111 protein-coding genes and 1 other RNA gene (1 of these 112 cut by a window edge) are annotated in these 112,527 nt (G+C 47.8%); 42 read left to right on the top strand and 70 right to left on the bottom strand.

Features of this window, described 5'->3' with window-relative positions:
* Positions 1–57 precede the first annotated feature (57 nt).
* The 9 genes from der to ndk form a co-directional block, all read right to left on the bottom strand.
* Positions 58–1,497, bottom strand: a complete 1,440-nt coding sequence (gene der / locus CWI78_RS09675) for a ribosome biogenesis GTPase Der (protein ID WP_126782591.1) — start codon at positions 1,495–1,497, stop codon at positions 58–60.
* A gap of 6 nt (positions 1,498–1,503) precedes the next feature.
* Positions 1,504–2,742: an outer membrane protein assembly factor BamB gene (gene bamB, locus CWI78_RS09670; protein WP_126782589.1), complete on the bottom strand. Its 1,239-nt coding sequence runs from the start codon at positions 2,740–2,742 to the stop codon at positions 1,504–1,506.
* Positions 2,742–3,356 carry a YfgM family protein gene (locus tag CWI78_RS09665; RefSeq protein WP_126782587.1) on the bottom strand — a complete coding sequence of 205 codons (615 nt, stop codon included), beginning with the start codon at positions 3,354–3,356 and terminating at the stop codon, positions 2,742–2,744. Before CWI78_RS09665 ends, bamB begins: the two co-directional genes overlap by 1 nt.
* A 4-nt stretch (positions 3,357–3,360) precedes the next feature.
* Positions 3,361–4,638 carry a histidine--tRNA ligase gene (hisS, locus tag CWI78_RS09660; RefSeq protein ID WP_126782585.1) on the bottom strand — a complete coding sequence of 426 codons (1,278 nt, stop codon included), beginning with the start codon at positions 4,636–4,638 and terminating at the stop codon, positions 3,361–3,363.
* 72 nt (positions 4,639–4,710) lie between these two features.
* Positions 4,711–5,829 carry a flavodoxin-dependent (E)-4-hydroxy-3-methylbut-2-enyl-diphosphate synthase gene (gene ispG / locus CWI78_RS09655; protein ID WP_126782583.1) on the bottom strand — a complete coding sequence of 373 codons (1,119 nt, stop codon included), beginning with the start codon at positions 5,827–5,829 and terminating at the stop codon, positions 4,711–4,713.
* A 19-nt stretch (positions 5,830–5,848) separates the two neighbouring features.
* Complete coding sequence (locus CWI78_RS09650) at positions 5,849–6,967, bottom strand: RodZ domain-containing protein (protein WP_126782581.1); 1,119 nt, start codon at positions 6,965–6,967, stop codon at positions 5,849–5,851.
* A gap of 20 nt (positions 6,968–6,987) precedes the next feature.
* Positions 6,988–7,443: a tetratricopeptide repeat protein gene (locus CWI78_RS09645; RefSeq protein ID WP_126782579.1), complete on the bottom strand. Its 456-nt coding sequence runs from the start codon at positions 7,441–7,443 to the stop codon at positions 6,988–6,990.
* Between the two features lie 33 nt (positions 7,444–7,476).
* Positions 7,477–8,613 (bottom strand): dual-specificity RNA methyltransferase RlmN, encoded by a 1,137-nt coding sequence (gene rlmN / locus CWI78_RS09640; protein ID WP_126782577.1) that lies wholly within the window; start codon positions 8,611–8,613, stop codon positions 7,477–7,479.
* 116 nt (positions 8,614–8,729) lie between these two features.
* Complete coding sequence (gene ndk / locus CWI78_RS09635; RefSeq protein ID WP_011235266.1) at positions 8,730–9,161, bottom strand: nucleoside-diphosphate kinase; 432 nt, start codon at positions 9,159–9,161, stop codon at positions 8,730–8,732.
* Between the two features lie 165 nt (positions 9,162–9,326).
* Between ndk and msrA the strand changes: the two genes are divergently transcribed.
* On the top strand, positions 9,327–9,872 hold the full coding sequence (msrA, locus tag CWI78_RS09630; protein ID WP_126782575.1) for a peptide-methionine (S)-S-oxide reductase MsrA: 546 nt from the start codon (positions 9,327–9,329) through the stop codon (positions 9,870–9,872).
* Here msrA and CWI78_RS09625 read toward each other — a convergent pair.
* The 3 genes from CWI78_RS09625 to trmJ all read right to left on the bottom strand — a co-directional run bounded on the left by CWI78_RS09625 (position 9,869) and on the right by trmJ (position 12,345).
* On the bottom strand, positions 9,869–11,026 hold the full coding sequence (locus tag CWI78_RS09625; protein ID WP_126782573.1) for an IscS subfamily cysteine desulfurase: 1,158 nt from the start codon (positions 11,024–11,026) through the stop codon (positions 9,869–9,871). The genes msrA and CWI78_RS09625 overlap by 4 nt on opposite strands.
* Before the next feature lie 50 nt (positions 11,027–11,076).
* Positions 11,077–11,556 carry a Fe-S cluster assembly transcriptional regulator IscR gene (gene iscR, locus CWI78_RS09620; RefSeq protein WP_126782571.1) on the bottom strand — a complete coding sequence of 160 codons (480 nt, stop codon included), beginning with the start codon at positions 11,554–11,556 and terminating at the stop codon, positions 11,077–11,079.
* A 66-nt stretch (positions 11,557–11,622) separates the two neighbouring features.
* A complete protein-coding gene (gene trmJ / locus CWI78_RS09615; RefSeq protein ID WP_126782569.1) occupies positions 11,623–12,345 on the bottom strand; it encodes a tRNA (cytosine(32)/uridine(32)-2'-O)-methyltransferase TrmJ in 723 nt (240 codons plus the stop codon).
* 108 nt (positions 12,346–12,453) lie between these two features.
* Here trmJ and suhB point away from each other — a divergent pair, with 108 nt between their 5' ends.
* Positions 12,454–13,230 carry an inositol-1-monophosphatase gene (gene suhB / locus CWI78_RS09610; protein ID WP_126782568.1) on the top strand — a complete coding sequence of 259 codons (777 nt, stop codon included), beginning with the start codon at positions 12,454–12,456 and terminating at the stop codon, positions 13,228–13,230.
* A gap of 74 nt (positions 13,231–13,304) precedes the next feature.
* Here the strand turns inward: suhB and CWI78_RS09605 are convergent, their stop codons facing one another.
* A complete protein-coding gene (locus tag CWI78_RS09605) occupies positions 13,305–13,475 on the bottom strand; it encodes a DUF3545 family protein (protein ID WP_126782566.1) in 171 nt (56 codons plus the stop codon).
* 331 nt (positions 13,476–13,806) lie between these two features.
* On the opposite strand from CWI78_RS09605, the gene CWI78_RS09600 reads away from it, so the two are divergent.
* Positions 13,807–14,370 (top strand): DUF7010 family protein, encoded by a 564-nt coding sequence (locus CWI78_RS09600; RefSeq protein ID WP_126782564.1) that lies wholly within the window; start codon positions 13,807–13,809, stop codon positions 14,368–14,370.
* Here the strand turns inward: CWI78_RS09600 and CWI78_RS09595 are convergent.
* Both CWI78_RS09595 and CWI78_RS09590 read right to left on the bottom strand, forming a co-directional pair.
* Positions 14,363–15,070 (bottom strand): nuclease-related domain-containing protein, encoded by a 708-nt coding sequence (locus CWI78_RS09595; RefSeq protein WP_126782562.1) that lies wholly within the window; start codon positions 15,068–15,070, stop codon positions 14,363–14,365. The genes CWI78_RS09600 and CWI78_RS09595 overlap by 8 nt on opposite strands.
* Before the next feature lie 75 nt (positions 15,071–15,145).
* On the bottom strand, positions 15,146–15,445 hold the full coding sequence (locus CWI78_RS09590; protein ID WP_126782560.1) for a Rho termination factor N-terminal domain-containing protein: 300 nt from the start codon (positions 15,443–15,445) through the stop codon (positions 15,146–15,148).
* 155 nt (positions 15,446–15,600) lie between these two features.
* Between CWI78_RS09590 and CWI78_RS09585 the strand changes: the two genes are divergently transcribed.
* Positions 15,601–15,852: a TIGR03643 family protein gene (locus CWI78_RS09585; RefSeq protein ID WP_126782558.1), complete on the top strand. Its 252-nt coding sequence runs from the start codon at positions 15,601–15,603 to the stop codon at positions 15,850–15,852.
* 69 nt (positions 15,853–15,921) lie between these two features.
* On the opposite strand, the gene CWI78_RS09580 is transcribed toward CWI78_RS09585, so the two are convergent.
* Positions 15,922–16,320 carry a thiol-disulfide oxidoreductase DCC family protein gene (locus tag CWI78_RS09580; RefSeq protein ID WP_126782556.1) on the bottom strand — a complete coding sequence of 133 codons (399 nt, stop codon included), beginning with the start codon at positions 16,318–16,320 and terminating at the stop codon, positions 15,922–15,924.
* A gap of 194 nt (positions 16,321–16,514) precedes the next feature.
* On the opposite strand from CWI78_RS09580, the gene CWI78_RS09575 reads away from it, so the two are divergent.
* From CWI78_RS09575 to CWI78_RS09545, 7 genes are all read left to right on the top strand, one after another.
* On the top strand, positions 16,515–17,390 hold the full coding sequence (locus tag CWI78_RS09575) for a DNA ligase (RefSeq protein ID WP_126782554.1): 876 nt from the start codon (positions 16,515–16,517) through the stop codon (positions 17,388–17,390).
* 137 nt (positions 17,391–17,527) lie between these two features.
* Positions 17,528–17,809 carry a HigA family addiction module antitoxin gene (locus CWI78_RS09570; protein ID WP_244213107.1) on the top strand — a complete coding sequence of 94 codons (282 nt, stop codon included), beginning with the start codon at positions 17,528–17,530 and terminating at the stop codon, positions 17,807–17,809.
* Positions 17,810–17,900: 91 nt separating this feature from the next.
* Positions 17,901–18,365 carry a GNAT family N-acetyltransferase gene (locus CWI78_RS09565; protein ID WP_126782551.1) on the top strand — a complete coding sequence of 155 codons (465 nt, stop codon included), beginning with the start codon at positions 17,901–17,903 and terminating at the stop codon, positions 18,363–18,365.
* The gene (locus tag CWI78_RS09560; RefSeq protein ID WP_126782549.1) at positions 18,346–18,693 is read left to right on the top strand and encodes a VOC family protein; all 348 of its coding nucleotides are present in this window, start codon (positions 18,346–18,348) and stop codon (positions 18,691–18,693) included. Before CWI78_RS09565 ends, CWI78_RS09560 begins: the two co-directional genes overlap by 20 nt.
* 22 nt (positions 18,694–18,715) lie before the next feature.
* Positions 18,716–18,931, top strand: a complete 216-nt coding sequence (locus CWI78_RS09555; RefSeq protein WP_126782547.1) for a DUF4177 domain-containing protein — start codon at positions 18,716–18,718, stop codon at positions 18,929–18,931.
* 8 nt (positions 18,932–18,939) lie between these two features.
* Entirely contained in the window at positions 18,940–19,164 is a 225-nt protein-coding gene (gene yidD / locus CWI78_RS09550) for a membrane protein insertion efficiency factor YidD (protein ID WP_126782545.1), read from the top strand.
* 14 nt (positions 19,165–19,178) lie between these two features.
* The gene (locus CWI78_RS09545) at positions 19,179–19,574 is read left to right on the top strand and encodes a TM2 domain-containing protein (protein ID WP_244213106.1); all 396 of its coding nucleotides are present in this window, start codon (positions 19,179–19,181) and stop codon (positions 19,572–19,574) included.
* Between the two features lie 7 nt (positions 19,575–19,581).
* On the opposite strand, the gene CWI78_RS09540 is transcribed toward CWI78_RS09545, so the two are convergent.
* From CWI78_RS09540 to CWI78_RS09515, 6 genes are all read right to left on the bottom strand, one after another.
* A complete protein-coding gene (locus CWI78_RS09540) occupies positions 19,582–20,907 on the bottom strand; it encodes a type II toxin-antitoxin system HipA family toxin (RefSeq protein WP_126782543.1) in 1,326 nt (441 codons plus the stop codon).
* The gene (locus CWI78_RS09535) at positions 20,904–21,224 is read right to left on the bottom strand and encodes a helix-turn-helix domain-containing protein (RefSeq protein WP_126782542.1); all 321 of its coding nucleotides are present in this window, start codon (positions 21,222–21,224) and stop codon (positions 20,904–20,906) included. Before CWI78_RS09535 ends, CWI78_RS09540 begins: the two co-directional genes overlap by 4 nt.
* A 227-nt stretch (positions 21,225–21,451) precedes the next feature.
* Positions 21,452–22,330, bottom strand: a complete 879-nt coding sequence (locus tag CWI78_RS09530) for a hypothetical protein (protein ID WP_126782540.1) — start codon at positions 22,328–22,330, stop codon at positions 21,452–21,454.
* Between the two features lie 351 nt (positions 22,331–22,681).
* A complete protein-coding gene (locus CWI78_RS09525) occupies positions 22,682–23,635 on the bottom strand; it encodes a M61 metallopeptidase family protein (protein WP_126782538.1) in 954 nt (317 codons plus the stop codon).
* 235 nt (positions 23,636–23,870) lie between these two features.
* A complete protein-coding gene (locus tag CWI78_RS09520; protein WP_126782537.1) occupies positions 23,871–25,013 on the bottom strand; it encodes a serine hydrolase domain-containing protein in 1,143 nt (380 codons plus the stop codon).
* Between the two features lie 116 nt (positions 25,014–25,129).
* On the bottom strand, positions 25,130–26,089 hold the full coding sequence (locus CWI78_RS09515; RefSeq protein WP_167468604.1) for a GlxA family transcriptional regulator: 960 nt from the start codon (positions 26,087–26,089) through the stop codon (positions 25,130–25,132).
* A 371-nt stretch (positions 26,090–26,460) separates the two neighbouring features.
* Here CWI78_RS09515 and CWI78_RS09510 point away from each other — a divergent pair, with 371 nt between their 5' ends.
* Positions 26,461–27,264 (top strand): hypothetical protein, encoded by an 804-nt coding sequence (locus CWI78_RS09510; protein ID WP_126782533.1) that lies wholly within the window; start codon positions 26,461–26,463, stop codon positions 27,262–27,264.
* A 173-nt stretch (positions 27,265–27,437) separates the two neighbouring features.
* On the opposite strand, the gene CWI78_RS09505 is transcribed toward CWI78_RS09510, so the two are convergent.
* Complete coding sequence (locus CWI78_RS09505; protein WP_126782531.1) at positions 27,438–28,277, bottom strand: alpha/beta hydrolase; 840 nt, start codon at positions 28,275–28,277, stop codon at positions 27,438–27,440.
* A 97-nt stretch (positions 28,278–28,374) separates the two neighbouring features.
* On the opposite strand from CWI78_RS09505, the gene CWI78_RS09500 reads away from it, so the two are divergent.
* A complete protein-coding gene (locus CWI78_RS09500; protein ID WP_126782530.1) occupies positions 28,375–28,659 on the top strand; it encodes a hypothetical protein in 285 nt (94 codons plus the stop codon).
* Positions 28,660–28,958: 299 nt separating this feature from the next.
* Here CWI78_RS09500 and gcvP read toward each other — a convergent pair whose 3' ends face one another.
* From gcvP to CWI78_RS09465, 7 genes are all read right to left on the bottom strand, one after another.
* On the bottom strand, positions 28,959–31,847 hold the full coding sequence (gene gcvP / locus CWI78_RS09495) for an aminomethyl-transferring glycine dehydrogenase (RefSeq protein WP_126782528.1): 2,889 nt from the start codon (positions 31,845–31,847) through the stop codon (positions 28,959–28,961).
* Positions 31,848–31,972: 125 nt separating this feature from the next.
* Positions 31,973–32,362: a glycine cleavage system protein GcvH gene (gene gcvH, locus CWI78_RS09490; protein WP_126782526.1), complete on the bottom strand. Its 390-nt coding sequence runs from the start codon at positions 32,360–32,362 to the stop codon at positions 31,973–31,975.
* 50 nt (positions 32,363–32,412) lie between these two features.
* Positions 32,413–33,492 (bottom strand): glycine cleavage system aminomethyltransferase GcvT, encoded by a 1,080-nt coding sequence (gene gcvT / locus CWI78_RS09485; RefSeq protein WP_126782524.1) that lies wholly within the window; start codon positions 33,490–33,492, stop codon positions 32,413–32,415.
* Between the two features lie 69 nt (positions 33,493–33,561).
* Positions 33,562–34,743: an FAD-dependent oxidoreductase gene (locus tag CWI78_RS09480; protein WP_126782522.1), complete on the bottom strand. Its 1,182-nt coding sequence runs from the start codon at positions 34,741–34,743 to the stop codon at positions 33,562–33,564.
* On the bottom strand, positions 34,740–35,906 hold the full coding sequence (ubiH, locus tag CWI78_RS09475) for a 2-octaprenyl-6-methoxyphenyl hydroxylase (RefSeq protein WP_126782520.1): 1,167 nt from the start codon (positions 35,904–35,906) through the stop codon (positions 34,740–34,742). Before ubiH ends, CWI78_RS09480 begins: the two co-directional genes overlap by 4 nt.
* Complete coding sequence (pepP, locus tag CWI78_RS09470) at positions 35,888–37,210, bottom strand: Xaa-Pro aminopeptidase (RefSeq protein WP_126782518.1); 1,323 nt, start codon at positions 37,208–37,210, stop codon at positions 35,888–35,890. Before pepP ends, ubiH begins: the two co-directional genes overlap by 19 nt.
* 24 nt (positions 37,211–37,234) lie before the next feature.
* A complete protein-coding gene (locus tag CWI78_RS09465; RefSeq protein ID WP_126782516.1) occupies positions 37,235–37,801 on the bottom strand; it encodes a UPF0149 family protein in 567 nt (188 codons plus the stop codon).
* Between the two features lie 133 nt (positions 37,802–37,934).
* Here CWI78_RS09465 and zapA point away from each other — a divergent pair, with 133 nt between their 5' ends.
* On the top strand, positions 37,935–38,246 hold the full coding sequence (zapA, locus tag CWI78_RS09460; protein ID WP_126782514.1) for a cell division protein ZapA: 312 nt from the start codon (positions 37,935–37,937) through the stop codon (positions 38,244–38,246).
* A 27-nt stretch (positions 38,247–38,273) separates the two neighbouring features.
* Positions 38,274–38,458: non-coding RNA, 6S RNA (gene ssrS / locus CWI78_RS09455), on the top strand.
* A 3-nt stretch (positions 38,459–38,461) separates the two neighbouring features.
* On the opposite strand, the gene CWI78_RS09450 is transcribed toward ssrS, so the two are convergent.
* Positions 38,462–40,033: an amidohydrolase family protein gene (locus tag CWI78_RS09450; RefSeq protein ID WP_126782512.1), complete on the bottom strand. Its 1,572-nt coding sequence runs from the start codon at positions 40,031–40,033 to the stop codon at positions 38,462–38,464.
* A gap of 50 nt (positions 40,034–40,083) precedes the next feature.
* Between CWI78_RS09450 and CWI78_RS09445 the strand changes: the two genes are divergently transcribed.
* From CWI78_RS09445 to serA, 3 genes are all read left to right on the top strand, one after another.
* Complete coding sequence (locus tag CWI78_RS09445) at positions 40,084–40,671, top strand: 5-formyltetrahydrofolate cyclo-ligase (RefSeq protein WP_126782511.1); 588 nt, start codon at positions 40,084–40,086, stop codon at positions 40,669–40,671.
* A gap of 73 nt (positions 40,672–40,744) precedes the next feature.
* Positions 40,745–41,416, top strand: coding sequence for a ribose-5-phosphate isomerase RpiA (gene rpiA / locus CWI78_RS09440; RefSeq protein ID WP_126782509.1), 672 nt, complete (start codon positions 40,745–40,747; stop codon positions 41,414–41,416).
* The gene (gene serA, locus CWI78_RS09435) at positions 41,413–42,642 is read left to right on the top strand and encodes a phosphoglycerate dehydrogenase (protein ID WP_167468606.1); all 1,230 of its coding nucleotides are present in this window, start codon (positions 41,413–41,415) and stop codon (positions 42,640–42,642) included. The genes rpiA and serA overlap by 4 nt, the downstream gene beginning before the upstream one ends.
* Here serA and phoU read toward each other — a convergent pair.
* The 15 genes from phoU to CWI78_RS09360 form a co-directional block, all read right to left on the bottom strand.
* Positions 42,639–43,358, bottom strand: a complete 720-nt coding sequence (gene phoU, locus CWI78_RS09430) for a phosphate signaling complex protein PhoU (RefSeq protein WP_054491232.1) — start codon at positions 43,356–43,358, stop codon at positions 42,639–42,641. The two genes, serA and phoU, sit on opposite strands and share 4 nt — an antisense overlap.
* 10 nt (positions 43,359–43,368) lie before the next feature.
* Positions 43,369–44,187: a phosphate ABC transporter ATP-binding protein PstB gene (pstB, locus tag CWI78_RS09425; protein WP_126782505.1), complete on the bottom strand. Its 819-nt coding sequence runs from the start codon at positions 44,185–44,187 to the stop codon at positions 43,369–43,371.
* Positions 44,188–44,246: 59 nt separating this feature from the next.
* Positions 44,247–45,902: a phosphate ABC transporter permease PstA gene (pstA, locus tag CWI78_RS09420; protein ID WP_126782503.1), complete on the bottom strand. Its 1,656-nt coding sequence runs from the start codon at positions 45,900–45,902 to the stop codon at positions 44,247–44,249.
* Positions 45,903–45,925: 23 nt separating this feature from the next.
* Positions 45,926–48,190, bottom strand: coding sequence for an ABC transporter permease subunit (locus CWI78_RS09415; protein WP_126782501.1), 2,265 nt, complete (start codon positions 48,188–48,190; stop codon positions 45,926–45,928).
* 162 nt (positions 48,191–48,352) lie between these two features.
* Positions 48,353–49,330 (bottom strand): PstS family phosphate ABC transporter substrate-binding protein, encoded by a 978-nt coding sequence (locus CWI78_RS09410; RefSeq protein ID WP_208642043.1) that lies wholly within the window; start codon positions 49,328–49,330, stop codon positions 48,353–48,355.
* A gap of 97 nt (positions 49,331–49,427) precedes the next feature.
* Positions 49,428–50,723: a phosphate regulon sensor histidine kinase PhoR gene (gene phoR / locus CWI78_RS09405; RefSeq protein ID WP_126782499.1), complete on the bottom strand. Its 1,296-nt coding sequence runs from the start codon at positions 50,721–50,723 to the stop codon at positions 49,428–49,430.
* A gap of 17 nt (positions 50,724–50,740) precedes the next feature.
* Entirely contained in the window at positions 50,741–51,427 is a 687-nt protein-coding gene (gene phoB, locus CWI78_RS09400; protein WP_126782497.1) for a phosphate regulon transcriptional regulator PhoB, read from the bottom strand.
* Positions 51,428–51,521: 94 nt separating this feature from the next.
* On the bottom strand, positions 51,522–52,439 hold the full coding sequence (locus CWI78_RS09395; protein WP_126782495.1) for an AEC family transporter: 918 nt from the start codon (positions 52,437–52,439) through the stop codon (positions 51,522–51,524).
* Positions 52,440–52,526: 87 nt separating this feature from the next.
* Positions 52,527–53,498, bottom strand: a complete 972-nt coding sequence (locus CWI78_RS09390; RefSeq protein ID WP_126782493.1) for a porin — start codon at positions 53,496–53,498, stop codon at positions 52,527–52,529.
* A gap of 150 nt (positions 53,499–53,648) precedes the next feature.
* On the bottom strand, positions 53,649–54,905 hold the full coding sequence (locus tag CWI78_RS09385; protein WP_126782491.1) for a CDC27 family protein: 1,257 nt from the start codon (positions 54,903–54,905) through the stop codon (positions 53,649–53,651).
* Between the two features lie 11 nt (positions 54,906–54,916).
* Positions 54,917–55,525, bottom strand: a complete 609-nt coding sequence (locus tag CWI78_RS09380; RefSeq protein ID WP_126782489.1) for an energy transducer TonB — start codon at positions 55,523–55,525, stop codon at positions 54,917–54,919.
* Complete coding sequence (locus tag CWI78_RS09375; protein ID WP_126782487.1) at positions 55,526–55,933, bottom strand: ExbD/TolR family protein; 408 nt, start codon at positions 55,931–55,933, stop codon at positions 55,526–55,528.
* Positions 55,934–55,954: 21 nt separating this feature from the next.
* A complete protein-coding gene (locus CWI78_RS09370) occupies positions 55,955–56,485 on the bottom strand; it encodes a MotA/TolQ/ExbB proton channel family protein (protein WP_126782485.1) in 531 nt (176 codons plus the stop codon).
* A gap of 2 nt (positions 56,486–56,487) precedes the next feature.
* Positions 56,488–57,867, bottom strand: a complete 1,380-nt coding sequence (locus CWI78_RS09365; protein WP_126782483.1) for a MotA/TolQ/ExbB proton channel family protein — start codon at positions 57,865–57,867, stop codon at positions 56,488–56,490.
* Between the two features lie 12 nt (positions 57,868–57,879).
* Positions 57,880–58,674, bottom strand: coding sequence for a DUF3450 domain-containing protein (locus CWI78_RS09360; protein WP_126782481.1), 795 nt, complete (start codon positions 58,672–58,674; stop codon positions 57,880–57,882).
* 181 nt (positions 58,675–58,855) lie between these two features.
* On the opposite strand from CWI78_RS09360, the gene CWI78_RS09355 reads away from it, so the two are divergent.
* Both CWI78_RS09355 and rdgC read left to right on the top strand, forming a co-directional pair.
* Entirely contained in the window at positions 58,856–60,589 is a 1,734-nt protein-coding gene (locus CWI78_RS09355) for a sensor histidine kinase (protein ID WP_126782479.1), read from the top strand.
* Between the two features lie 73 nt (positions 60,590–60,662).
* Positions 60,663–61,553 carry a recombination-associated protein RdgC gene (gene rdgC / locus CWI78_RS09350; RefSeq protein ID WP_126782477.1) on the top strand — a complete coding sequence of 297 codons (891 nt, stop codon included), beginning with the start codon at positions 60,663–60,665 and terminating at the stop codon, positions 61,551–61,553.
* Here the strand turns inward: rdgC and CWI78_RS09345 are convergent.
* Positions 61,550–62,398 (bottom strand): HDOD domain-containing protein, encoded by an 849-nt coding sequence (locus tag CWI78_RS09345; RefSeq protein ID WP_126782475.1) that lies wholly within the window; start codon positions 62,396–62,398, stop codon positions 61,550–61,552. The two genes, rdgC and CWI78_RS09345, sit on opposite strands and share 4 nt — an antisense overlap.
* A 97-nt stretch (positions 62,399–62,495) precedes the next feature.
* On the opposite strand from CWI78_RS09345, the gene CWI78_RS09340 reads away from it, so the two are divergent.
* The 7 genes from CWI78_RS09340 (at position 62,496) to srmB (ending at position 71,396) form a co-directional block, all read left to right on the top strand.
* Positions 62,496–64,148 carry a dipeptidyl-peptidase 3 family protein gene (locus CWI78_RS09340; RefSeq protein WP_126782473.1) on the top strand — a complete coding sequence of 551 codons (1,653 nt, stop codon included), beginning with the start codon at positions 62,496–62,498 and terminating at the stop codon, positions 64,146–64,148.
* A gap of 437 nt (positions 64,149–64,585) precedes the next feature.
* Entirely contained in the window at positions 64,586–65,320 is a 735-nt protein-coding gene (locus CWI78_RS09335; RefSeq protein ID WP_126782471.1) for a metalloregulator ArsR/SmtB family transcription factor, read from the top strand.
* Positions 65,321–65,340: 20 nt separating this feature from the next.
* On the top strand, positions 65,341–66,336 hold the full coding sequence (locus CWI78_RS09330) for an ArsJ-associated glyceraldehyde-3-phosphate dehydrogenase (protein WP_126782469.1): 996 nt from the start codon (positions 65,341–65,343) through the stop codon (positions 66,334–66,336).
* Entirely contained in the window at positions 66,336–67,547 is a 1,212-nt protein-coding gene (gene arsJ / locus CWI78_RS09325; RefSeq protein ID WP_126782467.1) for an organoarsenical effux MFS transporter ArsJ, read from the top strand. Before CWI78_RS09330 ends, arsJ begins: the two co-directional genes overlap by 1 nt.
* Positions 67,548–67,778: 231 nt before the next feature.
* Positions 67,779–69,269: a SulP family inorganic anion transporter gene (locus CWI78_RS09320; protein ID WP_126782465.1), complete on the top strand. Its 1,491-nt coding sequence runs from the start codon at positions 67,779–67,781 to the stop codon at positions 69,267–69,269.
* Positions 69,270–69,286: 17 nt separating this feature from the next.
* Complete coding sequence (locus tag CWI78_RS09315; RefSeq protein ID WP_126782464.1) at positions 69,287–70,135, top strand: universal stress protein; 849 nt, start codon at positions 69,287–69,289, stop codon at positions 70,133–70,135.
* A gap of 31 nt (positions 70,136–70,166) precedes the next feature.
* The gene (gene srmB / locus CWI78_RS09310; RefSeq protein WP_126782462.1) at positions 70,167–71,396 is read left to right on the top strand and encodes an ATP-dependent RNA helicase SrmB; all 1,230 of its coding nucleotides are present in this window, start codon (positions 70,167–70,169) and stop codon (positions 71,394–71,396) included.
* On the opposite strand, the gene CWI78_RS09305 is transcribed toward srmB, so the two are convergent.
* The 4 genes from CWI78_RS09305 to pomA form a co-directional block, all read right to left on the bottom strand.
* Positions 71,393–71,737 (bottom strand): VanZ family protein, encoded by a 345-nt coding sequence (locus CWI78_RS09305; RefSeq protein WP_126782460.1) that lies wholly within the window; start codon positions 71,735–71,737, stop codon positions 71,393–71,395. The two genes, srmB and CWI78_RS09305, sit on opposite strands and share 4 nt — an antisense overlap.
* 18 nt (positions 71,738–71,755) lie before the next feature.
* Positions 71,756–73,207 carry a tRNA uracil 4-sulfurtransferase ThiI gene (gene thiI, locus CWI78_RS09300; protein WP_126782458.1) on the bottom strand — a complete coding sequence of 484 codons (1,452 nt, stop codon included), beginning with the start codon at positions 73,205–73,207 and terminating at the stop codon, positions 71,756–71,758.
* A gap of 66 nt (positions 73,208–73,273) precedes the next feature.
* Entirely contained in the window at positions 73,274–74,212 is a 939-nt protein-coding gene (locus CWI78_RS09295; protein WP_126782456.1) for a flagellar motor protein MotB, read from the bottom strand.
* Between the two features lie 2 nt (positions 74,213–74,214).
* Positions 74,215–74,982, bottom strand: a complete 768-nt coding sequence (gene pomA, locus CWI78_RS09290; protein ID WP_126782454.1) for a flagellar motor protein PomA — start codon at positions 74,980–74,982, stop codon at positions 74,215–74,217.
* A 202-nt stretch (positions 74,983–75,184) separates the two neighbouring features.
* Here pomA and CWI78_RS09285 point away from each other — a divergent pair, with 202 nt between their 5' ends.
* The 3 genes from CWI78_RS09285 to dxs are packed head-to-tail and all read left to right on the top strand — an operon-like array spanning position 75,185 to position 78,169.
* On the top strand, positions 75,185–75,424 hold the full coding sequence (locus CWI78_RS09285; RefSeq protein ID WP_126782452.1) for an exodeoxyribonuclease VII small subunit: 240 nt from the start codon (positions 75,185–75,187) through the stop codon (positions 75,422–75,424).
* Positions 75,421–76,308, top strand: coding sequence for a polyprenyl synthetase family protein (locus CWI78_RS09280; protein ID WP_126782450.1), 888 nt, complete (start codon positions 75,421–75,423; stop codon positions 76,306–76,308). The genes CWI78_RS09285 and CWI78_RS09280 overlap by 4 nt, the downstream gene beginning before the upstream one ends.
* Before the next feature lie 4 nt (positions 76,309–76,312).
* Positions 76,313–78,169 carry a 1-deoxy-D-xylulose-5-phosphate synthase gene (gene dxs, locus CWI78_RS09275; protein WP_126782448.1) on the top strand — a complete coding sequence of 619 codons (1,857 nt, stop codon included), beginning with the start codon at positions 76,313–76,315 and terminating at the stop codon, positions 78,167–78,169.
* Between the two features lie 24 nt (positions 78,170–78,193).
* Here dxs and CWI78_RS09270 read toward each other — a convergent pair whose 3' ends face one another.
* The 12 genes from CWI78_RS09270 to CWI78_RS09215 all read right to left on the bottom strand — a co-directional run bounded on the left by CWI78_RS09270 (position 78,194) and on the right by CWI78_RS09215 (position 88,426).
* Complete coding sequence (locus CWI78_RS09270) at positions 78,194–78,676, bottom strand: phosphatidylglycerophosphatase A family protein (protein WP_126782446.1); 483 nt, start codon at positions 78,674–78,676, stop codon at positions 78,194–78,196.
* A gap of 14 nt (positions 78,677–78,690) precedes the next feature.
* On the bottom strand, positions 78,691–79,695 hold the full coding sequence (gene thiL, locus CWI78_RS09265; RefSeq protein ID WP_126782444.1) for a thiamine-phosphate kinase: 1,005 nt from the start codon (positions 79,693–79,695) through the stop codon (positions 78,691–78,693).
* 3 nt (positions 79,696–79,698) lie between these two features.
* The gene (nusB, locus tag CWI78_RS09260; protein ID WP_126782443.1) at positions 79,699–80,118 is read right to left on the bottom strand and encodes a transcription antitermination factor NusB; all 420 of its coding nucleotides are present in this window, start codon (positions 80,116–80,118) and stop codon (positions 79,699–79,701) included.
* Positions 80,119–80,128: 10 nt separating this feature from the next.
* On the bottom strand, positions 80,129–80,593 hold the full coding sequence (ribH, locus tag CWI78_RS09255) for a 6,7-dimethyl-8-ribityllumazine synthase (protein ID WP_126782441.1): 465 nt from the start codon (positions 80,591–80,593) through the stop codon (positions 80,129–80,131).
* A gap of 55 nt (positions 80,594–80,648) precedes the next feature.
* Entirely contained in the window at positions 80,649–81,299 is a 651-nt protein-coding gene (locus CWI78_RS09250; protein ID WP_276567882.1) for a GNAT family N-acetyltransferase, read from the bottom strand.
* Positions 81,293–81,895 carry a 1-acyl-sn-glycerol-3-phosphate acyltransferase gene (locus CWI78_RS09245; protein WP_126782437.1) on the bottom strand — a complete coding sequence of 201 codons (603 nt, stop codon included), beginning with the start codon at positions 81,893–81,895 and terminating at the stop codon, positions 81,293–81,295. The genes CWI78_RS09250 and CWI78_RS09245 overlap by 7 nt, the downstream gene beginning before the upstream one ends.
* Before the next feature lie 4 nt (positions 81,896–81,899).
* Complete coding sequence (locus CWI78_RS09240; RefSeq protein ID WP_126782435.1) at positions 81,900–82,781, bottom strand: DUF3014 domain-containing protein; 882 nt, start codon at positions 82,779–82,781, stop codon at positions 81,900–81,902.
* Between the two features lie 11 nt (positions 82,782–82,792).
* Positions 82,793–83,569, bottom strand: a complete 777-nt coding sequence (gene yaaA / locus CWI78_RS09235; protein WP_126782433.1) for a peroxide stress protein YaaA — start codon at positions 83,567–83,569, stop codon at positions 82,793–82,795.
* A 39-nt stretch (positions 83,570–83,608) separates the two neighbouring features.
* A complete protein-coding gene (gene secF / locus CWI78_RS09230; protein WP_126782431.1) occupies positions 83,609–84,556 on the bottom strand; it encodes a protein translocase subunit SecF in 948 nt (315 codons plus the stop codon).
* Between the two features lie 8 nt (positions 84,557–84,564).
* Positions 84,565–86,409, bottom strand: a complete 1,845-nt coding sequence (gene secD, locus CWI78_RS09225; protein ID WP_126782429.1) for a protein translocase subunit SecD — start codon at positions 86,407–86,409, stop codon at positions 84,565–84,567.
* A gap of 28 nt (positions 86,410–86,437) precedes the next feature.
* Positions 86,438–86,773: a preprotein translocase subunit YajC gene (gene yajC / locus CWI78_RS09220; protein ID WP_126782427.1), complete on the bottom strand. Its 336-nt coding sequence runs from the start codon at positions 86,771–86,773 to the stop codon at positions 86,438–86,440.
* Positions 86,774–86,911: 138 nt separating this feature from the next.
* Positions 86,912–88,426: a sigma-54-dependent transcriptional regulator gene (locus CWI78_RS09215; protein ID WP_126782426.1), complete on the bottom strand. Its 1,515-nt coding sequence runs from the start codon at positions 88,424–88,426 to the stop codon at positions 86,912–86,914.
* A gap of 144 nt (positions 88,427–88,570) precedes the next feature.
* On the opposite strand from CWI78_RS09215, the gene CWI78_RS09210 reads away from it, so the two are divergent.
* Both CWI78_RS09210 and CWI78_RS09205 read left to right on the top strand, forming a co-directional pair.
* Complete coding sequence (locus tag CWI78_RS09210; protein WP_126782424.1) at positions 88,571–89,185, top strand: trimeric intracellular cation channel family protein; 615 nt, start codon at positions 88,571–88,573, stop codon at positions 89,183–89,185.
* A 2-nt stretch (positions 89,186–89,187) separates the two neighbouring features.
* Positions 89,188–92,535 (top strand): PAS domain-containing hybrid sensor histidine kinase/response regulator, encoded by a 3,348-nt coding sequence (locus CWI78_RS09205; protein WP_126782422.1) that lies wholly within the window; start codon positions 89,188–89,190, stop codon positions 92,533–92,535.
* Here CWI78_RS09205 and CWI78_RS09200 read toward each other — a convergent pair.
* On the bottom strand, positions 92,509–93,159 hold the full coding sequence (locus CWI78_RS09200; RefSeq protein WP_126782420.1) for a response regulator transcription factor: 651 nt from the start codon (positions 93,157–93,159) through the stop codon (positions 92,509–92,511). The two genes, CWI78_RS09205 and CWI78_RS09200, sit on opposite strands and share 27 nt — an antisense overlap.
* Before the next feature lie 98 nt (positions 93,160–93,257).
* The gene (locus tag CWI78_RS09195; protein ID WP_126782418.1) at positions 93,258–95,465 is read right to left on the bottom strand and encodes a TonB-dependent receptor; all 2,208 of its coding nucleotides are present in this window, start codon (positions 95,463–95,465) and stop codon (positions 93,258–93,260) included.
* A gap of 216 nt (positions 95,466–95,681) precedes the next feature.
* Here CWI78_RS09195 and CWI78_RS09190 point away from each other — a divergent pair, with 216 nt between their 5' ends.
* Genes CWI78_RS09190 through CWI78_RS09180 form a run of 3 tightly spaced genes read left to right on the top strand, consistent with a single transcriptional unit; the run spans position 95,682 to position 99,801 of the window.
* Positions 95,682–96,974 carry a GntP family permease gene (locus CWI78_RS09190; RefSeq protein ID WP_126782416.1) on the top strand — a complete coding sequence of 431 codons (1,293 nt, stop codon included), beginning with the start codon at positions 95,682–95,684 and terminating at the stop codon, positions 96,972–96,974.
* A 23-nt stretch (positions 96,975–96,997) separates the two neighbouring features.
* On the top strand, positions 96,998–98,626 hold the full coding sequence (locus tag CWI78_RS09185; protein ID WP_126782414.1) for a long-chain fatty acid--CoA ligase: 1,629 nt from the start codon (positions 96,998–97,000) through the stop codon (positions 98,624–98,626).
* A complete protein-coding gene (locus CWI78_RS09180; RefSeq protein ID WP_126782412.1) occupies positions 98,623–99,801 on the top strand; it encodes an E22 family MetX-like putative esterase in 1,179 nt (392 codons plus the stop codon). The genes CWI78_RS09185 and CWI78_RS09180 overlap by 4 nt, the downstream gene beginning before the upstream one ends.
* Before the next feature lie 13 nt (positions 99,802–99,814).
* On the opposite strand, the gene CWI78_RS09175 is transcribed toward CWI78_RS09180, so the two are convergent.
* Together CWI78_RS09175 and CWI78_RS09170 are read right to left on the bottom strand one after the other, a co-directional pair.
* The gene (locus CWI78_RS09175) at positions 99,815–101,566 is read right to left on the bottom strand and encodes a TIGR03545 family protein (RefSeq protein ID WP_126782410.1); all 1,752 of its coding nucleotides are present in this window, start codon (positions 101,564–101,566) and stop codon (positions 99,815–99,817) included.
* Between the two features lie 2 nt (positions 101,567–101,568).
* Complete coding sequence (locus tag CWI78_RS09170) at positions 101,569–102,075, bottom strand: DUF2062 domain-containing protein (RefSeq protein WP_126782408.1); 507 nt, start codon at positions 102,073–102,075, stop codon at positions 101,569–101,571.
* 143 nt (positions 102,076–102,218) lie between these two features.
* Here CWI78_RS09170 and CWI78_RS09165 point away from each other — a divergent pair, with 143 nt between their 5' ends.
* Positions 102,219–103,679 carry a RimK family protein gene (locus CWI78_RS09165; RefSeq protein ID WP_126782406.1) on the top strand — a complete coding sequence of 487 codons (1,461 nt, stop codon included), beginning with the start codon at positions 102,219–102,221 and terminating at the stop codon, positions 103,677–103,679.
* Positions 103,669–104,136 (top strand): GNAT family N-acetyltransferase, encoded by a 468-nt coding sequence (locus tag CWI78_RS09160; protein WP_126782404.1) that lies wholly within the window; start codon positions 103,669–103,671, stop codon positions 104,134–104,136. Before CWI78_RS09165 ends, CWI78_RS09160 begins: the two co-directional genes overlap by 11 nt.
* Here the strand turns inward: CWI78_RS09160 and glpQ are convergent.
* Together glpQ and CWI78_RS09150 are read right to left on the bottom strand one after the other, a co-directional pair.
* Complete coding sequence (gene glpQ, locus CWI78_RS09155; RefSeq protein ID WP_126782402.1) at positions 104,111–105,130, bottom strand: glycerophosphodiester phosphodiesterase; 1,020 nt, start codon at positions 105,128–105,130, stop codon at positions 104,111–104,113. The two genes, CWI78_RS09160 and glpQ, sit on opposite strands and share 26 nt — an antisense overlap.
* The gene (locus tag CWI78_RS09150) at positions 105,123–106,175 is read right to left on the bottom strand and encodes a cysteine synthase A (RefSeq protein ID WP_126782400.1); all 1,053 of its coding nucleotides are present in this window, start codon (positions 106,173–106,175) and stop codon (positions 105,123–105,125) included. Before CWI78_RS09150 ends, glpQ begins: the two co-directional genes overlap by 8 nt.
* A 219-nt stretch (positions 106,176–106,394) precedes the next feature.
* On the opposite strand from CWI78_RS09150, the gene CWI78_RS09145 reads away from it, so the two are divergent.
* The 3 genes from CWI78_RS09145 to cfa all read left to right on the top strand — a co-directional run bounded on the left by CWI78_RS09145 (position 106,395) and on the right by cfa (position 109,116).
* Positions 106,395–106,733, top strand: a complete 339-nt coding sequence (locus tag CWI78_RS09145) for a P-II family nitrogen regulator (protein ID WP_126782397.1) — start codon at positions 106,395–106,397, stop codon at positions 106,731–106,733.
* A gap of 10 nt (positions 106,734–106,743) precedes the next feature.
* Complete coding sequence (locus CWI78_RS09140; RefSeq protein WP_126782395.1) at positions 106,744–107,925, top strand: ammonium transporter; 1,182 nt, start codon at positions 106,744–106,746, stop codon at positions 107,923–107,925.
* 75 nt (positions 107,926–108,000) lie between these two features.
* Entirely contained in the window at positions 108,001–109,116 is a 1,116-nt protein-coding gene (cfa, locus tag CWI78_RS09135; RefSeq protein ID WP_126782393.1) for a cyclopropane fatty acyl phospholipid synthase, read from the top strand.
* A gap of 35 nt (positions 109,117–109,151) precedes the next feature.
* Here the strand turns inward: cfa and CWI78_RS09130 are convergent, their stop codons facing one another.
* On the bottom strand, positions 109,152–110,186 hold the full coding sequence (locus CWI78_RS09130; RefSeq protein WP_126782391.1) for an AI-2E family transporter: 1,035 nt from the start codon (positions 110,184–110,186) through the stop codon (positions 109,152–109,154).
* A 111-nt stretch (positions 110,187–110,297) separates the two neighbouring features.
* On the opposite strand from CWI78_RS09130, the gene CWI78_RS09125 reads away from it, so the two are divergent.
* Together CWI78_RS09125 and CWI78_RS09120 are read left to right on the top strand one after the other, a co-directional pair.
* Entirely contained in the window at positions 110,298–111,989 is a 1,692-nt protein-coding gene (locus CWI78_RS09125; protein ID WP_126782389.1) for an EAL domain-containing protein, read from the top strand.
* A protein-coding gene (locus tag CWI78_RS09120; protein WP_126782387.1) for an EAL domain-containing protein crosses the window boundary here: on the top strand, positions 111,989–112,527 show its beginning. 1,714 nt of this gene lie beyond the right edge of the window; only the first 539 of its 2,253 coding nucleotides appear in the window; its start codon is at positions 111,989–111,991; its stop codon lies beyond the right edge, outside the window. The genes CWI78_RS09125 and CWI78_RS09120 overlap by 1 nt, the downstream gene beginning before the upstream one ends.

Below are 112,527 nucleotides of genomic sequence, written 5' to 3'. Positions count from 1 at the left end.
TGGAATGTCCAACTATTGGGGGTCACTTCATAATTAGCAGGCTTTTCTCTTTTAAAACTACTTTTTCTTTTTCAGGAACTTCATCAAACGTCTGCGCTTTCGCTGCTGTGACAAAGTCAGTTTATTTTTCTTACCTTCATAAGGGTTCTCCGGCTCACGGAACTCAACTTTTATTGGCGTACCCATAACGCCCATGGCCTTACGAAAGTAGTTAATTAAATAACGCTGATAAGCACCGGGCAGGTCTTTTACCTGGTTACCATGAATAATAATACGAGGCGGATTATAACCACCAGCGTGCGCGTATTTTAATTTCACCCGGCGTCCGCTGACCAGTGGCGGTTGATGTTCTTCCTGCGCCATTTCCATTATTTGGGTCAGCTTAGAGGTACTGATGCGCTGAGTGGCACTCGTATACGCTTCTTCAACCGATTCAAATAAATGGCCGACACCGGTACCGTGTAAAGCGGAAATGAAATGCAATCGGGCGAAATCGACGAAGCCTAAGCGACGATCCAGCTCGCGCTTTATTTCTTCTTTGTGGTCGTTTTGCAAACCATCCCACTTGTTCACTGCAATAACAATTGAACGACCGGCGTTTAACGCAAAGCCAATTAAGTTGAGGTCCTGATCACTGATAGTTTCACGTGCATCAACCACAATAAGAACAACGTTTGCGTCCTCAATGGCCTGCAGGGTTTTAACCACCGAGAACTTCTCGATAGCCTCACCAATACGTCCACGCCGACGCACGCCGGCGGTATCAATCAACACATACTCGCGTTCATTGCGCTGCATAGGAATGTAAACAGAGTCACGAGTGGTGCCCGGCATGTCATAAACGACAACCCGTTCTTCACCCAGTATGCGATTGATTAAAGTAGATTTACCCACGTTAGGGCGACCGACAATAGCCAGTTTTAGTGGCAGCTTATCGTAGTCAATTTCATCATGCTCCAGATCTTCAGACTCAACATCCTTGGGCACGATAACGTCGGGATACTCTTCCGCTATTGGCTTAAAACAAATCTCGAGTAACTGCTCAACACCACGACCGTGAGCCGCTGCAATACCGTACAGTTCACCTAAAGATAACGAGTAAAAGTCAGCCATAGCCGAATGCGCATCAATACCGTCAATTTTATTGCAGACCAAATAAACTTTTTTGTTTTGCTTACGCAGGTGTTTTGCAATCGCCTGATCGCCAACAGTGACACCATCGCGGGCATCCACCATGAAAAGAACGACATCAGCCTCATCAACAGCAAGCAGTGATTGCTTCGCCATTTCTTCGTCAATGCCTTCTTCATCACCGTGAATACCACCGGTATCAATAACGATGAACTGAAAACCGTCGTAGTTTGCCTGACCGTATTTACGATCCCGGGTTAAGCCGGGAAAGTCCGCTACCAGTGCGTCGCGTGTCCGCGTTAAACGATTAAAAAGCGTGGATTTTCCCACATTTGGGCGCCCAACCAGCGCGACAACAGGTAACATCTCTAATTAACTTCCTGATTGAATATCGAGCGCGATGATATCACCGTCCCGAGTCTGTACATATAGAATGTTGTTATCAACAACGGGCTCAACATACACGCCGTCACCGCCAACTTCATAACGACCCACAATAGTGCCGCTTTCGCTATCTAACCAATGCAAATAACCTTCGAAGTCACCAACAACAACATTACCGCGATGCCATGCAGGGGCACTTAACTTACGACCGAACAGTTGAGTGTTACTCCAGCGTTCGATACCACCGCTTTGGTCTAAGGCGTAAACATGACTTTGAACATCGGTTAAGAAAATCCGGCCATTCGTCACCAGCATATTTTCAAACGCTTTGTAGTCACGCTTCCAGCGCACTTCGCCACTCATGAGTTCCAGCGCAACCAGTTCGCCGTTGAAAGCGATCATATACAGGGTTGTTCCCTGAGTGGCTGGTTTCGCGTCAACATCAGCTAAGCGTTCCAGTTCAGTACTGCCACTTGGCTTACCAATCGGTTGACTCCACGCCTGTTGACCGTTTTCTGCAATCAGTACCATGCCGGCGCCGTTACTGTCACCAACAACCACACCACCACTGACAATAGCAGGAGCTGATGCGCCACGAACCGTCAGCATAGGTGTCTGGTATTCATATTCCCACTGCTGTTCACCGGTTTCAGCATCCAGGCTAATAACCTTTCCGCCGCCCGTATGCACAACAACGCGACCTTCTCCGACTGCGGGATCTGACATCACTTCATTATTCACTTCGGTATGCCAGACAATTTCGCCATTTTCGGCGTTAAGCGCTACAACATCGCCATTTTCTGTGCCCAGAAAAATACGGTCATAACGAGCAACCAAACCACCGGCTATACGCGCCGGGAAAGGGCTTGAGAAAATACCGCTAAACCAGCCGTCATCAGTTGCTTCATCAAACTGAATCAACTCACGCAAATCAATACGCCACAAGCGTTCGCCTGTCGACTTATCAAATGCGCTAACCAGTCCGTTTCTATCGGCGGCAAAAACCTTTCCATACTCAACCACAGGATTAAGCCGGGAAAAATGCTCACCAATGCCGCTGCCAACAGAAGCATCCCATAAAACCTTTGGCTGAACTTGCTCTGAAATAGGCTGCAATTCAGCAAACTTCGGTTCTTCATCATCGTCACCGAAAACTGAGCATCCGGTAACAAGAATGGCAGCAGTAAATAGCAAGCTGCCTTTAGTAAAGCGTTTAATCAATTGCATTATGACTTAGCCAGGCTGTTGAGTTTCATTTGCAGAGCCGGAGTCAGTGACTCACCTGCCTGCAATGCGCGTTCATAAGCTGCACGAGCTTCTGCGGTATTACCCTGCTCGGCAAGAATATCGCCTTCAAGTTCCGCAGCAAAACCTGCGAAAGCTTCCGGCAAAGGCTTTTGAACTAAGCTTAAAGCCGTATCCAGTTGTTCCTGAGCAATTAAGACCCGGGCCAGGCGAATACTTGCTAAAGCCGACATATTTTCATCATCAGTATTGTCGACAACCGACTGTAAAACCGTCACCGCGGTTGCCAGATCGGTTCGCTCTGTTGCGTGTTTTGCTAATTCCAAAGCAACCAGTTGTGCATAAATATTTTCTGGGTTTTCGCTGACAAATTCCTGAGCTTCAAGCACAGCATTTTCGCTACCTTCAGACAGTTCCGTCGTCAGTTGCTGGTAGTTTGCTGAGGCACGCTCTTGAGTTTCCAACGTGTGCTGGTCGTAATAGCGCCAGCCATAAAACAGACCAAAACCAATAACAACGCCGGCAACAATACCTTTGCCGTGTTCTTTCCAAAACTCTTTTAAACGTTCTACTTGTTGTTCTTCGGTATTATCCACCTGACTACCCTCTTGTCAGTGGCTGCAGAGTCTCAATAAGGTCCTGCCAGCCCAGAGTTTGTTGTTCTTCAGCAGTACGCAACGGCTTGACCGTTACCTGCTGCTGAGCGATTTCATCGGCGCCGATAATCAGCGCAATTTCCGCACCCGATTTATCTGCTTTCTTCATTTGCTTTTTCATGGAACCACCGCCACAGTGACTGACCAGCCGCAGTTCCGGTAAATCATTTCTCAGCTGTTCGGCAATGCGCGGCGCGTTTAGTTCCGCCTCGTCACCTAACGGCATTAAGTAAGCATCAACTGTGCGTCTTGGCGTCAGTTTACCCTGCTCTTGCAATAACAGCACTAAGCGTTCCATACCCATGGCAAAACCTACTGCCGGAGTCGCCTTGCCACCCAGTTGCTCCACCAGGCCATCGTAGCGCCCACCAGCACAAACAGTGCCTTGTGCGCCCAAAGCGGTAGTGACCCATTCAAACACCGTGCGGTTGTAATAATCCAAACCACGAACCAAACGTTCATTCAGAGTGTACGAAATGCCGGCAGCTTCTAAGCGCGCTGTTAATTTATCAAAATGCTCTTTCGATTCCGCGTCCCAGTATTCTGATAAACGTGGCGCTCCCTCAAGAATCTTCTGGGTGTTTTGGTCTTTACTGTCCAGTATCCGCAGCGGGTTACTCTCAAGACGTCGCTTACTGTCCTCATCCAGTTCATCACTGTAATCAGACAAATAACTCTTGAGCGCATCTCGATAATTGGCACGCGCTTCATTAGAACCCAGAGAATTTAACTGCAGCTCAACCTGGTCCAAAATGCCAAACTCACGCCATAATCGAGCAGAGAGTAGAATGACTTCAGCATCTGCATCGGCACTTTCTAAACCAAAAGTTTCTATGCCAAATTGATGAAACTGACGATAACGTCCCTTTTGCGGGCGCTCGTAACGGAACATAGGCCCCATGTACCACAATCGCTGAATTTGGTTATAGAGCAAACCGTGTTGATTTCCTGCGCGAACACAGCTTGCCGTTCCTTCCGGGCGTAGGGTGACACTTTCACCGTTACGGTCGTCAAAGGTGTACATTTCTTTTTCGACAATATCCGTTACTTCGCCAATTGAGCGTTTAAACAGTTGCGTGCTTTCCAGCACCGGCATACGGATTTCACTATAACCGTAGCTTGCGGCAACACGCCGTATTACGGCTTCCACCTGCTGCCAGGCGGGACTTTGTTCTGGCAACAAATCATTCATGCCACGAATTGCTTGTATTGTATTCGCCACGGAGCCTTCTCGTCTGGTTATCGATACAGAAAATAAGCGGGTATTATAAGGACTTTGTCGATGCGGGTAAAATCAACCGTTAATTTCTTTTACGTCAATTTTATTAGCTTCAATAAACTTCACTTGCTCGCGAATTTGCGCTTCCAGTTCATCCACCAAATTATGGTTATCTAATCGCAGTTTTTGGCGCGCACCACCAATATACAAACCACTTTTATTCTTAGCACCAGCAAGACCTACATGCGATATTAAAGCTTCGCCCGGACCATTAACCACGCAGCCTATCACCGAAACATCCATAGGTGTGGTGATGTCTTCCAGACGCTGTTCCAGCTCATTCACCGTGCTGATAACATCAAATTCCTGACGTGAACAGCTTGGGCACGCAATGAAGTTAATTCCCCGCGCGCGGATGCGCAGAGACTTCAGTATGTCAAAGCCCACTTTAATTTCTTCAACTGGATCCGCCGCCAATGACACTCGCAACGTATCGCCAATACCTTCAGCCAGCAACATGCCTAAGCCTACCGATGACTTTACGGCACCGCTTCGTTTACCACCAGCTTCGGTAATACCTAAATGCAGTGGTTGGTCTATTTTTTTCGCAAGTAACCGATACGATTCAACCGCTAAAAAGACGTCGGACGCTTTAACGCTGACTTTAAAATCGTGAAAGTCGAGTTTGTCGAGAATATCAACGTGCCGCATAGCGGACTCAACTAGAGCTTCGGCCGTCGGTTCGCCGTATTTTTCTTGAAGGTCTTTTTCTAAGGAGCCACCGTTAACACCAATACGGATTGGAATGTTCCGTTCACGAGCCGCATCGACAACCGCTTTCACTCTGTCTTCACGACCTATGTTACCGGGGTTAATACGCAAGCAGTCAGCGCCGTACTCAGCAACTTTTAAAGCAATGCGATAATCGAAATGGATGTCAGTTACCAGCGGCACAGGGCTGCGCTGCTTTATAAATTTGAACGCTTCTGCGGCTTCCATCGTCGGAACAGACACCCGAACGATATCGGCACCCGCCTGAGCTAGTGCTTCTATCTGAGCAACCGTCGCATCGATATCGGTGGTTTCAGTGTTTGTCATAGACTGCACAGCAATCGGTGCGCCATCGCCAATAGGTACATTACCTACATACAAGCGGCGTGAAGGACGGCGTTTAATTGGATTTTCGTGCATCATAACGTTAAGTTGACCTCTACTACTCTTCTGACGGTACGGTAAAGCGCGCTACCCGGCCACTGCGGAACTGACTCATATCAACCGCATTACCGTTAAAGCTTACGCTAACAGCTTCCGGTTTACACAGTGTCACTGAAAACGGTGCTTCGCCCGGAACCGGCATGCGATAACCTGCGGCTTTTACACCCACAGCCTGAGTTTCACCCGAGGCGTCATCAATTTTAACCCAACATTCTTCATTAAAGTCCAGGACCAAACTAGGCGAGCTCACCTCCGGTTGCGGTGACGGCTCAATTGGCGTTTGTTGGGTATCGTCTGTTTCTGTGCTAGCTACTTCAGTTGCTGTTGGTTCTGCTTCTTCCGGTTCGTTATTATCAGTGGAAGCCTCATTCGTATCAGCAGCGCCGGTGTCCGTAGGCGTCGCTTCTGATGAGCTTGCGTTATCAGCAACGTCACCAGTACTGTCTTCTTCGTTGACAGGTTCCTGCACCGACTCTACGGCGACATTGGTGTCATCGGTTTCAACTTCTGATTCCAATACTGCTTCGTCTTCGTCCGGTCGAATTTGCGGTTCCGTTGGCTGGTTTGAAATTTCAATTCCACCCACACTATCCGCTTCATCATTGTCATTGGCAGGAACAACTTCGGAGCTCTCCTGCGTACCGTTTGTGTTTTCATTAAAACCAAGATCAGGTTCTTGCCACCACCAAATAACTAAGGCAATCACAATAATAATGACGACATAGGTAATCAACATTAAACGGTTGTCATTTTCCTGGTGTTTCTTTCGTCTTGAGAAACTTTGCATCTGGCTGCTTTCAACTTCCTTAAAGCCTTTCGCTTTGTATGCTTGAAACAGCTCGGTGTCATTTAAGTCGAGCAGTTTGGCATAAGCTCTCAGGTAACCTTTAATAAAGGTTGCCGTAGAAAAAGTTGAATAGTCGTCAGCTTCCAATAACTCAATAATCTGTTTTCGCAAACGCAATTGGTCTGCCACCTCGCGTTGGCTTAAGCCTTTGGCTTCGCGAGCTTCTCTTAGTATTTCACCAGGACCTTTACTCGGCTGTTGTTCTGTTTCTTCTACCGCTTCTGGTTCTGTTTTTTCGTTATCTTTGGTTGATTCGTTTTCAGCAGTCATGATTGTAAGGGGTTTCCCTGTTAAGGTTGAGCTGCATCGTGACTTGTCCGCGCCAGACATTCGGCCTTATTGGCTTTCGCTCTGGCATGATGTGGATACGCTGGATCCAATGTCACTTTATCAAAATACGTCAGTGCTGTTTTCCAGTCACCAGCCACACACAGTGCAACCGCATAGTTATTGAACAATGCACCGCTCATAGGTTGCCATGATAATGTCTGTTGGTAAAGTGACAAAGCTGAATCAACATCATTTGTCGCTAAATACCATTGCCCTGAGGCTAATGAGGCATCCAGAGACCGAGGATTATTCGTTAATGCTGTTTGCAAATGCGGATGAGCCAGCTTTAGTTTCCCTTGCGCTAAATAAGCAAGCCCAAGCTGCAACCGTACATCATTACCCTCAGACACCGTTTGTTCAGGGTTAGCGGTACAACCATATAGCGCTAAGGCTATCAATAATAAAGCGGCTCGCATTATCACACTCCTTGTGCCTGCGATTCTGTTAATTTACGCGGTCTTTACAGCGATGGCTTCCCCGCCACGTTGTTTCTGCTGACGCTTCAGTATACGTTTTGTACGATCAACAACATCACCAACCAATTGCCCACAGGCTGCGTCAATATCATCACCGCGAGTTTTCCTTACCATCACAGTGAAACCGTACTCCATCAGCACCTTAGCAAAACGGTCGATACGCGAGTTGCTGGAACGGCCGTAGTCCGAGCCCGGGAACGGGTTAAACGGAATTAGGTTAATTTTACTTGGGGTATCTTTGAGTGTTTTTGCCAGCGCATGCGCTTGATCGGTTGAATCATTAACATGGTCCAGCATGACATACTCTACCGTGACTTTACGCTGAGCTTTTGACTGCTCAACATAACGACGGCTGGATGCCAGAAATTCTTCAATATTGTACTTTTTATTAACCGGTACAATCTCGTTGCGCAGTTCATCGTCTGGTGCGTGCAACGAAATTGCCAACATGACATCGATGCGTTCACGCAACTTCTCCAACGCAGGAACAACACCTGAGGTACTTAACGTGACGCGACGCTTCGATAAACCAAAACCCAGGTCATCTAACATTAATTCCATGGATGGAACCACATTGTTTAAGTTAAGCAAGGGTTCACCCATGCCCATCATGACAACGTTCGTTACGGGTTTAATTCCGGTTTTTCCATAAGCCCCTAACAGCTGGTTCACTCGCCACACCTGGCCAATGATTTCCGCCACACTGAGGTTACGGTTAAAGCCCTGAGCTCCGGTTGAACAGAAAGTACACTCTAATGCACAACCCACCTGAGAGGACACGCACAACGTGGCGCGGTCACCTTCGGGTATCCAGACGGTTTCAACATCCTGACCGTCAAACAAGGTCATCGCGAATTTGATGGTGCCATCCGACGACTGCTGCTGTTCACGCACTTCCGGCGCGCGAATCTCAGCCACTTGCTTGAGCTTTTCACGCAAGGCTTTATTAAGATTCGTCATCTCATCAAAGTCATCGACACAAAAGTGATACAGCCATTTCATAACCTGTTCGGCACGAAACGGTTTCTCACCCATTTCACGAAAGAATTCTTTAATTCCTTCACGATTCAGGTCAAGTAAGTTCACTTTTTTATCTATTGCGTTGGTCATAAAGCTCCGGTTCTTTGATGTGCTTCGACGTACTGTAGCCTGACATTCATGTCAGGTGAGATCCTGACGTAAACGTCAGGCTACCTAAGAGCATCAGGCTACATTCAAATACAGTCTTAGCGAGTACGCTGGCACACTTCTTCGTCGCTGAAGAAATACGAAATTTCGCGTGCAGCAGATTCAGTTGCGTCTGAACCGTGTACCGCATTTTCGTCTATAGTTTCAGCATAGTCGGCACGAATGGTTCCTGCCAGTGCTTCAGCAGGATTCGTTGCACCCATGATGTCGCGGTTTTTACGCACAGCGTCTTCACCTTCAAGAACCTGAACCACGATAGGGCCTGAGGTCATGAATTCAACCAAAGCGCCAAAGAAAGGACGTTCTTTGTGTTCTGCGTAGAAACCTTCCGCCTGTTCTTTGCTTAAGTGCATCATTTTAGCACCAACAATGCGAAGACCGGCAGATTCAAAACGATTGTAGATAGCGCCGATTAAGTTTTTTGCAACTGCATCAGGCTTGATAATTGATAGAGTGCGCTCTAAAGCCATGGTTATAAACTCCAATAAAATAAAGGGATAAGTTAGTCGCGCGGATTATACGTGAGATCAACACAGAAATCGAATACCCAGTGATTGTTTTTTCACTGATTCTCAGCTAGGATGCTAAAACAGATTAGCCATATAGACGTCTATTTGACGATAAGGAGTTCTTACATGGCGAACAATGAATACGAACAAGCAACCCTCGGCGGCGGCTGCTTCTGGTGTGTTGAGTCTGCTTTCCTTCAGGTAAAAGGCATTCAGTCGGTTAAATCGGGCTACACTGGCGGGCATACTGTGAACCCAACCTACGAACAAGTTTGCACGGGAAACACAGGACACGCGGAAGTCGCTCAACTCCACTACGATCCAGAGCAGATTTCTTACCGTCAAATCTTAGAAATCTTTTTCACCCTGCACGACCCGACTCAGGTTAATCGTCAGGGTAACGATGTGGGTACGCAATATCGCACGTCGATTTTTTATCATAACGATGAGCAAAAGCGAGAAGCCGAAAAAATTATTGCCGAGCTGGAAGCGGATGACGCCTTTGCAGCGCCGATAGTAACCGAAGTCACCGAGTTAGGAACGTTTTACCCGGCAGAGGACTATCATGAAAACTACTACGCCAGGAATCCGGAAAACCCGTATTGTCAGGCAGTCATTTCACCTAAGCTGGCTAAATTCCGTAGAACCTTTTCCGGCTTGCTGAAAGACTAAGCGGACCCTCGCAAGGTATTAATAGTGCGGTGGATAAGCTCTACTGCACTGTCGATATCGTCTTCCGACGTATAACGACCAATACTAAAGCGCAGTGAGCTCATTGCCAGCTCATGCTCAACCCCTAATGCGCTGAGCACATACGAAGGTTCAACACTAGCCGACGTGCAGGCCGATCCGGAAGAAAGCGCGAGATCTTTTAACGCCATTAACAGCAATTCGCCATCAACCCCGGCAAAGCTGATGTTGGTAATATGCGGCACGCGCTGCTGGTCAGAGCCATTCAGCGTCACACCGTCCAACTGGTTAATTCCCTTCCATAAGCGCTGACGCAAGCTTTCAACCCGTGTAGGCTCAAGCTCCAGCTCAGTACGGGCAAGTTCAGCAGCAACCCCCATACCCACAATTTGATGGGTCGGTAAGGTGCCTGAACGCATGCCTCGCTCGTGTCCACCACCGTGCATTTGCGACAGCAACCGCACTCTGGGAGTCCGACGTACATAGAGCGCCCCAATACCTTTAGGTCCATACATTTTATGCGCGGAAAGTGACAATAAATCGATGGGCAGTTCGGCCATATTCATCGGAATTTTGCCGGACGCCTGAGCCGCATCGACATGAAATACGGTGCCATTCTCACGACACAAATCACCAATCGTGGTGACATCCTGAGTCACACCAATTTCGTTATTCACCAGCATGACGCTCACCAACACCGTATCTTCGCGTAGGGCGGAACGGAACATATCCATATCCAGCAAACCATCGCTACCGACATCCAGGTACGTGACATCAAAGCCTTCTTTTTCTAACTGAGCGCACGTATCCAATACCGCTTTGTGCTCGGTTTTCAACGTGATGATGTGTTTGCCTTTAGCCGAGTAATACTGAGCGGCACCTTTTATTGCCAAGTTATCTGACTCAGTCGCTCCGGACGTAAAAACAATTTCGCGGGCATCGGCATTAATCAGATCGGCGATTTGATGCCGGGCAACGTCGACGGCCTCTTCGGCCTGCCAACCATATTTGTGCGAACGCGACGCCGGATTACCAAAGAGGCCGTCCTGAGTTAAGCAACCCATCATTTTCTCTGCTACAACAGGATCGACCGGCGTGGTTGCAGCATAATCAAAATAAAGGGGTAACTTAGGCACTTCGTCGCTCCTGACAACTATTAACTAATGGATAATGTTTCGAATAAAATTTATAGGTGAGAGTTTAGCTTAATCTCTTTTTCGCTGCTTTTATGCAACGCGTTTTGCCGGCTCAAAACATCGCCAACATCTTTCTTTTTCATTAGCTCAGCCAGCGTAATTCCGTCCAGAAAGTCAGAGATTCTATCGCTCAGGCCTTCCCATAGGGAGTGGGTCAGACAACGCTCACCGCCCTGACAATTGGCTTTGCCCTGGCAGCGGGTTGCATCAATCGATTCATCCACTGCATGAATAACCGCCCCGACAGAAATATCATTGGCCGGACACCCCAAACGATAACCACCACCAGGGCCACGAACACTGTCTACCAACCCATGCTTGCGTAAGCGTGCAAATAGCTGCTCTAAATAGGACAGTGATATTCCCTGACGCTCAGAAATATCCGCTAACGGTACGGGACCATTTGCCGTAAATAGCGCAACATCCAGCATAGCTGTTACTGCGTATCGACCTTTTGACGTCAGGCGCATGGCGATTTCCTCTGCTGTTTAATTCATCGTTAATGTAATGTGATTCTACATTCCCGACTATTTTAGTCAAGTATTGCCTGTCGATTTATCCACAGAGGCTAAAATGCCGCGTAAAATATTAATTTCATTCTCTTCCGGACGCGCCCGATTAAACAAGCGACGTAATTTCGTCATGACTTGCCCCGGGTGCTGACGAACAATAAACCCAGTCTCGCCTAAGGTTTTCTCAAGGTGCTCGTAAAACCGTTCTAAATCTTCGGCACGCGGGTATTCCGGTAAGTCTTCAGGAGCACGTTGTTGTGACTCGAGCCACTGCATGCGCAATTCATAGCACACCGTTTGTACCGCCATAGCCAGGTTCAGGGAGCTGTAGTCCGGGTTCGTCGGTATGTGTAAGTGAAACTGACTTTGCTGTAGCTCTTCGTTAGTTAATCCACTGTTTTCACGACCAAACACCAAGGCTACCTGATGCTGCCCTGCTTCTTCCAATACTTTACCGGCACATTCCCGCGGGCCTAGCAGCGGCCAGTCCAACGTACGATTACGGGCACTGGTGGCAATGACCAGGCCACAATCAGCAATCGCTTCTTGCAGAGTATCGACAATAGTTGCTGAAGCCAGAATATCGGTTGCGCCGGCGGCCAAAGCTGAAGCGTGACTGTCTGGCTCCTGCACCGGATCAACTAAAGTGAGCTGAGACAACCCCATAGTCTTCATGGCACGGGCGACTGAGCCTATATTACCGGTGTGCGACGTGTTCACCAGAACAATACGAATGTTATCAAGCATGGCGTTTCCCTTGGATATTTCTCGACTTATGGAAAAGTTTGGCATGATACCGTAACACTGGTATGATCCGCGACCGAAAATTGTTCTTTTACAGCACAGGTAATTGGTATGCATCCGATGTTAAATATTGCGGTGCGCGCAGCGCGTGCGGCCGGCAAAATTTTAGTTAAAAATTTCGACCAGGGAAGCCCTGTTGAAGCCGAATCAAAAGGCTTAAATGATTGGGTTACCGATATGGATAAAGCCGCTGAACAGGCTATTATCAACACCATTAAAAAGTCCTACCCGAACCATGGCATCATTGCAGAAGAAAGCGGCACCCAGGCTGGAGAAGAAAATGACTTCCAGTGGGTTATCGATCCGCTCGACGGCACCACCAATTACATGCGCGGTATCCCCCATTTTTGTATCTCTATAGCGTTACTCCACAAAGGTTCTGTACAACAGGCCGTTGTTTACGATCCTATGCGTGAAGAACTGTTTACCGCATCGCGCGGCGCAGGCGCGCAGTTGAATGGCCGTCGTTTACGTATTTCACCTAAGGTGGAGTTAAAAGGCGCTATTCTGGCAACGGGTTTCCCGTTCAAAATGAAAAACCGTACGCCCGAATATTTGGAAATGTTCAGCAAGCTGTTTGAACATTGTGCCGATATTCGTCGTGCAGGCGCAGCCGCATTAGACTTAGCCTACGTAGCCGCAGCGCGCCACGACGCTTTCTGGGAAATGGGCCTTAAGCCCTGGGACATGTTAGCCGGCGAATTATTGGTTCGCGAAGCCGGAGGCATAGTCAGTGACTTTCAGGGCGGTCACAACTACATTCAGTCAGGCAACATAGCAGCCGGTGCGCCAAAAGCATTAAAACAAATGCTGGCACAAATTCGCTAAGCTGTTTTTAAAAACAAGAGCAGTAAGCCCATAAAGCAAAACGCCGTCTGAGGTAACCCAGACGGCGTTCTTTTTTATAATTCGATTTCTTCTAAATCGAGCTCTAGCGAGTAATCCATTTCAGAGAGTTCTTCCCGCAACCGGTACTTCTCTTTTAGTTGTTCTATTTCACGCCATTTACGTTTTGCGGCGCGGCCCTTTCCAGACTTGTCATTTACCTTTTGCAGTTCTTCTGAATGATCCATGGTATGACCCTCTGCTATTTTGATACAACTTTTTTAATTATGGTATTAGCGCTGCAGTTAATCTGTTTATTAACAAAAAAACCACAACTCATAAGTACCACACACCCGGTCACATTAAAAGAACTTTGTTACGCTTTTGTTAACAGGGTATGGCAAAGGTGTGAAGAATTAGGTGATCAACTCAACTTGCGGGTAGAACCTTAATTTTAAACCGCTTTTAGCTGGGGGAACAAGGATCTGTCTCATTTACTTACAAATTCGTAACTTTATAAATTGACTACTGACGACGCTTTTTATTTACTAAAGCTAAAAGTGCAAAGGAAAAATAAAAATGAGCCAAGAACGGTCTTTAGAAGTTCAACGAGAAGAGTTTAAGCAGCGACGTTTGCTGGCAACCCCTCTGTCAGGACTTATTGCCTGGTGTGTTATTGCTGCCAGTTCCTTATTTCTGGAGCCATTCCCCCTGTCACTCGTTACCTTCATAGCAACGGGCTCTATTGTCTATTTAGCACTTTTCTTGTCTAAATTTACAGGCGAAAACATGCTGGATAAGAGTAAGCCGAAGAACACTTTCGACAAACTCTTTATGCTAACCGTGCTTATGTCAGCATCGGTATACGCCATCGCTATTCCCTTTTTCCTTGAAGACTATACGTCCCTACCCTTAGCTATTGGCGTTTTAACCGGCCTCATGTGGATCCCAATTTCATGGATAATCCAGCATTGGATTGGTATTGCTCATGGATTAGCCCGCACAATACTTGTTGTTGCAGCATGGTATGCCTTTCCTGAGCATCGTTTTTTGGCTGTTTCTCTGGTTATTGCGGCACTTTATATTTTCGCCATTGCCGTGTTGGAAATCAGATGGCGCAAGCTCAAACGGGTATCTAGTTAGACTTTTGTTTCAACTTGGCTAATTCTTGAGCCGCCGTGTTTAAATTCGACGGTGCGCGCTTGGGCTGATAATTCAATATATATTCGACCAGTCCTTTACGTTCAAGAACAGGCACGCTGGGTGGTGAAGACAGTTTAACCCGTGCGCTGCGATGTGAGAAAAACACAACGCCGTCTATCCAGGTAAATGCGCGGTTTTTCTTCAGGTGCTCAGCTAAAACATGAACCTGTTTTTTTAACTGTTTTATTGGATTGCGAACTTTGGCTGTATAACGACCACCTTTGCGCCCTACTTTATGGGCTATCCAATTAGGGGATAGCTCATCTCCCGTTACTTTAGAGTTATTGTTTTTCACTTCTACTACAAACACACCGTTAGGGCCCACAACAATTAAATCCAGCTCCGTAAACCCGCGTTTTGCTCGCGAGTTGGGCACATCAACCTGGTTAAACAAAACATAGCTATCGGGGAGTTTTTCTAAAAGCTTCAGTGTTTTTAATTCACCCTTAGCACCTGAACGCTTAGTGGATGCCGCTCCAATAACACTGAATAAATAGGCTAGCCCAACAATCCACCAGAGGTTTGGTAATTCGTACATTAAAAAACCCGCAATAGGCGCGCCAATAATAGCGACCCATACGCGGGCTTTATTCACTTCTTGCGAAAGACGATTTTTGGTTATGTACTGCGTGTCGGCCATGACAATTTGACTGCTTTATTTCCCAAACTGGTGCCATATTAAACCATCAAAGCCGTCATTCGTCAGCTTTATCCATTACTGCTTTTGCCTTATTGCCTCAATCAGTTCGTCTTTTGTCATTTCACTGCGGTTATCAATATCAAGCTGCTGCGCCCGGTTATAAAGCTCATCTTTGGTGCGCTCTTCCAGCCCTGTATTGGGGTTACCTGTCCCCTGAGTAGTGGTGTTATCGGTAAGCCCCTCTTCGCGTCGCTGCTTATTCACAGTGCGGCTGGCAATCTCTTTCGCCTCATCCGCACTCTTGCCATCATCCAGCTGTGACTGCTTGATGTGCTGATACATTCGCTCGTCTTTATCGCGCCAAACGTCCGGCATAAGGGCCTCCTCTCCTATTAATCCTAGTACAACACATCTTAAAATAAAGATACGCGGGGCATCTTTACGGTTTGTAGAATAGAGTAGGTGTAGTCGTGAAGATCTGATGCATAAAGGCTAACGTAGTTAAGTGAAAGACATTAAGTAGCCTGTTTATGAACCTGACTGAATCTGAAGTATCGCGCGTTATAGAAATGGCGTGGGAAGACCGCACGCCATTTGAAGCTATTGAAGAACAATTTGGCCTGCAGGAGAAGCAGGTTATTAAGTTTATGCGCTCGCAACTTAAGCCCGGCAGCTTTCGCTTGTGGCGGGAACGTGTGTCGGGGCGCAATACTAAACATCGTAAACTGCACCCCGCCGGAGTGCTGCGAGGCTACTGCCCAACACAATATAAACAGCGTTAGGCAATAACGCCAGATATTGTTTTTTCATATTGAAAGTACTCTTGTTATCAGTTTTTCGGTTAGAGTATATCAGTCAATAGAGCACTGCGAGCAGCGCTCTTTACCTGTTAGTAGCCTAGAAATACGGTTTCGGTTACGCGCAAAGAATAAGTACGCTTTATCGGCAAACCAACGAATGACAGGCCAGCGTAAAGGCGCAATCATCCAGCCTTTCCCCACCAGCGACCAGGCCGTATAGGTGACATCCAGACCATAAATCATTTCACCAGAGCGAGTCTGCCCGTGTAAATACTGGTTAGCCTTAGCAACGTCTACTGCAGGATAGCGCTGATTAAAATCCGGCTCGTTAATATTCTCAAACTGGATCTTTCTTTGTTCATCCAGCTTCCTTAAATGACGCATCTCTTTCACGCATAACGGACATCCACCGTCGAAGAAGATAACAAGTTTCGAACTTTGCTCTGACATTAGAACCACCGTTTTGCGAATTGCAGCTTCTTATACGCTGTTTTTGCGTATTTGACTCATAACGTAATGCTAAAATCGGTTTGCTTAGCCCACAATACGATATTGCCGAGCAGCCAGACTTAATAGGCAATGCTAGTCTCTTTATGATACCTGGCGCAGACGCGCTGTAACTCGCTCCAAAATAAGAGGCAAGGATGCCAAAACTCTCTAAAATTCGTCTCGTTTACTTAGCGGCATTTTTTATCGCTGCCTTTTGTGCCTTGCCTGCAGCCGCATTGCAGGCTTCAACGCAAACTCAGCTCGCAAAAGTGTATGAACAGGACACAAGCAACCCCATCAGCGACTATTTGGTGAGTGAAAAATACGACGGTATCCGGGCTATCTGGACAGGCTCGCAACTACTGACCCGACAAGGCAACATGATATCAGCTCCAGCATGGTTTACTGAACCGCTACCCGCTGTTTGGCTCGACGGTGAACTGTGGACAAAACGTCAGAACTTTGAGGCTTTAAGCTCTATTGTGCGCACCCAAACACCAAAGGATAATCGCTGGCGACAAGTGAAATATATGGTGTTTGATATGCCTGACGCACAGCAGCCTTTTGAAGAGCGATACAAAAACTATTCCAACTTAATTGCGCAAATAAACGCTGAGCATATTAAGCCGGTTAAGCAGCAACGGTTTCACTCCAACCATGAGTTAAGCGAACACCTGAAAGCTGTGGTTGAGCATGGCGCAGAAGGCCTAATGCTACACTTGGCAACGGCGCTTCATCAGTCGGGCAGAAGTGACGCTTTATTGAAGCTAAAGCCCTATTTCGACGATGAGGCCGAGGTCATCGCGCATTTACCCGGCCAAGGTAAATACACCGACATGCTCGGTGCGCTGCGCGTGCGCAATCAACAAGACGTTGAGTTTTCTATTGGCACCGGATTCACCGACGCTGAACGCGCTAACCCTCCGCCTGTCGGGAGTATCATTACCTACAAGTACCACGGTTATACCAATAATGGCGTGCCGCGCTTTGCCAGCTTTTTACGAATTAGGGAGGGTGGGGAAGGTGAATGACTTTCCAGGCAAGATGTTCATACGTAATATACAGAAACTAGAAATACTGACACCCGATACGTTACAGGGTACAGTTTTAGGATGGAGACGCCGAGATAGTAAATTATGAAGATTATCACTGAGGTATTCGTATGTTAATGCACAATCCACCCCACCCTGGTGAAGTTGTACGAGAGCTTTGTCTCGAGCCTCTTAGTTTATCTGTAACCGCTGCAGCGGAAGCTTTGGGCGTAAGCCGGAAAACGTTAAGTGCGTTGCTGAACGGCAAGGCTGGTATTAGCCCTGAAATGGCTATCAGGCTCTCAATCGCATTTAATACTTCGGCGGAAAGCTGGCTAAACCAGCAGTCTCAATATGAACTTTGGCATGCCGAGCAACATCGTAAAGAACTCAAGGTTAAGAAGCTCGTTGCCGCATAGTAGAGCAATTAACGGTTGAAGCTCCAGCATATACTCATGCGCGCCGCTATAATTAATCTCAAAAGTTCCAACAAAATTTAGAAATTCTTACATGACCATAAAAATTCAAACCGCCACCATTAACGATATTCTCACCATAGACGCGCAAATACCCGAGTTTGATGGTCGCAATACCCCCGACAAAGTCGAAGCGCGCTTGCATGGCAAAAACGCACTTATTCTGTCTGCGTCTGAGGGTGGCCAACTGGTCGGCTTTAAGGTCGGCTATGAACTGAGCAAGAGCACTTTTTATAGTTGGATTGGCGGTGTGATCCCGACACTCCGCCAACAAGGTATTGCCGACCAACTGCGAATTTATCAGGAGAACTGGGCCTATCAGCAAGGCTACCGCTTCATTCAGGTTAAAACCATGAACCGCTATCCGGCTATGCTTCAGTTTCTAATTTCCAGAGGTTATCAAGTGGTGGGTTACGAAAACTCTGATACGCTTACGGAAGGCAAAATCGTTTTCCAAAAAGCCCTAAGCGAGGCACACAATGAACTCAACCAAAATTAATTACATTGAACTACCGGCGCGGAGCCTTGAAGCAACTAAGCGCTTTTTTCAGCAAGCCTTTGGCTGGGAGTTTGTAGACTATGGTCCGGAGTACGCGGCGATTCAAAATGCCGGACTCGATGGCGGGTTTTACCAATCTGATTTGGTTGCTCAAACGTCAACGGGCAGCGCGTTGGTGGTTTTGTACAGCAAAGACCTCGAGCAAAGTTTGAAAAACGTTGAGGATGCGGGCGGTAAAATCATCAAGCCGATATTTGATTTTCCCGGTGGTCGACGCTTTCAATTTACTTGCCCTAGCGGCAACGAATACGCAGTATGGTCAGAATAATCAAAATAAAATAAGGAAAACCATGTCTAAATTTACGGAATACAAAGTCATTCACGTTGCTGAAGGTGGCTGTGGCACTCTGCTACTGGGCTCAAGTGGTCTGCCGTTAAAGAAAATTGAATCGACTTTGAACCAGGAAGCGGCCGACGGCTGGCAAATGGTGTTTCAGGTGCTGGAACAAAAACGCTTTTGGCTGTTCTGGACACGTGAAGCCGCAATTTTAACTCTGGCCCGATAGAACCGACCATGGTAAAGCGGTTCATTTTAGCGTCAATTCGTTGGTATCAGCGGCGTGGCGGTTCGCGTCGCTTTTTTAATACCGACTGTAATTTTGAGCCGTCCTGTTCGCACTATACTTACCAGGCCATTAACCAATACGGTACCTGGCGAGGTATAAAACTCGGTGTAGCACGCATGAAGCGTTGTGACGACCCTGACTGCGTTAATAAAAAACATGATCCAGTTCCTTAAATAAGGTAGCCCTTATGTCTTACGATATGTCTTCTGAGCAGTTGCGCGATGAAGAAGAAGCTCTGCGTAAACAAATACGCGAGCTAACGTCTGAGCAGCGAAAAGAATACTACCGCCTTGAAGGTCAAAAAATAAAAGACCCAGACACCTACGCGGTGTTGAACTGGTTCATTATGGCCGGTTTGCATCACTTTTATTTAGGCAACACGCAGCGCGGGGTTATCAACCTCTGTGTCATGCTGGTTGGCCTGGTTTTCTTACCTTTCTTGCCTATAGTCGGGGTTATTATTCTTGTCGGTATTGTCATTGTAGAGCTGCCGCAATTGTTTAAGTCACAACAAATTGTTCATGCATACAACAATAACGTCATGCGCGAGCTCATTCATAAAGTTAAATCAGATAACGCCTAAACGTCTCTCAGGCAAAGTCTTTCAGCCTGAGATGACCCTCTATTGAATCGGCAAGCGCTTTGGGCACCTCATGTTCAGTGGCTAATTCCCGCCACTGAGACACCGCGTTAATCACCTCATCAATAATGGCATCAATTTCTTTGCGCTCTACCTTTGGTAACTGAACGTCCGCCAGCGCGTAAAAGTCGTCACGGGTATGGCCGCTGCGCTTGCCATTTAAAGACATCCAGTGCTGCTCTACCCAGGGGTTTCCGGGTTTGTAGCTAAAGGCAACGTCGTAAGCGGGGCTCAACCGCCATTGCTTGTCCTCCAGCATAAAACCAAAGTTCTTGGAGTGATCATCGTGGTTGGTTGCTACGTGGTTAAACACCGTACGACGGAACAAGTCTATAGCGTCCGCCCGCGGCAGCCGTAGCTGACGGGCAACCTGAAACAGCTCTTCATAAGAAAACGCGCCAATGTCATGGTAGTTCACGTGCTTAATAGCAGTTAGCGTTTGAATATGCTTTTTCTCATTACCTATTCTGTCAAAGCGCTTGGTCACAAAATGGCGGCGGTTGCCTTCATCCAGCAGGTGGCATGGCATCATATGAATACCCGCTTTTGTGGCCATTAAGTAATACACATACTCCATGGCACCGTAACCTAGCGGGTCGCCAAAGGTTTGTTGAGAAGGGTCGCGCTCTTTTACTCCGTCAAACTTCAGCAGATAATGCTCAAACCCTTCGGGCACAAGTCCCTGCCCGGAACGAACCTGACTAAAGTCCTTATTAAATGCCAGTACCGCTTTTGGCCTTGCGCCACCGGCGCTGGTGCCAACCGCTAATAAGGCCTGCATCATTTCTTTGTCTGCCGTGTCGTCAAAGTGCGTACGCTGGCGAAAGCCCTTTCGCGCATCAAGCACTTCCTGCGCTAGCCTCATTAAGCTCTCAAGCTCAATGTCTTTGTTTTTAGCGTTGGTTTGATTCTTACGCGCGGGGTGATACTCAAGAGCGCCCATGCCCCGCTCGCCGGTATACTGAAGCCGTTCAAGCGGGCTCAGAGGTTCTATGCGATCGGGCTGTTGCGCAACCCATTGGTTCAGCACCGCATTACCGAAGTCGTCGGGCAAAGAGTCCGCCAGCATGCCCGGAAGGCCTCTGAACGTATCCCAGTTTAACCCCGGAAAGGAGTAAATTCGCCCCTTCTCGGCGGGCATGGTTAAAGGCGCAAGCGGAATGTTTTTTTCGACAAACTCAGATAAGTACTCGAACCGCGCAGCCGTGTCGCCTTTGTTATAACTTAAGGCACCGACAGGCTCACCTTTGTAGCGAACTTCAATGGTATTAATCACCAGTCCAGCTCCTCATTGTCAGCAGGTTTCACACGCGTTTTACCGCTGGCTCGTTTCTTCTGTTTGGTGCTGCTTTTGAGTAGTTGCACAGGAGAAACGCCCTCGTCCGGGAATGCGGCCAGTAAATTGTCGATATGCCCCAAAGCCTGAAGAATTGCGACATAGGTCGGTAAGGTGCTTTTACCACCCTCCGCGGATTTAACCGCATTCAGTGAGACATTAGCTAAGGTCGCTAAGTCCTCCTGAGTTAAATCCTGATTCAACCGATACTGCCTGACTCGCTGACCAATGATGGTTGAAATGTGATCATAATCCATATAACGGAACCTTAAATAGACTTTAATATGATATTTAGAGTGTAACAGACTATTTAAGGGACGTAATTGCTTTTATATAAAAGACTTTATATGGACTGTAAAGTGGCTAATTCATGTTATAAGCCTTTTTAAGGGCTATAAAGTATTATTTAAAGAGGGTTGTTAATAACACTTGATTTGAGTATGAATCGATAGTCCGCTTCGTGCCAGGAGCGGACGTTATGCGGTTATTTCTTTATGTTCCATCCCCAGTAATCCCGGTTGTCAGGTTCTGCAGCCAAATATGGAGTGTCAATACCCAACATAGCAGCAATAAGCTTTGTGTTAAATGAGGTCAATTCAAGGCTGTAGTTTTCATCTGGGTAGGAGAATCCGATCGGATATCCACCGTACTTTGCTTCATGCACAAGTTCATTTCTTTGTATGCTGAGTACGCTTTTTCTACCCGTTGAATCTAATTCAGCCCACGATGGCAATTTTAAATTATACCTTTTTGCAAGCTCTACGGGGCGCTCGGCATGAAATTTAGCTTTAATCCCCGACATTTTATAAAGGCCGTCGAGCGTTTTATACTGTGAATCAAATCTATCCCAATCGAAGTAATACGATTGGCCGATTAAATGCCAATGAATAGAGGAAAACATCTGTTTCCTTACTTCACTATCGTTCAAAAGATAAAACTGGTTTATAGCCTCCATGCCATTAACGTAATCATCACCTGATAGGCGTAAACCGTTTAATTTACCGAGCTCATAAGCTGTCCGACCTAAATATGAGTAATCTTCTGGAGTTAGGTATATGCCTTGTAAAAAACCATAACCCAGTATTAAGAACCGGAGATGCTCTTCTGTGCACGTATTTGAAATTATTTCATGCGTCGGGCTTATACGAAAGAATGACAAACAGTTAACAGGACCGCGTTCTCTAAACTTTCTATTCTCATTTGCGGTTTTCTTAAGTTCTTGTTCTGGTCCGTAAAACCAGCCATTGCTAACACGAGCTGATTGATAAAACTCTTCCACAACGCTATTAAACTCTGGAATCGGAGCTACTCTAAAGCAACTGCACTCAAATGATTTTTTGTCGATTAGAAACCCGAATTTCATAGTTACGGCCTTTTAAATATAAAGTTACATCGTTGCCACAGCGGTAAGTACTCCTAAACCACTTCACTTCTTAAACAAAAAATACCCGAACAGCAATAGGCTAAAATAATCTGTATTCAGTGAAGTTTCCAACCTGTACGGATGTGGAGATGTCCGCTTTTCGCTCTGAGCCGACCTTCTACTTAGTGCATAAGCGACCGTTGACACGGAATAGCAACCACTCCACTAAAAGTAAGTGCTCGGCACTGCAACCAGTACATCCAAGGCGGCAAGACCGAATAGCTCTAGGTTAGTAGTATGGCTAAGCACCTAAACAACATAGTGATGGTGCACTGTATTAACTCAACTCACTCAATTTAAGCCGAGTGACTGATATAGATACCTATGCTGCTGTATATTTTCAGAGCCAAATTCATAGTTCCAAAGGGCTTTACCAACATCAAAATATTCAGATACAGGCATAATTTCAGTGCCATCAATATAGCGTTCAAAAAACACACTGTAATCCAAAGAGTAGCAATCCTTTATTGCAGCAACGATAGTATCGCTGTCATATAGCTTTTCATTACGGGGATAGTTTTGATACAGGAAGCGCATACTTTGATCCAAGCTGCAATTATTGTCAGTCTTACTACGAATATCGTGGTCTAGCAACATAGCTGCGACCCAGCCCCCATGATAAACAAAAAAGTAATTATTAAATTTCGATTTATTATTCTTACCAGCTTCTCTTAGAGAAATTTTGCCTAAACCATTTGCACTATAATAGAATCCGATTGGCTGAGACGCTATCGTGAGAGCATCACGCCCATCAATCATTCCAAGCTTCGTAGCGGCTTTAAAAGCATAAAACTCAGAAAATCCTTCATTAAACCAATGCTCACGACCATCCGAATAACGGAAAGATTCAGCACTCCATAAATGAAATAATTCATGTAACAGCATGGTGCGCCAGTTGTGAACACCAAACATGACAGCGTCAGACCAGGTTAGCATTATCAACTTTGGATCTGCCTCCCCAGAAAGGAAATCTCCATAACGAATCCTAACCGTAATGTCGTTGTAGGTTTCACCATGTAGATCGCGCGGATAACCGCCAAACAATTGTTGATAATATTCAAATCCCGCAACGATGGTTTCAGTAAATGCAGCTTGATTTGCTTCCGACTGCCCATCTGCAAACTCGTAGTGTAGTTTGATATTGCCTACCTCTATTGTCTGTTTAGTGATCTCCTGATTATGTGAATAGCTGTTGGCAGACCAAAGTAATGCGCTGATAAAAAGTAACCGAAAAACATTAAACATAGGGTAACCTTTTCAAGTAGTGTGGTTAAAAGCCAAGAGGCTTTAGCAAAAATGCTTTTTGTACTCACCTGGAGTGCAACTAAAGGTCTTGTTAAATATCCGGATCAGGTTGCGTGAACCTTTGACTCACGAAATGCTCGATTTACTCCGAAAAATAGAGATCTGGTGGTTTGAGAACTTAGACCAGTGACGCCTTAGATCTTGAGATAACCAACATAACGATTCAATCAGCCTATTACCGGGCAGTCGCAGACTCTGAAGTGTTAGCCTCTTCTGCCAGCAGGTTTTGCATTAACGTTCTGCCTAGGAGCACAAACTCCCTACCCCCGCTTGATGTCAAAAGTACGATACCCGTTTGGGAACTAGGTGAGAAAAGATATTCGCACCCATAACCATCAAGATCGCCGCCATGCCACAGAACGGTTTGCGGATACAAACCTAATTCCGGAGTGGCTTCGAACATCCCGTAACCATAATTTAAGCCTTCATACAAACCTGTTGCATAACTTGCTTGTGTTGAAATTAAAGGTGATATTTCTTCGTTTTCAATAAACCTTTGATACATGGTCATCTGTTGCAACATTAATTTTGAAAGGCTGCTGGTTGAAGAGTACAACCCACCATGTGGTGCCAGCAATCCCATGTCCCAGGGTTTAGTTGCTATATTGCGATCGTCTTTTCGGTATGGCGTAACCATAGCTGACTGCTTAGCACGGGGGAGTCTAGCGTAGAAACCACTAACACCCAGGTTGTTCGGCAAATACGCTTCGACGAGCTTTTCATAAGACTTGCCTGTTGTTGTGCTGAGAATGTAGCCAATCACGGCATAATTAAAGTTAGAGTAAGCAAACTTACTGGTGGGTTCAAAATCCAGAGTTGTCGATTTAAATGCCTCCAATAACTGCGACTCAGTGTAACCACCTTCTAAGGGGTCGCCATCCACACGAGTGAGATTGTCAGGGTAGTTAGGAAGGCCTGAACGATGACTAAGCAGAGTATCAAGGGTAATTTTCCGTAACGTTGTTTTATCGATTGATGAAAATAGCCCCGGGAGTAAATCATCAATATTATTGTCCAGCTTTAACTGACCCTCTTCAACTAACGCCAGTGCTAGCATACTGGTGATAACCTTTGACTGAGAACCTATTTGAAACAAGCTCGTTGTAGTTACCGGAGCGTTGGTTTCTCTATTTAGAGTGCCATAGGCTTTTGCAAACTTAAGCTCGCCATTTTTTATTACGGCAACAGAAATAGCTGGTACGTTCTGCTCTTGCATAAATGACGTTATTCCGCTTTCCACAAACTCGTAGTCTCCCCTCGCATGAGCAAGACTCGAAAGAATACCAACCATCAACAAAAATACTTTAACAAAGCCCACGATAAACTCCTGATTTTGAAATTAACTTTTACATTGAGCACTAAAGAAGCAATCCGCAACGAAATCACTCCAGCATGCATAAAATGCTTCAAATAATATGATTTAAAGATGCCTACTTAACAGAAGTGCTTTTTATACTCGCCCGGTGTGCAACCAAAAGCTTTGTTAAATAACCGGATTAGGCTACGTGAATCCTTAACCCCTACTGCCAGACTAACCCGCTGCAAGGAATAACCATCACATAAAAGCAGACTTCTGGCTTTGTCTAACCGCAAGTGCAGCAAATATTGCATTGGTGACATCGCAAACCTGGTTTGGAATACCCGGCGAAACTGACGTTCGCTTAATGCGACTTGTACTGCCATATCAGCGACGGTCAGTGGTTGATCCAGATGCTCAAGAAGCCAATTCTGCAACTGAGTAAAACGCTGTTCTACACTATGTTGTATTTTTAAAGGGCTAGCATATTGTGATTGGTTACCGCTTCGTCGCAAGTACATGACGAACTCTTGTGCTATTGACTGAGCAATAGCAACACCTAAATCCTGCTCTATTACAGCCAGACAAAGGTCTATACCCGCAGTCATACCTCCAGAAGAGTAGAATTTACCGGTCTTCACGTACAGCTCGGTCGGATTGACGCGTACTTTGGGATAACGTTTCTGTAAATCTTCGGCAAAGCGCCAGTGAGTAGCGAGCGTTAAGCCATCCACTAGACCACTATGGGCTAGCAGGTATGCACCAGTGCAAATGGATAGCAGTTTTTGTGCACTTGAACCTTGCTCACGCAGCCACGCCATGAATATCGGATCCGCCGTTAACGCACGAGCACCTGCGCCTCCAGGAATCACCAGATAATCAATGGCCGGGCAATCTTCCAGTGTGAATTCGGCACACAGTTGCAAACCATTCTCGGCTTTTAAATTACTTTTGCTTTGTGACAAAGTGAACATGCGGTAACAGGGCTGTCGCCCTGCTGCGATTAGAGTTTGATTGGCCTGACCAAAACAATCCAAGGCACCTGAAAGATCAATCGCCTGAATATCTGGATAAATTACAATCCCAACTGCAATCATCATGGTCTCTAGTTAGCGAGGATTTGTGAACTTTAACACAAACATCAATGTCCAGAATGACATTAAACTCACACTTTCGGCCATTGTGCTTCTGGAACTGACTCTGAAATTACAGTTACTGAACCAATAGTTTAAGTAGTTGCTCTTTGCGAGCTACATAAACCTCATAGTCATCATATCCTTCTGAATCGCCACTAGTTTACCGGACACTCAGTAACCGTTTTTGGGGTGGACCGAGAATCATCGACGATGTCGGCTCTGAGCGAAGAGCAGACATTGGACTTTTTGACCTCACAAGGTAATCTAGCTTGCAAGGAAGCTGACCTTGCACGGTCGGCATAATACACTGTTAAGTTTACAAGGTCGTTTCGTTGAAATTATCGGACATAAAAGAAATCCTGAGTTTGGATTGGACTACCAATAAAGCGATTGGAGCAATTTTTGTGCTAGTTGCGAGTATGCTTTCGGTGTCTCTCCCCATAGCTATTGAACTACCAATTTTAACTAAATTTATGATTTTATTGGTTTTCTATAGTGCCGTATATTTTGTCTTAGCAAAAGTTGTGCTAATCATGTGTCGCTGCACATTACGAGCATCTAATTATTGCCATCGTATTTTTTCATCGATTAAAGCCGTTGAATGCCTATCCGACGACGAAGCCATTATTCTTAATAAATGTATTGATGAGAATGGCGTTTATCGGAACCATCATGAGGTTAAAAAAATAATCTCAAAGTGTGTTGGGGTCAGGAAACATGATGTTAATTCGAAGGTTTTACTTCTGAATTGGTTTGCTACTGCTTTCGTTAAGTTAAAATTTAAGAAGTTAAAAAATCAACAAAAATTAGGTGTGGTACAAAATTTCAACGGAAACATTGCTAAGTATCTTGCAGTGTTTTTTAATCGGGATGTTGACTCATTAAAGAATCAACATGGTCTGATACCATACGAGGTAACAGAGTATTACGAAGACTTATCTCGTTACGGGCTTGTTACGATTACTAAAAGCAAGTCATCTAGCGTTTATGCACTAGATAAAGGTTTATCAAAACAACTTTCCGCGAAATATTTCGAAGCAGAAAAAGGTGTTGCTCCTATTGAACTGAAAGATTCCGAAGTTCAGTATCATGCTTATACAACAGGAGGTGGTCTTGTATCGGGCAATACAACGTAACAAGCGCCTTAAACGTCGCGGCCTTTGGCCACCGGATTGGCAACAATTTGCTCGCCGTTTAGACGAGCGTAAACGTCCGCAATTGGCACAAAGCAGAATTAACTAGCAACTCAAATGGCATCGGCAAGTCGCTCATAGCTAACTAAGCGCAAATAACTGGCTAGTGATAAATTTCAGCGCTGCTCTACCTTAGGCTTCCCATAAATCCAATCTAAACCTTGAATTAAGGTAGTCGGAAATGCGGTAGCATGCTTTGCATCCTCGATAATATTGAACTTGAGCGTGACAGATTCACCGGCTTCGGTAACAATTTTGTCCTTCAGTTTGGTGGCTCCTGCAACCATATCCTGCTTTTCTCCAAACTGTGGACGTTCAAGGCTTCCAACTGATATATAGACTTTAACGGGGCTGCGTGATTCATTCGGTTTTAAGCTCAACAAATGATGGTTGTTGAACCAAATTGACGGACTACCAAGCACATAACTACTAAACATAGTTGGGTGTTTAAACAGTATATAAGCACCTAACAACCCGCCCAACGAGTTTCCCACGTAGGTGCGCTCAGTTGCGCTTACTCGATAATTAGCCGCCATATATGGAAAAACCACTTCTCGTATGAAAAGCGCGTGCCCCTCAGCATTGCCAGTTGGCAACTTCCAATCATCTGCACGGCTTGGGGTGTAGTCACGAATACGGCTCGATGCGCCTTTCGACTCTTTGGAGTATGACAAGCTGACAATAAAGGCTTCCTCCATTGCTCCACTATTCATCGGAAATCTTGTGGCACCAGAGGCTATTTGAAAGCTATACATACCATCGGTCAGGTAAATAACGGGGTAGACCTTATCAGTACTAGACCTATATGAGCGCGGCGTCTTAATGAAGACTGGATAGACGAGTTTACTCGCGGGGTCAGTTAACTCAACTGTCTTGCTTCTGGGGATTTCTACGGCGTCATTGGCGAAGGTTACTGGGCAGAAGATGAATAGGATGAGCACCCAAACTAACTTCATTATTGATTTCCTATCAGCTTGAGCAAGACGCTCAGAATGGTTAACGTACTTAACCAGTTTTCACTTTGACATTCAATAGTTTTAAATGGAGGGCTCTATGGCAAAAACAGCTTCGGAAAAGCATAGTTACTTTTTGGCCATTGTGTTCACGCTTTTGGGCATACTTGGCATAGTAGACTATGTATATATGGATTCATTCCACACCGATGACTTGCTGAAAGGGATCGGCTTTTTGCTCATGGTACCTTTGGCCTATTTTTACCCCAGTGCGTATAGCTTCAAGAAAGCATCTACTAGCACTCGTGCAGCGCTCTGGTCCGAATACCTTTCTTACGTCGGGATTACGCTTGTCATTGCGGGATTCATATTACGGTGGCTGTAATTCCTAACAGATCATTCAAGCGGATCAGGCAAGCCGCTTGGACTCAATTCGACCTTTACCCGGATGCATTTGTTGAATTGTCATGGAGCTTGAAGAAGGTCGGCCTCTACTGCTGCTAGCAACAGTGAGTGCCTGTACCAAACTAATTATTCTTTACCTTTTTCGTTGGGCCAGAACCAGCTTATCAGCTGAAAGAAAGCGCCAGACTGCGTGAAAGGCTATTAGCGATAAAAAAGCCCGCTAAAAAGCGGGCTCGAGATTCATGTCATTGAGGCATCTCACCTGACGTGAACGTCAGGCTACCGATACTCTTCAATGCTCGGGCATGAGCACATCAGGTTACGGTCACCAAATACGTCGTCAATGCGGTTAACGGTTGGCCAGAACTTGTCGTAACCAACGGCTTCAACCGGGTAGGTTGCCGTTTTGCGATCGTAGGGGCGGTCCCACTCTGCATCGGTAATGTCAGCCAATGTATGCGGTGCATTTACCAATGGGTTGTTGTCTTTTGGCCATTCACCTGCTGCTACTTTCTCGGCTTCGGCTTTAATGCTGACCAGGGCTTCAATAAAGCGGTCCAGCTCAGCTTTAGACTCAGACTCTGTCGGCTCCACCATAATGGTGCCCGCTACCGGGAAGCTCATAGTAGGTGAGTGGAAGCCGTAGTCCTGCAGGCGCTTAGCTACATCAATTTCAGCAATGCCGGCGGCGTCTTTCATTGGGCGCAAGTCGATAATGCACTCATGCGCGACACGGTTGTTGCGGCCGCGATACAGAATTTTGAAATGCTTACTGAGCTTCTCAGCTAAGTAATTGGCGTTCAAAATAGCGGTTTCTGAAGCTTCACGTAAGCCGCGTCCGCCCATCATGGCAATGTACATCCAGGAAATGGTCAGAATGCTGGCACTACCAAACTGAGCAGCAGATACCGCGCCGTTGCCTGCTTTAGGGCCGTCGATATTCACAATGGAGTGGTTTGGCAGGAACTCAGCCAGGTGCTGCTTCACACCAATAGGACCCATGCCAGGGCCACCGCCACCGTGCGGAATACAGAAGGTTTTGTGCAGGTTCAGGTGCGATACGTCCGAGCCAATGTAACCCGGTGAGGTTACACCCACCTGCGCGTTCATGTTGGCGCCGTCCATGTAAACCTGACCGCCGTAGTTGTGAACCAGGTCACAAATGTCTTTAATGCCTTCTTCGTAAACACCGTGCGTTGACGGATAAGTCACCATAATGCACGACAGGTTTTCGCCCGCTTCTTCTGCTTTGGCTTTTAAGTCGTCCATATCCACGTTGCCGTTCTTGTCACAGTCAACCACCACCACTTTCATGTTCATCATCTGAGCTGAAGCCGGGTTGGTACCGTGGGCAGAACTTGGGATAAGGCAAATGTTGCGGTGCCCGTCGCCGCGGCTTTCATGGTACTTCTGAATAGCTAACAGACCGGCGTATTCGCCCTGCGCACCGGAGTTCGGCTGCATCGACATGTCGTCGTAACCGGTTACGTCAATTAACCATTCAGACAAGGTTTCAACCAACTCGTAATAACCCTGCGCCTGCTCTGCCGGGCAGAACGGGTGCAACTGACCAAACTCAGGCCAGGTGACCGGAATCATCTCGGCAGTGGCGTTCAGCTTCATGGTGCACGAGCCCAGAGAAATCATCGAATGGTTCAGCGCTAAGTCTTTGTTTTCCAGCTTTTTGATATAACGCAGCATTTCGGTTTCTGAGTGGTATTCATTAAATACCGGATGCTGTAAATACTGAGAAGTACGCACTAAATCAGCAGGAATAGATTCCACGTCACCGCCAGCTACACGGCTGTCCAGTACGTCGATATCTAAACCGTGGTTGTCGCCAAACAGCGCGGCAAATAAGCTTTCAACGTCGTCACGCGTTTTGGCTTCATCCAGGCTAATACCAAATACGCCTTCGCCGTCAACGCGTAGGTTAAGACCCAGCGCTTTACTGCGCGCCAGTACGTCTGCGCCGTTTTCTTTCATTTCAAAGGTTAAGGTATCAAACCAGTGGCTGTTCACCAGCTTCACGCCTTTGTCCTGCATACCTAAGGCGACAATGTCGGTTAAACGGTGAATGCGATTGGCAATGCGGCGCAAGCCTTCAGGACCATGGTACACAGCGTAAAACGACGCCATGTTCGCCAGCAGCACCTGCGCGGTACAAATGTTCGAGTTCGCTTTTTCGCGGCGTATGTGCTGCTCACGCGTCTGCATGGCCATACGCAATGCAGGGCGTCCACGAGAGTCTTTAGAAACCCCAATAATACGGCCAGGCAAGGAACGCTTAAATTTGTCACGAGTAGCAAAGAACGCAGCGTGAGGACCACCATAGCCCATTGGCACACCAAAGCGCTGCGCGTTACCGAACACCATGTCGGCGCCCATTTCGCCCGGTGATTTCACCATTAACAGGCTCATTAAGTCAGAAGCAACGGCGACAATGGCCTTTTTCTCCTGCAACTCACCAATTAACTGTTCAATGTTGTGCAACTGGCCTTGTTTGTCCGGGTACTGCAACAACGCACCAAACACGTCGTGATCAGAGGCTTCACGCGCCGGTCCGACAATGATGTCGAAACCAAAGTATTCCGCACGGGTTTTCACCACGTCAATGGTTTGCGCGTAAACGTTGTCGGCAATGAAAAACGCGTTGGATTTTTTGTTTTTAGAAACGCGCTTCGCCATGGCCATAGCTTCGGCGGCGGCAGTGGCTTCGTCCAGCAATGAGGCGCTGGCTAAATCCAGTCCGGTTAAGTCCATGGTCATTTGCTGGAAGTTAAGCAGTGCTTCTAAACGACCCTGAGCAATTTCTGGCTGATACGGCGTGTACGCTGTATACCAGCCCGGGTTTTCCAGCACGTTACGCAAAATAACGTTCGGCACAACGGTGTCGTAGTAGCCCATACCAATGTACGAGGTACAAATTTGGTTCTTTTTCGCGATGTCTTTAAGACGAGCCAGAGCTTCGCGTTCGGTTTGCGGCTCCCCGGTTTGCAGGAACGGTTCACGAAGAATCGTACCAGGCACAGTGTCTTTGGTTAATGCTTCTAAAGAATCTACACCCAGCTCAGCCAGCATGGCTTTTTGCTCATCAGCGCTTGGGCCAATATGGCGGCTAATGAATTCATCGTGGTGCTCTAATTGCGTCAGGGTAGTACTGCTCATTTAACTCAGCCTCGTACATTTATCGGAAATTTATCGAAAACTTATCGGATACAAAAAACAATGAACCCCGGCTAAATTCCGGGGCTCAGGACGCTCTGTGTCATTGGTGCGGTGCGCCAATGGCCTCAGTCTTCGTCGATTGAAGCCTCGTAAGTATTGGCGTCCAGCAAATTATCCAGCTCGCCGCTGTCCTCTGCTTTTATACGGAATAACCAGCCGTCACCATAAGGGTCGTTGTTAACGGTTTCAGGGGCGTCTTCCAGGTCTTCGTTAACCGCAACGACTTCACCGGTCATTGGCGCGTAGATGTCTGATGCCGCTTTGACTGATTCAGCAACCGCAATATCGTCGCCTGTTGCCACTTTGTCACCCACGTCTGGTAACTCAACAAACACCATATCGCCAAGAAGCTCCTGCGCATGCTCAGAGATACCTACGGTAAAAGTGCCGTCGCCTTCATCGCGAACCCATTCGTGGGTTGACGCGTATTTCAGATCTGCTGGAATATTGCTCATATTGCTTTCCTTCTACCCGGTTAGCCCGGAATGTATTGAATCTTGTTCGATTATAAAACAGATTGACCGTTTCTGACGAAACCTGGTTTCACTACCTGTACCGTCACGTTCTTCTTACGTAATTCTACTTCGGCTGTATCACCCACACTAGCAGGCACACGCGCCATCGCAACAGAAAAACCAAGCGTCGGAGAAAACGAACCTGACGTAATAATGCCTTCGCCACCCTCAACCAGTACTTTCTGGCCGTGACGTAGAACACCTTTGTCTTTCATAACCAGACCAACCAGCTTGTCGTGGCCTTCGGCTTTTTTCTGTTCCAGTGCTTTGCGACCCATAAAGTCACGTTCCGCCGGGTCAAAAGCTACGCTCCAGCCCATATTGGCTTCCAGCGGCGTGATTTCTTCATCCATGTCCTGGCCATACAAATTCATGCCGGCTTCCAGACGAAGCGTATCACGGGCGCCTAAACCACAAGGGGCCACACCGGCTTCCAGCAGTTGATTCCAAAGGGTTTCGATTTGCCCCGCCGGAACCACAATTTCATAGCCTTTTTCGCCAGTATACCCGGTCGTTGCGATGAAATAATCATCTACGTTTTTGCCTAAAAACGGCTTCATGCCGTCAATTTCAGCAAACTGCTCTGCGGACAGCACTTGTTGCATTTTCTCAGCGGCTTCAGGTCCCTGAACGGCAACCATTGCCATGTCATCACGTTCTTTTACGCTGACATCAAAGTCTGCGGCCACTTTTTCAATCCAGCCCAGATCTTTGTCACGAGTGGCAGAGTTTACGACTAAACGGTAAGCAGTTTCAGAGAAGAAATACACGATAAGGTCATCAATAACACCGCCGTTTTCATTCAACATGCTGGTGTATTGTGCTTTACCCGGGGTTTTCAATTTGGCAACGTCGTTAGCCAGCAAATAACGCAAGAAGTTCTGCGCTTCAGCGCCTTCAACGTCCACAATGGTCATATGCGACACATCAAAAACACCACAATGCTCACGTACTGCTTTGTGCTCTTCAATTTGCGAGCCATAGTTCAACGGCATATCCCAGCCGTGAAAGTCGACCATCTTCGCTTCAGCGCGTAAATGTGCGTCGTACAAAGGCGTTTTGCTGCCCATAAATCATCCCCAAATTGGCTCTGTTTAATGGGCGCAGATTATAGGCTCTGCGGTGGGTCAATTACAAGTTCAATAACCGAGTGCTTTTTGTACAAATTTGCGTTTAACCGGTGCTATAGCCGCCGGCAAGGCAAAAGCAGCTGCTCTGATCAGTTTCAGCGCCGGATTGCTTGAACCGAAACCGCATTTAAAGGCTTCCATGGCGCTTATCATAACCAATGAGTCGGCTTTGCGTTCACGCTGATAAGCGGCAAACAAACGTTGTCCGGTTAAACCCTCGTCTAATAGCCTTAACCAGGTGTCTACGTCGGCAAAGCCCAGGTTGGCACCCTGACCGGCTAGTGGGTGAATACTGTGTGCGGCGTCTCCCATTAAAACCGTACTGCCTGCGTACCACTGCCGCGCGTATTGCATGCGCAGCGGAAAAGCGGCTACCTCGGAATCCAGCTGGCAGTGTCCCAGTACATTGTCACTGGCAATTTGCACGCGCCAGGCAAACTTTTCCGGGTTATCTGCTAATGCCATGAGCTCGGCAGCGACTTCTGTGTCGGCTGACCAGACAATGGAGCACAAATGCGAGTCATAAGTTGGTAATAAGGCTAGTGGCCCGCTGGGTAAAAACACCTGACGGGCAACGCCCTGATGGGGTTGTTCAGTGCGAATATTAGCAACAATGCCCTGCTGCTCGTAATCCCAGAAGGTTATAGGTAAGTCGGCCAGTTGCCGAACCCGGGAACGCGCGCCATCGGCGCCGAATAGCATACCGGCGTCAATTTCGTAATCGTTCGTCATCAGCCGAACCGGATCATTCGGGTGCTCTTGTTGCTCGCTGACCGGCGTTCTCAGCTGCCATTTTTCAGCTTCAATTATGTGCACGCCGGCTTCTTCTGCAACCTGCCAAAGAAAATGCTCCACTACCGCATTTTCAGCTATGGCGCCAATATCCTGCTGGTTCACTTCTTTCGCGTCAAAATGAATAGTTGCGGCGTTGTCTTTGTCCCATACGTGCATGGCCTGGTACGGACCCGTTCTGAAACCTTCTACTTTTGACCAGACATCCAAACCTTTCAGTAAGCTGCGGCTGCGGTGACTTAAGGCACTGACTCGCAAAGCTGGCTGCTGTGGTAATTCGGGTTGTTTGTGACGCTCAATAACAGCCACTTGCTGACCACGACGCGCCAGCCCACAAGCCAACGCCAGGCCTATCATGCCGCCGCCAATGATCACACTGTCGACTTTTAACCGTTTCATACCTGCATTCCCATGGTTAAACGCGCAAACGCTGATTTCAGTGGCGTACAATGCTGCAGTAACATCAACGCGCTGTTACGCCCGATAACGGTTGGCAGGTATTGATTCGAAAAGCCACGCACCAACCCATCGGTCAGCTTAATAATGGCCTGGTAATCACGTTCGCGGCTCTGTTCATAACGCTGCAGCGCCTTAAAACTGCCTGGGTCATCGGTTGTTGCCAGTGACTCGCACAGCTCCTCCGTGTCCCGCAGGCCCAGGTTAAAGCCCTGCCCCGCTATGGGGTGCAAGGCATGCGAGGCATTACCAATGATCACGCTGCGATGATGCACCGAACGTTTAGCCCGGCGTAAAATCAGCGGATAAAAGACCCGCTTAGACACACCCGAGAAAATTCCTGCGCGGTAACCAAACGCCTGTTGGCAATGTCGCAGAAATTCTTTTTCTGACCATTGCTCTGCTGCTTCGCGTTGCGCCTCAGTAAAGCTCCAGACCAGAGAGGCCTGTTTGCCTTGCATGGGCAATAACGCAATGGGCCCGGCGTCGGTAAAACGTTCATACGCCCAGCCGTCTAATGGCTGTTCCAAGTCCAGTGTCGCAATACAACCGAACTGGCCGTAATCATACACATCAGATTCTAGCCCTAACTGCTCACGAACACGTGAATTCTGACCGTCGGCACCAATGAGTAACTGAGCCAACAGTTTTTGTCCGTTATCCAGACTTAATTCCACGTGTTTTCGTTGCTGTTGCAGTGACTCTAAACGGACTCCGGACAACCACTCTAAATTGGTCTGTTTTTGACAGTTAAGGTACAAGTTATTAACCAGCCCGGAAGCAGCAACCACCCGTCCTAACGCCTCAACCTGTTCATGTTCCGCATGCAGCTCGGCTGCGCCGGCAAAGCCCCGGTCGGAAATGTGAATATGCTTTATTGGGGTCGTGTCAATGCTGTCGAGTACGCCGAGGCTTTGTAGTCTTTGCGCCGAAGCTGCAGCCAGAGCAATAATGCGTTTATCCGCGGGCGGACCCTCTGCCCGGGGCTCACAGACAACAATGTGCCAGTCGGGCCGTTGTTGCGCCAGCATTAAGCCGGTTAAGGCGCCCACTAAGCCGCCTCCGGCTATTGCGACATCCGCATGGGTTACTGGCTTTTCATCCATGCTTCAATCTCTTCAATGGTCTTTGGTACGTCTGCGGTCATGTTGTCGAAACCCTCCGCCGTCACGACCAGATCGTCTTCAATGCGAATACCAATGCCGCGCCACTTTTCTTCCACTTCGGCGTCTTCCAGAATATAAATACCCGGCTCAACCGTCAGCACCATACCCGCTTTAAAGGAAACAGGTTCTCCGTCGCTGTCGCGGTAACGACCGACATCGTGAACATCCAGACCCAGCCAATGACCCAGTCCGTGAATAAAGTAGGTTTTCCAGCGCTGCTCTTTGAAGTTGTCTTCGGCGTCGCCGGTTAAAATACCAAGCTCGGTGAGACCATCGCTAATGACTCTGGCGGCAGCCTCACTGGCCCGAACCAGATTACTACCGGGTTTGATTTCGGCAAACGCGGCCTGCTGAGCCTCCAGCACTAAATTATAGAGAATGGTCTGTGACTGGCTAAACTTGCCATTTACCGGGAAAGTACGGGTTATGTCAGCCGCGTAACCTTGATATTCGGCTCCCGCGTCCACCAGCAGTAAATCACCGTCACGCAAAACATCTTGATTGTCGGTGTAATGCAGAACACAGGCATTGGCACCGCCACCAATGATAATACCGTAAGCCGGATGCAGTGCACCGTTCATAGCAAACTCATGATGCAACTCTGCCGCCACCTGATACTCGTGTTTGCCCGCTTCGACAAAGCGCATAATGCGGCGGAATGCCCCCGAGCTGATTCGGCCCGCTTCTTTCATCACTGCCACTTCATTGGCTGACTTAATAAGGCGCATGGCTTCCAGTTGAGGTCTCAGATCCGATAGACTCTGCGGCGCCAGCTTTCCGCTTCGTCTGGCTTTCACACTGACTTCATCGCGCGCGTCACTAACCAGCTCAACCAGTACCGAGTCTTCACCCATGGGGTAGAAAACCGATTCGATGCCCTCCAGCACCTCAGGTAAACGTTCCGGCAAAGTGCCGAGATCTTCCGCGCTGTCAACGGCTAAGGCTTCAACAGCATTGGTATAGCCTAAACGCAACCCATGCCAGACTTCATGCTTTGGGTCTTTGTCCTGACAGAATAAAACACTGCGCGGGTTACTGTCGTTGATGAGCAGCAACACGGCGTCAGGTTCATTGAAGCCGGTTAAATAGAAAAAGTCGCTGTTTTGGCGAAAAGGGTATTCGGTATCATTGCTGCGCGTAACTTCACTGTTAGCAGCCACCAGTGCCACCGAGTGTGGCGGCAAAGACTCCAGCAGCTGGTGCCGGCGTTGTTTAAATTCATCCTGAGGAATAACGTCTCTCATCAACGACCTCAACTCCGTCAGTGATTAATGTAAAATTTTGGGTGGCTGATTGGCCGGTTGCTCATTACGGCCCAATTCGGCGTAGCACATCATGGCAGAAATACGCAGGTATTCGACAATTTCGAAGTACGCTCGCTCTTCTTCTTCGTCACCGTCATCGGTAAATTCAACTTTTGCCAACTCGACCATATCTTCAATGGCTTCTTTTAAGTCACCACTTAAGTTGGTCATGTTTTCCTGATTCACACCATAACCCACTAAAAAGGCATTCACCCAGCCCGCCAGTGCGCTTAAGCGGTCAGACAGCGGCGTCGTGTCTTCAGGTAATAACAAACGGTAGCCTAACTCCTCATCACCTAACGAGTGTTCGATTTCTTCAGCCTGCTGCTGCAGCAAGTTCTCTAATTCAACGGGCAAGCCCTGACCGTCGTAGGCCAGGTCTGACATTAAAATCATTAATTCATTGCTTTTGGCATCGCTACCGGTGGCTATTAGCCCGGTTAACATGCCCTGCACTTCTGACGCACTTGGCGTCATATCGTATTGTGCATAAAGCTCAACTAAACGGTCATAATTAAAACGTGTCGACATGAACATTCTGCCTTTGGTTAATCTTGCCTTAATCCTAACACTGGCTTTACATAATCGCTAGCTGACAAACACCGGTGGCTCATGCCATAATGCGGTTATCAACGCTGTTGAGTCAGTTGCAAGGAGTCTTTGAATGACCGCAAAAACTATGGATATAAAATTGCTGGAACGTAACTATAAGGTGGCTTGTCCTGTCGGTCAGGAAAGCGCGTTACAGCAAGCGGCAGATGCACTTAATGAAAGGCTTCAGGAAACCAAGGAACGGACACAACTGACCAATGTCGAACAAATAGCGGTCATGACAGCCCTGAACTTGTGTCACGAATGGATCCGTGATCAAAACGATCAGGCTGCTAAAACGGCTAAACTGGAAGAAAAGATTCAGTTACTTCAGGCCACGATAGAACAAGCGATGAGTGAGCAACGCTCACAACGTAACCGTTAACCTGAAGCAACATTGTAACCCTTTTGCGGTTTCCTGGGGTGTTTGCCAGCAGGCTTATGTCCCTGAGCCGATGCTTGTATTAAAAGGGGATCACTGGCCTGCCATGAGCAAGCCCGGCATGCACCGGGAAGCCTACGGCAGATACCACTTGCTCCCCGCCTTGAACCAATGGGTTCAAGGGCTACAGCCAGCAGCGGCACCTTGGGAAACCACCCTTACTTTTGGCGCTCCGCCTTTTCTTCAGCAACAATGCTTTTGACGTCTTGCAACAGTTGCTGAGCATCGAAAATAATGCCGTCTTTAATGGTGTACTGAATGCCTTCAGTGCGCATTGGCTGGTTATTATCATCCAGTTTGAAGTGCCCCGTGCCATACAACACTTTAAAGTTATCCATGGGGTTTTCATTCACAATGACCATGTCGGCTTTCTTACCAATGGCAACGGAGCCAATATCATCTTCCATATTCAGTGCTTCGGCACCGGCCAGGCTGGCAGCGTGAATCACCTCTAACGCATTCAAACCGGCTTCACGCAGTAACTCCAGCTCGCGAATGTAACCAAAGCCATAAATCTTATAAATGTAGCCAGCATCAGAACCGACCGTAATGCGACCACCATTGGCGTGGTAATCCTTTAAGAAGGCCATCCACTTCTGGTAATTCTTTTTCCACGCAATTTCGTTGTCGGTTGTCCAGTCGAACCAGTACGAACCGTGAGCATAACGGCTCGGTTCAAAGAACTCCCACAACCGCGGCAAGGTGTATTCGTCGTGCCAGATAGCCTGGCGCTCACGCATTAAATCACGCGACGCTTCGTATATGGTTAAGGTGGGGTTGATAGTGAAGTCCAGCTCAATCAGCTCATCACGCACTGAGTTCCATTTCTCTGACCCTGGTTCCGCGGCCTGTTTCCATAAACGGCCCGCTTCTTCAAAGCGATGTTGTTCGTTGTTGTAGTTGTAGTTTGCCGGGTAGTCCTGAACGCGCTGCTCTTCAAACAACGCTTCCGGCAAACCATACCAATGCTCCATTGAGGTTAAGCCCAGGCGCGCTGAGTCGAGCGCGCTCATTGACATCACGTTCAGTTGCGCGTGATGCATCATGGTACCTAAGCCCTGTTTGCCGGCTTCATCCAGCGCCGCTTCCATCACCTTGCGCGAAGCACCGAAGAACTTAATGCCTTTTGCGCCCTCGCCTTTAATATAGCGAACCCACTCGCGCGCCTGCTCACCGTTGTAGATAGGCTCATCCCGGCCTTGCCCAAAACCGACATAAGGTATAATTCGCGGCGACGTAATACGGTTATCAGCCGCCCGCTGTTCATGCCACTGAACCCAGTCCAGACCATTAAAGCTGCCCGGCTCACGAATGGTGGTAATGCCATGCGCCAGCCACAGTTTTAGCACGTACTCCGCCGGAATTCCCTTTGCCGAGCCGCCAATATGCGCATGCATATCAATGAAGCCCGGCAAAATGTATTGTCCGCTGACATCCAGTTCTTTGTCATTCGCGCCCGCTTCAGGACGGCCTTCTGGCTTAATGGGGACACCCGGATTACCCACACTGACAATATTCACGATACGATCATTTTCAATCACAATATCCACAGGACCAAACGGGGGCGCACCTTCGCCGTTAATCAATGTGCCTCCGCGCAAAATCAGGCGCTCGTAAGGACCTTCGCCACGGTCACGTTCCGGCGCTTGAGGTGGTGTCTGCACAGCATGGGCTGCAACCGTAAACGCCATCGCTACCATGGCAAAAGCTATCGTTTTTATTGTTTTCATGGGTTATCCTCGGACAATAATTCAGCGGTTTAGATAAAGCAGACTCTAGCATGACTCGACACGACCTCCGACGCAAGTTACAGCAAATTCGCCGCAATTTAACCGCCGAACAACAGAGTGAAGCAGCATGCCGGGTTGCCGATAAGCTGAAGCAACGTCTGAGCGACTCAGTCCCGCAACAAACCACGGTTGCCGTGTATAAAAGTTTTTCCGGTGAGTTACCCACCTCGGCCATTATTGAAAAACTCTGGGATTTGGGCTTTCATACGGTTTTACCCGTTCTGCACCCTTTCGCTAAAGGCCATTTACTGTTCCTGCGCTATGGCCCGGACACCCCCATGACAACCAATAAGTACGGTATTGCCGAACCCGAACTGAATGCTCAGAATGTGGTGCCATTGTCGGATATTCAGGTGTTGCTGATGCCTCTTGTTGGGTTCGACAATCAAGGCAACCGATTGGGCATGGGCGGTGGCTATTACGACCGGACATTGGCCCAATGGCATAACGGCAATAGACCCAACTTATCGCCCATTGGATTAAGCTATAACGAACAACAGGTGGAACAGATTCCGGTTGAAAGCTGGGATATTCCGCTACCGGAAGTGATTACTCCGGCGAAACACTGGTACTTTTAAAGCAAAAGAAAGATCGATAAAAAACAACAAATTCCTTATACTGAGCTTAAAAAATACTCACGGAGAAACACTCATGTCAGGCAACGCTGATGCACTCAAAAAAGCGGCAGCAGAAGCTGCTATGCAATACATTGAAGACGGCACCGTCGTCGGAGTCGGCACCGGTTCAACGGTCAACTTTTTCATCGACGCCTTAGCCGAGCGTAAGCATGACATTGAAGGGGCCGTTTCAAGCTCTGACGCCTCAACTGAACGCCTGAAAGCTCATGGTATTGAAGTGTTTGAACTGAACTCAGTCGCCGATGTGCCCGTTTATGTGGACGGTGCTGACGAAATTAATGAACACGGCCAGATGATAAAAGGCGGAGGCGGCGCGCTGACCCGTGAGAAAATTATTGCCGCCGTGGCTAAAAAGTTTGTCTGTGTGGCGGATGAAAGCAAGGTCGTTGGCCGTTTAGGTGAGTTTCCTGTGCCCGTTGAAGTGGTTCCTATGGCACGTTCATACGTTGCCCGCGAAATTGTGAAGCTGGGCGGCGACCCGGTCTGGCGTCAGGGCTTTACCACCGACAACGGCAACTGGATCCTCGACGTACATAACTTTGACATCATGGAGCCCATGAAGCTTGAAGCCCAACTGAACAACATTGTCGGCGTAGTAACCAACGGACTGTTTGCTCAGCGGGGTGCAAATATCGCGCTTATTGCCCGTGAAGACGGGGTCCAGACTTTGAAGGTGAGTGGCTGATGCAAACCTCGCTGGCAAAAGACAAAATCAAAGTTTTGTTGCTGGAAGGGGTTCATGACAGCGCCATCCAGCTATTTCGCCACCACGGCTACCACAATCTGGAAATACTGCAGACCTCTCTGAGTGAAGATGAGCTCTGTGAAAAAATTAAGGATGCGCACATTCTTGGCATCCGCTCCCGCAGCCAGCTGAATGAGCGAATTTTTGCCGCTGCGGAAAAACTGATCGCGGTAGGTTGCTTTTGCATCGGCACCAATCAAATTGACTTAGATGCGGCTAAAAAGCACGGTGTGGTTGTCTTCAATGCGCCCTTTTCGAACACCCGCAGTGTTGCCGAACTCGTTTTAGCAGAAGCGATTATGTTGCTGCGAGGTATTCCTGAAAAGAATGCCGTTGCACACGAGGGCGGTTGGCTGAAATCGGCGCAACAGTCTTACGAAGCGCGCGGGAAAATACTGGGCATTGTCGGCTACGGTCACATTGGCAGCCAGTTGAGTGTGTTAGCCGAGCAACTGGGCATGCACATTCGCTACTACGACGTTGAAGACAAGCTGCCCATGGGGAACGCTCAGTCCGTTCCTACTTTAGACGATTTGCTCACACAGGCCGATATTGTCACCCTGCACGTACCGGAAACCGAGCAAACGCAGTGGATGATAGGCCGTCGCCAAATTGAACGCATGAAGCCGGGCAGTCTGCTCATTAACGCCTCACGCGGAACCGTGGTGGATATTGATGCCCTGGCTCAGGCTCTGGCTTCCCGTCAGCTTGCCGGTGCCGCAATTGATGTGTTTCCGGTTGAACCCAAAGGTAATAACGACGAGTTTCTGTCACCTCTGCGCGGCTTAAAGAACTGTCTGCTAACGCCGCATATTGGCGGCTCAACCTTAGAAGCCCAGGAAAACATTGGCGTTGAAGTTGCGGGCAAACTGGTGCGTTATTCCGATAATGGCTCCACCCTGTCTGCGGTCAACTTCCCTGAGGTGAGCTTACCCACACACGCAACTGCCCAGCGTTTGTTGCATATTCATAAAAACCAACCAGGTATGCTAAACGCCATTAACCGCATTATTAGCGACAATGAAATTAACGTGGCGGGTCAGTACTTACAGACCGATGAGAGTGTGGGCTACGTGGTAATGGATATCGACAGCGACAACGGCGCCAACATACTGCAACAACTGAAAGACATTACGGGCACCATTCGTACCCGGCGCTTATTCTAGTCTTTTTTGCCCATAACCGTGCGTTCCATGCTCTCTGGTGAGACATGGCGCACGTCTTTACCTTTCACAAAGAAGATAATGTACTCGGCAATGTTCTGACAACGGTCACCGATGCGCTCTAACGAACGTGCCGACCACAATACATTCATGATTTTTGGAATAGAGCGTGAATCTTCCATCATATAAGTCATTAACTGACGTGTCAGCGCTTCGTATTGACGATCAGCCTGTTCATCCTGCTGGTGAACGTTATAAGCCGATTCCAGGTCCATCCGCGCGAAGGCGTCCAGCACATTGCGCAACATGCTTAATACGTGTTGCCCTAAGTTTTCGAGACTGACTAGCAATTGCTGCTGGTCGTTACTGAAACTTTCCTTAGCAACTTTTGCGATACGCTCTGCTTCGTCACCAATACGCTCTAAATCAGCGATGGTTTTGATAATAGCAATGACTAAACGCAGATCGCTGGCGGTTGGCTGGCGTTTCGCAATAATATGGACGCATTCTTCATCAATCTGAACTTCCAGCTTGTTCACTTTATGGTCGCTGGTCAGGACTTTCTCAGCCAAATCGATGTCACCCTTCTGAATCGCCAGAAGTGAATCCTGCAATTGTTTTTCAACCAATCCGCCCATGCTTAACACACGGTTACGCACAGCTTCCAGTTCGTCATTGAACTTACCGGAAATGTGCTTACCCATATTCATCTTATCCATGACTCGCTCCTTAACCGTAACGACCAGTAATATAATCTTCTGTCTGCTTTTCAGACGGGGTAGTGAATAAAGTATCGGTATCGGCATACTCAATCAATTTACCCATATACAAAAACGCGGTCTGGTCTGATACGCGCGCTGCCTGTTGCATGTTATGCGTCACAATAACAACGGTATATTTTTCCTTGAGCTCAGTAATCAACTCTTCGATGGTCAGGGTTGAAATAGGATCCAACGCCGAAGTTGGCTCGTCCAGCAATAAAATTTCAGGCTCAATGGCAATAGAGCGTGCGATAACCACACGTTGTTGCTGACCGCCTGACAAACTGAACGCACTGGCGTTTAAGCGGTCTTTAACCTCATCCCATAACGCCGCACCACGAAGTGAGGTTTCTACCGCCTCATCCAATACCCGTTTATCTTTCACGCCCTGCAAACGTAAACCATAAACCACGTTTTCATAAATGGATTTAGGAAACGGGTTAGGACGTTGAAATACCATGCCTACGCGGCGGCGCAAAGCCGCAACATCGACGTTCTTATCGTAAATATTGTGACCGTGCATATCAATCTGGCCGTCAATACGACAGATTTCCACTAAGTCGTTCATGCGGTTAATACAACGCAACAGTGTTGATTTACCACAACCCGACGGACCGATAAACGCGGTTACGCGGTTATTGGGAATGCGCATAGAAATATCGTGCAACGCCTGATCTTCACCATAGTAAAGGTTCAGGTTTTTAATATCTAAAGCAGTCTGTTCTGCTGGCAAATTGTGTAAGTCCAGCTTTTCTAAATTGTTTGTACTCGGGTTTACCGAAATCATAAGTTCAGACCTTTTCGCTAATTCATCAAAACTTTCGTGTTCAACTGTCGTGTTCAACGTTAGTGCTCAAGTGAGCGGTATTTTTCACGTAAATGGTTACGCACACCAATTGCCGTTAAATTCAAACCAACAATAAGGGTGATCAGCAAGAATGACGTGGCGTAAACCAGCGGCCTGGCCGCTTCAACGTTTGGACTCTGGAAACCAACATCGTATATGTGGAAACCAAGGTGCATGAATTTTCTATCCAGATGGAAGTAAGGGAAGTTTCCGTCCACCGGCAGCATTGGCGCCGACTTAACTACCCCAACCAGCATCAGTGGTGCAACTTCACCAGCCGCCCTTGCGACCGCGAGAATCAGACCCGTCATAATAGCCGGTGATGCCATAGGCAGAACAATGCGCCAAATGGTTTCCCATTTCGTTGCCCCCAGCGACAAGCTGCCTTCACGCAATGTCGGCGGAATTCGCGAAAGTCCTTCCTCGGTTGCGACAATCACCACGGGCAATGTCAGTATCGCCAGAGTCACGGCAGACCATAGAACACCCGGCGTACCAAATGTCGGATTCGGTAGTGCCTCGGGGTAGAAAATCTGATCGAGACTACCGCCCACCATATAAACAAAGAAACCTAAGCCAAATACGCCATAAACAATCGACGGTACCCCGGCTAAGTTAATGACAGCAATACGAATTAATTTAGTAACCGCATTTTTACCGGCGTATTCATGCAGATAGACTGCCGCAATAACACCAAACGGAGCGACAATTACTGACATCAACAGCACCATAAATACGGTACCGAAAATGGCAGGGAAAACTCCGCCTTCGGTATTCGCTTCGCGTGGTGGCTCTGACACAAACTTGCCAATTTGCTGGAAAAAGTGACCCAGCTTGGCAAAAAAGCCCATGTCATTAGGGAAGTTAACGTCCAGCACCTGATACATAGGCACTTTTATTTCCTCGCCACGCATGTCGCGCATGATCAGCGAATCGCGCCCCGCTTTATCACGCAATGCGAACAGCTCTTTCTCATATTCCAGATACTGACTCTGCAGCTCTTCGCGGCGGCGTTCAATGTCGTTTATCGCTTCTTCAGTCAAGGTGCCGCTAAGCTCAAGGCCACGGCGTTGCAGGTTCAATTGCGTTAACTCATAGTTAATCGCGCCAATTTCACCTTCCTGCAGTTGCATCGCCTGCTCGTTCAGCTCGACGGCTCGCTCAGCCCGCTTAAACAATTCTTCTCGCAAATCGCCATGAGTCGCAACGCGTTCGCCTTGCTGCTCAACGGCAATTGGGTAACCGTAGAAATTACCATCTTTGGTCCGTTCAATAACCGCCAGATCAGCCGGTGTTTCATCGGAGCGAATCGCAGGACCCAGCACCCAGGCGAAATCCAGAGGTACATACTCACGGTTACCAATTTTCATCAAGTAACGGGTCACTTCCTCGTCTTCGTAACCATCCATGATGGTACCCGAATTACTGACTCGTGATGTCGGAACCGACTCACTCTCATAAATTTCACCAATGAGTGTGCGGGTTGAACCGTCAGCCTGTTCAATCGACATTTCATGAATGGCGGCAGGCCAGAAAAACGACAATCCGCGCCAGCCAATCATGACCACCAGTCCAATAACCGCAATTAAGCTGATACTAACTGAACCGGCGGTTAACCAGATCCAGGGCTTTCCGGACTTAAACCATGTATTCATTGAATTAAACCTCTGTTCCGGAATTACATCGAGCTGTATTTGTCACGCAAACGTTGGCGGACAAATTCAGCAATGGTGTTAAAGAAGAAGGTGAATATGAACAGCACAAATGCTGCCAGGAACAAGATTCGGTAGTGTGAACTTCCAACTTCCGACTCTGGCATCTCGACCGCAATATTGGCTGACAAGGTGCGCATACCTTCAAAAATGTTCCAGTCCATGATGGGGGTATTACCGGTTGCCATCAGTACAATCATGGTCTCGCCTACGGCGCGTCCCAGCCCCATCATAACCGCTGAGAAAATCCCCGGACTGGCTGTTAGCAGCACCACTTTCGTCAGGGTTTGCCATGGTGTCGCGCCCAGTGCCAGTGAGCCGTTGGATAAATGCTTTGGCACACTGAATACGGCATCTTCCGCAATGGAGAAAATGGTCGGGATAACCGCAAAGCCCATCGCAATACCAACAACCAGGGAGTTACGCTGGTCAAAAGTAATACCCAGCTCATTGGTTAAATAACCACGCACATTGCCATCGAACAACACTTGCTCAACCCAGGGGCTCAGGCCAAACGACAACCAGCCGACCAGAATAACAATAGGTATGAGCAGCAAAGCGGCACGCCCATCGGTAACGGTGTTACGAATATGGGAAGGTAACCTCGACCATAAAAATGCCGTCAGTATTATCGCTGCCGGCACCAGCAGCAACACGGCTATCAGGCCCGGAAGGTACCTCTCGATGATAGGGGCCAGCCAAAGCCCGGCTAAGAAACCGAGTATCACAGTCGGTAAGGCTTCCATGATTTCAACGGTTGGTTTGACGTACTTTCGTACCGAAGGTGACATGAAGTACGCCGTATAAACGGCCGCTGCCAAACCAATAGGCACCGCAAACAGCATTGCATACGCTGCGGCTTTGATGGTACCAAAAGCAATAGGAACCAAACTGTATTTAGACTCAAAGTCATCGGAACCAGAGGTCGACTGCCAGGTGTAGTCAGGCTCAGGGTACCCCTCATACCAGACTTCCTGCCACATCGCACTCCAGGTAACTTCAGGGTGTTCATTCTTAATATCAAACACACTGAAGCGATCACCACTTTGCATGATGAGGTAGTTAGCACGCGGGTCGACCATGACATGCTCTAAACTCGTCTCAAGTGGGTTGCCTCGGTAAAGATCGGCCTCTGATGTGGTATAGAAGATACCCAGTTGCCCGTTTTCTGAAACGGTATAAAAAGTCCGTCGATAATATTCAACTTCAATATCTTTAACCGGCGAGCCCGCATCAAAAGAGCGAATATATTGATATTGACGACCTTCATCTGTCGATACCTGGAACCACTGCGTTACCAACCCGGTATCGTGAGTCACCAATATCGAACTTGCTCCGGCCAATAAATAAAGGCCCGTGGCATTACCCTGTTCCCGCGCATTAACCAGCATTAATTCACGCTCAGTGACCTGACCCGACACGCCAACATCGAAGACGTGAATGCGGTTACCACGACGCGCCATAACCTGACGCAAGTCCGGGGTGACAATTAAGTCATCGATAGTGCCGTTTAGCGTGACTTTATGAAACACCGGCTTTAACGTCGTTTCGCCTGTCATAAAGTTTTCTTCTGCCGCGTATTTGGTAATCAGCAAGTTATTACCGCCCTGCACAGCAGCAAACATCATGGTGTCACCGTCGCTTTCGTAAGCCAGCTTTTCTAACGCCTGCCCACTTTCATCGACAACTAATGGTTCGCCATTATTCAATAACTCCACACGCGGCGTTATAGTGCGCTCAAGTGCGCCTGTTTGAGGGTCTTCAGCAAAAGACACTTTAAATTTAGGCTCAGCGACTATCGCTGTACCGTCGTTCAGACCGTATGCGTACTGCTTATTAACCGGCAGAGTGCTCGCAAAGCTGGTTATTTTGTCAGCAGAAACCACTTCTTTTGAGTCTATGATCTCGCCGGCCTTACGATTAACGATAGGCTTGTCGGCCAGAGCGAAGAACTCAAATTTTCCCGACTCCATAAGACGGTAACCAATCTCGGCCTGCTCTTCCATGCCCAGTGCTTCGACATCTTCACTGTTAGACAATGAAAAGCTCTGCTCCTCTTTTAAGGAAACCGACTCGAAAATAGGCTGAACAACATAAAGCAGATAGAAAAAGATAAGCAACAGCGCCACTAATACCATAACGCCACCTAGAGTGACCCCATAGCGAGCGGCACGATCTTTAAATAATCGTCCCCGGTTAGCGGCTAATTGTTGAGCTGACAGTGATGCCATCAGAAACCTCAGGTTTGAATATGCGTTACTAAAAGTCTGCAAACAGTTTAGTTGAAGAATATGACAGTATTGTTACACCACTGTCATATTTTCTTAATAATGCAGCAATAGCTATAAAAAAAGCCGGCAGCAAGCTACCGGCTAAACAAGCACAGGGACAAATTAATCTAAGCCAAGCTTTTTCAGTTCAGCTTCAACCACCGCCTTCGGCAGCCCAATATAACCGTCTTTATTGACGATATCCTGACCGGTTTTTGACAGGATCATACGCAGAAACTCACCTTCCGCTTTACCCAGCGGTTTTGTCGGGTGTTTGTTCACGTAAATGTAAAGGAAACGGGCTAATGGGTACTGACCGGCCAACGCATTCTCAGCAGTTGCGCCAATAAATTCCTGACCTTCGGCTTTTGCGATAGGCACCGCTTTAACGCCTGAAGTGACGTAGCCGATGCCCGAGTAACCAATGGCATTAATTGAGGTTGAAACTGACTGCACAACCGATGCTGAACCCGGCTGCTCGTTCACGTTAGAACGAAAATCACCGTCGCACAGGCCAATTTCTTTAAAGTAACCGTAGGTTCCGGATACCGAGTTACGACCGTAAAGCTGCAAGTCGCGGTTCGACCATTCGCCGTCCATACCCAGGTCGCCCCAGCGGTTTACTTGCTGGTTCAGCCCGCACTTGCGAGTTGATGAAAATATTGCGTCTACTTCAGGAATCGTCAAACCTTCAATTGGGTTGTCTTTGTGCACGAATACCGCCAATGCATCAATAGCAACACGGACCGGCGTCGGCTTGTAACCGTGACGCTTTTCAAAAGACTCGATTTCTTTTGACTTCATTGCACGGCTCATAGGACCGAAGTTTGATGTACCTTCAGTTAACGCCGGTGGAGCTGTAGAAGAACCGGCTGCCTGCACCTGAATGTTCACGCTTGGGTAGTTACGCTTAAATTCTTCACTCCAGAAGGTCACCATATTCGCTAAGGTATCAGAACCCACTGAAGACAAGTTGCCTGATAAGCCACTGACTTTTTCGTATTTGGGTAAATCGTCCGTTGCCGCAGCTAACGAGCTGAACGCCAGTGAACCTGCAACCACTAAACCAGTTAATGTCTTGTTCAAAGTTGATTGAAACATAGTGTATTCACCTCTAAGGGTTATTGAACTGTTTTCGAATTAAGCTCAGTTTAAGACAGTTATGTGACAGCTTTATGACAATGTGAAAAATTTATGACTAATTGACTAACAAACCGCTCGGTATACGAAATGAGAAACGGCTGCCTTTTTCCAGTGAGCTATTAATGTCCAACTGCGAGTTGTGATGTTCTATTGCATGCTTAACAATAGACAGGCCCAGCCCGGTGCCGCCACTGGCACTGTTACGATCATCTTCAACCCGGTAAAAACGTTCGGTTAAACGGGGGAGATGTTCCGCCGGTATACCTTTACCGTTATCGGTTACGCTGAACTCCGCACCGCCGGCCACCAGCTTCCACGAAACATTAATGTTGCCGCCCTCTGGCGTATAATAAATAGCATTGGTTATCAGGTTCTGCATCGCGCTGCGCAGCAAGTTCTCTTTACCATAAATTCTGACAGGGGCTACCTGAAACTCAATCGTATGCTGTTTTGCTTCATTTAAGCGTTTGGCCTCAGCCTGCAATTGTTCAAGCATCGCAGGCATATCCACTTCATGATCGAATACGTCGTCACTGGGGGTTTCCATGCGTGACAAGGTCAGCAACTGATCAACCAGATTAGACATGCGGGTACTTTGTGCATTCATGTTTTCGACGGCTTTTTGCAACATGGCAGGCGGCGTTTGCTGAGGGTCATCCATCATTTCCAGATAGCCCTGCAGAACCGTCAATGGCGTTTTTAATTCATGCGAGACATTGGCCACAAACTCGCGCCGCAAATTTTCCAGTCGTTTTACCTGAGTCACATCGCGCGCAACCAATAAAAACTGGTCTTCGCTGTAAGGCATGATGCGAATCTCAATGTCCAGGCTTTCGCGTATGGGCGATGGAATTGTCAGCTCTTCTTCAAAGTTACCTTCGTTCAGATAGGCATAAAATTCGGGGTGCCGAATCAGATTCGATAATCGTTGACCGGCATCGTCAGGCCAACGTAAACCGAAATAGAACTGCGCCAGCTTGTTACTCCACAACAGAGCACCATCGGCACGAAAGACAATAGCCGCGTCCGGCAAGGCTTCGGCTGCTTCACGAAAACGTCTTAATAAACGCGCTAAGGCTTTGCGGCGTTTCTGACTGCGTCGCTGAGAACGATAAATTCCGTCGTAGATATACGACCAGCTACCCGGCGCAGACGGTGGCATTAAGGTGCGGCTTTGCCACAACCACTTAATTAACTTTTGCTGGTAGTAATAATGCCAGCACACCAGCCCCAGCAAAGCCAGAGCGGTTATCGGCCAAAATAAGTCGAACAGCCAGCCCACAAATAAAAACGGCAGCAGGAATAAAAATAGGCTAGTCAGAGACTGCCAGTTAGAGTAGTTCCGGTCCATACTAAATCAACCTGAACTTAGCGGTTTGAGAAACGATAACCAACACCTCGTACCGTTTGGATCAAACGCTCATAGCCGTATTCAGTCAAAGCTTTACGTAGGCGGCGAATGTGTACATCGACAGTCCGGTCTTCGACATAAACGTTGGTTCCCCAAACATGGTCGAGCAATTGTTCACGGCTGTAGACCCGCTCTGGGTGTGTCATAAAAAAATGAAGTAGCTTGAACTCAGTCGGGCCCATATCCACACCTTTATCATCCACCGAAATACGGTGCGATACCGGGTCGAGTTTGAGTCCCTCAACTTCCAGCGGCTCGTCCAGAACCGTTGGGGCAACACGCCGGAAAACAGCACGCATACGAGCCATCAGTTCTTTCGGCGAAAACGGTTTGGTAATATAGTCATCTGCGCCAACTTCCAGCCCTTTGATTTTATCTTCTTCCTCACCTCTTGCGGTCAGCATGATAATGGGAATATTGCGAGTAAAATCATCGCTCTTTATCTTTTTTGCCAACTGCAGACCGGAACCGCCGGGCAGCATCCAGTCCAGCAGCACCATATCGGGGTATGGTTCAGCAATTTTACTAACAGCAGCATCAAAGTCATTGGCCTCTACGGCCTGATAACCATGTTGTTCCATCACAAAGCTTAACATCTCACGGATAGGTGCTTCGTCTTCAACAATTAGAATTCTACGTGACATGCATTGGTTCCCTAATATGAACTGATGCTGCAATTATTACTAAAGAATATGACACTTTTATGAACCTGGACACATATCTGTCAAATTTCTTATATCATTGAGCAGAGAGCCACTGCAATAACTCGTAAACAATAGGGAGAGAAACAAAGGCAAACAAAATGCCATAACCCACCATAGCCGCCGAAAGACGCGGTGCCAGCCCAGCCATAATTGCCACCGCCCCCGCTGTTATCATAGGAGGCATAGCACTCTCGAACACGGTGACCTGAACCAAGGTACTGTCAAAACCAAAACCGTACAATAGTCCAATCGTAAGCGCCGGCATCAATACTAACTTGGTTAATAAACCAATGGTTAGCGGCGTTTTACTGCCTTTAGGTAGGCGAAACTTCAGTTGAAAACCGACCGCTATCATAATTACGGGCACTAAGGTCACAGCGAGTGAATCAATGAGTCGCTGGAATACTTCGGGGTAGACCATAGATTTAGTCAACAGAGCAATGACTAACGCAATAAACGGTGGAAACGTCAAAATCTGCCGGGAAACACTGCCTATTGTCGGCTTTTCGTCTTGGTCACGATAAAGCGCAATAATAATGGTCGAGTAAATGGCCAAACCGAAAAAGGAGCCGAACTGATCGTACAATAAGCCATAAACTATCGCATCACTGCCATAAAAGGCTTCTATCATCGGGAAGCCAAAAAACGAGGTGTTACCCAGTGGTACACAAATGAGTAACGCACCGACCACTTCGCGTGGCCATTTAAAAGCGCGCCCCAGCAGCCATATAAAAATGCCACTGGCTATCAGGAGAACCCAGGGAATAACAACCGGAATCAGTAGATCAGAAGAAAATTCCAGTGCCGGAACTTTACTGAAAATAACGCCGGGCAATGCTGCATAAATAACATAGAGATTAAGAACTTGTGCGGTGTTATCCGGACATTTGCCGGTACGCTTAAGGATAAAACCAATAAGTAGGTAGAGCCCCAATACGGCGAGGTTGATCATAGCGTACAGAAAGGTTGAGAGTGACCGCTACAGTGTAGCCTGACAACCACGGTCAGGCTACTTTTGTGTTTTCTTTAAAAGAAGCGCTTACCAGGAAAAATCGTGACGGATGCCCACCGCAATAAAGTCCTGACCGACGCCGGGAGTTGCACCGCAACCACGAGTTGAGTAAGACGCGATGTCACACTCACGACCTGTGTACCAGGCATAAACACGGGTATCGCCGCTAAAGAAGTAGTCGGCTCCCACAGACAAAGACGCGTCGTTGTCGTTACCGTCATCAACGGCTTGATACTGTGCTTTAAAGACCCAGTTTTCGTACGGATGTGCCGCACTGACTAAGTAGCCGTCTGAATCATTTAAGCCGCTGATGGTTTCGAATTGTTGTAATACAACACCAACCCGAGTTTTACCCAACTTAGTTGCACCCGTCAGCTGCGTAATATCATAACCATTGACGTCACGATCAAAGGCCAGTGCCGCATAATAATTCGTTTTCTTTAGCTTGCTGTCACCATACATCAGACCAAAAGATAAGCCATCGTCAACTGCGTCGTTTTCTGAGGCAATATAAGTGACCCCAAAGCTGAAGCCTTTGTACGATGGGGAGTAGTAGGTCAGTGTATTATCCGGACGATTTTCGCCACGGAACAAGCTTTTTAGGTCGGCCTCAAAGTCTTTAAACTCATCCACAGAGCCCTGAGAGTCTTTTAAAAAGGTATCGTAACGGCCAATCATGACTTCACCGAAGTTACCGCGTAAACCAACCACCTGGTTTCTGTTAGTGACCGCATCTTCGTCGTCATCGGAGTCCGCCAAGTCCACTCCAAATTCAATTTGGTAGAACACTTCTAAGTCAGATTCCAGCTCGCTCGCACCTTTAAAGCCAAAACGCGACGAGTTACTGACCACTTCCGTGTCTGCATTGTCACCATAGTCGTTGCTTTGCAGCGACACATTCGCGCGACCATAAACCGTTAAACTGTCGTCATCGTTAGCAAAAGCCGAAAAACTGGCCGCAGTGGCAGCAAGCAATAGCGGAACCGAGTACCTTTTCATAATCATCCTCACGAGATCTAAGCTGGAACTGACTAAATTTCAGGCACATTATAGTGCCCGCAAAATTTATTGCAGTTATTTTTCTATCGTGAGTCAATTTTATGTCTTTTTTATGACACTAATATGACAGGTTTAAGTTTTATTAATTATTTATTTCAGTTTTGCTACCTGCTGCTGTTGCTTGTGCTGACTTTTGGCGTATTTAAGCCACTGTTTGGCCGACTGAGCAGTCTCTTTATAGCCACTCGCCAATTCAAAAGCTTCAACCGCCCGCTCGTAGTTGTTTAAATTGAGCGATGCCATTCCTTCTATCAGATAAAGGTTGCCTTCACTGTCCACATTGCCTTTACTGCGGCCGCGTTGGGCGTAATTCAGTGCTTCTTCATTGTTGTCCAGGGTTAAATAAAGTTGCGCTATTTGCGCCGCAAATTTGCCATGCTCAACTTTATCCGACGCCTCTTGATAAGCGCTAATGGCTTTTTTATATTCTTTTGCCTGAGTATACGCCTGAGCCACAAACTTCAGGTTATCGACAGAGGCATCCACTTTTCCTTTCGATATTGCTTGCTGCATGGTCTCAGCCGCTTTATAAGGTAATTCATTAAAGTAGTAAGCCTGAGCCAGTTGCCGCCACTCACTGCCTTTTTCGATATACCCCTGCTGATGCGCAGCTTCCAGTACCGCCAGCTGTTTTTCATCCTGCTCCAGTTGAGCGTAAACGCCCGCCAGTTGCAGCCAGTATTCAGGCTTACTGTAGCTTGTGACTAAGCGCTCCATTACCTTAGCAACCTGCTCTGGCTGTTCCAGCTCATAGTGCAATGCGCGTTTTAAAATCAACCAGTTTTCATCCGGTACTTTCTTTGCTGCATCGGCAGCTGCAATGGCTTTGTCAATAAGTGGCAAAGCGTCGCGATGTTTATCCGCCTGGTAATAAGCCTGCGCTTTCAATACCCAGGCTTTGCCCATTTCATCTTCTTCCGCCAGGCCTTCCCACTGATTTAAAAAACCAATAGCGCGTTCGAACTGACCGTCACTTAAGGCCAGCTGAGACAAACTGAACAAGGTGCTTTTTTCCAGCGACTCAGGAATAGGAGACTCTTTCACGACCTTTTCAAAATAGTTAATCGCTTGCTTCGTATTCCCCTGCTCGTAATACATGAAACCGTAAAAGTTCCACATCATGGCGCGCTCGTAGCTGTTCATGCTATCTGCTTTTTCCGCCACTTCGCCCAGTATTGAAATGCCTTCGGCCAGATTACCGTTATCAGCCTGTTCCTGAGCCCGGGCTAATTGTCCGTAGACTTTTTCCCGCAGCGCAGGCACTCGTTCTGTTTGTTGTGCCAGTACCGGGTGGGCAAAAGCCAACCAACAACCGCAAGCCACTAAAGCAATGAATTTCAATTTCATAAGTCACCCATTCAGTCCATTTCAAAGGTCATGCGGTTGCGGACACCATCCACTTCCACCGCTTCACCATCAATAACCCGGGGTTTGTATTTGAACTTCAGTACGGCATCCATCGCAGCCTGATCAAAAATACCTTCCGGTTCTGCTTGTACCACTACCGGATCTCGCACCGAGCCTTGTTTAGTTACCGTAAATTCAACCACCACATAACCTTCTATGCCACGTTGCAGGGCTCTGCGAGGGTACGCTGCCTGAACCTTCACAATAGGCAGGTATTCACCATCGCTTGCCTGCAGTGACATGCCACTGCCAATGTCTGCACCACTGTCCATGTTGGCCGAAAAGTCATAACCCGATCCGCCATCAGTATCCGCAACATCGTTATCCATCTGCGGTTGAGGTAAATCTTCCGGTGGCTGCTCAGGCTCTGGAGGACGTTCTGGCTTGCGTTCCTTTTCCTGCACTTCTTCAGGTTCAGGTGTACGCACAAAGTCCAGCACGCTGCCTCGCGGCGGTTCGCTCATTGCACCTTCGCCACCACTGATCAAAGACTGCATCAGGTAAAACAAACCAATGGTGACAAAAGCTGCAACCAGTAATGCTGCCAGGAATCTCATCATTTACTCTTCATCCGTTGCTACAGAAACGTCGTAAACCCCCGCTGAGCGGGCTGCATCCATTACCTTAATCAACACTCGGGTGTTCGATTCCTCATCCGCCTGAATCACCACCGAGCCCTGCGGGTTTTCCGCATACAAACGTTCGATATTAGCCTGTACTGCGCGTACATCCACCTGGCGCTTATCAATCCAGATTTCGTTGCTTTCACTTATCGCAATTAAGATATTGGCACGGTCTTTCTGCACGGCTGTTGCAGCATCCGGGCGGTTAACATCAATACCCGCTTCTTTCACAAAAGACGCCGTAACAATGAAGAAAATCAACATAATGAACACCACATCCAGCATCGGCGTCATATCAATAGCGCTTTCTTCTTCTTCAATTAAATTGGCAAAATGTTGCTTCATAATCTTGTCCTCAACATCACCTTAGTGACGTTCCAATAAAATTTTGTCTTCCAGCTTCATGCGCTCACGTCGGGTTGTTCGTTGCAGCCAGGTTGCGGCAAACACACCAGACAAAGCGCCAACCATACCCGCCATGGTCGGAATGGTGGCTTTGGATACACCGGATGCCATTGAACGTGCGCTACCCGTTCCTGTCACCGCCATGACATCGAATACCTCTATCATGCCCGTCACTGTACCCATCAAGCCCAGCAGTGGGCACAGCGCGACTAACGCTTTTATCACCGGCAAATTGCCACCTAATGCCAGGCTCACACGTGAAATCATCGCCTGCCGAATTTGCTCAGCGTTCCAGGAAGACTTATCTTCGCGCTGCTGCCAACGTTGCCGCGTTTCTTTCACATTTTTACGGTGTCCGTTGAGGTAATAAAAAATGCGTTCAAGAATCATCAGCCACATAGTAAAAATGAGGATACCGATGACCAGCAGAACTTGTCCGCCGGCCTCGATGAAGTCTCTAATCGCATTACTGAATTCAATGAGGAATAACACGGTTACTCTCCTCGCTCAGACCGCTCCGCGATAATGCCGGATGCTTGTTCCTGCAGTATATGAATCAGGTTTTTGCTGCGGGTATGTAACGTTGCGAACAATAATGTCATTGGAATCGCAACCACCAAACCCAGTACCGTTGTTACCAGAGCTTGCGAAATACCACCCGCCATCAGTTTCGGGTCACCGGTACCAAACAAGGTAATTGCCTGGAAGGTTTTGATCATGCCGGTTACGGTTCCTAACAGACCCATCAGCGGTGCGACCACTGAAATAATCTTGATGAACGTGAGGTTACGAGTAATCTTCGGCACTTCACGCATAATGCCTTCGCTGAGTTTGAGCTCCAGCGTTTCGGTATCTGCCTGTGGGTGTTTTTCCTTAATGAGCATGACACGACCCAACGGGTTATCATCGCTTGCCTTGTCTTTCTTCAACTGACGCTTCACTTTGTTACCCAGTAACATCAGTGAGACAAAGCGCTCCAGCGCGAACAGCAGACCAATAGCACCCAATGCTAAAATGATGTAACCAACAGTTCCGCCCTGATCGACGCGTTCGCTCAGGCTAGGTGCCTGCACCAGCAAACCAAGAATCGAGCCACCGGTAGGATCCAGACCAAAGGTCACAATGCCGCTGTCGGTTTGTTGAATATCTTCCGCGGTATTCAGATAACGGCCCGATGGTTGACGTACTAATTCAGCGACTGAACCGGTTTCACCCACACGCTCCAGATACTTGCCGTCCGCAACCAGGTTGAATGCACCGACACGAACCACTTCTTTTTCTGACTTGTCGCCGTTTGCCGCGGTAACCTGAGTGTTAAACTCAGCGACTTTACCGGACTCTGTCATTTCCTGTTGCAGAGCAAACCAGACACTTTCGATGTCTTCAATAGACGCCAGCTTAGACGATGACCCCATTCTTTCAGCAAGCTCAGATAACTGTTCTACACGCCCCGGATACTGAGCCGATATCACAGAGTTATTAAAGTTACTGGACGCATCATTCGCCACCTGCTGCAGCACACCGAACAGCTCTTTCAGGGACCCCATACGCTGGGTTAACGTGTCGCTTAAGTTACCTAAATCAACTTCATTCTGCTCGAACTGAGTTTCCAGCTCTTCTGCACGTTGCTCTAAGCGATTGCGCTCGGCAATGGCATCCGCCAACATGGCTTTTTGCTCTTGCTCTTGAGCGCGGAAACGCTGCTCACGCTCTTTGTTGCTCTCTGATTGAGAAAACTGGCCTTGTTGCAACTGCTGTAATAGCTCATCTAAATTAATCGGGTCCTGAGGAACCGGAGCCGATAAGGCAGTAACAGAAGCACATGCCAGCATCGTTACTGAAAACCACTTGGTAATACGCTGTGTTAAATTCATGGCTACCACTCCTTATTGGCCGGCGCTGTTGTGAGTTGAGCTGCTCGATTTATTAGCAAACAGCGGCATCATCAGTAAGTCAGGAGCCAGTTGTTTTCTGGCGATGCGAATGGCTTCTTCTACTGCCGGTAAGTGCTTACTATCCAGTTCTTGCCAGCTACGCTCTTCTTGATCCCAAAGGCCTAAATGCTGACCATCACGCGTTTTATAAATCAGCGCAACGCGGCCGATACGGAGATAAGTGACATCTTGCTGCTGACCATTAATTTCATGTTCCGCGGTATAGGCTTCAATATTGCGGCCATAGTCAGCTTCAATCTGATAGGCTTCCATCACCCGACGAAACTTCTCAGAAACATCAACGTTCGCGCGTTCCATTAAATCATTCAGGTGTTGTAAGCGTTCACTTCGCTCGGTCTGCAAGAAAGGCACATCCAGCTCGACAAAGGACTCCAGTGAGTCAATCATCCGCAGCATTAATGGGGTAATTTGGCGTTCGACATAACTCACCTGATCGATAGAGTTACTGATGTCTTGCTTTTCGCTTTCCTGGCTGCCAATTTGTTGTTCAATTTGTGCGGTATAAACGTTTAATCCATCAATTTCTTTCATGATGCGTTTATACTGTTGCAGGCGTTCCTGCATATCATCGGAAATTTGATCGATGGTGAGCTGAGACTGACGCGCAGATTCATTGATAGAGGACGCCTGATCGACGACAGGCTCCAGTTTATCCTGCTGCGATTGCGCCGGAGCAGCAATTAAGATAGCGACAGCTAAAGCGCCAACAGAAGTAATTAACTTCATAAACTATGACCTTTGTGAATTAATTTGTGGCGACTTTAGTGACTTTTCATGACAGCTTAATGACTAAAGTATGTCATTTTTATGTCAGTGGCTTTCTTGAAGTGGTTTGGAATGCTTTATTGCGTTATGTCAGGCAATGAATTAGTTTATCCGTATCGGCTCAATTCGTTGACATTAGTCTATGGCAATCAAAAGTATTTCTTCCTCCTTATTAACCCGGGTACTCTCTGTTTATTTTGTACTGACTTTGATCGTCACTGCGGTGCAAATAGGAGCTGAATACTTCGATACTAAGCGCGTACTGATTGCCGAACTACAAAACCAGCAAAGTACCTTTAATGGTTCCCTGACTCGTTCACTGTGGGAATTCAACAGTAATCAAATTGATACTATTGCCGACGGTCTTATCGGCATCCCCGCTATTGCCGGTGTTCTTATTCGTGACGACGCCGGAAATATTCTGGTGCAGCTGGGCGAAACAACAGAAATGAGCGACTTACCCGATGACAACAGCGAAGGCATGTTATTACCGGAGCGCGAAGGCATTTTTGGTTACTACGATTCTTTAATATTTGAGTTCTCTGGTCACTCCACTAAAGTCGGCGATGTCAGCCTGTTTTCAACGCGTGACATTGCCATTGACCGTATAAAAGTCAGTCTCGGCTTTATTATCGGTAACGCCATTATCAAGAGTACCTTCCTTATTGTGCTTTTTACCATTGCTTTTAACCGCATGTTAAGCCGCCCGTTAAGTGACCTGACCCAGCAAATTAAAGGTTTCCGGCTGGATAATCTGGAGCGCTCCAGAATCCGCCTGAACGATCAGCACAATAATGAGCTGGTATTAGTCGAGCAGGCTTATAACCAGTTACTCGATAATATTGAAGAATACCAGGCAGACTTAGACAGAACACAGAAGAAACTCAAAGCAGCCAATCGACAACTGGACGAACAGAACGCGATACTGGAACAGGAAGTCGCGCGCAAAACATCGCGTTTAAGCCAGGTTATGTTGGATTTGGAACAACGAAAAAACGAACTGGAAATGCGTCAGGAAAAGCTGGAGCGAGAAGTGGGTCAGCGGCGAGCCATTGAAAATACCTTACGCCAGTCGAACCAACGCTTAGAGTCTTCCCTTAACCACCTACGGGAAACCCAGCAACAGTTGATTGAATCAGAGAAAATGGCGTCTTTAGGCGGCTTAGTGGCTGGCATTACTCACGATGTGAATACACCCATTGGCATTAGTGTCACCGCTTCCTCTTATTTACGCGAAAAACTGGATACGCTGGATCAGTCCCTGCTTAACAAAGAGCTGACTCAGGCGCAATTGAAGAAGTTTATTGACGAAGGGCGCGAAAGCCTTAACTTACTGGACAATAACTTACACCGCGCGTCCGATCTCATCAGCAGCTTTAAACAAGTGGCGGTCGATCAGGCATCGGACGCCATCCGCGATATTAATCTGAAAAGTTATATCGAAGATCTCGTGCAGTCACTGCAGCCGCATTTAAAGAAAACCAAACACCAGGTACAACTTGAGTGCGCCGATGACATTTTCATACGCTGCCCGGCGGGTGCGTTATCGCAAATTTTTACCAATTTAATCCTCAACTCTTTACGCCATGCGTTTGAAGGTGTTGAAGAAGGCATCATGACAATTTCTATCCAGCTTAATGGCGATACGCTGCAGGTAAGCTATTCCGACAACGGTAACGGCTTATCAGACGCTCAGCTTAATCGCTTATTCGACCCCTTCTTTACGACAAAACGTGACCAGGGCGGCAGTGGACTGGGAACTCACATTGTCAGAAACCTGGTTACCCAAACCTTGTCTGGTGAAATTAGAGCCGAGAGTGAACCCGGCAAAGGTTTGAGCTATTTCTTTTCGTTTCCTGTACAGGTTTTAAACTGACAGACCTGCCCTAACGGGATACAATCGCAGCGGTTATTTTTATTTACTATATTGCGACAGGAACAGCTTACCTATGTGGTTTAAAAATCTTCGGTTTTATCAATTCAGCGAAACCTTCTCACTGCCGGATAACTTCTCTGAGCAATTGGCTGAACACAGCTTTCACCCCTGTTCGCGATCGGACCAAAGCTCGTTTGGCTGGACCTCGCCTTTTGGCGCAGACAATGACGTACTGACCCATAGCCTGGGTAACTGTTGGCTGCTTTGTGCAAAGCGCGAAGAAAAGGTATTACCCAGCACCGTCGTCAACGCGCAACTGGACGAAAAAGTCCGTCAAATAAGCGATGCGGAAGGCCGTTCGGTTCCGCGTAAAGAAAAACAGAATCTTAAAGAAGACTTAATTCACCAGCTTTTACCACAGGCATTCAGTCGTTTTCGCCAAAGCTGGGGCTACATTGACCTTGACCGACAAATCATCGCTATTGATGAGTCCGCGGCCAATAAAGCCGAGGACTTTTTAGGCTTACTACGCTCCTCTGTTGGTTCTCTGCCTGTGCGCCCGGTAAGCCCTGGCGATGCCGTTGAAACCTACCTGACTCACTGGCTGCAAACCACTGAGTTACCGCAACCCTTCGAGTTTGGTGATGAAGCCGAACTGCGTTCTCCTCAAGCTGATGGCGGTATTATTCGTTGCAAGCAGGAAGACTTAACCCGCGAAGACATTCAGGCGCACTTAGCGGGCGGCAAGCAAGTTACTCGTTTAGGTCTGGTATGGCAGGAAAACTTAGAGTTTATTATCGAATCGGATATGGCCCTAAAGCGAGTAAAGCCGACCGATCGTTTGCTGGACGCCAAAGATGACTTAGTTGATCCGAGCCCGGAAGAAAAAATTGATGCCGACTTTGCCTTAGTCAGTGCAGAAGTCGGACTTTTATTTGACGATTTAAAGCGAGCCTTTGGCTAAGAAAGTAACTCCAGCATTTGGCGGTAGGATTCCTGAACCGCTTCCTGCTGCCAAAAATCATCCGTCTTAATAATGCCCCGCATTTGGTACTCAACAACCGTCACGCTGTTTTTATTGGATTGTGCATTGCCGGTTAATAAGCTGGCCAAGTGCACAATATCGCAGTAGTTCACCGTTATCGCATCGTCTAGTTCCAGCCGGCCTTTGTGGAAATGCAGCGGCACTTGCACCAAATTTGGTGTGAATTGCCAGTAGCTTAGAATATTACTGCCTAGCGCCGAACTGAACTGGGTAATACACTCATTAATAAACGAAGGATTTGCAAAACTGTCTTCAAATTCGTTCGCCATACGTAAAATTGGCGCAACGCCGATGCGCGAAACCATACCCGCCAACAGCGATACATCTTGGTGCAAGCGGTGACCAATGCCTCTTCTTTGTAAGTCCTGGGTGATAACAACCGACGCCGCCGCAATCTCGCGACTTTCCTTAATAAATTGCTCAGAGAACATTTTGACTATGTCATTATCGGGTTTGAACACCTGTTCCATAGCCATTGCCAGTGCCAGAGTCCGAATACGCCGCATACCGATACGGGTCAACGCCTGCATCAAACTCTCGGCTTTATTTCTTCCGCCCAGATACGCACTGTTTGCCAGACGAATCAGACGGGCGCTCAATACGGTATCTTGCTGAATAATATGACTGAGATCATGCAGGTTACAGTCCGGATCCATGGTGGCATTACGCACTTGTTCTGCGGTTTCAGGTAAGCCCGGAAGCTTCAGCTCATCGCGTTTAAGCCGCTCGTCAATTAGCAGATATAACGCATTTTGCGATGACATTTTGATTCCTTATTATTATGGTTTTCTTGCTTCTCAAAAAGCTTGGAAGTAGATTAACAGAACTTGCCAACAACACAATTTAAACAAAAGTCATATTATGAAAAAAACACTGTTTAGTTTAGCTCCACTGGCGCTGGTTTTAATGGGCTGCAGCGATCCAGAACCGGTCGATAGCAAATCAACGCAGAATTACGAATTAGTCGCTGACGCTGAACAAAGGCTCGATATTTATACACCTTATCAGCTCAAAACCGACTTATCGCACCTATCAGACGACCAGAAAAAGATGGTCAGTTTACTCATCGATGCGTCTGAAATTATGGATAACCTATTTTGGCAGCAGGCTTTCCCCGAGAATAGAGAAAACCTTTTAAACCGTGTTGAAGGTGACGTGCGTGAATTTACCGCGATTAACTACGGCCCCTGGGATCGACTGAATAATAATAAACCTTTCTTAACAGGCTTTGACGACAAGCCTGAAGGGGCTAATTTTTATCCTTCGGACATGAGCAAAACTGAATTTGAAAATGCCGACCTTGCTGACAAAGACAGTTTATACACGTTGCTGCGCCGTGATGAGCAAGGTGAGTTAATTACCGTACCCTACTCAGAAGCCTTTAAAGACGCTTTAACCAAAGCCTCAGATTTACTTCATAAAGCAGCCGATTTAGCCGAAAGTGAGGACTTTGCCAACTACTTGCGCCTTCGCGCTGATGCTTTTTTGAGTAATGAATATCAGCCATCCGATATGGCCTGGATGGAAATGACCGATAACGACGTCGATGTGGTTATTGGTCCCATCGAAAATTACGAAGATCACCTCTTTGGTTACAAGACGGCGTTCGAGTCCTACGTTTTAATTAAGGACACAGAATGGAGCCAGCGTCTGGACAAATACGCTCAATATCTGCCGCAATTACAAGAAGGCCTGCCGGTTGAGTCGGCTTATAAAGCCGAGATGCCCGGAGCGAACGCCCAGTTGAATGCCTATGACGCGGTCTATTATGCCGGGCACTCAAATGCCGGCAGCAAAACCATTGCCATTAACCTGCCGAACGACGAAGAAGTTCAGTTAGAGAAAGGTACACGCCGATTGCAGCTTAAAAATGCCATGCAGGCTAAGTTCGATAAAATTCTGCTGCCTATTTCAAAGCAGTTAATTGTTCCTGAACAGCGTGACAACATTACGTTTAATGCGTTTTTCGCCAACACCATGTTTCATGAAGTGGCACACGGTCTGGGCATTAAAAACACTCTGAATGACAAAGGCACGGTGCGCTCCGCTTTAAAAGAGCACGCCTCGGCTTTAGAAGAGGGCAAAGCCGATATTCTGGGCCTTTACATGGTTACTCAGTTGTTTGAACAAGGCGTTCTGGCAGAGGGTGAGCTGGAAGACTATTACACCACCTTTATGGCGAGCATTTTCCGTTCAGTGCGCTTTGGTGCTTCCAGTGCTCATGGCAAAGCCAATATGATTCGTTTTAACTACTTTGCTGACGCCGGTGCATTCCAGCGTAATGAGCAAGGGCAGTACGCTATTGATATGGACAAAATGCGAGCCGCCATGAACAGCCTTTCAGAAAAGATTCTGACGCTGCAAGGTGACGGTGACTACAACGGTGTCGCTGAACTGGTTGCGACGCTTGGCGTTGTCAGCCCACAACTACAAGCCGACTTAGACAAACTCGCCGACGCCGGCATTCCTGTTGACGTCACCTTCAAACAAGGCAAAGACGTGCTAGGGCTATAGGGCAGGTTGTCACTTGCTTCGCTTGAACATTGAGCCACGAACGCTGATGTTACAGGAACTACTGTGGAGGACGCCCGTAAATACATCCCTGTAGGGCTTGGGCAGCGCCATCCATGGCGCTGCACACCTCCTCAGTAGCTCCTGTAACCATTGAGCGCGCTCATGGCTCAATATCCCACCCAATACCAATGGCAGATAGGGCCGGTTGTCACTTGTAAGCGTTATGAATATTGAGCCTTTTCGCGTAGCCTGATGCTATTGCATCAGGTGAGATAGTCGAGCACCTCACCTGACGTAGAACGTCAGGCTACCAAGTCTCCGTCACAGGGGGCTCAATGTGCAAGCGAAACAAGTGACAACCGGCCCTAACCTCCCAACTTAGCTATTGCACTGCAAATATATTCGATCTAGCATATATATGGATTATCGAATATATAATGTTGGCCATGATGACGAAAGTTTTGTTTCTGTGTACAGCGAATTCTGCGCGGTCTTTGATGGCGGAGGCTATTTTTCGGCAGTTTGCCGGTGATGACTTTGAGGTTGCCAGTGCCGGTACTAAGCCGACACAACCTGAGCCGGGGGCTTTAGCGGCATTAGAGCACTTGGGTGTTGAAACTGATGGGCTGCATTCAAAAGCGCTTGATGAAATTAATCTCAATAACTTTCATTACGTGATAAGCCTGTGTGATCGGGCCCGCACCGAGTGCCAGGCTTTATCCGGCGACCAGCATTTCATTGCCTGGGATTTTCCTGACCCAGTAACCAGCAAAAAAGCCGATGCGTTTAAAAAAACGGCACATGAATTAAGCGATCGCATAAAAATGCTGCTGCTTATTTTGCGTAAAAAAACTGACCGCCCGCAGTTGTTTGATGCACCGCATGAGTTCTTCAAAATTTTGGCTGACCCGCTGCGTCTGCAAATGATTTTAATGCTTCAACACCATGGCGAATTATGTGTTTGTCAGCTCGTGGACGCGACCGGCATGTCACAGCCTAAGGTGTCACGGCATTTAGCGCAGCTGCGCGAATACGGCTTATTGGCCGACCGTAAAGATCAGCGCTGGGTATACTATCGAATTAACCCAGCTCTGCAGGACTGGATGGCGACTATGATTAAAACCACGGCGACTTATCATGCGTCGCTAATCCCTGAAATAACGCTAGGGTGAGACATTAAAAGGAGTCTTTTATGACGATTAAAGTTGGAATTAACGGTTTGGGTCGTATTGGTCGTTTGGCGCTACGCGTAGCATGGGAAAACCCTGAGTTAGAGGTTGTTCAGGTGAATGATCCGGGCGCTGATGCAGCTACCTTTGCGCACTTACTGAATTTTGACTCGGTGCATGGTCGTTGGAGTTATGAAGCTGAAGGTCTGGATAATGCGATTCAAATTGGCGCTGAACGTATCGCTTTCACTCAGCATAAAACCATTACTGAAAACGACTGGAGTGGCTGCGACGTAGTTCTGGAAGCATCGGGTAAGATGAAAACCATGAAGGTTCTGAACGACTACCTGGCACAGGGGGTTAAACGTGTGGTGGTATCGGCTCCGGTCAAAGAGCCCGGCGCTTTGAACATTGTTATAGGTGTGAATGACCACCTTTATGATCCTGAGAAACACCAGATAGTCACCGCAGCGTCCTGCACCACCAACTGTCTGGCACCTGTGGTTAAAGTCCTGCAGGACAAAATTGGTATTAAGCACGCGTCTATTACTACCATTCACGATTTAACCAACACGCAGACCATACTGGATGCGCCACACAAAGACTTACGGCGTGCCCGCGCCTGCGGCATGAGCTTAATTCCGACTTCTACTGGCTCGGCAACGGCTATTGTGGAAATTTTCCCGGAACTGAAAGACAAAATTGACGGGCATGCAGTACGTGTACCTTTAGCTAATGCGTCTTTAACCGACTGCGTGTTCGAAGTAGAAAAAGCCACTTCAGTTGAAGAAATTAATGGCTGGATGAAAGAAGCTTCTGAAGGCGAACTCAAAGACATTCTGGGCTATGAAGAGCGTCCGTTAGTGTCTATAGATTACAAAACTGACCCTCGCTCAAGCATTGTGGATGCGCTGTCCACCAAAGTCATTAACGGCACGCACGTGAAAATCTATGCCTGGTACGACAATGAATGGGGTTACGCTAACCGCGCTGCCGAACTGGTTGCTAAGGTCGGCTAATGTTGAGTCAGCTGTCGCCGGCGATACGTCAATACTTAATTGTTACGGGTAACTACTGGGCCTTTACGCTGACTGACGGCGCGCTGCGCATGCTGGTGGTGCTGCACTTCCATCAGTTGGGTTACAGTGCGCTGGAAGTGGCCATGTTGTTCCTGTTTTACGAGTTTTTCGGTGTGGTTACCAACCTGTTTGGTGGTTGGTTGGGGGCTCGCTGGGGGCTCAATCGCACCATGAACATTGGGCTCGGCATACAAATTGTGGCACTCGCCATGCTGCTGGTACCAAGTTCTATGCTCACCGTCATTTGGGTGATGGCGGCTCAGGCGCTGTCTGGCATTGCCAAAGATCTCAATAAAATGAGCGCCAAAAGCACCATTAAGCTACTGGTGCCTGACGACAAGCAGGGGCAGCTATACAAATGGGTCGCGATACTAACGGGCTCAAAAAACACCTTAAAAGGCGTTGGCTTTTTCCTGGGTGGCTTGTTGCTAACGTTAATTGGCTTTCAGGGAGCAGTGCTGGCTATGGCGGTTATGCTGAGTCTGGTTTGGGTAGGTAGTTTAGTCTTCCTGAAAAAGGAGTCGGGCAAGGCCAAGTTCAAACCTAAGTTTAAGGACATTTTATCTAAAAGCCGGCCTATCAATATATTATCGGGCGCGCGCTTTTTACTTTTTGGCGCCCGCGACGTCTGGTTTGTGGTGGCCTTACCGGTGTTCTTAGCCAGCCAGCTAGACTGGAACCACTGGCAGGTGGGCAGCTTTTTGGCCTTGTGGGTTATTGGCTACGGCTTTGTACAAAGCATTGCCCCTAAATTCACAAAAAGTGGCAATGACGTCCCCAAAACGCAGTCGATTGTCTGGAATGCGCTACTGACGCTGAGTCCACTAGCGCTTGCTCTGGCACTTTGGCAGCACTTGCCGGTTGCCCAAAGTATTATCATTGGTTTAGGGCTGTTCGGGATTCTGTTTGCCATTAATTCGTCGCTGCACAGTTACCTTATTGTCTCCTACTCACGCGCCGACGGCGTATCGCTGGACGTTGGCTTTTACTACATGGCCAATGCCGCCGGGCGACTATTAGGCACCATTTTATCGGGTTGGGTGTATCAGCAGTGGGGGCTGGTTGCTTGTTTAGTGATATCAACGCTGTTATTGCTATTATCCACTGCTGCAATTAGCTTTTTACCCCAGCGGGAGCAGCATCGCGTCTGATATGTCAGGCTACGCCGATGTGGAAATCACTTGTAGTTGGCACATTTTATGCTAAAATTCGCGCTCTTTTTTTGACCAGCCTCAAACCATAAGGAGCCACCTACGTGCTGACGCGTATTACGCCACCCTAGCCGTCACTTCCCTGTCACAGGTGCGCAGTAGGCTGTTCACTGCTTTTCTGGCCATTCCGGCCGCTTTATGTTTGCTATTAAAATTTGGTGTCATTTAACTATGTTGAAGTCTATCCAGCAGAACTGGTTTTCTAATATACGTGGTGATTTGCTCTCAGGTATTGTCGTTGCTCTAGCGCTCATTCCTGAAGCTATCGCATTCTCTATTATCGCCGGTGTTGATCCGAAAATAGGCTTGTACGCTTCTTTCTGTATTGCCGTTGTTATCGCTTTTACGGGTGGCCGCCCGGGTATGATATCTGCCGCAACCGGCGCTATGGCCCTGCTAATGGTCACCCTGGTCAAAGATCACGGGCTTGAGTACCTGCTAGCCGCAACCCTGTTGACCGGCGTATTGCAAATAATTGCAGGCTACCTCAAACTTGGGGAGCTGATGCGCTTTGTTTCGCGCTCGGTGGTCACGGGCTTTGTTAATGCCCTGGCTATTCTAATTTTTATGGCGCAACTGCCGGAATTAACCAACGTAACCTGGCATGTTTACGCGATGACAGCCGCTGGCTTAGCCATTATTTACGGCTTCCCTTATGTTCCGGTAATCGGGAGAATACTGCCCTCTCCGCTGGTTTGTATCGTTTCCTTAACCATTGTCGCCGTCTTCTTAGGCCTGGATATTCGTACGGTTGGCGATATGGGTGACCTACCCGATACGTTGCCAATATTTCTTTGGCCAGACGTTCCGTTAAACTTTGAAACCTTAGCCATTATCTTCCCATACTCGGCAGCACTTGCGGTTGTTGGTATTCTGGAATCATTAATGACCGCGACTATCGTTGATGACTTAACCGACACTTCCAGCGATAAGAACCGCGAATGCAAAGGCCAGGGCATTGCCAATATCGGTTCCGGCTTGCTAGGAGGTATGGCTGGCTGCGCTATGATTGGGCAATCTATCATTAACGTAAAGTCAGGTGGCCGCACACGCCTGTCAACTCTGGTGGCTGGTATCTTCTTGCTGGTTATGGTTTTGGTTCTGGATAAACTGCTGGTACAAATTCCTATGGCGGCGCTTGTTGCCGTCATGATCATGGTGTCTATTGGTACCTTCAGCTGGAGCTCCATTAAGAACTTAAAGAAGCATCCACTGTCCACCAATATTGTTATGGTCACCACCGTTGCCGTTGTTGTTGCCACACACAACCTGGCTTATGGTGTACTAGTCGGGGTACTTCTCGCAGCCATGTTCTTTGCGAACAAAATCGGGCATTATCTGTACATTAAGTCAGACATCGATAACGATGGTATTAAGCGCACATACCGAGTCATCGGACAGGTGTTTTTCAGTTCGTCTGAGAAGTTTCTTGGCGCATTTGACTTCAAAGAAGGGGTTGAACAAGTGGTCATCGACTTAAGTCAGGCCCACTTCTGGGATATCACCGCCGTTGATGCGCTTGACCGCGCCGTAGTGAAGTTCCGCCGTGAAGGTGCGGAAGTTGAAGTCATTGGCCTGAACGAAGCCAGTGCCACTATCGTTGACCGCTTCGGCGTCCATGATAAACCCGACGCTGTCGATAAATTAATGGGTGGTCACTAATGGAAAAGGATTTAACAATGAAACACGTCGTTGCTTGTATCGATGGCTCTGCGTCAACACTGTCCGTCTGTGATTATGCCAGTTGGGCAGCGTTACGCTTAGAAACCCCCTTAACACTTTTTCATGTTCTGGATGAAGCTCGTTACCCAACAGAGCCGGATATGACCGGCAATATTGGCTTAGGTAGCCGGGAAACCTTACTTGAACAATTAGCCGAACTTGATCAACAACGCAGCAAATTGGCCCTGGAACAAGGCCACCATATGCTGGAAAGCGCGAAAAAACGCGCTCTGCAAGATGGCGTCAAAGACGTTAACTTACGCCAGCGACACGGCGACTTAGCTGATTCTTTGCATGAAATTGAAGATTCCATGCGGCTGCTGGTGATGGGTCTTCATGGCGAAGACACCACCCGCACGAGCCGTGTAGGCAGTCAAATTGAAACCGTTGTGCGAACCATGCACAGACCGATTCTAGTCGCGCCAGAAGAGTTTACAGAACCGAAAAGTGTCATGCTGGCATTTGATGGCAGCGACTCTTCTCGCAAAGGCATCCGTTTATTAGCCGAAAGCCCTATTTTCAGAGGCTTGCCACTGCATTTGGTTATGGTGGGCGCCGATACCAACGACAGCCGCGCCTCTATTGAGGCTGCAGCAAACCATCTCAATGAATTGGGCCATAACGTGCGCTTTGAAATACGTTCCGGCGAAGTTGAGCCAGCACTTCATGCTTATCAGCAAGAACACAATATCGATTTGCTGGTGATGGGTGCTTACGGTCATTCCCGTATTCGTCAGTTTTTAGTTGGCAGTACCACAACCAGTTTATTGCAAACGACCAATTCCGCTTTATTACTATTGCGTTAATCACAGATATGATGATTTCAAGGAAAATACTATGACCCCAGACTGGGAAGAGTTTGATCTTGATGACCGCTTAATTGCGGTCCTGCGGGATGCCGAACTAAACAAACCAGCAAAAGTACAGCAACAAAGTATTCCCGCCGCTCTTGATGGCCGCGACTTACTTATCAGTGCGCCAACAGGAACGGGTAAGACGTTAGCGTTTCTGTTACCGGCACTACAGCATTTGCTGGATTTCCCACGTCAACAACCCGGCCCGGCTCGCATTCTGATTCTGGCTCCAACTCGCGAGCTGGCTGAACAGATTCACCAACAGGCGCAGCAGTTCGAGGGTAAAACCGGATTGTCGTCAGTTGTGGTCACCGGCGGTATTAACTACGGTTCGCAACTGTCTCTGCTGGAAAAAACACACGATATTCTGGTCGCCACACCCGGCCGCCTGATGGACTTACTGGAAGCGGAACAATACAACCTGGAAGGCATCGAATGGCTGATTATTGATGAGGCCGACCGCATGCTGGATATGGGCTTTGCGGCCACGGTAAAAGAAATGGCTCTGCAGGCACGGCACCGCCAGCAGTCACTGTTATTGTCGGCGACACTGAACAGCTCTGGCGTTATTAAGTTTTCCCGCGAGCTACTGACGGAACCAGAGTACATTGACGTGCAACCGCCCAAACGTGAGCGCGGCAAGATTCTCCAGTGGGTACACTTAGCCGATACCGATGAGCATAAACGCCAGCTTTTAATGAGCACGCTTAAAGAGCATCCGGGTCGACAATTTGTGTTCGTCAGAACACGTGAGCGTGTGGAGCTCATTGCCAACTTTTTGCGCAGTCAGTTTGGTACCGGACGCAAAATTGTCACCCTGCGTGGCGACATGCCACAAAGTGATCGTCAACGCATCATGAACGAGCTAAAACAGACCACCGATATCACTTTGGTGGCGACTGATATTGCAGCAAGAGGGCTGGATGTCGATGATATTACCGTCGTGGTTAACTACGACTTACCAAAACAAGCCGATGTTTATCTGCATCGGATTGGCCGTACCGCCCGAGGCGGACAAAAAGGTATCGCCATTTCATTAGTGGAGGCTCACGACGCCTTACTACTGGGACGCGTTGAGCGTTATTTAGATGCCAAACTCGACAGAAGAACCATTGAAGGTCTAAAACCTCAGTATAAGTTTCCGTCGACCGAAAAGTCCCGATCGAAGAAAAAAGACAAGAAGAAAAAAGATAAAAAGAAAAAGTCGCGTTAACGCGACTTTTTTCTTAAGTACTTTTCTCTCAAGTGATGCAGGACAAAGTAAGCAATGACACCACTGGCGTCCGCCAACCAATCATAAACATCAGCGCCGCGCCCCGGCGCGTATGCCTGAGCCAATTCAATCATTAAGCCGTAGCAGGCTAAAAACAAGAGCGATAACTTAGCCGACAGTGCGAAGGCTCGGTGAAACATCAAAGCCAAAACAAAGAAAATGCCAAAATGAACCAGCTTGTCTAAGTACGGAATGCTTTGAGCTCCGGTACTTGGAAACTGCCATAAAAATAAAAACGTGGCTATCGACAAAACAACAAAAAACAGGACTCTCGCCAGCATAGTTTACATCTCTTTAAATTAAGGCTTATAAACCGATACGTTGTTATAGCCATTTTCGTGCAACAACAACGCCTGCATCCGGCTCATAATACCCTGATCACAATACAACAAATATTCACGGCTTTGATCCAGTTCAGCAAATTGAGTGGCTAATTTAAAAAATGGAATTTCAATAACCTCTACTTCTACCGACAAAGGCGCTGCTTCAATTTCGTCATCATTCCGAATATCTATGATGGTCGTATGACTTTTGAGTTCCCTTGTGGTTTCGGGTAATGCCAGTTCTTCATCGGTTTGCGTGGCAATATCCTGCATACTGAGCACGTTAGACGCCTGCACCACTTGATTAAGCAAGTCCGGATTAAGCTTTGCTTCCTCCGCTTCAATGACTTCTGGAATGGCTTTCACCGTTGGTTTATTAGAAATAACCCCACAGTATTCAGGAATCGACTTTGCCAAAGGCTCGGTACCAATGCGTTTCGCTTCATCCACTATTTCTTGTTTGTCTTTGGTTATTAGCGGCCGTAAAACTAACGCTGAGGTTGCCTGATCAATGACCCGTAAATTTGACAGCGTCTGGCTGGATACTTGCCCCATAGCTTCACCGGTGACCAACGCCTGCGCTTTTACATACCGAGCGACTTTATCCGCAGCCCGCAGCATCTGACGTTTTAGCACCACGCCCATTTGACCGTTATCCACGTTTGTCAGAATATCGTCAACAATAGGGGCAAAATCAACACTGATAAACTTAATAGGATGCGACGCGCTGTAACGCTTCCACAAATAATAGGCTATTTGACGCACGGCCACTTCATGGGCATCACCGCCCAAGTTGAAAAAACAGAAATGCGTCCGCGCGCCGCGACGGATAAACTCATAAGTGGCCACGCCGGAATCAAAACCGCCGCTTAGTAGTGACAATACGGTTTCCTGAGTCGGAATAGGAAAACCGCCCAAGCCTGTAATACGTTCACCGACTAGATGAACGATCTTATTGGTAATTTGAAGTGCAATGTCCTCATCGGGCTTTGATAGATTGACTGACGCATCTGGAACGCGCTGCAATAAATAACCGCCAACATATTGCTCAAGCTGTTGAGAAGTGAAATCGTGATGACCTTTGCGCTTCACTCGCATTGCAAAGCTTTTCCCCGGCAGGCGTGTTAGCCAATGCTCACCCACTAACTCTGCAATCGCATCAAAGTCAGTTAAAGGCTGCTCAATAACCTCGGCAAACCACGAGATACCCGGCGTATTCTGCAAGACTTCTTTGATCTCATTGCGTACTTGAGAGTCATCACCAGCAGCGGAAACCTCAATGCGGTCCCACAGCCACTTCACATACACTGAGTCATCAACCGGAGCCAAAATCTTTCGCAGGTTATTGGTTAATACTTTCCCGTACCGCTTACGGACAGAGCGGCTTTTAATGGTAATTTCGGCGTGCAGGCGAACAACAAACTTCATAGCAAAATCGTCAAGTCTTTAGGAAAGTGGGCAATTATACGTGTCCTGCCCGACAGAAACCAGCGATCAGTCGATAACGTCGACTGGATCCGATTCTGCTGCTTTACCCTGCATCACCGATATTTCGACGCGGCGGTTTCGTTTGCGGTTCTCTTCTGAGTTATTCGGTACCAATGGCTTGGTATCTGAATAGCCCATAACCACCAGTCGATCTTCGCTAAAGTCTTCAACTTTGAGCATTTCTTCTGCAACAGCAACCGCGCGCTTGCTGGAGAGATCCCAACGTGATGAGTAAATCTCTGAAACCAGACGTTCGTTATCGCTATGCCCGGAAATGGTCACTTCGCCTGGAATATCTTTCAGTGCACCAGCAACTTGTTGAATAATCGGCCGGAATTGTGGCTGTAAAAATGCCGAACCTTCAGGGAAAGACCCCTGTTCACGTATACGGATGATAATTTGCTGACCATGCTGTTCCAGCTCTATGGTTCCGGCTTTAATTTCATTCTCGAGCTGCTGCTCAATACGACGCATAAGCTCTTTAGACACCTGAGTTATGGCTTCGGTGTTTTCGGATTCTGCCTCTTTTTGATCTTCTGTGCTGTCAGCTTCCTGACCACCACGTTCGGTTTGCTGTCCTCCGGCAAAATCAGACTCCCCTTCCTGAAACTCCAGCATTTGCTGAGTCATCTCGACCGTTTGTTGCTGGATGGTTTCAATGGGGGTGGGTTCCGGACGGCCAGGACGAAATTCCTGAGCAATGACACTGGTTCCTTTAGGAATGTCTTTCACTTCAATTTTATTCTGTACGCCCAAGGCGTACTTCATTGAGCCGGCAATTTGCTTAAACTTGAGTACATCCATTTCGGAGAAAGCCAGCAACAGCACGAAGAAGCACATGAGCAAGGTCATGAGATCGGCAAAAGTCGCCATCCACATAGGCAAGCCGGCTGGCGGGCAGTTGCAATCCTCTTCTTCTTCGTCTCTGACTTTCTCTGAGGCCATGACTACTCGTCCTCATCCTCATTACCAATACGCTTAGATTCAGCCAGGTAATTACGCAAAATACCTTCAATGACACGAGGGTTTTGACCATCCTGAATACCTAAGATTGCATCCAGTATCAGTTGTTGGTTCAGCTTTTCTTGCTCTGCACGCAATAGCAACTTATTCGCAATAGGAATGGCAATAACGTTCGCCAGGAACGCACCATAAAGCGTGGTTAACAACGCAACGGCCATAGCCGGACCGATGGCTTTTGGATCGTCCATGTTGGAGAGCATGGCGACCAAACCAATCAAGGTACCAATCATACCCATGGCCGGTGCAACGTCACTGAGTATTTTAAAGACGCGGGCACCTTCTTCGTGGCGGGAAAAGCTCATTTTTATGTCTTTCGACAAAGTCTGACGGACAACCTCAGCATCGTGGCCGTCAACCAGCATGTCGACGCCTTTACGAAAAAACTTATTCGGAATTTCCGCCTCTTCCAGTGCCAGAAAGCCGCCTTTACGAGCAGCGTCAGCCATTTCAACCGCGGTATCGATAAGCTCTTGTGGGTGTTCAATTTTAAAGAAAAATGCCTTAACGACCACTTTCCCTGTACCCAGAAATTGGCTCAAAGAAAAGTTAGCTAAGGTAATAAATAATGAACCACCGAATACGATAAAGAACGAGCGAGTATCCAAAAACAGCCCTATGTCCCCACCCAGGATCATAGCTACAACGACAAAGCCGATGGCGCCGATAATTCCTATGAGCGTTGCTATATCCACTCAGCTTTCCTCCCCGATTTGCGTTTTCGCTTATGCTGCTGTGCTCATTCTTAAACAATAGCGCCGCTCTGACAAGCGACATCTGATCATCTTACACAGGAATAATGAGATCATCGGCTGACATTCGGGATTCTTTATCGGATAATTAACTTTCATTCTTGTAGCAATGCGGCTCAAAACAGATTTTAAGGCAGACTCAGCTATGGCAGAAGAACAGAAGCAGCAATCCTTTGAACAAGCGCTGGAGCAGTTAGAGCAACTGGTTAATGAACTTGAGCAAGGCGATTTGCCCTTAGAGCAATCCCTGAAAAAGTTTGAGCAGGCGATTCAACTTTCACGCTCCAGCCAACAGCAACTGCAGCAGGCTGAACAAAAAGTCACCACCTTGCTGGCCGAGCAACAACAGCCGGACAATGAAGAAAGCGATGGAGAACTGATGTGACGATTGATTCGTTAACAGCAGCAACGCGAAAACAAGTCGACACGTTTTTACAGCAAAAGCTTGAACACCTGACGTTAAATAAACGCTTAAATCAGGCAATGCAGCACGGTGTATTGCTCGGAGGAAAGCGCATTCGCCCCTATCTGGTCATGACCATTGCCGATATCTGCGCTGCCAACGAAACCGACGCCATACGTGCGGCAGCTGCCATTGAGCTAATACACGCTTACTCATTAATTCATGACGACTTACCGGCCATGGACGACGATGATTTACGTCGCGGTCAGCCAACTTGCCACATTGCGTACGATGAGGCGACAGCTATTCTCGCCGGTGATGCACTGCAAACACTGGCCTTTGACATACTGACCGAAGGCAGCATGCAAGGCTTATCGGCAGAGCGTCAACTGCAAGTCGTCAATGTACTGGCCAAAGCAAGTGGCGCTCAGGGTATGTGTGCGGGTCAGGCAATCGACTTACAAGCCACCGCTAAAACCGTTACGGAAAGTGCGCTGGAGCAAATGCACTTGAGTAAAACGGGCGCACTCATAACCGCAGCGGCCAGCATGGGCGTTTTATGTGGCAGCAACGATGCGCAGCAATGGTTACAAAAGTTCGAGCAATTTGCCCGATACCTGGGGCTGGCATTTCAAGTGCAGGATGATATTCTTGATGTGACAGGTAACACCGAAGCGCTGGGCAAACCTCAGGGCTCAGATACCGCGTCTGAAAAATCAACTTACGTGCGTTTGTTAGGTATTGAAGGTGCTCAACAGCGCTTACAAAACTTACACGATAAAGCACTACAGTCATTAAGCGATATCCCTTACAATACCGACATACTCAAACAATTCTCCGACTTGCTGTTAAAGCGGGACCACTAACTGAATGACTCAACAATACCCGTTACTCGATAAAATTAACTCTCCCGCTGACTTGCGCCGCTTACCGCGAACGCAATTACCCGAATTGTGTGCCGAAATTCGTCAGTTTTTGCTGACATCTGTCAGCCAGAGCAGCGGGCACCTTGCGTCCGGTTTAGGTACGGTTGAATTAACAGTCGCACTGCATTACATCTACCACACACCTGAAGACAAACTGGTTTGGGATGTTGGCCATCAGGCTTATCCGCATAAAATACTGACTGGACGTAAACAGCAGTTACACACTATTCGCCAAAAAGACGGTTTGCACCCTTTTCCATGGCGGGAAGAAAGCGAATACGATGTTCTGTCGGTGGGGCATTCAAGTACGTCGATTTCAGCGGCTTTAGGCCTGGCTGTAGCCGCACAGCGCCAAAGTCTGCAGCAAAAAGTTGTGTCCATTATTGGCGACGGAGCCATGACCGCCGGTATGGCGTTCGAAGCGATGAACCATGCCGGTGACATAAAACCGGATATGTTGGTGGTATTAAACGACAACGATATGTCGATTTCAGAAAACGTCGGCGCCTTGAATCATCATTTTGCGCGCCTGTTATCCGGGCGTTTTTATACCTCATTACGCGAGGGCAGTAAAAAGCTGCTCAGCCCCCTGCCCCATATTCGGCATTTTGCCAGCCGTGCTGAAGAGCACATGAAAGGCATGATGGCACCGGGCACTATTTTTGAAGAGCTGGGATTCAATTACATAGGTCCTATCGATGGTCACGATGTCGATACCCTGGTGGATACCTTATCGAATATGCGCGACTTAAAAGGTCCGCAGTTACTGCACATTGTTACTCAAAAAGGCAAAGGTTATAAACCAGCCGAGAAAGACCCGATTGGTTATCACGGGGTGCCTAAATTTGACCCGGCAGAGTCCAGTTTACCGAAGAAAGCGGCCGGCGTTCCCAGCTACTCTGAAATTTTCGGCCAATGGCTGTGTGATACCGCAAGTGGCGACCCGTCGCTAATGGCAGTAACTCCGGCAATGCGTGAGGGCTCAGGTATGGTTGAGTTTTCGCAACGCTTTCCGCAACAGTATTTTGATGTGGCTATTGCCGAGCAACATAGCGTGACCTATGCCGCCGGTTTAGCCATTGCAGGAATGAAACCTGTCGTAGCCATTTATTCCACCTTTTTACAGCGCGGATACGACCAGCTGATTCATGATGTCGCGTTGCAAAACCTTGATGTCTTATTTGCGATTGACCGCGCTGGTGTTGTCGGTGCCGACGGGCCGACCCACCAGGGAGCTTTCGATTTGAGTTACCTGCGTTGCATACCCAATATGCTGGTCATGGCGCCCAGCAATGAGCAAGAATGTCTGGATATGCTAACCACAGGTTACCAGTATAAAGGCCCGGCAGCCGTGCGTTACCCTCGTGGAGCAGGCATTGGCCTTGAGGTTCGTCAGGGCAAAGCCATCGATATCGGCAAATCAAAAACCATCCATCAGGGTAAGGATATTGCATTCCTTAACTTTGGTGCGTTGTTACCGGAAGTCGAAAAAGCGGCTTCAGCATTTAATGCCACCGTCATTGATATGCGTTTTGTTAAACCTCTGGATACCGCGTGTCTGGACCAATTAATGAAAGACCACTCAGTATTCGTTACGGTAGAAGAAAACGTCACAGCGGGCGGCGCAGGCAGCGCAGTTAGCGAATACGTCGTTAGGCAGGCTAGTAATCCTCAGGTATTAACTCTCGGGTTACCAGATGAGTTTGTTAAGCACGGATCGCAAGGAGAAGTGCGAGCGGAGCTGGGGCTTGATGTCGCTGGAATTGAACGCCAGGTAAATGACTTTATTAAGAAAGGCTAGAACACCGACGCTGTCAGGTTGGCTTTAACTCACCAAGCCTGACAGCCACCAGCCTAAATGCAGTAGTACAGCTGAAAAAATACCAGCGAATACATCATCCATCATAATACCGCTTCCGCCGTGTAGCTTCTTATCTGCCCAACCAATAGGGCCCGGCTTCCAGATGTCAAAAATGCGAAATAAGATGAAGGCAGCTAACAACCAAACAGGTTCCACAGGTAGCGCAAACATGGCAACAGCATAACCAACAATTTCATCCCAAACGATAGCGGGATGATCATGCTCTCCCATCGCTTTCGCGGTGTACTGGCATATCCAGATACCAGCCAGGGTCATAACAACCAAGGCCAGCAGATACTCCCACCAACTAAGAGACGCTAATAAAAAGACAAGGGGAATACCGACCAGTGTTCCAAAGGTACCCGGAGCTTTCGGCGCTAAGCCTGAACCAAAGCCCAGAGCCAGCCAATGAACAGGATTAAACCAGGATAACTTAGATTGAGGCATAGACGGGCGGCTCCTTAGCTTTCTTCCTGACTCATGTCACTGTGCGAAAAGTGATTAAAGCTTTGGTAGCCATCCGCAAGAGACCATTCATCGCCATGATAGCGAAGCTGAATATCGCCGTGGCCACCGTTGGCAACACGACCAATACAGACCGGGCGAGTTTTAAGATGTGATGTTAACGTTTCCATTCGCCCCCGATGCTCTTCCGGCAAAGTGAAGCACAGCTCGTAATCGTCGCCAGCCGTTAAAGCCAGCGCGAGTGCATCGTCAACATTGAGTGTTTCAGTTAAGGCGAGTGATAATGGCAGCTTCTCTAATTCGAGTTGTGCTGCCGCACCCGCTTCTTTCATCAGGTGCCCTAAGTCCGCCAGCAAGCCGTCAGAAACATCGATGCAGGAACTTGCAACGCCCCGCAAGCTTTGCCCTAAAGCGACTCTGGGAGTGGGATAATGCAAACGTTCAATCACTTGCTGCAAATGGCGGCCTGTTGTACTGACTTTGTCCTGGGTCACTTGTAGGCCAAGCCCTGCATCGCCTAACGAGCCACTGACATAAATCCAGTCGCCGGCTTTGGCTCCTGAACGCGGTATCGCTGTTCCTTCAGGCAGTTGACCATGCGCGGTAATGGTAATTGTCAGCGGGCCTTTGGTGGTATCACCACCAATAAGCTGGCAATCGTAGTAGCTGCAAATTTCATCTAACCCGCTACTAAACTCTTTCAGCCAGTCTTCATCTATTTGCGGCAGAGTCAGTGCCAGACTGACCCAACAAGGCTGAGCTCCCATTGCCGCCAAGTCACTTAAGTTTACCGCAACACTTTTATGACCGACTGAGCGCGGTGGTGTCGTTTTATCAAAATGAACACCCTCAACCAGGGTATCCGTCACAATAACCAGGTCATGCTCAGGGATTGGTCGCACGACCGCTCCGTCGTCTCCGATGCCCATAGCAACATCGCCCCGTTTTGCGGAGCGATGAGCGAAGTATTCATTAATGAGCGAAAATTCATCGCGGGGCATAAATTACTGCCTGGTTGGCCGGAAAGTATCGACTGCTTTATCAAGTACGCCATTAACGAAACGATGACTGTCATCCGCACCGAAAGACTTGGCAAGCTCTATCGCTTCGTTGATAGCCACCTTATAGGGAACATCAACTCGCTCTCGCAGCTCGTAAGCAGACAGTCTCAGAACCGCCAGTTCAATAGGATCAAGCTCTTTAATGGGTCGATCTAAAAACGGTTCTAAAGCGTCGTCCAGTGTCCGGTAATGCCCGCCAACACCACGAACCAACTCTAGAAAGTAGTCAACATCCACTTTACTGGTGTCATTGTCCGTTAAAAATTGCGCCTCAATCTCGCTAAAGCTATTTTGCGATAACTGCCATGAGTAAATTGCTTGCACGGCCAGCTTACGGGCCTTTCTTCTTGCTGCGGGTTTCATTTGCTGTATCTCAGAGTTGTTTCAGTACATTAACCATTTCAAGCGCACTTAGTGCAGCTTCCGAGCCTTTATTACCAGCTTTAGAGCCGCTACGCTCAATGGCTTGTTCCAGCGTGTCAGTAGTAATAACACCAAATGCCACTGGCAAATCAAATTCTGTCGCCACGCGACCTAAACCACTGTTACATTCACCGGCAACAAACTCAAAATGTGGCGTTCCACCACGAATGACGGCACCGACAGCAATAATTGCATCGTATTTACCAGAACTGGCAAGGCGTCTAGCCGTTACCGGCATTTCATAAGCACCGGGAACACGCACAACCGTGATGTCCTCATCGGCTACCTCACCATAGTGTTTGAGCGTTTGCACAGCACCATCTAATAAGCTCTCTACCATAAAATGGTTAAAACGAGAGACGATAATGGCAAATTTTTTACCAGCTCCGTTTATTCCGCCTTCAATTACCTGCATGAGTTTTCCTTATTAACCGTTCGTTAATTGCGCGCGATGATAGCACAATACGGGACTATTTGCGTGAAATTGCGTAGGAGAAATACTTTTCTTTGGCATCCAAGTCACGGCCCAGCGACCGCGCGCTGCTACTTTCCAACAGCTGTAACGCTGTCTCGTTATTTTCGGATACGGGGAACAACACCTGACGCCAGGGCCAGCTCGCTTCTAACCAGTCGGTTAATAAGGCAAAAAAATCGTTATGCAAATTGTCGTTAACGGCGGACTCGAGCAACCACCAACTGACTTCTGCATTATACGAGCTGCGGGGAATACCGCTTTTCTCTTCCCGGCTGGCCGCTACCGGAACCATGTAAACGGCACCGATGATGGACTCGTCTTGTTTATCGATTACTAAATAAGTAAAAGCCGTGTGCTCATTGGCTTGCTCAAGATGATAATTGACCATGGTTTCATTCTGTTCCATAGTGCTTTTTTCCGAGGGCCACGCCCAGCCGAGGCGATCATAAAGCCACTTCTGCGAGGTCATATAACTATGAAAAAAACGAGCCTTATCTGAAGCCTTGATTGGACGAATAATTAAGCTATTACCTTCAGCATATTCAGGTAATACCCAATCTTCTTGCCAAAAATCTGCGGCCGTAGCCGAATATGAAAACGGCAGAATAACGAGCAGAAAACAGCACCGGAGAAGAGTTCTCAACACGCTTCTCCCCGCTTGCCCTCAGCATGCTCAAAGTAAGACTTTACTCTGGCCAATTCTTTCTCAATTTCATCACCAATCATCAGTGCCGGACCGATATCAATCGCTTTACGCGCATAATCAAACACTATCGGCACAACCGGTACTCTCGCTTGTTTCGCCATGTGCAAGAAACCTTTTTTCCATTCATGTACGCGTTTTCTGGTTCCTTCCGGCGTTATCACCAGGATCAATTCATCTTTTTCTCTGAACTCTTTTACCATATTGCCGACCACGCCATTGGCGCTGCTTCTGTCGATAGGAATTCCACCCAATTTCGTCAGCAAGCCTTTTAACGGAAAGCGAAACAGACTGCTCTTGGCTAAATAGTTTAGCTTTAACCCCATGGCCAGCATGACGCAAGCGCCAACCGGGAAGTCCCAGTTAGAGGTATGAGGGGCAACGGGGAGAATGGCTTTTCTTACATCAGGCATTTCACCATTAATTTTCCAGCCGCCCAGAACGCGCATACCCAGTCGGCCTACCCAACGCAGGAAGCGATTATGGCTAACCGGAAACTCGCCTTTTACAAATTCAGGAATGACTTGTTTATCGTTCATAAAGTTACTGCAACGCTCGTCTTATTTCACGCAACTTCTTTTTTACACGCTGAATATTCTCAGGTCCCATACGCATTAATTGCTTTTGTGCTGCAGGCAAGGATTCATAGGAATCATCTGCGAAAGTATACATGACGCTATCGTCTTCTACCTGAACCAAGCCGTCTGGTACCGGTGTTTCCAGGACAGTCTCAATAGCTTCTAACAAGGTACTATCGAAATCAGACTCTGGATACCCAATTTCTGCATAAGCTTCCTGTATTAACGGCTTAAATAGCTCATAGTTTTCAACTAATGCTTCAGGCTGTAAACTGACGAACCAGTCGACTAACGCATCGTACCGACGATAGCTGCTTTCATCGATATAAAGCTCACCGTCTACTTCTAAAACGCTAAATCGACCATCAGGGCGTTGAACGATTGTCCGCTCACGCACAATGCTGCCATTACTGATATTGTCCATTAGAACCACCGCGTCCCGAATAAGCTGAGAGCTTTTCAACGGACGAATATTGACGTCAGTTGAATCCAGGTTCTGCAATACCGTTGGCGTACTGCTATCCAGCTCAGGTAAGGCAACCGGTTCAGGCTCTGGCTCAGTAGTTTCAGGTTCTGGTGCGGGTTCTGGCTCTTCCGTAATCGGTTCCGGATCAATTTCAGGCTCAGGTTCTACTGCTTCTCCATAGCCTTCAACCTCTACTTCGGAAGACTGTTGCTGATCAACCTCTACGGTTTCAGTCTGCTGCTTTTTGTCATCTGAAGCCGGTAACCACCACCATACGATAGCGGCAATAACGGCCAACACAATCAGCGTAACCACGACCCAAGTCGTTTTACGACTGGCTTCTTCAGTTGCCGGTGATGTTTCAACCCGATCGTCACTCATTGTGCGCTCCTCTATTTTTGCTCAGCGCGACAGAAAACCAGCTCTTTGTCGCTCGACATTGCTTCGTTGAAGCAGTAGCCATTTGCATCAAACTCTTTTAGATCAGACACGGATTGTGGCTTTTGGTTCACGATAAATCGCGCCATAAGTCCTCGGGCTTTCTTCGCGTAAAAGCTAATGACTTTGTATTGGCCATTCTTTTCATCTTTAAATACTGGAGTCACAATATCCGCATTCAGCATTTTAGGCTTAACCGCTGAGAAATACTCATTAGAGGCTAAATTAACTAATGTTGTGCTTCCCAGCTCAGCTAAGTCATCGTTTAACACCTTTGTGATGGTATCGCCCCAGTATTCATATAAGTTTTTGCCTTCTGGGTTCTCCAACTTAGACCCCATTTCCAGCCGGTACGGCTGCATCAGATCCAGTGGTCTTAAAACACCATAAAGGCCGGAAAGAATGCGTAACTGTTTCTGGGCCGTATCAATGGCGTCCTGACTCAGGCTCGCCGCATCTAACCCCGTATAAACGTCACCATTAAATGCAAACATAGCCGGACGTGCATTTTCTTCGTTAAAAGGCCGCTGCCATTCTTCAAAGCGTGCCGCATTCAGTCCTGCCAGTTTGTCACTAATTTTCATTAGCGACCCCAGTTGCTGCGGACTCAGTTCGCGGCAGACTTTGACCAACTCCTCAGCATTATCCAGCAAGCGCGGCTGGCTAACACTGAGTTTTGCCAAGTCACTTTCGTAATCCAGGTTTTTAGCAGGTGAAACAACGGCCAACATGTCTAATACACTCCATTCAAATGATACGGCATACCCCTATTACTGCAGAGGATCTTGATCCGCGCCTTCTTTTTCCACTTCTGGTGGCATCAAGTCTTCACGGCTGACACCAAATGCCAGAGCAACGGTACTGGCGATATAAATGGATGAATAAGTACCAATAACCACACCAAATAATAACGCCGTAGCAAACCCATGAATCAATGGTCCGCCGAGGAAGAACAAAGTTAATAACACCAATATGGTTGTTAATGAGGTGACTAATGTCCGGCTCAGAGTATCTGTTAACGCGCGGTTAACCGTCTGAATCGGCGTCAACTTAGAGAACTTACGGAAGGTTTCCCTAATTCGGTCACAAACCACCACCGTATCGTTAATTGAGTAACCGATAACGGCTAGCAACGCTGCCAGTACCGTTAAGTCAAACTCAAGTCCGAGTATGGAGAACAACCCTAAAGTCAGAATAACGTCGTGCGCCAAAGCTGAGACCGCGCCGACAGCCAACCGCCACTCAAAACGCATCGCAATGTAGAGCAAAATACAGATTAAAGCGGTTAGCATAGCCAATCCGCCCTGCTCAATAAATTCGTCACCCACATTCGGGCCAACGAATTCAATACGACGCATTTCCACCGTTTGCTCAAATGCGCTGCGCAACGAGCTTAGGATGTCGGTACCCAACTGCTCCGCTTTCACCCCTTCACGCGGCTCCAGACGAATAAGGATATCTTCCTGCGTACCGTAGTTCTGAACAACAGCATCGCCGAAGCCGTTTTGATCGAGAGCTCCCCGAACGCGGTTTAAATCTGCGGCTTTCTCAAAACCAACTTCAAGTAACGTTCCGCCGGTAAAATCAAGCCCAAAATTCAGCTTATTAACCGACAATGAAACGATGGAAGCAACCACCAGTAACGCACTGATGATGCCCATAATTCCACGAAAACGCATAAAGGGAAGTCGTTCATTCGTTTTAATAATCTCTTGCATGGCTCCCCCTAAATAGGCAGTTTAGACAGCTTCTTGCCGCCCCAAACTGAGTTAACAATGGCTCGGGTTCCGACTATCGCAGTAAACATGGATGTGATAATCCCGATAGCAAGAGTGATGGCGAAGCCTTTAATCGGCCCGTTACCAATAGCGAACAATATCAGCGCCGCAATCAAGGTTGTAACGTTGGCATCGGCAATGGTCGATAACGCGCTGTCATAGCCATGATGAATGGCTTGTTGAGGGCTGCGCTTGGCTTTAATTTCCTCACGTATGCGCTCAAAAATCAGCACGTTCGCATCTACCGCCATACCCACCGTTAGTACAATACCCGCCATACCCGGCAAGGTCAGAGTGGCTCCCGGTATCATCGACATGACGCCAATAATAAGAATCAGGTTGGCTGCCAAAGCGCAGTTTGCAACGATTCCGAACTTTTTGTAGTACACCACCATAAACGCCAGTACTAATATGAAGCCCCAGAAAATAGCCTGAGTACCAGAGTCAATGTTTTGCTGACCCAAACTTGGGCCGACCGTACGTTCTTCGACAATTTGTATGGGGGCAATCAAGGCACCAGCACGTAGCAACAATGCAAGATTTTGCGCTTCGTTAGCGCCAACACCGGTAATACGGAAACTGCCACCTAACCGCGACTGAATGGTCGCCACGTTGATAACTTCGGCATTCTTGGTAAATTGCAGATTACCTTCAGCATCACGTTCATCTGTGGCTTTATACTCAATAAAGACCGTTGCCATAGGCTGACCAACATGGTCTTTGGTCGCCATCGACATTTTATTGCCGCCAACGCCATCCAGTGTAATGTTTACCTGGGGGCGATTGTATTCATCGTAACCGACACCAGCGTTAACAATGTGGTCACCGGTTAAAATGACGTCTTCTTTAAGCAACTGCTGAGGTCCGTCACGCATTGGTAATAGTTCGCTACCAAAAGGTACACGACCATTTTGCGCATCACGCACATCGTTTTCGGAGTCGACCATACGGAACTCCAGCGTTGCTGTAGCACCTAAAATCTCTTTTGCCCGGGCCGTATCCTGCACACCCGGCAGCTCAACCACGATGCGATTAGCGCCCTGACGTTGAATAAGGGGTTCAGCAACACCCAGCTCATTCACCCGGTTACGCATAATAGTAATATTCTGAGATACAGCGTAATCACGTGTTTCAGCAAGCTTCTGATCCGTCATCTGCAACTGCAGCAACTGATTTTCGTCGTCTTCTACTAGAGTGTAACCTTGATAACGGCCATCTAAGTAGCTGGCAGCCGCTGCGTAAGCTTCTTCATTACGAAGCTCAACTTCCACGGTTGTATCATTAACGCGCACAGCACTGTACCGGATTCGCTCTTCGCGCAGTTCAGTACGTATCGTGTCTTTCATACCATCGACAATTTTACGGACAGCCTCGTCCATATCGATTTCCATTAAGAAGTGCACACCGCCACGCAGGTCAAGCCCCAGCTTCATTGGCTGAGCGCCAACACTTTTCAACCATCCCGGCGTCGCAGGCGCAAGGTTTAGCGCAACGATATAATCGTCACCTAAACTTTCCAGGATAGTTTCCCGGGCTTTTAACTGTTCATCATCGGAATTAAGGCGAACCAGTAACTGTTCTTCTTCTAACGCGATACTTTTTGCTTGTATGTCAGCGTTTTCCAGACTGCTTTTTACGCGATCCATGGTGCTGGTATCGATGGTCGCATTTCGGTTTGCGGAAACTTGAACTGCCGGGTCTTCACCGTAAATATTTGGCAGCGCATAAAGCGCTGCCATTAAAACGACAAAAATAACCAGCAGGTTTTTCCACAACGGGTATTTATTTAACACGTCGTGCCCCTGTTTCTAATGTCAGAGATTAGAGAGACTTCATTGTTCCTTTAGGAAGAACGGAAGTCACAGAACCTTTCTGGATGGTTACTTCCAGCTCATCGGTTAAAGCAATAACAAGAAAATCCTGCTCATCGCTTACTTTCGTGATTTTACCGACCAAACCACCTTGAGTCAGCACTTCATCGCCTTTACTCAACGCACCCATCAATTCTTTATGTTGCTTAACACGCTTTGCTTGTGGACGATAAATCATGAAATAAAAGATTAAGGCAAACATCACCAGCATGAAAATCAGTTCCATGCCACCGCCACTTTGGCCACCTGCGTCTTGCGCATAGGCTGAGCTAATAAAAAAGTCCATAAAATTCCCTCAGTTAAATTAAATTTATTATTAATCTTTGAACAACCATCTCACGATATGGGGACAGTTACTCCAAAATACAATTCAATTTTAATAAGCCCGTTATACTATCAGAAAGTTTAACCGCACTCAGTATTATCAAATATCATAGCCTAAACTTTTTAGTCGGCGTCTTAAGCCTATCTGCGACACCTGTAAGTCCCACATCATTCTTTCCGTATCGGAGCGATTTAGTTCATAGCTTTCTTTAATTTCATCTTCAGATAAATCTTGCGCTGTGCGCACGCCTTCAAAACGCTGAATCAGTTGATAGACCGATGCCCGGGAAATTCCCAGCTTCTTTGCTGTTGCCTGCAATTCAAATCGACAGCTGCGCAAGGTTTCTAACAACTCATTACGGCTGACACTATTCGGCTTGCGTTGAACCCCGGGTTCTTCCTCCCAATGGCCGTTCGCTGCGCCAGGCTTCAGCATAGACAATAGCTGCGGATCAAGATGCAACTGTTCCTGTTCGCGGCTATCAATAACCACCTGTCGAGCGACATTTCGTAACTGACGCACATTACCTGGCCAATGAAAAGTCAACAACTGACTCATGAGTTCACCAGGAATTTTAACATCATGAACACGACCACTATAAAGTTTTTGCCATTGTTCTCGCACAAAATAGTCAAATAACAAGCCGATATCCTCCCGGCGTTCTGTCAGCGGAGGAATAAATAGCTGATAAGCCGATAACTTTTCAATCAACATCGACAAAATGGAATTCTCTTCAATGCCGGCCGGATCGTGATGACTGGTCAGCATGATACGACAATTAATAGGCAGTGCTTCGTCGGTACCGACCGGAACCACCGATTGGCTTTGAAGAATGGTATAAAGTAAGCGATGCACACTCACTGATGCATCTTCTATGTCTTCCAATACAATTGTGCCGCCATTGGCCTGTTCAAAATAACCCGGCTGTCGAGTTTCATTACGGGCACTGCCAAATAATTCAACCTCAGCCACGGCGTCATGAATTGCTGCAAGATTGACGCTGACAAAAGGCCGGCTCTTACCGTTGCTGGCTTGGTGGATAGCATAAGCGGCTTGCTGTTTCCCAACACCAGCAGCCCCTCTTATCATGACCGGCAACGTCATCCCGGCAAGCTGCTCCACACGATGTCTAATTGCCCTGATGTCAGCACTGATACCAAACAACACATCATTATCATCGACTGCCGAGTCATGCAGCGGTAATAACTTCAAAAGTAGAACGACGCGGTGATTTAAGCCAATGACAACACCATTATCCAGCTCCTTTTCTTGCACAATGTATTCATCCTGCACACCCCGCCCCGCAATCGTTACCGTGGTTTTAGTACTATGAGCTTTGAGCCTGATTCGACCGCCTGGCTCTCGCTGGAAAATAATGGGGGAACGGCTAATAAATTCGTCAAGCAAGGCTCTGCCGACATTGCCATTTTTAGCAAATTCCGGCTTCACCCGGCTCAAATAATCATTGCCCTGATTATGCAAATCCATTAATGCGGCACGTTCACCAATCCGTGTTCTGTCCGGGTGCGTTGCAATAACTAACATGGGTACCCGCTGGTAACTATTGACGAGTTCATCAACCGCGTGTTTTGTCGTGTATTGAGTTGCGCTCATTCTCGCTAATCCTTAGCCCAACAGCCTCTCTGAAGTTGGCGCCATGATAAAATTATGAATGGCAAATAGCCAATCAATTTGTGCTGGGAATCAATAAAGGTTAATGACAAACTAAGTTATACCATTGCTACATTTTGATTACTCATGGAATTGATATTTTACTGGACTGATCATGCTGGTGTCGCGGTTTTTGCGATAGCTGGTACGTTATTAGCGTTTCGTAAGAAAATGGATGGTTTTGGCGTACTAGTTTTAGCATCAGCAACAGCTATTGGCGGTGGCACAACGCGCGATCTCATTCTCGGTTTACCGGTTTTCTGGACCCACGACCCAAATTACCTGTACACCATTATTATCGCTGCCCTGCTGACCATTATTTGGTTAAGGTTTCGAGCTTATATTCCCATGGCCACTTTGATGGTTGCAGACGCCTTTGGGCTCGCTTTTTTCGCCACCATGGGCGCAGAAAAAACCTTATCTGCCGGGTTTTCGCCTTTCATTGCCATCATTATGGGAACCATATCGGCCTGTTTTGGCGGCATGCTGCGTGACGTTCTGGCACGTGATATACCCATGGTTTTAAAAAGTGAACTCTATGCCACCACCTGTATAGTAGGTGCTACGGTTTATGTGGTGCTTGTGCCCTACCAACCTCTGATTGCATTAGCTGCTGGCATGGCATCGACTCTCCTCATTCGTCTCGGAGCAATAAAGTATAACTGGTCACTCACTGTCTTCCGTGACCATCAGGATCACTAGCCATGTTAAGCATCGAAGTCACCGTTTTTGCGGCAATTGCTTATTTGACCATTTTATTCAGCATTGCCTATCGCGGTGACCGCGCTGCATCCAATCGGGTAAAACCCTACCGTTACGCTCTAGCTCAGGGTGTGCATTGCACTTCCTGGGCCTTTTTCGGCACCATAACCCAGTCGGCTTATTACGGTTGGGCCTTCGCACCAACCTACATTGGGGCAATTATTGTCTTTATTGTGCTCCACGGCTTACAGCTGAAACTACTCAATTACTGCAAGCATCAGAATATCACCTCAATTGCCGATCTCATCGGCACTCGCTATGGCAAATCGCCTTTATTAGCGGGCGTGGTTGCCATTACAGCCTTTATCGCTGTCGTTCCCTACATTTCTCTGCAACTGCGCGCCGTCACATCAAGTTTTGCCGCCGTCACCGGATTTGATAACAACCCTTCCTGGTTATTTGATTTATCTTTTCTGGTTGCTTTAACTATGATTGGCTTTGGCTTCTTGTTCGGTACCCGTCGCCTGAGTCTGGCCGAACAACATTCCGGTTTAATGGACGCCATTGCTTTTGAGTCGCTGGTCAAACTGGCTGCTTTTATTATTGTTGGCTTATTTGCCAGCTACACCGTGTTTGATGGTCTGGCCGACCTTTTTCAAAAAAGTTTTCAAACCGCACATACCCAGGACGTTCTCGCAGGACGAGAACAAGGCGGGTATGTCTTTGCCGTCCATATGCTGTTGGGTGGTTTGTCCATGTTTTGCCTGCCGCGGCAATTCCATGTTGGTTACGTAGAAAACACGCACCCTGATGAATTAAAAACAGCACGTTGGGCTTTCCCGCTGTATCTCTTCGCTATCAACTTTTTTATACTGCCATTAGCATTAAGCGCGCTGCATTTGGCTCCTGAGCAGGCCAGCCAGGATACCTTTTTGCTGGCCATTCCGTTAATGATGGATCGCCCGGATATTACTCTTATCGCCTTTATTGGGGGCTTGTCGGCGGCCACCAGTATGGTCATTATCGCATTACTCGCGCTCAGTATTATGGTTTCTAACGATGTCGTTATGCCCGTCTGGCTGCGCATGACCCGACAAAAACTCCGACAATTTAGTTTCACACCAACCCGCATTTTATCTATTCGACGTATGACAATGGTGGTGGTCATGTTTATGGCCTATTTGTACTACCAGGCCACCATTGAATCGATGCCGTTGGTTAATTCAGGACTGCTGTCTCTGGCACTGCTGGCTCAATTGGCTCCGGCTATTCTGGCCACTGTTATCTGGCGTAAAGCAACACAAACCGGCGTGTTAGCTGGTCTCGCGGTCGGCACAGCGCTCTGGCTAACACTCCTCCTTATCCCCTCTATCGTCCGCCAACCGCAAGTCACTGATATTGATATTGCCAACGGTGTTCTGATAAGTCTTGGTGCGAACATCGCCTGCTTCTGGCTCTTTTCTCTGATTAGCAGAAATGTTCAGGCAGAAACCCCACTTATTGATAGCAGTGACAGCTTCGCGCAGCAGCCCAGCCTAACCTGGGCTCGGTTACGCTCCCTGTTATCACGATTTTATGACGATCAGCAGCTTGCCGCTATTCAACAACGCTTGAGAATGGATCTGTTAACCCCGGAAGGTCAATCGATGGTGCCCGCACCGATGCTGGTTCGTATTGAACGTGAGCTGTCCGCTGTCATTGGCACCTCCGCCAGCCGGTTATTGCTCGATACCGTGTCGGAACAACAGGAATTCCCGGTTTCCCGAGTCGTAGACTGGGCCACCGAAGCGTCAAAACTGTATCAGTTTAACCGCGAATTACTGCAAGCCTCTGTAGAAAACATTCCTCAAGGCATCAGCGTAGTCGACCAGAAACTCAGACTGGTCGCATGGAACCGACGTTATCTGGAAATTTTTGCTTACCCTGATGGCCTGGTCCGCTCCGGTATGGCGGTTGAAGAACTGCTGCGCTACAACGCCAGTCGAGGGTTGCTTAGTACGGCGGAGAATGGCGACGCAGAGGGGGAAATTCAGAAGCGCCTTAATTATCTGCGCACCGGAAGCGCTTATCGCTATCAGCGCCAGCAAGGGTCTTTAACAATAGAATTGCAAGGTAACCCTATGCCAGGCGGTGGCTTTGTCACCACCTACAGCGATATTACTGAGCGCATTGAAGCGCAAAAGCAACTGCAAAAAATTAATCAAGAGCTGGAACAACGAGTTGACCAACGTACGCGCCAGTTATTATCCGCTAAGCAAGCAGAAGAACGGGCACATGAAAGTAAATCACGTTTTTTTGCCGCAGTAAGCCACGATTTAATGCAGCCATTTAACGCGGCCAGTTTATTTTGTGAAATGCTGCAGTCCAGACTGCCGCAGCAGTATTTACCTCTGGCATCAAACATTCATCGCTCACTTGAGCACGCTGAAGAATTGCTCACAATGTTGCTGGATATGACCAAACTGGATGCCGGTAACTTACAGCCGGACTATCAACGTTTCTCTATTGATCAGGCCCTGCAACCCTTAGTTGAACGTTATCAGATGATGGCAACAGAAAAGCAGCTGCAACTGAACTACCACAAAAGTTCTGCTCTGGTTAATACTGACCGAAAGCTGCTCACGCGCATTGTACAAAACTTACTTTCTAACGCTCTGCGCTATACCGAACAAGGCCGCATTGTGCTGGGTTTCCGACGACAGCAAGACCATCTGACCATTTGTGTTATTGATACCGGGTCCGGTATTCCTGAACACAAGCAACAGGATATATTCCGTGAGTTTCACCAGTTGCAATCCAGTGGCGATAATCCCGGGCTTGGGCTTGGACTGTCGATTGTTGAGCGTATGTGCCGACTGTTGAAGATAGACTTGAGCTTGTGGTCATCGCTGGGTAAAGGAACGGCCTTCAGCCTGACATTGCCTGTTGTGGGTTGGGAGAAAACATCTGGCCCCATCGTTTCCCAGAGACTCGCCGTTAATGAACAGCTACTGCAGGGCGTCCGTGTTTTAGTCATTGATAACGACCCCCAGGTACTGGAAGCAACCGCCGGTTTATTGGCCGACTGGGGAGCTGAAACACTCACCGCTGCTGATGTAAACCAGGCTCGTTTGCATCAACCTTGTGATCTTATTTTAGCGGATTATCACCTGGATAATGGCAACACCGGAATTGAACTGGTCCTTGCTATGCGCAAAGCCTGGAACACCAACACACCAGCTATTATCAACTCGGCTGATCCCGATGAACTATTACGAGAGCAGGCCCTGGAAGCGAATGCACACTTTATTCCAAAACCATTAAAAAGTGGCGCTTTAAAAAGGCTACTCAAGCGTATCCGAAGTATCTAACATTTGCCGGAAGAGAATGCCGGCCTGTGTTCGATTCACACATTTTAGTTTACGTAAGATGGCTGAAGCATGTTGTTTGATGGTGGTTTCCTGTACCCCAAGCTCATAAGCAATCTGCTTATTCAGCAGACCATCCGCTATACATTGCAACACTTTGAATTGCTGCGGTGTCAGTTGCTCAAGTTTATTGGCAAAGTCACTCATTTCAGCATCAGGTTCAGTGAGGTTTATGGTGCGCATGGACTCAGGTAGCCAGTTGTCTCCAGATAACACCGTTGTCACTGCCGTTTGCCACTCTGGTAACGGTACCGATTTAGGAATATAACCACTGGCGCCCAGTGCCATCGCCTGGCGTATTACCCGAGTATCCTCATTAGCAGAAACAATAACAACTAGAATATCAGGAAACTGACTGCGTAAAACCGTCAGCCCGGTAAGGCCCCGATTACCCGGCATGGAGAGATCAAGAAACACCAGTTCAATTTGAGGGTATTGTTTTAGCTGTTGTTCTAGCTGAGAAAAACTTGAGGCTTCAATAATATCGCTATCTAAACTATCACTTAACGCCTGCTTCATTGCCGCCCGAAAAAGCGGATGATCATCAGCAATAATTGCTCTGGCCATAGTTCCTGCTGAATTCAACTGTGAGTTAGTGACCATGCTAGCGACTTAGAAGAAAAAAGCCAGCGTTGCCCATCTATCAGGTAACGCTGGCCGGGGGATTAAAAACGATAACCGACAGAAAGCGATACAGTACGGGGATCGCCGTAATAACCGGTCACAATGTTTTCTCCAAAAGTAGAACCGAAGTTATAGCCTGATAAACGATATTCTTCATCGAATACATTTTTGGCATGCAGCCCGACCGTCCAGTTACTCGAATTGGAGTACCAAACGACACTGGTGTTGGCGATGCTGTAAGACTCTTCATCCAGTGGTGACGGCACTTCAAAGATCTGCGTTTCATCGCGATAGGCAACCGCTGCTGACCAGACTAATGAGCCACTCGCCAGGCTGAACTCTTTATTAAAGCCTAAGTTCGCAGTCAATTCCGGCGTATTCGCAAAAGACCACAATCCGGATACGTCTTCCACTTGCTGGGTATCCGGGTTAAAGAACGCCACTTCGTCAAATTCGGCGTTAATATAACCAATGGAACCGGTGAAGTTTAAACTGGATGTTGCGGCAAAAGTACCTTCAACTTCCACCCCTTTAACGGTCGAATCTGCGGCATTCAGAACTTGCGATGCAACACCGCTTGGAATCGCCCGCTGAACGGTCACCTGCATATCCTGATAATCAGAATAGAAGGTTGAAGCGTTAAGACGTAAACGGCCATCAAGCAGCTCACTTTTCACACCAATTTCAAAGGTATCAACAACTTCCGGGTCGTAAGGATTCTGCGCATCGGGGTTCAGTGATACATCAGCGCGCATATCGACACCACCCGACTTAAAGCCATTGCTGTAACTGGCGTAAAACATCAGGCTGGGATCCATTTGATAGCGAATACTCGCGTGAGGCGAGAACTTACTCCAGTCTTCCTTGGTGTTGAAATCCGAATTAACCACAATAGGGTCGGCGGAATAATCGCCACGATCAAGGAACTTCACACCGGCGTAGGTATAGCGATAAACATCAGCGTCTTTCTCATCGCGAGTATAGCGTCCGCCCAGAGTTACCGCCCATTGCTCATCGAGTTGATAGGTTCCCTGACCAAATAAGGCCGCACTGGAGGTATCAACACAACCGCCGTTATCAATGGTCAAATCCAGTAAGCCAAGTACGGTGCCAAAGACACCACAGGCTTCACCCTCGTAAAAATATAAGCCGCCAATGAAATCAAAGCGGTCGCTGCCATAACTTAACTGAAACTCCTGGGTCGTCTGCTCGTCTTCATAAATTGCAGGCACCAGCAGTACGGGGTTGACTGTTGAATCGAAATCGATATTGGTATCGGTGTAACCTTCACGATAAGCCGTTACTGATTTAAATGCCCAGGCGTCGTTAATATTCCAGTCTACCGTGGCCGAGTAACCTTCGGTTTCAACCGTATTGTCGGTCGGCATCGCCGTATAGGAGTCAAACACATCGTCCAGTGCCGGTTCCGTACTCAACAAGCTTGGCAGCAAACGATGCCCGCCTCGAGCGTTCGAGTCATCTTCTGTCCAGTCTGCCGCAAATTTTACTGACACGTCGCGGGAAACTAACCATTTGGCATTCAGACGGCCCGTCATCAATTCTTTGTTGTAGTTTTCATCACCTGTATTGACGAATTCACCAAAACCGTCGCGGTTCAACGTAGCAAACGCACCACCGACGTAAAAGTTATCAGCCAATGCGGTTTGACCCGACACTTTTAAATCACGCTGATTATAACTACCGACTGTGCCCTTAATTTCAAACTCGTTATAGCCGGTCAGTTCACGAGTCACATATTTCATCGCACCGCCGATGGTGTTTTTGCCGTACAGCGTTCCCTGCGGACCACGCAGAACTTCCACACGCTGCACATCCAATACTTCTAATACCGCTCCCTGAGGTCGGGCAACATAAACATCGTCAATGTAGATGCCAACGCCCGGTTCAAAGCCCCAGAGTGGATCTTGCTGACCAATACCACGAATGTAAGCCGTCAGCGTCGAGTTAGTGCCCCGGCTGACCTGGAAAGTGGTGTTCGGCATTTTAAACTGAAGCTCTGTAATGTCTTCAATACCGCTTTGCTCCAGCTCTTGTTCGCCAAATGCGCTGACAGAAACAGGTACCTCCTGCAAGCTCTCGTTTGTACGACGTGCCGTGACTTCAATTCGCTCCAGCTTGCCGTCTTGCGCTTCAGTATTTTCATTCTGCTGCGCTAAAGCGGCGGGGCTGCCTAGCAAAGTAGCCACCGCTGCTGCAATCAGTGATTTCTGAAAGTTGGGTTGTTTCATTGTTGTTCCCCTGACAGGTTATGTCGTTTGTATTTATTATTTCCGTTTACAGCAATTTAACGGTTCAGAGTCATGGTTGCTTACTAACCTAGCGCAAATTGTTAAGATTGTGATCTGTACCATAGTACTATAGGGGCAAATCCCTTTATCACGCACAATACATCCATGCAGCGATTCAGAGCATGGTCCGTTTCTTTTTTCGTTGCGAGGTAACTCATGTTAAGTATGATTGGTCTGATCGGCGGCCTTGTGTTGCTCATCATACTCACTTTAAGAGGGATGAACCTGTTTATCAGTGCCCCTCTTTGCGCCGTTGTCGTGGCTTTGTGTAGCGGTGTACCGTTACTCACCGGTGACGTGAACTTTGTCAGTGCCTACATGGACGGTTTCGCCAGTTTTGTTGCGGCCTGGTTTTTTATGTTCTTACTGGGCTCTATGTTCGGTAAGTTTATGGAAGACACCGGTGCTGCCGACAGCGTCGCACGCTGGATCATCAACAAGCTGGGTCGTAAACAAGCGGTTCTTGCGGTTGTTCTGGCCTGCGCTATTCTGACCTATGGTGGCGTCAGCGTCTTCGTTGTCGCGTTCTCGGTCTACCCAATGGCGCTTAGTTTATTCAAAGACGCCAATTTACCTCGCCGTTTTATTCCGGCTGCGCTGGCCTTTGGTTCCGTCACTTTTACCATGACCTCCGCAGGTTCACCAGAAATTCAAAACTGGATACCGGTTAAATACCTAGGCACCTCACCCTATGCCGCCTGGGAAGTGAGCTTGGTAGTCGCGGTGTTAATGGCAACATTCGGTTACTGGTGGTTAAGAAAAATTATTAACCGTGCGATAGCAAACGGAGAGCAATTCGAAGCACGTGAAGGTGACCCGATACTATTGGAACGAGAGCTGCCTTCTCCTGTTAGCGGGTTAATTCCGTTACTGGTGGTTCTAAGCCTCTCTTTCACCTTTCACGATACTTTGCAGCAAAACGCACTCATCGTTGCACTGTTAGGTGGTGTCATAGCAATTGCTATCATCAACTTTAAGCATTTTCATAAGCCACAAACTGCCATTCACGAAGCAACAACTGGCGCGTTAGTCGCTATCGGTAACACCGCGGCAGTGGTTGGGTTTGGCAGTATCGCAAAAATCACTCCAGCCTTTGATACCGCCGTTAATGCGATGACCAGTTTGCCGGGGAATGAATTAGTTGGCGCTGCCGTTGCTGTCAGTGTTATTGCCGGTTTAACCGGTTCAGCTTCCGGCGGACAAGCTATCGCCTTACCTGAAGTCGGCCCGCACTATATGGCGGCTGGCGTGAACCCGGAACAACTGCACCGTATTGTTTCGATTTCTTCTGGTGCGCTGGATTCGCTGCCGCACAACGGTTACGTAGTGACGACCATTCGTGCCATTTGTAACGAGAAACACAGCGCGGCTTATTGGGCGGTTGCCGCAGTAACCGTTGTGGTGCCATTAATGGGTCTGGCCGTGGCCATTGGCTTGTTCATGCTGTAACCCGGCAGTAAGGGGATTTGACCATGTTAGGAAATATGATGAAACGGCCGCTGCAAATTATTGATTTGCTGAAATTTGCAGCAAGCCGCCACCCACGACAGGAAATTGTCACCCGACGGCTGGAAGGTGACATTCATCGCTACGGTTATGCCGATTGCTGGCAACGAAGCGGGCAATTAGCCCATGCGCTGAAAAATTTGGGGGTGCAGCCTGGCGAACGCGTTGCCAGCCTGGCCTGGAATACCTATCGCCACATGGAGCTGTATTATGCGGTGAGTGGCAGTGGTGCTGTTATGCACACGGTAAACCCTCGCTTATTCGGCGAACAAATTACCTGGATACTGAACCATGCGAACAGTGGCTGGGTGTTTGTCGACTTAAGCTTCGTCGAGCTATTAGAGTCCATTCAAGACGAGTTGCCCGGGGTAAAAGGCTTTGTAGTGATGACCGACCAAAACCACATGCCGAATACCAAGCTTAAGAATGTGCTTTGTTATGAAGAGCTTTTAGCGTCAGAGCCTACAGACTATGACTGGCCGGACGTCGATGAAGATAGCGCAGCTCTGCTTTGTTATACCTCGGGTACCACGGGCAACCCCAAAGGCGTACTCGCTTCGCACCGCGCCATGGTGTTACACGCACAGGCAACCGTCAGTGCCGACATGCTAGATTTACGCAACGATACCGTATTGATGCCAATGGTCACTATGTATCATGTCGCGGCCTGGGGAGCGCCCTATGCGGGTCCTTTATCCGGCTGTAAGTTAGTGTTTACTGGCGACGGAACATCAGGCGTGGCAATGGCTGACATGATTCGCGACGAACACGTCACGGTCGGCCTGGGCGTACCCACCATTTGGTTGACCCTGCATAATTATCTCAGCGAAAATCAGTTGGATATTCCGTCATTGCAACGAGTTTGTGTTGGCGGCGCAGCCTCACCTATCGGCTTAGTCAAAACTTACGATAAAGAATACGACGTTTACTGGCAGCCGATATGGGGAATGACAGAAACCGGCCCGTTGGTTCACTCGGTACCGCCACAAGCGGATATTGTTAATCGCCCGAAAGACGAACAATACCAGTTGCAGACAACCGCTGGCCGTCCGGTGTTTGGCATTGAACACCGCATTGTTGATGCCGACGATAAGCCACTGCCTAACGACGGCGAAACCCGGGGCGAATTGCAGGTTCGCGGACACTGGATTGCGTCACAGTATTTTCGCAACGACGATTTAAGTAGCTTCCCTAATGGGTGGCTGGCGACCGGCGACATTGCCGTCATCGATTCCGAAGGCTTTATGAAAGTAGTCGACCGCAAAAAAGATGTGATTAAAAGCGGCGGAGAGTGGATCAGTTCGCTGGATATAGAGAATATTGTCAGCCAGCACGAAGCGGTTAACGAGTCCTGTGTCATTGGTGTTAAACACCCGAAATGGGACGAACGCCCGTTATTGTTGGTCGTGTTGAATAAAGGACACCAGCTATCAAAACAAGACATCAAAGATTTTCTAACCGGAAAAATAGCCCGCTGGTGGACGCCGGATGACGTGGTCTTTGTGGATGAATTACCCCATACCGGCACTGGCAAGCTGGTTAAAAATACATTGCGTGAGCAGTACCAAAATTACTTACAGGAGAATGTGTCATGACACGAGTATGGACAACTTTTATAAGCCTTACGGTGCTGCTCATCAGCTTACCGCTAAGCGCTGACCAGTGGGTCGAAAAACAAAGCTTTACCATGGATAATTACACCACCCATGGAGGAGAAACAATTAAAGACGTAAAAGTAGGCTGGGAAGCCTATGGCGAACTCAATGAAGCTAAAGACAACGTTATTCTGATCACTCACTTCTTTTCCGGGAATAGCCACGCCGCCGGTAAATACAGTAAAGATGACCAGCAAGCTGGCTACTGGGATGCCATTATTGGCTCAGGCAAAGCCATTGATACTGACAAGTACTATGTCATCAGCGTTGACTCGTTAGTCAACGCTTACCCTAACCTGCCAAATGTCATTACCACGGGTCCTGCCAGTACCAATCCGGATACCGGTAAGCCCTATGGTTTAGACTTTCCGGTGGTGACCATACGCGACTTTGTGAATGTGCAAAAAGCGTTACTGGAGGACTTGGGCGTTAAAAAATTGCACGCAGTGGTTGGCGCTTCTATGGGCTCTTTGCAGGCTATTGAATGGGCGGCGGCTTACCCAGACTGGGTTGAGCGTATGGTGTCGGTTATTGGTGCCGGTTCGTTAGACGCCTGGACCATAATGGGCCTGGAGCAGTGGGCAAAAGCAATTAAGCTGGACCCTAACTGGAACGGTGGTGACTACTACGAAGGCGACGCACCTTTAGAAGGCGTTACTATGGCACAGGCGATGATCACACAGGGTGCTATGCATCCGGAATACATTAATCAGGCCGTGCCGAAACAGGAAACCTTGCCTGAAAAAGGCCTTGAGTCCGTTACTCATGAACTGCCGGCTGTGGAATGGTTATACAGTGCCAGCCGTGCCCGTGCGCCATTGGCTGACGCGAACCATATTCTTTATCTGGTGCGTGCAAATCAACTGTTTGTTGCCGGTCATCAGGATACTTTGGAAAAAGGATTAAAGAACATTTCTGCAAAAACGTTATTTTTGCCATCCAGTAACGATTTGTTGTTAATGCCGTATCTGGCAGAAAACACAGCTGATCAACTTAGGGAAATGGGTAAAGAGGTTCAGTACGAAGAAATTGATGGTCCGTGGGGACACTTAAATGGACTGTTTTCAATTCAACAAAAAGCCGAGTTACTCAGCGAGTTTTTAACCACTGAGTAACCCCGGCAAAGGCTTAAGAGTCGCCGAACAGGCGGCCCTTAAGCTTGTCTTTGAGACTGTCTTCAATTTTTGCTTTTAACAGCTCCTTTAATTGCTTACTCGTTTCACCTGACTCATTATCCCATTGTGTCAGGTTTTCAAGCAGGCCTTGCTGACCGCCCAATTGTTCTGAAACTTTGGCGGTAAGATCAGCTTTTATTTCAGACAGTTTCTCATCGGCTTCACCCATCGCAGATTGAGCCAACGCATCGCCTAACTGATCATCCAAATCAGATTCAAAACTCAGCGACGGCCGTTGAATGTCGCCACCAATATTGGTGGTAATATCCAACCGTTGCAATTGCGTCAAAGCGCCAGCAACGGCTGAAGTCAGTTTGCTACTGCCCTCAGCTGCCAAGTCAAGCTCCAGCATCCGCACCATGGCTTTACCATCCAACTTATTCTCACGCACCAAAACCGTACCGTCACTGTCCAGCAAAGACGAAACAACCCGAGCGCTCAGCTCGCTGCTATCGCTAAGGCCTAAGTTCTGTAGTTGGGCGCCTTTTAGCTGCCATTGCTGCTTCGCATCAATACCCAAATTAGTCAGTGATAACTCACCGTTTAGGTTAAACGCATTCCACAAGTCGCTATTGTCGGCTCTGGCTTGATAGGTCGTCGGTTGACCCAACAAATTATGCTGATGAGTAATATTTTGCCAGTCAACGTCGATAACCGTGCCACCAATCATAAATTCTGTACGGGCCTTTTTAATTAAAAACTCCGGCGGTGCATTATCGTCGGCAAAAGAGATTCTCTGGCCTTCCCCGCGCACCGGTTCTACCGTGGCAGAATTATCAGAGCGCGCCAGCATAGGTCCTAGCTGCTCATAAGCCAGAAGTACGTACTTACTCCACTCCCGGGCCTTTTCACCCAGAAGCAAACCCGTGACGTTTTGCAAACCACTACCGTCTATGCTGAAAAACGATTTAATTCGGTCGATGTCGTTCCCCGGCGCGTTCTTAAGTTCGGCAATTTGCTTCTGAACCACGTCTTTCGCTTGTTTCACTTCATCACGAAAGTTGCTGACAGCGTCCTTATCGGACCGAATCGAGTCTTTTAACTCATCTAAGGCCTTTTTTCTCGCCGCAATATCACTCAGGCCCTCAACCTTACCTTCGGTTATTTGCTTAATTTTCTCTTCGTATTCTTTTATCTTTTCCTTACTAGGCAAAGCTTCCCGAGAGACTTTTACTTCTTGCTCTTGTTGCTCATAAGCCGTTTTTGCTTCATCAATCACTTTTTCTGTACGCAAATCGACTTGGCTGACAATCTCATCCACCGACGGTAGCGAGGTGGTCAATTTATCCCATGACTGACTTGCCCAACCTTGCATGTCTTCTTTATCCGGTAAGACATAAACCTCGCCTTCACTTTCCCGAGGTTGGTTCACCCGCACCCCAGTCATGGTGAGCTGTTCAATTAAGGTTCTGCCCAACACAATTTCGGTCGGACTGATATCGGCCGAAGCCTCACCAACTTGGACACGGTTATTTTTCGGCACATTAGGATCAGTCACCTGAATGCCCGCCAGCGTTAGTGATAGCGGTACCCAACTGTGCTCAACCCGCTCAATGTTCACTTCCGCACCGTTCAGTCGTCCCAGCGTGTGCTCTAATGTGACCTTAATAATGGCATCCAAAAACAGCCAGGAGACAGCGACTAAAAACAGTACGAACCCGGCAAATACAGCCAGTCCCGGCCAGCGAATGATACTGCGCTTCATACTCACCCCCTCAAGTCCGTATAGATTTGCCAGAAACGGCTGCCGCGAATAACCTGCACAACCCGCAGTTTCATTATTTTGGCCTGAATCCGTTTGCGGTAATTAGCAATAACCCAGTAACTCGCAGCGGCAACAAACGGCGCTGCAATGAGAGCGATGATAAAGCTGCCCATGGTGATGGTGTGGTTGAACATAGACAGGCGCCCCAATGCCGTTGCATAAATGGCCTCATAAATACCCTGCCAGCTTGACGCTTCTAACAAGCTCAGTCCGACGCTATGGAACCAAGGGTCTAACAGGTAAGCAATGCCAGAGAAAATACCAAATGACACAATAAATAAGCTGAGGTTGACGCGAAAGACTAATGCCGCCAATAAAATAATTAAGTTATGAATTCGCCATAGCGGCGTTATTCCCATAAACATTCCCAACACCACAGCTAATGCTAATGCCCAGGCGCTGGTTTCAGAATTCAAAGCCTTTAACAACTTTGCCAGAATTGTCAGCATTTACCTGACTCCTTTGAAAAAGATAAAACAGCAAATCTGCTTGTTATCCGTCGTCTTTCTAATATAGTGTCAGTTGCATTTATTACGCAAATAATAAGCCAATAACTTACATAATTTTTAACGACTTCTGAGTACCTTACGACATGCAACAACACGTTCACCTTATCATAGATAACGCCGCCGACTGGCAGCCTTATTACCCAAGTCAAAGTCTACTCACCGCAAGTGAATACTTACAGTCTTCGCACTTGCAAAGTCGTTATCACGTCTTGAATTTGTGTAATGACTTATCTTATTTGTCGACGGGCTATTACGTCAGTTTACTCGCAGAAGCTCGCGGGCAAAGAGTCATGCCATCTGTCGCTACCATTAACGACCTGACTAACTTCTCCCATTATCAATTACTGATTAATACCCCCGACCGATCACTCACAAAGTATTTGCAGAGCCATAATGAAAAGTCATTATCGTTACTGATTTGTTTCGGTTTGTGCGAGCAGCCAGAGCTGGCGTCTTTCGCGCGACAGATTTTTGAGCGCTACCCCTGCCCCATTTTAAGGGTAGAACTGGAATTTAATGGCCGCTGGCATATCAACAAACTGACCTCCGGGGCGCTTAATGAGCTGAATGATGAGCAACAAAGCTTTTTTGGTAACTCACTGGACCATTTCAGCAAGCGTGTCTGGCGCAAAGCGCGCACCCGTAAAGAGTATCGTTTTGACTTAGCGATTCTTTATAACCCGGACGAGGCGATTCCGACCAGTGACAAAAAAGCATTGTCGTTGTTTATCAAAGCCGCGAAAGAAGCCGATATTGAAGCAGAACTGATTACCGCAAACGATTTCAACCGTCTGCTGGAGTTTGATGCGCTTTTTATTCGGGAAACCACCCGTATTAATCACTACACCTATCACTTTGCCAAAAAAGCCGAAGCCAATGGTATGGTGGTGATTGACCATCCTGACTCCATTGTTAAATGTGCCAATAAAGTCTTCTTAAAAGAATTACTGGATAAACATAAGGTGCCGACTCCAAAAACAGAACTTCTGCTGAGTCAGTCAGAGATTGACTACGAAGCAATCGGCGAGCGCCTGGGCTACCCGGTGGTTCTGAAAATACCCGATGGCTCATTTTCTATTGGCGTAGAAAAAGCAGAAGACCTGAAGCACTTTAAGCAAGTGGCTGCAGAGTTATTCAAGCAGTCTACTATTCTGCTGGCACAAGAGTACATGAGAACCGACTACGACTGGCGTATTGGCGTGCTGAATAACCGTCCTATATACGCCTGTCAGTACTTTATGGCGCGTAACCATTGGCAAATTTATAACCACAGCGAGTCGTCCTCGCGCGGTAAGAGCGGTTCTTTTGCCACTTTAGGCGTGCATCAGGCGCCTAAAGATGTCGTTCGGCTGGCATTACAGGCAACTCGCTTAATTGGTGACGGTCTGTACGGCGTGGATATTAAACAAACGCCACAAGGCCCGGTTGTTATCGAAATTAATGACAACCCATCGATTGAATCTGGTGTTGAAGACAAGCATTTAGGTTATGAACTTTACCGGCTAATAATGGCCGATTTCGGACGCCGCCTGGATGAGTACTGATTTTCGTGTAGAGCGAGCGCAACTCGCTGATCTTGACCAACTGGTCGCATTAGAAAGAGCAACGTTTAATTACAGCTGTATTAGCCGTCGCAGTTTTAAGCAGGTTATTGACTCCAGCCACAATGACTGTTGGGTTGTGCGTTCTGCCAACGAACTCGCTGGGTACGCCATTGCTTTTACCCGACGTAACAGCAAAGTATGGCGCTTATACTCAATAGCCGTGGCACAGGGTTTTCGTGGGTTAGGGGTTGGCAACCTACTCATGAAGCAGGTTTTAAACACGGCTAAAAGCAAAGGCGCTACCGCCATGTCACTAGAGGTGAAAAGCGACAATAAAGCCGCCATTCACTGGTATCAAAGTTGTGGTTTTGAAACCATTGATATTCTGCCGGAATACTACGATGACGGCAGCGATGGTTTTAAAATGCGTTTTACTTTTTATCCGGAAAGTCTGTAAAAACCCCTTCTACGCCAGCTTGTTTTAACCACTGGCGTAGTTGCGCATGAGACTCCACACCTTTAGGCAAATCATCGGCTCGCAACGTGTAAACGTGAACGCTCAAGCTCTTTTCTTCGGCAGACTTCAAAACATCGCCCCATTGCGGTTCGCCGTTTTCAGTAACTCCTGTCAGCACATGATCAAGCCACAAACCAACGCCTTCGGCATAGCTTTTAACCGATTCCAGCCCAGCTTTAGTACGCATTGCGCTGTAATCTATGTCAGTTGTCCCCCAGTCGTTATCCCCGACTAACTGAATAAGCGGAAAGTCCCAGTTAAATTCTCTTTTTAAGCGACGCAATACTTCTGGATCAAATGACTGCAAATAAACCGGAGTCGGTCGCATGTCGTGATAGCCATTTTGCGCAAGCACCGACATAACTGCCGACGTAATATCGTACCCCTGCTGCTGATACCAGCGCGCAGATTTCAGCTCGACATAAATCCCCGTCGACAATTCACGAACGCGATTGAGCTCCTGAATCAGTTTGATCTGTTCTTCCAGAGTTTGTATTGGAAAGCGTACATCGGGGTGAGAAAAACGCTTGGGATAAACCAACTCATAATCCTCGTGCCGGGCAACAATGGTTAATTGCTTAAGTTCCTCCAGCGAAAAGTCCACCACATAATACTGACCATCGGGCCTGTGCTTTTCCGGAAAAACTTCTGACACATTGGTGACATGGTCCAGGGTTGCATCGTGCAGAACCACCGGAACACCATCTCGGCTCAACTGCACGTCCTGCTCTATGTAGTCCGCTCCCAGTCCGTGAGCCATCACCGTACTGGCTTGAGTGTGCTCGGGTAAATACCCGGAAGCGCCACGATGCGCGATGTCCAGAAACTGCGGCACCTTAAGATCATGGAACGGAGCATTCGGTGTTGCTTCCTGCGCCTGAACCGTTGTTACCGCTGCCAGTAAAAACAAACACCTACAGGTAAATTTAATCATTATTCCAATTAACCTCTAATACCTTATCGCCAAGCTCACGATAGCGCTTCATTAATACTTCAATTGGTTCCGGGTCAGGGTTTAAACCACGGCCTCGTAAGTATTCCGGGTTGTACAGTTTGCTTACTGACCGCTCACCTAAATCACAAGAAAACGTCACAATGCGGTGCCCCGGCCCTTTTCGCAAAGCCGCAGCCAGTGCTCCCGCCACATTGAGCGCAGAGCTACTACCCAACACAATACCGTCTTCATCCCGGACATAACGCGATAAGGTCACTAAGTCTTGATCCGGCAGATTAACCGCATAATCGATACGAGCCTGCCGGAAATTATCCACTAATCGCATAATGCCAATGCCTTCGGTCATCGAGCCGCCATTAGCCACATAGTCGCCACTGCGTAAAAATTCGTAGATACCGGAACCATCCGGGTCAACCACCCAAACATCCAGTTCCGGGTTCTGCTCTTTTAAAAAACGAGAGTTCCCGCCAATGGTTCCACCGGTACCGGCTACTGAAACCAATACATCGATTTTACCCTCGGCTTGTTCCCATATCTCAGGGCCAGTATGGAGATAATGCGCGCGTGCATTACTGGTGTTTTCAAACTGATTAGCCCACCAGCAGTCATCGCGCTCTTCTGCCACGCGGCGTGCGGTATGATAAAAGTGGTTTTCATTTTTGAAAGGAACCGGATCAACCGCCATGAGCTCCCCGCCATGCAGGCGTATCATTCGCTCTTTTTCCGGCGTCTGGTCGTTTGGCATCACGGCTAACATACGTAACCCATAAGACTTTGCCACAACCGCCAGACCAATACCGGTATTCCCTGCAGTGCCTTCAACCACCGTCATACCCGGCTTTAACTCGCCACGCTCCATAGCATCATCAATGAGTTGTTTAGCCGCACGGTCCTTTATAGAGCCACCCGGATTTTGAAACTCGCACTTAATAAAAATATCGCATCCGGTCAAATCTGACAGCGACGGTATCCGAAGTAAGTCTGTCTGACCAATAAGGTCACTCTGTCGTGCGCCAACTCTCATGCTACTGCACCCTTAATCATTCACTACCGTAGGTAAATAGTATCTCCCCTGCGCCGCTTCGGTTCAATAGCACTTTTGGTGCAATGCACAGCGGCTGCGCACGTTTTTTGTGCAACCAACTAGCAAAAATATTATTTACCCTTAAATATCATAAAGTTAAAAACTGGCACGCTTCGTGAAGTAGAGAGTTGCTTAACACTATTTTAATAAGGAAGCACCATGAAAATGCTCGTGGCTTTAATTAAGCCGTTCAAATTAGAAGACGTAAAACAGGCGCTGTTTGAAATTGGCTGTAAAGGCCTGACAGTAACTGAAGTGCGTGGCGTCGGCCGGCAAAAAGGCCATACCGAACTGTACCGGGGTGCGGAGTACCAGGTCGACTTTTTACCCAAAATGAAAATTGAACTCGCCATTCCTGACGACACGGTTGAACGCGCACTGGAAGTGGTCATTGCCGCAGCTCATACCGGCAATATAGGCGACGGCAAAATCTTCGTTATGCCGCTGGAGCACTGCGTTCGCATACGCACCGGTGAAACCGATCAAGACGCCCTTTAAGGAGCTCATCATGGAAGCACAACCTCTACAACAACTCACTTTCGCGGTAGACACCTTTTATTTACTCATTTCCGGGGCGCTGGTGATGTGGATGGCTGCTGGCTTTTCAATGCTGGAAGCAGGCTTGGTCAGAAGCAAAAACACCACTGAAATATTGACTAAGAACATTGCGCTCTACGCTATTGCTTGCATTGTTTACTTGGTTATCGGATACAAAGTCATGTACCCGGATCCTTCAACCTCAGCTTACTCTGCCGACGCCAACTTCTTCTTTCAAATGGTCTTCGTTGCCACCGCTATGTCCATCGTTTCCGGAGCCGTAGCAGAACGCATGAAGCTCATGAGCTTTTTGTTATTTTGTGTGGTGCTTAGTGCCGTTATTTATCCCGTTCAGGGGTTATGGACCTGGGGTGGCGGCATGATTGCCAACTGGGGCTTTGTCGACTTTGCGGGCTCCAGTATTGTGCATTTAACCGGTGCTTCTGCCGCATTTGCGGCTGTCCTCTTGCTCGGCCCCCGTTCGGGTAAATACCTGAGTGACGGCAGCATCAATGCGTTACCCGGTTCAAACATGCCACTGGCCGCACTTGGCACGTTTATTCTCTGGTTTGGCTGGTTCGGCTTCAACGGAGGGTCCCAATTGGCATTAAGTTCGGTTGATGACGCCAATGCCATTGCCCGTGCGATGGTGAATACCAATACGTCCGCGGCAGCTGGCACCATAGCCACCTTACTATTTACCAAGCTGCTATGGAAAAAAGCGGATTTGACCATGATTTTGAACGGAGCTCTAGCCGGCCTGGTTGCCATCACTGCACAGCCTGTAACGCCAGAGCCCTGGCTTGCCGGCGTTATCGGGTTCATTGCGGGACTGATTGTGGTGGTGTCTATTATCGGGCTGGATAAACTTCATATCGATGACCCTGTCGGCGCTATTTCAGTGCACGGTGTGGTTGGCATTTTCGGTACCTTGGTGGTTCCGGTAAGTGATGAGAGTGCCAGCTTCCTTATTCAGTTAGCCGGTGTTACTACCATTTTTTGCTGGGTGTTTGTCAGTAGCCTCATTATCTGGGCTTTACTGAAGCTGACATGGGGAATTCGCGTAACCAAAGAACAGGAATACATCGGCCTGGATCAAGTGGATTGTGGCGTGGAAGCTTACCCGGAATTTACTTCTAAAAAAGACGGTTAAAATGCTTTTTATTGCCAGGTTCGTCCATTCTTGATACGGTTTTATGCCATCATTTTCAGGAATGGGCGAACAAACATGTCGACATCACGAGAGTATGTTGAAGAGCTTCTAGCTCAAGCAGATATTCGCATTAACGGCGACAGAGCCTGGGATATACAGGTTCATGATCAAACCGTATTTGACCAAGCATTGTCCCGCGGAAACCTTGGCCTGGGTGAATCTTACATGGCTCGTTTGTGGGACGCCGAAGCGCTCGACCAGTTTTTTTTCAAACTCCTCCGTTCCGGTATTCAGGATAAAGTTAACCCCGCACGTCTTATCTTCCATTCGCTAAAAAGTCGCATTTTCAACTTACAGAGCAAATCGAAAGCCTGGGAAGTTGGTCAGCACCACTACGATATGGGTAATGATCTTTATCAATCGATGCTCGATGAGCGCATGGTTTATACCTGTGCCTATTGGGAAAAGGCAAAAGATGTCGATGAAGCACAAAGAAACAAACTCGAGCTGTGCTGTAAGAAGCTGGGTCTAAAACCAGGCATGCGCATTCTCGATATCGGCTGTGGCTGGGGCAGTTTCATGCAATACGCCGCTGAAAATTACGGCGTTGAATGCGTTGGCGTGACAATATCAAAAGAACAGGTCGAGCTCGGAAAAGAACGCTGTAAAGACCTTCCGGTGGAATTCCGACTGCAAGACTACCGCGACCTTGATGAACAATTTGACCGCGTCATCAGCCTGGGGATGTTCGAACACGTTGGTCAGAAAAACTATGACGACTACATGGATGTCGCTTTACGTTGCACCAAAGAAGACGGTCTGTTTTTACTGCACACCATTGGCAAGAACGTGAGCGATACCGCCGCTGACCCCTGGATAAGCAAATACATTTTCCCCAACGGAGAAGTCCCGTCTATTTCACAAATTGGTAATGCGTTGGAAGAAAAGTTTGTCTGTGAGGACTTGCACAACTTTGGGGCAGATTACGATAAGACGTTAATGGCCTGGTTTGAAAACTTTGATAACGCCTGGCCGCAACTCAAGTCACAGTTTGACGACGAGTTTTATCGTATTTGGAAATATTACTTGCTGTCTTGTGCCGGCGCATTCCGTGCGCGCGACATTCAACTATGGCAATGGGTATTGTCCCCTAAAGGCCAGGTTGGTGGATATCAACGACCTCAGCTTTAAGAGGTCGTGTCCCACTCCAGATTAGATTCTACAATTTAGAATTCGGTCATAAAGATGTCCCAGAATACTAAAAACAGGGCGGCAATCAGCGGCCCTAAAACGAAGCCGGTAATGCCAAATAACGACATCCCGCCTAAGGTCGAAAACAGCACCAGATAATCGGGTAGCTTAGTATCACGGCCAACCAAAATTGGGCGTAAGGCATTATCCGCTAAACCAATCACAATCGCACCATAAGCAACCAGAATGGTTCCCGCTATCCAGCTGCCGGTGGCGTATAAATAAATAGCCACTGGCAACCACACTAAACCAGCTCCCACGGCCGGTATCAATGATAAGAAGGCCATCACAACGCCCCAAAGCAACGCACCCGGAATGCCCAGCAAGGCGAAGATAATGCCGCCTAACGCGCCCTGAACTATCGCTACAACGATGTTTCCTTTCACCGTTGCTCGCGCCACCCCCGCAAACTTACTAAACAGTTTCCGTTCCCGCTCATCGCCTAAAGGTAGCGCCTTAACCATGAGATTAATTAAGTGCTGTCCGTCTCGCAGTAGAAAAAAGGTCAGATAAATCATCAAACCCAGGCCGATAAGAAAAGAAAAAGTATTCTGGCCAAAAGTTAACGCCTTTTCAGCTAAAAACTTACTGCCACTAGCGGCACCCGACGATATCTTATCCCTCACTTCGCTGGCTTTAATATCAAACTGAGTCAGTAAATCATTAATAATCGGGAAAGCAGTTTGAATTTCATCAAACAGTTTGCCCGGATTAATTTTCCCTTCGTCCAGCCGCTGGTAAAAACTAACGCCCTCCTGAACAAAAGAATACGCAATGCCCAGAGCCGGTATCACCACAATAACTAATGCAATCAATAAAGTGACCAGTGCCGCCCGATTCGGCTTGTCGCCAAACCTATCTTTCAGCCGTTGTTGCAACGGCGAAAAAATAACAGCGACTACGCAAGCCCAGAAAATGGCCCCCCAAAAAGGGATTAATACCCAGGCAAAGGCGATGCTGACAATAATCAGAGTGAGTAAAAATGATCGCCGTTCTAGTGATTCACGCATAATTGCTTCCTTGGCATTGGTAATTCTTTACTTAAAGACTTGACAGACTAACCATTAACTAACAATCTCAACATAGCTAACGCCTTAATTTATCACAACTGATAAGAATAAATGCCTAAATCGGAAGATCCATACAGCTTTGCTAGCTGGTGCAAGGAAAGCTTAATAAACTTTACCAAGATGAATGCCGAAAAACAGGTGTTCGTTGGCTTTGTATTGGCCATCCTCATTGCTACATTGATTCGGGTTATTGAGATGACAGGCGGAATTCCCAGCCTGTTCGAGCATTTGCTGTATTTCCCTTTAATGTTAACCGGCTTATTGCTCGGCCCTCGCATAGGCGCTCTGGCTGGCCTTATGTGTGGCATATTACTAAGCCCATTTTCATTTTCCGATTCATTAATTAGTAGCAACGAAATAGCCGGAGGCTGGGTTCTTCGCTTACTGGCCTACACGCTAATAGCAACCATAGCCGGAATTATCGCAAGAGTGGTAAGAGAGCTTAACGGCGCCGAACAAAGTGCGAAGTTCAAATACCAGGGCACCGACTTGCCTAACATTTATGCTTTACTGGAGCAGTTGAAGACGATTGGCCACAGCAAGGAAGGGGCCCCCGATGACCTTATCGATATTTTTAACTTCCGCTTGCAGAATATGGAAAAAATTCAGCAGCAAGTGGGAACGGAAAAAGCCAATGAGCTGGTAAAACAAATGGCAATACAGCTTAAAAAGCTACTTGGCGATCAAGTTCATGTTGGGCAAACATCAAAAAACGAATTAGTGGGCGTAAGCGCTGACGCAGAAAAGAATACGAAAGAACTGCAGAACAAAATTGAAACCTTTTTAGAGCAGCCCATAGTGGTTGACGGCGTTTCGTACCAAATGGACAGTGCCGCTGGCGTACTCAGGGTCAAAAAGGATCAGCTTAAAGAGGATCACCAAAAAGTATTCGATGAGGCTCAGTCACATGCCTTTAATGCATTCCAGAAGAAGCAGCAATTTTCATTTCTGGAGCAGAGTGATGACGCCATTGAACAAATTGAAGAAGTGACCTTTTCGCGACAGTTTAGCGAGGCCATGAAGAACAATGATATCCAGCTTTATTATCAGCCTCGCCTTAACACCAATACTGGTTATTTCTCAGTACTAGAAATGTCGGCAAAATGGGTTCACCCGAAGCGGGGCAACATGAATTTAGATGAATTCAAGCCCATGATAGAGGAAGCATCGCTCACCCAGCAATTTACGTCCTGGATGATTCAGCGCACATTTAAAGATCTTCAAATTTGGCATAAACAAAAAGTCACAGTGCGAGTTTCTATTAATATTACCATTAATGATATTGTTGACCCTATCGTACTTAATGTACTGGCTCATGAGCTTCAGGAAACGAAATTTCCGGCACGAAATATTAATATAGAAGTCAGTGAACGAGCTTTGATGTCACTCTCAGACAAATCGAAGCGTTACCTGGAAAGATTACGCAGCGTTGGCTGTAATGTCATTGCGGCTCATTTTGGTGAAGGACGCTCAACCATACAGTCACTTTTCGTGCTCCCCGTGGATGCGGTAAAGTTATCTGAAGAGCTGGTCCAAAAAGCAACGTCACACAGCGATAAAAAACGAGAACTTGCGTCTATGGTAAAAATGGCCAGAGCACGTGGCTTAACAACTATAGCGACAGGCATAAATGATAGAGCGAAACTGCTGTTGTTAAAACAAATTGGCTGTGAAGAACTGCAAGGCTCCATTCTCAGCAAGTCATTGAAGAAAGCAGATATACCCTGGGCCCGGATAAGATAATGAAAGACACCAAGTTAACGACACAGAAAAAATGGCGCGAACCATTCTTATATCGCCCAGCAATCATTCTGGTGATTGCCTATCTTTGTGCCGCTATTATTTGGGAGCTGGGAACCAGTGCCGTCATTCTTCGTTTAACCATAGAAGATGATGTTAAGCAGGTTTTAGCTCGCTGGGAACCCTGGGGATTTGTTGCTTTATCTGCCGTCTTTTTATTTTTCTTTGCTCGTATTTGGATCCTCAGGTTCAGGAAATCGCGCGAGTTATTGCACCGGTACCTTGCCAATAGCCCAACCGTGCATTACGAAATCCGTGCAGTTGGATCAGACTTTAGCGTCGATTGGGTGAGTCCAAATTGCGAACGCATTATGGGTTACTCACCAGAGGAAGTGAAAGCTCCCGATTGGTGGTTACACAATATTCACCCTAATGATGTTCAAATGGTGACGAAGAGAGCGTTAAGAGGCTTTGAAGAAACCCAGTTTGTTTACGAGTATCGTTTTCGTCACAAACAAGGGCATTACGTTTGGGTGCGAGA

Origin of the sequence: Idiomarina ramblicola (assembly GCF_003987255.1) — a bacterium.
GTDB classification, from domain to species: domain Bacteria; phylum Pseudomonadota; class Gammaproteobacteria; order Enterobacterales; family Alteromonadaceae; genus Idiomarina; species Idiomarina ramblicola.
Note: the sequence above shows the minus strand (reverse complement) of the source record. Positions and strands in the feature narration are given on the sequence as shown.

What these genes read in the sequence shown, in the direction of transcription:
- CWI78_RS09600 (WP_126782564.1), top strand. Translation starts at nt 13,807, where the DNA reads ATGAGCCAAGAACGGTCTTTAGAAGTTCAACGAGAAGAGTTTAAGCAG.
- nusB (WP_126782443.1), bottom strand. Translation starts at nt 80,118, where the DNA reads ATGAAACCCGCAGCAAGAAGAAAGGCCCGTAAGCTGGCCGTGCAAGCA.
- CWI78_RS09215 (WP_126782426.1), bottom strand. Translation starts at nt 88,426, where the DNA reads ATGAGCGCAACTCAATACACGACAAAACACGCGGTTGATGAACTCGTC.
- CWI78_RS09365 (WP_126782483.1), bottom strand. Translation starts at nt 57,867, where the DNA reads ATGAATTTAACACAGCGTATTACCAAGTGGTTTTCAGTAACGATGCTG.
- dxs (WP_126782448.1), top strand. Translation starts at nt 76,313, where the DNA reads ATGACTCAACAATACCCGTTACTCGATAAAATTAACTCTCCCGCTGAC.
- yaaA (WP_126782433.1), bottom strand. Translation starts at nt 83,569, where the DNA reads ATGTTGGCCGTTGTTTCACCTGCTAAAAACCTGGATTACGAAAGTGAC.
- CWI78_RS09480 (WP_126782522.1), bottom strand. Translation starts at nt 34,743, where the DNA reads ATGAAACGGTTAAAAGTCGACAGTGTGATCATTGGCGGCGGCATGATA.
- CWI78_RS09535 (WP_126782542.1), bottom strand. Translation starts at nt 21,224, where the DNA reads ATGGATTATGATCACATTTCAACCATCATTGGTCAGCGAGTCAGGCAG.
- yidD (WP_126782545.1), top strand. Translation starts at nt 18,940, where the DNA reads ATGGTAAAGCGGTTCATTTTAGCGTCAATTCGTTGGTATCAGCGGCGT.
- CWI78_RS09345 (WP_126782475.1), bottom strand. Translation starts at nt 62,398, where the DNA reads ATGTCATCGCAAAATGCGTTATATCTGCTAATTGACGAGCGGCTTAAA.
- glpQ (WP_126782402.1), bottom strand. Translation starts at nt 105,130, where the DNA reads ATGATTAAATTTACCTGTAGGTGTTTGTTTTTACTGGCAGCGGTAACA.
- CWI78_RS09415 (WP_126782501.1), bottom strand. Translation starts at nt 48,190, where the DNA reads ATGGCATCACTGTCAGCTCAACAATTAGCCGCTAACCGGGGACGATTA.
- CWI78_RS09580 (WP_126782556.1), bottom strand. Translation starts at nt 16,320, where the DNA reads ATGTCAGAGCAAAGTTCGAAACTTGTTATCTTCTTCGACGGTGGATGT.
- rlmN (WP_126782577.1), bottom strand. Translation starts at nt 8,613, where the DNA reads ATGACCAACGCAATAGATAAAAAAGTGAACTTACTTGACCTGAATCGT.
- pepP (WP_126782518.1), bottom strand. Translation starts at nt 37,210, where the DNA reads ATGAGAGACGTTATTCCTCAGGATGAATTTAAACAACGCCGGCACCAG.
- CWI78_RS09360 (WP_126782481.1), bottom strand. Translation starts at nt 58,674, where the DNA reads ATGAAGTTAATTACTTCTGTTGGCGCTTTAGCTGTCGCTATCTTAATT.
- CWI78_RS09190 (WP_126782416.1), top strand. Translation starts at nt 95,682, where the DNA reads ATGTTAAGTATGATTGGTCTGATCGGCGGCCTTGTGTTGCTCATCATA.
- CWI78_RS09270 (WP_126782446.1), bottom strand. Translation starts at nt 78,676, where the DNA reads ATGCCTCAATCTAAGTTATCCTGGTTTAATCCTGTTCATTGGCTGGCT.
- CWI78_RS09180 (WP_126782412.1), top strand. Translation starts at nt 98,623, where the DNA reads ATGACACGAGTATGGACAACTTTTATAAGCCTTACGGTGCTGCTCATC.
- phoU (WP_054491232.1), bottom strand. Translation starts at nt 43,358, where the DNA reads ATGGATAAGATGAATATGGGTAAGCACATTTCCGGTAAGTTCAATGAC.
- CWI78_RS09185 (WP_126782414.1), top strand. Translation starts at nt 96,998, where the DNA reads ATGTTAGGAAATATGATGAAACGGCCGCTGCAAATTATTGATTTGCTG.
- CWI78_RS09375 (WP_126782487.1), bottom strand. Translation starts at nt 55,933, where the DNA reads ATGAAGCAACATTTTGCCAATTTAATTGAAGAAGAAGAAAGCGCTATT.
- CWI78_RS09395 (WP_126782495.1), bottom strand. Translation starts at nt 52,439, where the DNA reads ATGATCAACCTCGCCGTATTGGGGCTCTACCTACTTATTGGTTTTATC.
- secF (WP_126782431.1), bottom strand. Translation starts at nt 84,556, where the DNA reads ATGCAAGAGATTATTAAAACGAATGAACGACTTCCCTTTATGCGTTTT.
- CWI78_RS09590 (WP_126782560.1), bottom strand. Translation starts at nt 15,445, where the DNA reads ATGCCGGACGTTTGGCGCGATAAAGACGAGCGAATGTATCAGCACATC.
- suhB (WP_126782568.1), top strand. Translation starts at nt 12,454, where the DNA reads ATGCATCCGATGTTAAATATTGCGGTGCGCGCAGCGCGTGCGGCCGGC.
- CWI78_RS09195 (WP_126782418.1), bottom strand. Translation starts at nt 95,465, where the DNA reads ATGAAACAACCCAACTTTCAGAAATCACTGATTGCAGCAGCGGTGGCT.
- CWI78_RS09650 (WP_126782581.1), bottom strand. Translation starts at nt 6,967, where the DNA reads ATGACTGCTGAAAACGAATCAACCAAAGATAACGAAAAAACAGAACCA.
- ubiH (WP_126782520.1), bottom strand. Translation starts at nt 35,906, where the DNA reads ATGGATGAAAAGCCAGTAACCCATGCGGATGTCGCAATAGCCGGAGGC.
- CWI78_RS09545 (WP_244213106.1), top strand. Translation starts at nt 19,179, where the DNA reads ATGTCTTACGATATGTCTTCTGAGCAGTTGCGCGATGAAGAAGAAGCT.
- CWI78_RS09150 (WP_126782400.1), bottom strand. Translation starts at nt 106,175, where the DNA reads ATGAGAGTTGGCGCACGACAGAGTGACCTTATTGGTCAGACAGACTTA.
- CWI78_RS09410 (WP_208642043.1), bottom strand. Translation starts at nt 49,330, where the DNA reads ATGTTTCAATCAACTTTGAACAAGACATTAACTGGTTTAGTGGTTGCA.
- CWI78_RS09165 (WP_126782406.1), top strand. Translation starts at nt 102,219, where the DNA reads ATGCAACAACACGTTCACCTTATCATAGATAACGCCGCCGACTGGCAG.
- CWI78_RS09340 (WP_126782473.1), top strand. Translation starts at nt 62,496, where the DNA reads ATGAAAAAAACACTGTTTAGTTTAGCTCCACTGGCGCTGGTTTTAATG.
- pstA (WP_126782503.1), bottom strand. Translation starts at nt 45,902, where the DNA reads ATGAATACATGGTTTAAGTCCGGAAAGCCCTGGATCTGGTTAACCGCC.
- yajC (WP_126782427.1), bottom strand. Translation starts at nt 86,773, where the DNA reads ATGGACTTTTTTATTAGCTCAGCCTATGCGCAAGACGCAGGTGGCCAA.
- thiI (WP_126782458.1), bottom strand. Translation starts at nt 73,207, where the DNA reads ATGAAGTTTGTTGTTCGCCTGCACGCCGAAATTACCATTAAAAGCCGC.
- CWI78_RS09355 (WP_126782479.1), top strand. Translation starts at nt 58,856, where the DNA reads ATGGCAATCAAAAGTATTTCTTCCTCCTTATTAACCCGGGTACTCTCT.
- CWI78_RS09330 (WP_126782469.1), top strand. Translation starts at nt 65,341, where the DNA reads ATGACGATTAAAGTTGGAATTAACGGTTTGGGTCGTATTGGTCGTTTG.
- der (WP_126782591.1), bottom strand. Translation starts at nt 1,497, where the DNA reads ATGTTACCTGTTGTCGCGCTGGTTGGGCGCCCAAATGTGGGAAAATCC.
- CWI78_RS09130 (WP_126782391.1), bottom strand. Translation starts at nt 110,186, where the DNA reads ATGCGTGAATCACTAGAACGGCGATCATTTTTACTCACTCTGATTATT.
- CWI78_RS09295 (WP_126782456.1), bottom strand. Translation starts at nt 74,212, where the DNA reads ATGGCCTCAGAGAAAGTCAGAGACGAAGAAGAAGAGGATTGCAACTGC.
- CWI78_RS09205 (WP_126782422.1), top strand. Translation starts at nt 89,188, where the DNA reads ATGTTAAGCATCGAAGTCACCGTTTTTGCGGCAATTGCTTATTTGACC.
- CWI78_RS09175 (WP_126782410.1), bottom strand. Translation starts at nt 101,566, where the DNA reads ATGAAGCGCAGTATCATTCGCTGGCCGGGACTGGCTGTATTTGCCGGG.
- CWI78_RS09555 (WP_126782547.1), top strand. Translation starts at nt 18,716, where the DNA reads ATGTCTAAATTTACGGAATACAAAGTCATTCACGTTGCTGAAGGTGGC.
- thiL (WP_126782444.1), bottom strand. Translation starts at nt 79,695, where the DNA reads ATGCCCCGCGATGAATTTTCGCTCATTAATGAATACTTCGCTCATCGC.
- gcvT (WP_126782524.1), bottom strand. Translation starts at nt 33,492, where the DNA reads ATGGGCAGCAAAACGCCTTTGTACGACGCACATTTACGCGCTGAAGCG.
- iscR (WP_126782571.1), bottom strand. Translation starts at nt 11,556, where the DNA reads ATGCGCCTGACGTCAAAAGGTCGATACGCAGTAACAGCTATGCTGGAT.
- CWI78_RS09585 (WP_126782558.1), top strand. Translation starts at nt 15,601, where the DNA reads ATGAACCTGACTGAATCTGAAGTATCGCGCGTTATAGAAATGGCGTGG.
- phoB (WP_126782497.1), bottom strand. Translation starts at nt 51,427, where the DNA reads ATGTCACGTAGAATTCTAATTGTTGAAGACGAAGCACCTATCCGTGAG.
- zapA (WP_126782514.1), top strand. Translation starts at nt 37,935, where the DNA reads ATGACCGCAAAAACTATGGATATAAAATTGCTGGAACGTAACTATAAG.
- CWI78_RS09160 (WP_126782404.1), top strand. Translation starts at nt 103,669, where the DNA reads ATGAGTACTGATTTTCGTGTAGAGCGAGCGCAACTCGCTGATCTTGAC.
- CWI78_RS09210 (WP_126782424.1), top strand. Translation starts at nt 88,571, where the DNA reads ATGGAATTGATATTTTACTGGACTGATCATGCTGGTGTCGCGGTTTTT.
- CWI78_RS09200 (WP_126782420.1), bottom strand. Translation starts at nt 93,159, where the DNA reads ATGGCCAGAGCAATTATTGCTGATGATCATCCGCTTTTTCGGGCGGCA.
- cfa (WP_126782393.1), top strand. Translation starts at nt 108,001, where the DNA reads ATGTCGACATCACGAGAGTATGTTGAAGAGCTTCTAGCTCAAGCAGAT.
- CWI78_RS09285 (WP_126782452.1), top strand. Translation starts at nt 75,185, where the DNA reads ATGGCAGAAGAACAGAAGCAGCAATCCTTTGAACAAGCGCTGGAGCAG.
- rpiA (WP_126782509.1), top strand. Translation starts at nt 40,745, where the DNA reads ATGTCAGGCAACGCTGATGCACTCAAAAAAGCGGCAGCAGAAGCTGCT.
- CWI78_RS09565 (WP_126782551.1), top strand. Translation starts at nt 17,901, where the DNA reads ATGACCATAAAAATTCAAACCGCCACCATTAACGATATTCTCACCATA.
- CWI78_RS09240 (WP_126782435.1), bottom strand. Translation starts at nt 82,781, where the DNA reads ATGAGTGACGATCGGGTTGAAACATCACCGGCAACTGAAGAAGCCAGT.
- CWI78_RS09465 (WP_126782516.1), bottom strand. Translation starts at nt 37,801, where the DNA reads ATGTCGACACGTTTTAATTATGACCGTTTAGTTGAGCTTTATGCACAA.
- CWI78_RS09575 (WP_126782554.1), top strand. Translation starts at nt 16,515, where the DNA reads ATGCCAAAACTCTCTAAAATTCGTCTCGTTTACTTAGCGGCATTTTTT.
- ndk (WP_011235266.1), bottom strand. Translation starts at nt 9,161, where the DNA reads ATGGCTTTAGAGCGCACTCTATCAATTATCAAGCCTGATGCAGTTGCA.
- CWI78_RS09390 (WP_126782493.1), bottom strand. Translation starts at nt 53,498, where the DNA reads ATGAAAAGGTACTCGGTTCCGCTATTGCTTGCTGCCACTGCGGCCAGT.
- CWI78_RS09170 (WP_126782408.1), bottom strand. Translation starts at nt 102,075, where the DNA reads ATGCTGACAATTCTGGCAAAGTTGTTAAAGGCTTTGAATTCTGAAACC.
- CWI78_RS09380 (WP_126782489.1), bottom strand. Translation starts at nt 55,525, where the DNA reads ATGATGAGATTCCTGGCAGCATTACTGGTTGCAGCTTTTGTCACCATT.
- CWI78_RS09320 (WP_126782465.1), top strand. Translation starts at nt 67,779, where the DNA reads ATGTTGAAGTCTATCCAGCAGAACTGGTTTTCTAATATACGTGGTGAT.
- CWI78_RS09645 (WP_126782579.1), bottom strand. Translation starts at nt 7,443, where the DNA reads ATGCGAGCCGCTTTATTATTGATAGCCTTAGCGCTATATGGTTGTACC.
- gcvH (WP_126782526.1), bottom strand. Translation starts at nt 32,362, where the DNA reads ATGAGCAATATTCCAGCAGATCTGAAATACGCGTCAACCCACGAATGG.
- CWI78_RS09570 (WP_244213107.1), top strand. Translation starts at nt 17,528, where the DNA reads ATGCACAATCCACCCCACCCTGGTGAAGTTGTACGAGAGCTTTGTCTC.
- ribH (WP_126782441.1), bottom strand. Translation starts at nt 80,593, where the DNA reads ATGCAGGTAATTGAAGGCGGAATAAACGGAGCTGGTAAAAAATTTGCC.
- phoR (WP_126782499.1), bottom strand. Translation starts at nt 50,723, where the DNA reads ATGGACCGGAACTACTCTAACTGGCAGTCTCTGACTAGCCTATTTTTA.
- CWI78_RS09505 (WP_126782531.1), bottom strand. Translation starts at nt 28,277, where the DNA reads ATGAAGTTAGTTTGGGTGCTCATCCTATTCATCTTCTGCCCAGTAACC.
- pstB (WP_126782505.1), bottom strand. Translation starts at nt 44,187, where the DNA reads ATGATTTCGGTAAACCCGAGTACAAACAATTTAGAAAAGCTGGACTTA.
- arsJ (WP_126782467.1), top strand. Translation starts at nt 66,336, where the DNA reads ATGTTGAGTCAGCTGTCGCCGGCGATACGTCAATACTTAATTGTTACG.
- ispG (WP_126782583.1), bottom strand. Translation starts at nt 5,829, where the DNA reads ATGATGCACGAAAATCCAATTAAACGCCGTCCTTCACGCCGCTTGTAT.
- CWI78_RS09605 (WP_126782566.1), bottom strand. Translation starts at nt 13,475, where the DNA reads ATGGATCATTCAGAAGAACTGCAAAAGGTAAATGACAAGTCTGGAAAG.
- CWI78_RS09595 (WP_126782562.1), bottom strand. Translation starts at nt 15,070, where the DNA reads ATGGCCGACACGCAGTACATAACCAAAAATCGTCTTTCGCAAGAAGTG.
- CWI78_RS09305 (WP_126782460.1), bottom strand. Translation starts at nt 71,737, where the DNA reads ATGCTGGCGAGAGTCCTGTTTTTTGTTGTTTTGTCGATAGCCACGTTT.
- CWI78_RS09335 (WP_126782471.1), top strand. Translation starts at nt 64,586, where the DNA reads ATGTTGGCCATGATGACGAAAGTTTTGTTTCTGTGTACAGCGAATTCT.
- CWI78_RS09560 (WP_126782549.1), top strand. Translation starts at nt 18,346, where the DNA reads ATGAACTCAACCAAAATTAATTACATTGAACTACCGGCGCGGAGCCTT.
- gcvP (WP_126782528.1), bottom strand. Translation starts at nt 31,847, where the DNA reads ATGAGCAGTACTACCCTGACGCAATTAGAGCACCACGATGAATTCATT.
- CWI78_RS09140 (WP_126782395.1), top strand. Translation starts at nt 106,744, where the DNA reads ATGGAAGCACAACCTCTACAACAACTCACTTTCGCGGTAGACACCTTT.
- srmB (WP_126782462.1), top strand. Translation starts at nt 70,167, where the DNA reads ATGACCCCAGACTGGGAAGAGTTTGATCTTGATGACCGCTTAATTGCG.
- CWI78_RS09500 (WP_126782530.1), top strand. Translation starts at nt 28,375, where the DNA reads ATGGCAAAAACAGCTTCGGAAAAGCATAGTTACTTTTTGGCCATTGTG.
- rdgC (WP_126782477.1), top strand. Translation starts at nt 60,663, where the DNA reads ATGTGGTTTAAAAATCTTCGGTTTTATCAATTCAGCGAAACCTTCTCA.
- CWI78_RS09145 (WP_126782397.1), top strand. Translation starts at nt 106,395, where the DNA reads ATGAAAATGCTCGTGGCTTTAATTAAGCCGTTCAAATTAGAAGACGTA.
- CWI78_RS09245 (WP_126782437.1), bottom strand. Translation starts at nt 81,895, where the DNA reads ATGAACGATAAACAAGTCATTCCTGAATTTGTAAAAGGCGAGTTTCCG.
- CWI78_RS09530 (WP_126782540.1), bottom strand. Translation starts at nt 22,330, where the DNA reads ATGAAATTCGGGTTTCTAATCGACAAAAAATCATTTGAGTGCAGTTGC.
- CWI78_RS09515 (WP_167468604.1), bottom strand. Translation starts at nt 26,089, where the DNA reads ATGATTGCAGTTGGGATTGTAATTTATCCAGATATTCAGGCGATTGAT.
- CWI78_RS09385 (WP_126782491.1), bottom strand. Translation starts at nt 54,905, where the DNA reads ATGAAATTGAAATTCATTGCTTTAGTGGCTTGCGGTTGTTGGTTGGCT.
- CWI78_RS09315 (WP_126782464.1), top strand. Translation starts at nt 69,287, where the DNA reads ATGAAACACGTCGTTGCTTGTATCGATGGCTCTGCGTCAACACTGTCC.
- trmJ (WP_126782569.1), bottom strand. Translation starts at nt 12,345, where the DNA reads ATGCTTGATAACATTCGTATTGTTCTGGTGAACACGTCGCACACCGGT.
- CWI78_RS09525 (WP_126782538.1), bottom strand. Translation starts at nt 23,635, where the DNA reads ATGTTTAATGTTTTTCGGTTACTTTTTATCAGCGCATTACTTTGGTCT.
- bamB (WP_126782589.1), bottom strand. Translation starts at nt 2,742, where the DNA reads ATGCAATTGATTAAACGCTTTACTAAAGGCAGCTTGCTATTTACTGCT.
- msrA (WP_126782575.1), top strand. Translation starts at nt 9,327, where the DNA reads ATGGCGAACAATGAATACGAACAAGCAACCCTCGGCGGCGGCTGCTTC.
- CWI78_RS09125 (WP_126782389.1), top strand. Translation starts at nt 110,298, where the DNA reads ATGCCTAAATCGGAAGATCCATACAGCTTTGCTAGCTGGTGCAAGGAA.
- CWI78_RS09445 (WP_126782511.1), top strand. Translation starts at nt 40,084, where the DNA reads ATGACTCGACACGACCTCCGACGCAAGTTACAGCAAATTCGCCGCAAT.
- CWI78_RS09450 (WP_126782512.1), bottom strand. Translation starts at nt 40,033, where the DNA reads ATGAAAACAATAAAAACGATAGCTTTTGCCATGGTAGCGATGGCGTTT.